82 protein-coding genes, 1 tRNA gene and 1 pseudogene are annotated in these 86,467 nt (G+C 67.9%); 46 read left to right on the plus strand and 38 right to left on the minus strand.

The features are described from left to right. Positions 1–400 precede the first annotated feature (400 nt). Positions 401–500: pseudogene (locus tag N416_RS24045) on the minus strand (hypothetical protein); the annotation flags it as partial. 207 nt (positions 501–707) lie between these two features. On the opposite strand from N416_RS24045, the gene N416_RS0118625 reads away from it, so the two are divergent. Beyond that, positions 708–1,784: an NAD(P)H nitroreductase gene (locus tag N416_RS0118625; protein ID WP_024443611.1), complete on the plus strand. Its 1,077-nt coding sequence runs from the start codon at positions 708–710 to the stop codon at positions 1,782–1,784. A 15-nt stretch (positions 1,785–1,799) separates the two neighbouring features. On the opposite strand, the gene N416_RS0118630 is transcribed toward N416_RS0118625, so the two are convergent. Together N416_RS0118630 and N416_RS0118635 are read right to left on the minus strand one after the other, a co-directional pair. After that, complete coding sequence (locus N416_RS0118630) at positions 1,800–3,509, minus strand: GAF domain-containing sensor histidine kinase (protein WP_024443612.1); 1,710 nt, start codon at positions 3,507–3,509, stop codon at positions 1,800–1,802. Further along, complete coding sequence (locus N416_RS0118635; protein WP_024443613.1) at positions 3,502–4,143, minus strand: response regulator transcription factor; 642 nt, start codon at positions 4,141–4,143, stop codon at positions 3,502–3,504. Before N416_RS0118635 ends, N416_RS0118630 begins: the two co-directional genes overlap by 8 nt. Positions 4,144–4,308: 165 nt before the next feature. Here N416_RS0118635 and N416_RS0118640 point away from each other — a divergent pair, with 165 nt between their 5' ends. Then, entirely contained in the window at positions 4,309–5,079 is a 771-nt protein-coding gene (locus N416_RS0118640; RefSeq protein ID WP_024443614.1) for an SDR family NAD(P)-dependent oxidoreductase, read from the plus strand. Positions 5,080–5,084: 5 nt separating this feature from the next. Here N416_RS0118640 and N416_RS0118645 read toward each other — a convergent pair whose 3' ends face one another. From N416_RS0118645 to N416_RS0118655, 3 genes are read right to left on the minus strand one after another with little or no spacing between them, the layout of a single operon-like run. Next, positions 5,085–5,870, minus strand: a complete 786-nt coding sequence (locus tag N416_RS0118645) for a slipin family protein (protein ID WP_024443615.1) — start codon at positions 5,868–5,870, stop codon at positions 5,085–5,087. Next, positions 5,867–6,514, minus strand: coding sequence for a hypothetical protein (locus tag N416_RS0118650; RefSeq protein WP_024443616.1), 648 nt, complete (start codon positions 6,512–6,514; stop codon positions 5,867–5,869). Before N416_RS0118650 ends, N416_RS0118645 begins: the two co-directional genes overlap by 4 nt. A gap of 2 nt (positions 6,515–6,516) precedes the next feature. Continuing rightward, positions 6,517–8,850 carry a nitric-oxide reductase large subunit gene (locus N416_RS0118655; RefSeq protein ID WP_051190317.1) on the minus strand — a complete coding sequence of 778 codons (2,334 nt, stop codon included), beginning with the start codon at positions 8,848–8,850 and terminating at the stop codon, positions 6,517–6,519. Positions 8,851–9,013: 163 nt separating this feature from the next. Here N416_RS0118655 and N416_RS0118660 point away from each other — a divergent pair, with 163 nt between their 5' ends. The 4 genes from N416_RS0118660 to secA all read left to right on the plus strand — a co-directional run bounded on the left by N416_RS0118660 (position 9,014) and on the right by secA (position 14,076). After that, positions 9,014–9,679: a carboxymuconolactone decarboxylase family protein gene (locus N416_RS0118660; RefSeq protein ID WP_024443618.1), complete on the plus strand. Its 666-nt coding sequence runs from the start codon at positions 9,014–9,016 to the stop codon at positions 9,677–9,679. A gap of 45 nt (positions 9,680–9,724) precedes the next feature. Next, complete coding sequence (locus tag N416_RS0118665) at positions 9,725–10,372, plus strand: ComF family protein (protein WP_024443619.1); 648 nt, start codon at positions 9,725–9,727, stop codon at positions 10,370–10,372. A gap of 120 nt (positions 10,373–10,492) precedes the next feature. Beyond that, positions 10,493–11,194: a ribosome hibernation-promoting factor, HPF/YfiA family gene (gene hpf, locus N416_RS0118670; RefSeq protein ID WP_036458583.1), complete on the plus strand. Its 702-nt coding sequence runs from the start codon at positions 10,493–10,495 to the stop codon at positions 11,192–11,194. A 107-nt stretch (positions 11,195–11,301) separates the two neighbouring features. Then, complete coding sequence (secA, locus tag N416_RS0118675; RefSeq protein WP_024443621.1) at positions 11,302–14,076, plus strand: preprotein translocase subunit SecA; 2,775 nt, start codon at positions 11,302–11,304, stop codon at positions 14,074–14,076. Between the two features lie 54 nt (positions 14,077–14,130). On the opposite strand, the gene N416_RS0118680 is transcribed toward secA, so the two are convergent. Continuing rightward, entirely contained in the window at positions 14,131–14,664 is a 534-nt protein-coding gene (locus N416_RS0118680) for an Rv3235 family protein (protein WP_024443622.1), read from the minus strand. 203 nt (positions 14,665–14,867) lie between these two features. Here N416_RS0118680 and N416_RS0118685 point away from each other — a divergent pair, with 203 nt between their 5' ends. The 5 genes from N416_RS0118685 to N416_RS0118705 all read left to right on the plus strand — a co-directional run bounded on the left by N416_RS0118685 (position 14,868) and on the right by N416_RS0118705 (position 20,261). Further along, a complete protein-coding gene (locus N416_RS0118685; RefSeq protein ID WP_024443623.1) occupies positions 14,868–16,262 on the plus strand; it encodes a wax ester/triacylglycerol synthase family O-acyltransferase in 1,395 nt (464 codons plus the stop codon). Next, entirely contained in the window at positions 16,259–17,089 is an 831-nt protein-coding gene (ppk2, locus tag N416_RS0118690) for a polyphosphate kinase 2 (protein ID WP_024443624.1), read from the plus strand. The genes N416_RS0118685 and ppk2 overlap by 4 nt, the downstream gene beginning before the upstream one ends. Positions 17,090–17,197: 108 nt before the next feature. Then, on the plus strand, positions 17,198–17,707 hold the full coding sequence (locus tag N416_RS0118695; RefSeq protein ID WP_024443625.1) for a hypothetical protein: 510 nt from the start codon (positions 17,198–17,200) through the stop codon (positions 17,705–17,707). A gap of 66 nt (positions 17,708–17,773) precedes the next feature. Further along, on the plus strand, positions 17,774–18,919 hold the full coding sequence (locus N416_RS0118700) for a ferredoxin reductase (RefSeq protein ID WP_024443626.1): 1,146 nt from the start codon (positions 17,774–17,776) through the stop codon (positions 18,917–18,919). Between the two features lie 82 nt (positions 18,920–19,001). After that, on the plus strand, positions 19,002–20,261 hold the full coding sequence (locus tag N416_RS0118705) for a fatty acid desaturase (protein ID WP_024443627.1): 1,260 nt from the start codon (positions 19,002–19,004) through the stop codon (positions 20,259–20,261). A gap of 178 nt (positions 20,262–20,439) precedes the next feature. On the opposite strand, the gene N416_RS0118710 is transcribed toward N416_RS0118705, so the two are convergent. The 4 genes from N416_RS0118710 to aroA all read right to left on the minus strand — a co-directional run bounded on the left by N416_RS0118710 (position 20,440) and on the right by aroA (position 24,504). Further along, on the minus strand, positions 20,440–21,675 hold the full coding sequence (locus N416_RS0118710) for a PPE family protein (protein ID WP_024443628.1): 1,236 nt from the start codon (positions 21,673–21,675) through the stop codon (positions 20,440–20,442). Between the two features lie 15 nt (positions 21,676–21,690). Then, complete coding sequence (locus N416_RS0118715) at positions 21,691–21,990, minus strand: PE family protein (protein ID WP_024443629.1); 300 nt, start codon at positions 21,988–21,990, stop codon at positions 21,691–21,693. Between the two features lie 235 nt (positions 21,991–22,225). Next, positions 22,226–23,215, minus strand: a complete 990-nt coding sequence (gene rsgA / locus N416_RS0118720) for a ribosome small subunit-dependent GTPase A (RefSeq protein WP_024443630.1) — start codon at positions 23,213–23,215, stop codon at positions 22,226–22,228. After that, entirely contained in the window at positions 23,212–24,504 is a 1,293-nt protein-coding gene (aroA, locus tag N416_RS0118725) for a 3-phosphoshikimate 1-carboxyvinyltransferase (RefSeq protein WP_024443631.1), read from the minus strand. The genes rsgA and aroA overlap by 4 nt, the downstream gene beginning before the upstream one ends. Before the next feature lie 128 nt (positions 24,505–24,632). On the opposite strand from aroA, the gene N416_RS0118730 reads away from it, so the two are divergent. Together N416_RS0118730 and N416_RS0118735 are read left to right on the plus strand one after the other, a co-directional pair. After that, positions 24,633–26,216, plus strand: a complete 1,584-nt coding sequence (locus tag N416_RS0118730; protein ID WP_024443632.1) for a serine/threonine-protein kinase — start codon at positions 24,633–24,635, stop codon at positions 26,214–26,216. Between the two features lie 238 nt (positions 26,217–26,454). Next, positions 26,455–27,873 carry a PE-PPE domain-containing protein gene (locus N416_RS0118735; RefSeq protein ID WP_155943406.1) on the plus strand — a complete coding sequence of 473 codons (1,419 nt, stop codon included), beginning with the start codon at positions 26,455–26,457 and terminating at the stop codon, positions 27,871–27,873. Between the two features lie 13 nt (positions 27,874–27,886). Here N416_RS0118735 and N416_RS24320 read toward each other — a convergent pair whose 3' ends face one another. The 4 genes from N416_RS24320 to N416_RS0118755 all read right to left on the minus strand — a co-directional run bounded on the left by N416_RS24320 (position 27,887) and on the right by N416_RS0118755 (position 31,899). After that, positions 27,887–29,122, minus strand: coding sequence for a PPE family protein (locus N416_RS24320; RefSeq protein WP_024443634.1), 1,236 nt, complete (start codon positions 29,120–29,122; stop codon positions 27,887–27,889). A 15-nt stretch (positions 29,123–29,137) separates the two neighbouring features. After that, positions 29,138–30,328, minus strand: a complete 1,191-nt coding sequence (locus N416_RS0118745; RefSeq protein WP_024443635.1) for a PPE family protein — start codon at positions 30,326–30,328, stop codon at positions 29,138–29,140. A gap of 9 nt (positions 30,329–30,337) precedes the next feature. Then, positions 30,338–30,637 (minus strand): PE family protein, encoded by a 300-nt coding sequence (locus tag N416_RS0118750; protein WP_024443636.1) that lies wholly within the window; start codon positions 30,635–30,637, stop codon positions 30,338–30,340. Positions 30,638–30,852: 215 nt separating this feature from the next. Then, entirely contained in the window at positions 30,853–31,899 is a 1,047-nt protein-coding gene (locus N416_RS0118755; RefSeq protein ID WP_024443637.1) for an LLM class flavin-dependent oxidoreductase, read from the minus strand. 92 nt (positions 31,900–31,991) lie between these two features. Here N416_RS0118755 and N416_RS0118760 point away from each other — a divergent pair, with 92 nt between their 5' ends. Next, positions 31,992–32,717 (plus strand): class I SAM-dependent methyltransferase, encoded by a 726-nt coding sequence (locus N416_RS0118760; protein ID WP_024443638.1) that lies wholly within the window; start codon positions 31,992–31,994, stop codon positions 32,715–32,717. A 16-nt stretch (positions 32,718–32,733) separates the two neighbouring features. Beyond that, the gene (locus tag N416_RS0118765) at positions 32,734–33,540 is read left to right on the plus strand and encodes an SOS response-associated peptidase (protein WP_024443639.1); all 807 of its coding nucleotides are present in this window, start codon (positions 32,734–32,736) and stop codon (positions 33,538–33,540) included. Here the strand turns inward: N416_RS0118765 and N416_RS0118770 are convergent. Beyond that, entirely contained in the window at positions 33,537–34,811 is a 1,275-nt protein-coding gene (locus tag N416_RS0118770; RefSeq protein ID WP_024443640.1) for a PPE domain-containing protein, read from the minus strand. The two genes, N416_RS0118765 and N416_RS0118770, sit on opposite strands and share 4 nt — an antisense overlap. A gap of 5 nt (positions 34,812–34,816) precedes the next feature. Next, on the minus strand, positions 34,817–36,157 hold the full coding sequence (locus tag N416_RS0118775) for a PPE domain-containing protein (protein WP_024443641.1): 1,341 nt from the start codon (positions 36,155–36,157) through the stop codon (positions 34,817–34,819). A 201-nt stretch (positions 36,158–36,358) separates the two neighbouring features. On the opposite strand from N416_RS0118775, the gene N416_RS0118780 reads away from it, so the two are divergent. After that, entirely contained in the window at positions 36,359–37,081 is a 723-nt protein-coding gene (locus N416_RS0118780) for a response regulator transcription factor (RefSeq protein WP_024443642.1), read from the plus strand. Continuing rightward, positions 37,078–38,520, plus strand: coding sequence for a cell wall metabolism sensor histidine kinase WalK (locus N416_RS0118785; protein ID WP_024443643.1), 1,443 nt, complete (start codon positions 37,078–37,080; stop codon positions 38,518–38,520). The genes N416_RS0118780 and N416_RS0118785 overlap by 4 nt, the downstream gene beginning before the upstream one ends. Here the strand turns inward: N416_RS0118785 and N416_RS0118790 are convergent. After that, the gene (locus N416_RS0118790; RefSeq protein ID WP_081654624.1) at positions 38,492–39,352 is read right to left on the minus strand and encodes an NAD(P)-dependent oxidoreductase; all 861 of its coding nucleotides are present in this window, start codon (positions 39,350–39,352) and stop codon (positions 38,492–38,494) included. The genes N416_RS0118785 and N416_RS0118790 overlap by 29 nt on opposite strands. A gap of 262 nt (positions 39,353–39,614) precedes the next feature. Here N416_RS0118790 and pcaD point away from each other — a divergent pair, with 262 nt between their 5' ends. The 8 genes from pcaD to N416_RS0118830 all read left to right on the plus strand — a co-directional run bounded on the left by pcaD (position 39,615) and on the right by N416_RS0118830 (position 44,130). Further along, the gene (pcaD, locus tag N416_RS0118795; protein ID WP_024443645.1) at positions 39,615–40,385 is read left to right on the plus strand and encodes a 3-oxoadipate enol-lactonase; all 771 of its coding nucleotides are present in this window, start codon (positions 39,615–39,617) and stop codon (positions 40,383–40,385) included. Then, positions 40,382–41,209, plus strand: a complete 828-nt coding sequence (locus tag N416_RS0118800) for a CoA transferase subunit A (protein ID WP_024443646.1) — start codon at positions 40,382–40,384, stop codon at positions 41,207–41,209. The genes pcaD and N416_RS0118800 overlap by 4 nt, the downstream gene beginning before the upstream one ends. Further along, positions 41,206–41,871: a CoA transferase subunit B gene (locus tag N416_RS0118805; protein WP_024443647.1), complete on the plus strand. Its 666-nt coding sequence runs from the start codon at positions 41,206–41,208 to the stop codon at positions 41,869–41,871. Before N416_RS0118800 ends, N416_RS0118805 begins: the two co-directional genes overlap by 4 nt. Then, the gene (locus N416_RS24175) at positions 41,868–41,993 is read left to right on the plus strand and encodes a hypothetical protein (protein WP_255341891.1); all 126 of its coding nucleotides are present in this window, start codon (positions 41,868–41,870) and stop codon (positions 41,991–41,993) included. Before N416_RS0118805 ends, N416_RS24175 begins: the two co-directional genes overlap by 4 nt. Before the next feature lie 7 nt (positions 41,994–42,000). Beyond that, entirely contained in the window at positions 42,001–42,291 is a 291-nt protein-coding gene (gene catC / locus N416_RS0118815) for a muconolactone Delta-isomerase (RefSeq protein WP_024443648.1), read from the plus strand. A 237-nt stretch (positions 42,292–42,528) separates the two neighbouring features. Next, positions 42,529–43,167, plus strand: a complete 639-nt coding sequence (locus tag N416_RS0118820) for a TetR/AcrR family transcriptional regulator (protein ID WP_152664725.1) — start codon at positions 42,529–42,531, stop codon at positions 43,165–43,167. Between the two features lie 87 nt (positions 43,168–43,254). Continuing rightward, entirely contained in the window at positions 43,255–43,428 is a 174-nt protein-coding gene (locus tag N416_RS0118825; protein ID WP_024443650.1) for a CsbD family protein, read from the plus strand. 156 nt (positions 43,429–43,584) lie between these two features. Continuing rightward, the gene (locus N416_RS0118830; protein WP_036458585.1) at positions 43,585–44,130 is read left to right on the plus strand and encodes an anti-sigma factor antagonist; all 546 of its coding nucleotides are present in this window, start codon (positions 43,585–43,587) and stop codon (positions 44,128–44,130) included. Between the two features lie 18 nt (positions 44,131–44,148). Here the strand turns inward: N416_RS0118830 and N416_RS0118835 are convergent, their stop codons facing one another. Continuing rightward, positions 44,149–44,646, minus strand: a complete 498-nt coding sequence (locus N416_RS0118835; RefSeq protein ID WP_024443652.1) for an aminoacyl-tRNA deacylase — start codon at positions 44,644–44,646, stop codon at positions 44,149–44,151. 203 nt (positions 44,647–44,849) lie between these two features. Here N416_RS0118835 and N416_RS0118840 point away from each other — a divergent pair, with 203 nt between their 5' ends. Continuing rightward, entirely contained in the window at positions 44,850–45,518 is a 669-nt protein-coding gene (locus N416_RS0118840; RefSeq protein WP_369797620.1) for a sigma-70 family RNA polymerase sigma factor, read from the plus strand. Next, on the plus strand, positions 45,515–45,814 hold the full coding sequence (rsrA, locus tag N416_RS0118845) for a mycothiol system anti-sigma-R factor (RefSeq protein ID WP_024443654.1): 300 nt from the start codon (positions 45,515–45,517) through the stop codon (positions 45,812–45,814). Before N416_RS0118840 ends, rsrA begins: the two co-directional genes overlap by 4 nt. A gap of 158 nt (positions 45,815–45,972) precedes the next feature. On the opposite strand, the gene N416_RS24365 is transcribed toward rsrA, so the two are convergent. Together N416_RS24365 and N416_RS23375 are read right to left on the minus strand one after the other, a co-directional pair. Further along, positions 45,973–46,047 carry a 50S ribosomal protein bL37 gene (locus tag N416_RS24365; RefSeq protein WP_011728008.1) on the minus strand — a complete coding sequence of 25 codons (75 nt, stop codon included), beginning with the start codon at positions 46,045–46,047 and terminating at the stop codon, positions 45,973–45,975. A 167-nt stretch (positions 46,048–46,214) separates the two neighbouring features. After that, a complete protein-coding gene (locus tag N416_RS23375) occupies positions 46,215–46,712 on the minus strand; it encodes a hypothetical protein (RefSeq protein WP_155943407.1) in 498 nt (165 codons plus the stop codon). Between the two features lie 263 nt (positions 46,713–46,975). Here N416_RS23375 and N416_RS0118855 point away from each other — a divergent pair, with 263 nt between their 5' ends. After that, the gene (locus N416_RS0118855) at positions 46,976–47,191 is read left to right on the plus strand and encodes a biotin/lipoyl-binding carrier protein (RefSeq protein ID WP_036458599.1); all 216 of its coding nucleotides are present in this window, start codon (positions 46,976–46,978) and stop codon (positions 47,189–47,191) included. A 32-nt stretch (positions 47,192–47,223) separates the two neighbouring features. Continuing rightward, a complete protein-coding gene (locus N416_RS0118860; protein WP_024443657.1) occupies positions 47,224–48,711 on the plus strand; it encodes a sensor histidine kinase in 1,488 nt (495 codons plus the stop codon). 64 nt (positions 48,712–48,775) lie between these two features. Here N416_RS0118860 and N416_RS0118865 read toward each other — a convergent pair whose 3' ends face one another. Then, the gene (locus tag N416_RS0118865) at positions 48,776–49,030 is read right to left on the minus strand and encodes a WhiB family transcriptional regulator (RefSeq protein ID WP_024443658.1); all 255 of its coding nucleotides are present in this window, start codon (positions 49,028–49,030) and stop codon (positions 48,776–48,778) included. A 255-nt stretch (positions 49,031–49,285) separates the two neighbouring features. After that, positions 49,286–50,251, minus strand: coding sequence for a diacylglycerol kinase family protein (locus N416_RS0118870; protein WP_024443659.1), 966 nt, complete (start codon positions 50,249–50,251; stop codon positions 49,286–49,288). Between the two features lie 56 nt (positions 50,252–50,307). On the opposite strand from N416_RS0118870, the gene N416_RS0118875 reads away from it, so the two are divergent. Beyond that, the gene (locus N416_RS0118875) at positions 50,308–50,700 is read left to right on the plus strand and encodes a hypothetical protein (protein WP_036458601.1); all 393 of its coding nucleotides are present in this window, start codon (positions 50,308–50,310) and stop codon (positions 50,698–50,700) included. Here the strand turns inward: N416_RS0118875 and N416_RS0118880 are convergent. After that, on the minus strand, positions 50,660–51,718 hold the full coding sequence (locus N416_RS0118880) for an isochorismate synthase MenF (protein ID WP_051190318.1): 1,059 nt from the start codon (positions 51,716–51,718) through the stop codon (positions 50,660–50,662). The genes N416_RS0118875 and N416_RS0118880 overlap by 41 nt on opposite strands. A 59-nt stretch (positions 51,719–51,777) precedes the next feature. Then, positions 51,778–52,383, minus strand: coding sequence for an acid phosphatase (locus N416_RS0118885; protein WP_024443662.1), 606 nt, complete (start codon positions 52,381–52,383; stop codon positions 51,778–51,780). Between the two features lie 77 nt (positions 52,384–52,460). Between N416_RS0118885 and N416_RS0118890 the strand changes: the two genes are divergently transcribed. Continuing rightward, a complete protein-coding gene (locus N416_RS0118890; protein WP_024443663.1) occupies positions 52,461–53,261 on the plus strand; it encodes a ParA family protein in 801 nt (266 codons plus the stop codon). A gap of 104 nt (positions 53,262–53,365) precedes the next feature. On the opposite strand, the gene N416_RS0118895 is transcribed toward N416_RS0118890, so the two are convergent. Together N416_RS0118895 and N416_RS0118900 are read right to left on the minus strand one after the other, a co-directional pair. After that, on the minus strand, positions 53,366–54,601 hold the full coding sequence (locus N416_RS0118895; protein WP_024443664.1) for a hypothetical protein: 1,236 nt from the start codon (positions 54,599–54,601) through the stop codon (positions 53,366–53,368). Positions 54,602–54,615: 14 nt separating this feature from the next. Continuing rightward, positions 54,616–56,130, minus strand: coding sequence for a DEAD/DEAH box helicase (locus N416_RS0118900; RefSeq protein ID WP_024443665.1), 1,515 nt, complete (start codon positions 56,128–56,130; stop codon positions 54,616–54,618). Between the two features lie 255 nt (positions 56,131–56,385). Between N416_RS0118900 and N416_RS0118905 the strand changes: the two genes are divergently transcribed. Next, a complete protein-coding gene (locus N416_RS0118905; protein WP_024443666.1) occupies positions 56,386–57,081 on the plus strand; it encodes a ferritin-like fold-containing protein in 696 nt (231 codons plus the stop codon). A 111-nt stretch (positions 57,082–57,192) separates the two neighbouring features. Beyond that, positions 57,193–57,459, plus strand: coding sequence for a DUF3107 domain-containing protein (locus N416_RS0118910; RefSeq protein WP_024443667.1), 267 nt, complete (start codon positions 57,193–57,195; stop codon positions 57,457–57,459). On the opposite strand, the gene N416_RS0118915 is transcribed toward N416_RS0118910, so the two are convergent. Then, the gene (locus tag N416_RS0118915) at positions 57,456–58,142 is read right to left on the minus strand and encodes a TetR/AcrR family transcriptional regulator (protein ID WP_024443668.1); all 687 of its coding nucleotides are present in this window, start codon (positions 58,140–58,142) and stop codon (positions 57,456–57,458) included. The genes N416_RS0118910 and N416_RS0118915 overlap by 4 nt on opposite strands. Positions 58,143–58,344: 202 nt before the next feature. On the opposite strand from N416_RS0118915, the gene N416_RS0118920 reads away from it, so the two are divergent. The 3 genes from N416_RS0118920 (at position 58,345) to N416_RS0118930 (ending at position 61,670) form a co-directional block, all read left to right on the plus strand. Continuing rightward, positions 58,345–59,379: a DUF3152 domain-containing protein gene (locus N416_RS0118920; protein WP_024443669.1), complete on the plus strand. Its 1,035-nt coding sequence runs from the start codon at positions 58,345–58,347 to the stop codon at positions 59,377–59,379. A 100-nt stretch (positions 59,380–59,479) separates the two neighbouring features. Beyond that, a complete protein-coding gene (gene moeZ / locus N416_RS0118925; RefSeq protein ID WP_024443670.1) occupies positions 59,480–60,673 on the plus strand; it encodes an adenylyltransferase/sulfurtransferase MoeZ in 1,194 nt (397 codons plus the stop codon). Between the two features lie 142 nt (positions 60,674–60,815). Beyond that, on the plus strand, positions 60,816–61,670 hold the full coding sequence (locus N416_RS0118930) for a TIGR02569 family protein (RefSeq protein WP_024443671.1): 855 nt from the start codon (positions 60,816–60,818) through the stop codon (positions 61,668–61,670). Between the two features lie 32 nt (positions 61,671–61,702). On the opposite strand, the gene N416_RS0118935 is transcribed toward N416_RS0118930, so the two are convergent. Then, entirely contained in the window at positions 61,703–61,999 is a 297-nt protein-coding gene (locus N416_RS0118935) for an MGMT family protein (protein WP_024443672.1), read from the minus strand. 11 nt (positions 62,000–62,010) lie between these two features. Next, positions 62,011–62,793 (minus strand): alpha/beta fold hydrolase, encoded by a 783-nt coding sequence (locus N416_RS0118940; RefSeq protein ID WP_024443673.1) that lies wholly within the window; start codon positions 62,791–62,793, stop codon positions 62,011–62,013. Between the two features lie 285 nt (positions 62,794–63,078). Between N416_RS0118940 and N416_RS0118950 the strand changes: the two genes are divergently transcribed. The 4 genes from N416_RS0118950 to nudC are packed head-to-tail and all read left to right on the plus strand — an operon-like array spanning position 63,079 to position 71,632. Continuing rightward, on the plus strand, positions 63,079–66,273 hold the full coding sequence (locus tag N416_RS0118950) for an ATP-dependent DNA helicase (RefSeq protein ID WP_024443674.1): 3,195 nt from the start codon (positions 63,079–63,081) through the stop codon (positions 66,271–66,273). After that, positions 66,270–69,545: an ATP-dependent DNA helicase gene (locus tag N416_RS0118955; protein ID WP_024443675.1), complete on the plus strand. Its 3,276-nt coding sequence runs from the start codon at positions 66,270–66,272 to the stop codon at positions 69,543–69,545. The genes N416_RS0118950 and N416_RS0118955 overlap by 4 nt, the downstream gene beginning before the upstream one ends. Before the next feature lie 55 nt (positions 69,546–69,600). After that, entirely contained in the window at positions 69,601–70,674 is a 1,074-nt protein-coding gene (locus N416_RS0118960) for a TrkA family potassium uptake protein (protein ID WP_024443676.1), read from the plus strand. A gap of 31 nt (positions 70,675–70,705) precedes the next feature. Next, complete coding sequence (gene nudC, locus N416_RS0118965; RefSeq protein ID WP_125078335.1) at positions 70,706–71,632, plus strand: NAD(+) diphosphatase; 927 nt, start codon at positions 70,706–70,708, stop codon at positions 71,630–71,632. Positions 71,633–71,637: 5 nt separating this feature from the next. On the opposite strand, the gene N416_RS0118970 is transcribed toward nudC, so the two are convergent. Then, on the minus strand, positions 71,638–71,886 hold the full coding sequence (locus N416_RS0118970) for a mycoredoxin (protein WP_024443678.1): 249 nt from the start codon (positions 71,884–71,886) through the stop codon (positions 71,638–71,640). 73 nt (positions 71,887–71,959) lie between these two features. Here N416_RS0118970 and N416_RS0118975 point away from each other — a divergent pair, with 73 nt between their 5' ends. Both N416_RS0118975 and N416_RS0118985 read left to right on the plus strand, forming a co-directional pair. Further along, entirely contained in the window at positions 71,960–74,059 is a 2,100-nt protein-coding gene (locus tag N416_RS0118975) for an ATP-dependent DNA helicase UvrD2 (protein WP_024443679.1), read from the plus strand. Between the two features lie 311 nt (positions 74,060–74,370). Beyond that, positions 74,371–74,616: a WhiB family transcriptional regulator gene (locus N416_RS0118985; RefSeq protein ID WP_024443680.1), complete on the plus strand. Its 246-nt coding sequence runs from the start codon at positions 74,371–74,373 to the stop codon at positions 74,614–74,616. Between the two features lie 12 nt (positions 74,617–74,628). Here N416_RS0118985 and N416_RS0118990 read toward each other — a convergent pair whose 3' ends face one another. Genes N416_RS0118990 through N416_RS0119000 form a run of 3 tightly spaced genes read right to left on the minus strand, consistent with a single transcriptional unit; the run spans position 74,629 to position 77,525 of the window. Further along, positions 74,629–75,984 carry an AarF/ABC1/UbiB kinase family protein gene (locus tag N416_RS0118990; protein WP_024443681.1) on the minus strand — a complete coding sequence of 452 codons (1,356 nt, stop codon included), beginning with the start codon at positions 75,982–75,984 and terminating at the stop codon, positions 74,629–74,631. A 55-nt stretch (positions 75,985–76,039) separates the two neighbouring features. Further along, on the minus strand, positions 76,040–76,909 hold the full coding sequence (locus N416_RS0118995; protein ID WP_036458589.1) for a TOMM precursor leader peptide-binding protein: 870 nt from the start codon (positions 76,907–76,909) through the stop codon (positions 76,040–76,042). A 40-nt stretch (positions 76,910–76,949) separates the two neighbouring features. Beyond that, positions 76,950–77,525, minus strand: coding sequence for a TetR/AcrR family transcriptional regulator (locus N416_RS0119000; RefSeq protein WP_024443683.1), 576 nt, complete (start codon positions 77,523–77,525; stop codon positions 76,950–76,952). A gap of 47 nt (positions 77,526–77,572) precedes the next feature. On the opposite strand from N416_RS0119000, the gene N416_RS0119005 reads away from it, so the two are divergent. Beyond that, positions 77,573–78,448, plus strand: coding sequence for a 1-acyl-sn-glycerol-3-phosphate acyltransferase (locus tag N416_RS0119005; RefSeq protein WP_024443684.1), 876 nt, complete (start codon positions 77,573–77,575; stop codon positions 78,446–78,448). Here the strand turns inward: N416_RS0119005 and N416_RS0119010 are convergent. After that, entirely contained in the window at positions 78,445–79,800 is a 1,356-nt protein-coding gene (locus tag N416_RS0119010) for a zinc-dependent metalloprotease (RefSeq protein ID WP_369797619.1), read from the minus strand. The two genes, N416_RS0119005 and N416_RS0119010, sit on opposite strands and share 4 nt — an antisense overlap. Before the next feature lie 82 nt (positions 79,801–79,882). Here N416_RS0119010 and N416_RS0119015 point away from each other — a divergent pair, with 82 nt between their 5' ends. Both N416_RS0119015 and N416_RS0119020 read left to right on the plus strand, forming a co-directional pair. Further along, positions 79,883–80,902, plus strand: a complete 1,020-nt coding sequence (locus N416_RS0119015) for a PDZ domain-containing protein (protein ID WP_024443686.1) — start codon at positions 79,883–79,885, stop codon at positions 80,900–80,902. A 56-nt stretch (positions 80,903–80,958) separates the two neighbouring features. Then, positions 80,959–83,919: a UPF0182 family protein gene (locus tag N416_RS0119020; RefSeq protein WP_024443687.1), complete on the plus strand. Its 2,961-nt coding sequence runs from the start codon at positions 80,959–80,961 to the stop codon at positions 83,917–83,919. Positions 83,920–83,949: 30 nt separating this feature from the next. Here the strand turns inward: N416_RS0119020 and N416_RS0119025 are convergent, their stop codons facing one another. The 3 genes from N416_RS0119025 to N416_RS0119035 form a co-directional block, all read right to left on the minus strand. After that, positions 83,950–84,756: an oxygenase MpaB family protein gene (locus N416_RS0119025; protein WP_024443688.1), complete on the minus strand. Its 807-nt coding sequence runs from the start codon at positions 84,754–84,756 to the stop codon at positions 83,950–83,952. Between the two features lie 2 nt (positions 84,757–84,758). Continuing rightward, on the minus strand, positions 84,759–85,658 hold the full coding sequence (locus N416_RS0119030; RefSeq protein WP_192830888.1) for an oxygenase MpaB family protein: 900 nt from the start codon (positions 85,656–85,658) through the stop codon (positions 84,759–84,761). A 75-nt stretch (positions 85,659–85,733) separates the two neighbouring features. Further along, positions 85,734–85,922, minus strand: coding sequence for a hypothetical protein (locus N416_RS0119035; RefSeq protein WP_051190320.1), 189 nt, complete (start codon positions 85,920–85,922; stop codon positions 85,734–85,736). Positions 85,923–86,127: 205 nt separating this feature from the next. Between N416_RS0119035 and N416_RS0119040 the strand changes: the two genes are divergently transcribed. Continuing rightward, a tRNA-Met gene (locus tag N416_RS0119040) sits at positions 86,128–86,201 on the plus strand. Positions 86,202–86,467 lie beyond the last annotated feature (266 nt).

Below are 86,467 nucleotides of genomic sequence, written 5' to 3' on the forward strand. Positions count from 1 at the left end.
ACCCCAGGGGACTTAGCCCGTCTCGGTGTCCATGTACTGGACAATTGCACGCTCCGCCGGTTGTCGTCGCGAAGTCTTCGAGGCCTGGGATGTTCAGAAAAGCGCGGGAATCCACGGAATTGACAATCCGCTCGTCCGGTCATAAGCGATACCCGCGATGTAAAGCGATTTTACATCGCTACCCCATGAATATAACAGAACTATAACGTAATAATAACGATAAAATCATGAAGCCGAATGCGAGGTTAACCTAAGAATCGCCTGTGCCATACGCTGCCGACAATCGTGTCGCCCGGTCATCCGGGGCCGACCCAACGTCAGGAGCGGATCATGCAAAGACTTCTTCGTCCGTACTTCACCAGCGGTGTCGTCCTCGTCGGTGCCAGCCTCATCGCCGTCGCGCCTTCCAGTACGACCAGGGCGCCGATGGCCAGGCTGGCGTGGCGGTCGGAGTCCTCGGCTTGCAGAAATCCCGCGTCCAGGGTGGTCAGTTGCTCCACGATCCGTCCTCCTGCCCGCGCCCCGCTCTCATCGTCCGCCCGCGTCGCTGATGGATGCAGGGCCAGAAGTCCCGAGTCCGCGGCGCAGGTGCGGGTCTTCGTGCCCTGGTCGGACCGGTGGGGCGGGGAGGATCGTGAAGAGTGCAGGTCTGCTGGGGCTCAGCGGGAATCGGGCTCGAGACCGCGAAGGAAGAAAGGGGCCGGCCCATGGATGAAAAACCTGCGGGTCGCCCGGACGCCGCGGCGGTCCGGGACACCATCCGAACCGCGTTACTGCTGGCCGCCCGAGCGCCCTCGGTGCATAACTCGCAACCATGGCGCTGGCGGGTGGACCCGGCGCCTTCGGCGCCCCGGCTGGACTTATACGTCGAGCCCGATCTGCAGCTGCGCAACGTCGACCCCGAGGGCCGGGGCATGATCTTGAGCTGCGGCGCGGCATTGCACCACTGTGTGGTGGCGTTCGCCGCGCTAGGTCAACAGGTCAAGGTCCATCGGTTTCCCGACCCGGCATGCCCCGACCTGCTGGCCTCGATCGAGCTGTGTCCGCCTGGGCCGCAACCGGATCTCTCCCAGGTCGATGTCGCGCTGGCGGCGGCGATCCCGCGGCGGCGCACCGATCGTCGCTACTTCAGCGGCTGGCCGGTGGCCGGCGCCGACATCGCATTGATGGGCGCGCGCGCCGCCCGGTCCGGTGTGATGCTGCGCCGCGTCGACGCCCTAGATCGGCTGAACGCGGTGGTGGCCCGGGCGGTGTTCGAGCACCGCACAGACTACGAGTACCTCGCCGAGCTGGCGACCTGGAGCGGCCGCTACGGGTCGGTGGCCGGCGTTCCGGCGCACAGTGTTCCGGCGCCGGATGCTGCTGCCCCGATTCCGGGCCGGTTCTTCGCCGGGCCCGCACTGGCCCAGCCGCCGGGTGCCTTCCCGGACGAGGACCGCGCGGTGATGCTGGCCCTGGGCACCGAGACCGATGATCGGCTGGCCCAGCTGCGTTCCGGCGAGGCCACCAGTGTGGTGCTGCTGACCGCGACGGCATTGGGGCTGGCCAGCTGCCCGGTCACCGAGCCGCTGGAGATCGCCGAAACCCGTGCCGCGGTGCGCCGCGACGTCTTCGGAACCAGCGGCTATCCGCAGATGCTGCTGCGGGTGGGCTGGGCCCCGATCAATGCCGACCCGCTGCCGGCGACGCCGCGGCGCTTCCTCAACGACACCGTCCAATGGCTGGCTGCCGACACTCGCGAGGCCGAGCCTCGAGAGGTTGAAGGGTTGGCGCTCTACGCCTGAGCAGCACCGCCCGGGCTACGAGACCAGGGGAGCAGACCAGCGCAGCACTGTCCCGCCGCCGGGAGCCGATGTGACGCTGAAGGTTCCGCCGGCCTGCTCGGCACGCTGACGCAGGTTGGCCAGGCCGCTGCGGGTGATCACCTCGGGCATACCGCGGCCGTTGTCGCTCACCTCGATGCTCAGATCGTCTTCGACCTTGATCTGCACGGTCACGGCGGTGGCGCCCGCATGCCGGACCGTATTACTGACCGCCTCGGAGACCACCGCTTCGGCGTGATCGGCCAGCGCCGGCTCCACCACCGAGAGCGGGCCGATGAACTGGACAGTGGTGTGCAGCCCCGATCCGGAGAATTGGGCCACCGCGTTGTCCAGTCGCTGCCGCAACGGTGTCGCCGCGGAGGCGACACCGTGCAGGTCGAAGATTGTGGTGCGGATCTCGCCGATGATCGCCTGTAAGTCGTCGACGGCATCGGAGAGCCGGCGCTGCACGGCGGCGTCTCGGCTGCGTGGAATGGTGCCCTGCAGCGACAGCCCCACGGCGAACAGCCGTTGGATCACATGGTCGTGCAGGTCGCGGGCGATCCGGTCCCGGTCGGTGACCACGTCGAGTTCGTGCATGCGGCGCTGCGTGGTGGCCAGCTGCCAGGCCAGCGCGGCCTGATCGGCGAACGCCGCCATCATGTCGAGTTGCTCGGTGTTGAACGGGGGAGTGCTGCTGTGCCGCATCACCACGACCACTCCGGCTACCGCGTCGGCGGTGCGCAGCGGAAGTATCAGGGCGGGGCCGGCCGCACGCACACCGCTCAGCGTCAGCCGCTCGACGCGGTGCGGCTCACGCTTCGAGAAGGCCTCGCCGACGGGGGAGCCGGTCACCGGCAGGGTCTCACCAGACAGGAAAGCCATTGTCGGCCCGATGGTTTCGACTACCAGGAGTTCGCTGACCTCCGATTCGGCGGCATCCTCGTCCAGCGGGATGGCCACCAGGGCCGACTCGGCACCGGTGAGCTTGCTGGCCTCTTCGGCGATCAACCGGAACACCGTGGACGGGTCGGTGCCCGACAGTAGTTCGGTCGCGATGTCGTGGGTGGATTCGATCCAGGATTGCCTTGCCTTGGCCTGGGCATACAAGCGGGCGTTGGCGATCGCGATCCCGGCGGCGGCGGCCAGCGCCTGAACCAGCACTTCATCGTCTTCGCTGAATGGTTGTCCGTCGGCTTTCTCGGTGAGGTACAGATTGCCCACGACCTCCCCTCCCGCGCCCACCGGCACGCCGAGGAACGTCCGCATCAAGGGGTGGTGGGGCGGAAAACCTATGGAGGCGGGATGTTTGGAAAGGTCGTCCAGTCGCAGGGTTTGGGGTTCGTCGATCAGCAGACCGACCACCCCCACCTGCTGGGGCAGCCGGCCGATCTTGAGGAACGTTTCGTCGTCGATGCCCTCGTAGACGAACTGCTGCATTCGGCGTTGGCGGTCGTGTACTTCCAGCGCACCGTATTGGGCATCGACCAGACTGGTAGCGGTCTGCACGATGGTGCGCAGGGTCTCGTCGAGTTCCAGACCCGAGGTGACGGCCAGCATCGCTGCCAGCAGTCCGTCGAGGCGGTCGCGGCCTTCCACGATCTGCTGGACCCGGTCTTGCACGCCGACCAGCAGCTCGCGCAGCTGCAGATGAGAAAGTTTGTCGCGCAGCGGGTTCGAGCCTTCCTCGGGTGCGTCGTCAGTCATTCCGGGCGCGCTCGAGCTTGGTGGCGAAGACCGCGGCCTGAGTGCGACGCTCCATGCCCAGCTTGGCCAGCAGCCGTGACACGTAGTTCTTGACGGTCTTCTCCGCCAGGAACATCCGGTCCGCGATCTGCTTGTTGGTCAGTCCTTCGGCGAGCAGGCTCAGCAGTGTCCGTTCCTGTTCGGACAGGCCCGACAGTGGATCGGGCTTGGCGGCGGCGCCCCGCAGTTTGGCCATCAGGGCTGCTGCAGCGCGGTTGTCGAGCAGCGATCGTCCCGCGCCGACTTCCTTGACCGCGTGGGCCAGCTCCATGCCCTTGATGTCCTTGACGATGTAGCCGCTGGCGCCGGCCAGGATGGCGTCGAGCATTGCCTCGTCGGAGGTGAAGGAGGTCAGGATCAGGCAGCGTAGTTCGGGCATCCGCGCCAGCAGGTCACGGCAGAGTTCGATGCCGTTGCCGTCCGGCAGCCGGACATCGAGCACCGCGACGTCCGGAGACAACGCGGGTATGCGGGCCAGGGCTTCGGCCACCGAACCGGCCTCACCGACCACATCCAGTTCGGGGTCGGCGCCCAGCAGGTCGATCAGGCCGCGCCGCACCACCTCGTGATCGTCTACCAGAAAGACTCTGATCACATCGCGTCCTCTCCGAAGCCGTCGTCGCGGCGCGCACCCAGGCACTGCCCACGGTAGCGGCGACACCGGCGGATTCACAGAGCACAAAGCCCCGATCCGCAGAAGGGTCAGGCTTCGGGGGTGATCTACGCTTCTTGCGTCTTGGCCCTGACGTAGGAGATCCCAGTGGACAGGTCTGCCCTCACTGCATTGTTCGACCTGACCGGACGCACCGCCATCGTGACAGGCGGAACGCGCGGCATCGGGCTGTCGGTTGCGCACGGGTTGGCCGCTGCCGGCGCCAACGTGGTGGTGGCCAGCCGCAAGAGCGAGGCCTGCGATCAGGCCGCGGAGCAACTGCGCCAGGCCGGCGCGCAAGCGATCGGGGTGCCGACCCACCTCGGGGACGGCGAGGCGATCGAGGCGCTGGTGGGCGCCACAGTCGACCGGTTCGGCGGGGTGGACATCGTCATCAACAACGCTGCCAATGCGCTGGCGCTGCCGTTGGGCGAGATCACCTCGGAGGCACTGAACAAGTCGTTCGCGGTTAATCTGCAGGGGCCGGTCTTCCTGGTTCAGGCGGCGCTGCCGCATCTTCGCAAGAGCGAGCACGCCGCCATCGTCAACGTGGTGTCGGCCGGCGCCTTCGTCTATTCGCCGGCGACGTCGATGTACTCGGCGGCCAAGGCCGCACTCGTGTCCTTCACCCGGTCCATGGCGGCCGAGCTGGCGTCCTCGCGCATCCGGGTCAACGCGATCGCACCCGGACCGGTCAACACCGACATGGTGCGTAACAATCCGCCGGAGTTCATCGCAGCATTGCGGGCTGCCACGCTGCAGCAGCGCATTGCCGAGCCCGACGAAATGGTCGGGCCGGTACTGCTTCTCGTCTCCGACGCAAGCAGCTACATCACCGGCCAAACCATCCATGCCGACGGCGGGATGGTCGCGCGGTAGCGCCGCTAGTCCCGCTTGACGGCACGCAGTGCCTCGGCCGCACCGCCCAGGAACGGGGTGATGATGTCCACCGGCAGCGGGAACACCACAGTGGAGTTCTGGTCGGCCCCGAGTTCCAAAAGGGTTTGCAGGTACCGCAGTTGCAGCGAGGCCGGGTTCTGCGAAAGCCGTTCGGCGGCCTGGCTGAGTTCCTCGGAGGCCTGTAGCTCGCCGCGGGCGTTGATCACCTTCGCCCGCCGCTCGCGCTCGGCCTCGGCTTCGCGGGCCATCGCCCGTTGCATCGACTCGGGGATCTCCACGTCCTTGATCTCGACCACCCGCACCTGCACGCCCCACGGCTCGGTCTGCTTGTCGATGATCGTGCGCAGGTCGGCGTTGAGATCGTCGCGGTGCGCCAGCAGCGTGTCCAGATCGGCCCGGCCCAACAGGGAACGCAGCGTAGTCTGGGCGATCTGCGAGGTGGCCACGGCGTAGTTCTCGACCTCCATGATCGCCTTGAGCGGATCGGTGACCTGGAACATCACCACCGCGTTGACCCGGGCCGGAACGTTGTCGCGAGTGATCACCTCCTGCGGCGGAATGGTCAGGGTGACCACCCGCTGATCAACCCGAATCATTTTGTCCACCAAGGGGAACAGGAACTTCAGGCCTGGTTGGTAGAGCGGGCGGGCATGGCCCATCCGGAACACCACGCCGCGTTCGTACTCGCGCACCACATTCAGCGCGAAATATGCCAGCACTGCGAGCGCCACGACGGCCAGCGCCAGCACGGTGATCAGTCCCTCACTCATTTGAGTTGCTGCCTTCTGCTCGACGCGTTGTCGGAAAAGCCGCCCCACCGGGTGGAGTACCGGTCGATCGCGGCCTCGACGTTCAATGCCTGATCTTCGGCGACGGATCGGTGCGGCCGATCATCGGGGGCGTTACTCGGGGTGCTCCACAGGTGACGCAGCAGGGGATAGCCGCCGGCCGCCACCACGGCGATCGCCGCGGTCAGCACCAACACGTCGGCGGCCGAGTGATTCACGAACAACGTCGCAGCCGGCAGGATGATCCCGAAACCCGCTACCGAACAAGCGATGCCCCGGTGAAAGCGGCCGGTTTCCGAGTGCGGCCACGGATCGACCGCCCGGCTGATCTCCCGGCCGTGGTGCGACGTGGTGCAGGTGTCCTTGACCGGACAGGAGTTGCAGACCGACGGCGTCGCCCGGTACCGCATCACCCGGTTGTCCGGATCGAACGAGGTGGGCCAGAGCCACTGGTCCTGCGGGCACTTCCACGCGTCATGATCGTCGTGGTAGACGAACTTGCCCGTGCGCCACTGCGCCGCGCGTTCGGAGGTCCGCTGGGCCATCCGGTCGAAACCCCAGGCGAAAGTCAGCAACAGCAGCGCGTAGCCGGCAACCAACCACACCCATGTCGCCGGCCCGGACATGATCAGTCCTTGCCCGCGGCGGCGGACTCTGCCGGAACCTCGACGTAGAGCGGGTTCTCCGGCAACTCGTCGACCGTCTCGCCGGAGCGGAAGTTACGCAGCGCGATCCAGGCGATCCAGACGAACGGCACCACACCGGCGCCGATCAGGATCGCGTCGCCGGGCAGGCGCAGCCATTCCAGCAGCGCGTTGCCGGGCTGGGTGATGTAACCCAGCGAGCGTGCCTCGAAGTAACCCGCGTTGACCGAGTGGAACAACTGCAGCACGCCCAGCGGCAACAGGGTGACGAACACCATCCATGCCAGGCCGATGTTCATGCCCCAGAACGAGATCCGGGCCAGCTTGTTCGGCCACTGGTCCGCCGGGATCACGTAACGGAAGGCGAACATCGCCAGGCCGACCGCCAGCATGCCGTAGACGCCGAACATCGCGGCATGCGCGTGGTTGGCGGTCAGTGCCGTCCCGATCTCGTAGTAGGACACCACCGGCAGGTTGATCAGGAACCCGAAGATGCCTGCGCCCAGGAAGTTCCAGAACCCGACGGCGACCAGGAACATCACCGCCCAGCGGGCCGGGAAGTTGTTCTGCTCACCGGCTTCCTGGCGGGCACCCAGCTGCAGGAAGGCCCAGGCCTCCACGGTCAGGAAAGTCAGGGGGATGACCTCGGCGGCCGAGAAGAACGCGCCCAGTGCCATGTGCTCCACCGGTGTGCCGGAGAAGTACAGGTGGTGCATGGTGCCGATCACGCCGCCGGCCGAATACAGGATGATGTCGAGGAAGATGACCAGCAGCGCAACGCGCTCGCGCACCACCCCGAGCTGAACGAAGATGTAGGCCACCATCGCGGTGGTGAACAGCTCCAGGAAGTCCTCCACCCACAGGTGCACCATCCAGAACCGCCAGAAGTCGGCGACCGAGAAGTGCGTCTCACTGCCGGCCAGCAGGCTGGCCGCGTAGAACGTCGGGATGGCCAGGCCGGTGAAGAAGAACATCCAGGGCAGGTTCATCTTCGAGGTGGTGGCCAGCTTCGCGCGCATGCCGCGCCAGATGATGACGATCCACAAGAACAGGCCGACGATCAGCAGCAGCTGGAACAGTCGGGGCAGGTCCAGGAACTCCCACTGCTGGGAGAACAGGGTGCCGGGCTTGATAACCCCGAAGATCGACAGCGCCTCAAAGGCCAGCGAACCGAAGACCACCACTGCCAGCGCGCCGAGCAATCCGTATACCAGGACCGACTGCTTGCTGGGCTCGCGGCGGGTGATGAAGGGCACCAAGAAGATTCCACCGGCCAGGAACGCCGCCGCGGTCCAGAACAGTGACAGCTGCAGGTGCCAGGTTCGGGCCAGGTTGTAGGGCAGGACCTTGGCGAGGTCGATCCCGTAGAACTCCGACAGATCCGCCCGATAGTGCTCGACGGCGCCGCCGAGCAGGACTTGGGCCAAGAACAGCACCGCGACCACGGCGAAGATCCAGATCGCGGCGCGCTGCGAGCGGGTCAGCGGCACCTCGCCGGGCTGGCGGAAGTGCAGTTTGGTCATCTCCGTGCCGTGCCAGCCGATGTTCTGGCTCCAGCGACCGTAGACGGTGAACATGACGCCGATGCCGCCCAACAGCATGATCAGCGACAGCACCGACCACACCACCACCGATCCGGTGGGCCCGTTGTCGACGCGCGGCTCCGAGGGCCAGTTGTTGGTGTAGCTGTAGTTGTGGCCGGGCCGATCCGCGGCCGCCGCCCACGCGGTCCAGGCGAAGAACGCGGTCAGATCGCGGATCTCGCCGGGCTCGGTGATCATGTGCGGCAGCAGGCCGTACTTGGTGGAGGCTTCGCCGAAGTAGTCGGCGTAGTGCTGCTCGATGGTGTTGAAGGCCTGGACCTGTTTGTCGGTGAATACCAGCGTTTTGGTGTCCGCGTTATAGCGGTTGGTTCGGAACTCGGCGACCACGGCGTCGTGCGGGTTCGCCACGCCCTGCGCCTTGAACTGATCGGCGACGTCTTCGGTGGCCAGCCGCAGATATTCGGCGGTGTAGTCGGGGCCCAGGTAGGCGCCGTGGCCCAACACCGAGCCGTACTGCATGAGGCCGCGGGCCTGATAGAGCTGTTGGCCACGGGTGATGTCGGCGCCGGTGAACAGCTGCTGACCGGATTCGGCAACGACCTTGTCCGGCATCGGCATTGACGCCGTGTACGTGCGATAGGCCAGGATGCCCATCACCAGGAATCCGAAGATCATGACCAGGGCCACGCCCTGCGCCCAACCCTTGCCGACCAGCGCTTCGGCACGGCCGGATCCGGTGGTGGGCGCGCCCACCTGTGTCGCATCGGTGCTCATGGACGGCACGCTAACAGTATCGAGGATGAAAATTCGCGAAACTGTTAGTGCCCTCACTAATTTGGGGTCTGGCGTTAGTTTCTCTGTTGACCAAATGCCCCTTGACGCCAAGGTACGACATACCGTAGTAGCGGTCCGATGTGCGGGCCGGAAAGGACACACCATGCCCCGCCTCCGCGAGATCCCGCGCGCCGAAGTGACCGACGAGCAGATCTTGTTCTTCTACGATCGGTTGTTCGGCGCGGGCATAGAACCCGTAGGCCCTGACGCTTCGGCGACAGCTTCCGGCGGCCACCGCACCATCCACGGGACACCGGGGGACTGGTGGACGGTCTTCGCCCAGGCGCCCAAGGTGTTCTCCCACGCCGTACGTGGATTCGCTCTCTATCGCAACGCCTCGCTGGACCCGCTGCTGCGCGAGCTCGGTCAGGCCCGCGCCGGCTACGCCCGCGGCAGTCAGTTCGTCTTCTCCCAGCACTGCAAACAGATGCGTTCGCTGGGCATGTCCGAGGAGAAGATCGCCGCGTTACCGTCCTGGCAGGTCAGCGACGCCTTCTCCGGGCTCGAGCGCGCGGTGCTGGCTTACACCGATGCCCTGGTCTACGACGGCGGGCGGGTGGCCGACGAGATCTTCGCGGTGCTGCAGGCGAACCTGTCGGACCGCGAGATCATGGAGCTGACCTACATCACCTGTATGTATGACATGCACGCCACCATCTGCCGTGCGCTGCGGCTGGAGTTCGACGACCGCGCGGAGCCGATCACCGAGGTCCAGGTGCCCGAGGGGCTCGCGGTGGCCGACCTGTCGGCGGACCTGGCCGGGGACTGACCGCGGCTTGGTCGACTTGTCGCACCCCGGGGGCACCATCGGTCTGTGCTTGACGCGGTGCTTCCTCTGCAGTGCGGCGGCTGCGGTACACCCGGGACCCGATGGTGCGCCGCCTGCGCCGCGCAGCTGGCGGTCGGGCCCGAAGAACCCCGGGTGATCGCCCCGCGGCTGGATCCGCAGGTTCCGGTTTTCGCCCTGGGCCGATACGCCGGCGCCCGCCGGCAGGCGATCGTCGCGGTCAAAGAACGCGGCCGCAGCGACCTCGTCGCTCCGCTGGCTTGGGCGTTGGGGGCGGCGCTGCAGCGGCTGCTGTGCTGGCAGATGGTGGACCTACCGCTGACGATCATCCCGGCACCCACCCGCCGCAGCGCTGCCAGACGGCGCGGGGGCGACCCGATCACGCGCATCGCCGCTACGGTTGCCGCGCGCCATGCGGGTGTGACGGTGGTGCCGGCATTGCGGATGCGGGCGCTGACCCGCGACTCGGTCGGTCTGGGCAGCGCCGCCCGGGAACGCAACGTCGCCGGGCGGGTACTGCTGCGCCGGGGTGGGCTGGCGAGTTCCTCCGCCGCGGGCGATGTCCTGATTGTCGACGACGTGGTGACCACCGGAGCGACCCTGGCCGAGTCGGTTCGGGTGCTACATCAGGCCCGGGTGCGGGTTTCTGGCGCGCTCGTGATCGCTTCGGTATGAGACGGGTGTCAAACGGGTGCGCCAAACCGGTGGCATCTCTCCGGCGGCATGGCTACGGTCGTCATCAAGGGACGGGGGACCTTGAAGGAACGTGGTCGAGACGACAGGAGAGTGTCGAGCATGGCAAATCAATTTGTGGAAACCAGCCCGGCGTCAGTCGACGTGGAGGAGCGGCCGGATCAGTCGGGCGCCGAGATCGTGGTCAAGGGTCGTAATGTTGAGATTCCAGACCATTTCCGGGTTTACGTCGCGCAGAAGCTGGCCCGCGTGGAGCGGTTGGACCGCTCGATTCGCCTGTTCGATGTCGAGCTCAAGCACGCCAATAATCGACGCCAGCGAAAATCCTGCCAGCAGATCGACATCACCGCGCACGGACGCGGCCCGGTGGTCCGCGGGGAGGCCCGCGCCGACAGTTTCTATGCCGCATTCGAGGCCGCGATCGATCGACTGGAGAGCCGGTTGCGCCGCGACAAGGGCCGTCGCAATGTCTCGTACGGCGACAAGACCCCGCTGTCGGTAGCGGAGGCCACCGGTGCCACCAATTTGGACCCGGAGTTCCTCGCCAGCGCATTCAACCGGGACGGCACCGCCGAACCCGACCACCGTGAGGAGGTCGGGCACAGTAGCGGCCACGAGCATGAGCCCGGCCAGATCGTGCGCACCAAAGAACACGCCGCGACGCCCATGTCGGTCGACGACGCGCTCTACGAGATGGAGCTCGTCGGCCACGATTTCTTCCTGTTCCAGGACAAGGAGACCGACCAGGCGTCGGTGGTCTACCGACGGCACGCCTACGACTACGGCTTGATTCGTTTGGTCTGAGCACTGCCGTTCCGAGCTGCGTGGGCGGCGCATTGCCGCCTTCGGTAACGGTGTCACCTACCATGGGTGACGCTCGTAATGCCGAAGACTGAGTAGGGGACATAGCCGTGCTGTCCAAGTTGCTGCGTTTTGGTGAAGGCCGCATGGTCAAACGGCTCCGGAAGGTCGCGGACTACATCGACACCCTCTCCGGGGACGTCGAAGCGCTCACCGACGCGGAGCTGCGGGCCAAGACCGACGAATTCCGTCAGCGGCACGCCGACGGCGAATCCCTCGACGACCTGCTGCCGGAGGCATTCGCGGTGGCCCGTGAGGCGGCGTGGCGGGTGCTGACCCAGCGCCCGTTTCACGTGCAGCTGATGGGTGGCGCGGCACTGCACTACGGCAACGTCGCCGAGATGAAGACCGGTGAGGGCAAGACCCTGACCTGTGTGCTTCCGGCGTACCTCAACGCGATCTCCGGCAAGGGCGTGCACGTCGTCACGGTCAATGACTACCTGGCCAAGCGCGACAGCGAGTGGATGGGCCGAGTGCACCGCTTCCTCGGCCTGGAGGTCGGGGTGATCTTGTCGCAGATGACCCCGGACGAGCGGCGCGTTGCCTACAACGCTGATGTCACCTACGGCACCAACAACGAGTTCGGCTTCGACTACCTGCGCGACAATATGGCGCACTCGCTCGAACAGCTGGTGCAGCGGCCGCACAACTTCGCCATCGTCGACGAGGTCGACTCCATCCTGATCGACGAGGCCCGCACCCCGTTGATCATCTCCGGTCCCGCTGACGGCAGCTCCAACTGGTACTCCGAGTTCGCCCGGATCGTGCCGCTGATGGAGAAGGACGTCCACTATGAGGTGGACCTGCGCAAGCGCACCATCGGTGTGCACGAGGTCGGGGTGGAGTTCGTCGAGGACCAACTCGGCATCGAGAACCTCTACGAGGCCGCCAACTCGCCGCTGGTCAGCTACCTCAACAACGCGCTGAAGGCCAAGGAGCTGTTCAACCGCGACAAGGACTACATCGTCCGCAACGGCGAGGTCTTCATCGTTGATGAGTTCACCGGCCGCGTGCTGGTGGGTCGGCGTTACAACGAGGGCATGCACCAGGCCATCGAGGCCAAGGAACGGGTGGAGATCAAGGCCGAGAACCAGACCCTGGCCACCATCACCCTGCAGAACTACTTCCGGCTCTACGACAAGCTCGCCGGCATGACCGGCACCGCCGAGACCGAAGCTGCCGAGCTGCACGAGATCTACAAGCTGGGCGTGGTTCCGATCCCGACCAACAAGCCGATGGCGCGCATCGACCAGATCGACCTCATCTACAAGACCGAGGAGGCCAAGTTCCTCGCGGTCGTCGACGACGTCGCCGAGCGCTACGAAAAAGGCCAGCCGGTGCTGATCGGCACCACCAGCGTGGAGCGCTCGGAGTATCTGTCCAAGCAGCTGACCAAGCGCCGTGTCCCGCACAACGTGCTCAACGCCAAGCAGCATGAGCGTGAGGCGCACATCATCGCCGAGGCGGGCCGGCGCGGCGCCATCACGGTGGCCACCAACATGGCCGGGCGCGGCACCGACATCGTGCTCGGCGGCAACGTCGACTTCCTCGCCGACCAGCGGCTGCGCAGTCAGGGCCTGGACCCGGTCGAGACCCCGGATGAGTACGAAGCCGCCTGGGACGAGGCGCTCAACGCGATCAAGGAGGAGGCAGCCGCCGAGGCCGAGGAAGTGATCGAGGCCGGCGGCCTGTACGTGCTGGGCACCGAGCGTCACGAGTCGCGGCGTATCGACAACCAGCTGCGCGGCCGGTCCGGCCGACAGGGTGACCCGGGTGAGTCGCGGTTCTACCTGTCGCTGGGCGACGAGCTGATGCGACGGTTCAACGGCGCGGCACTGGAGTCGCTGCTGACCCGGCTGAACCTGCCCGACGACGTGCCGATCGAGGCCAAGATGGTCACCCGGGCGATCAAGAGCGCCCAGACCCAGGTCGAGCAGCAGAACTTCGAGATCCGTAAGAACGTGCTGAAGTACGACGAGGTGATGAACCAGCAGCGCAAGGTGATCTACGCCGAACGCCGCCGCATCCTCGACGGCGAGAACCTCGCTGAGCAGGCCCACGACATGCTCGTCGACGTGATCACCGCCTACGTCGACGGTGCCACCGCCGAGGGCTACGCCGAGGACTGGGACCTGGAGCAGCTGTGGACGGCGCTCAAGACGCTGTACCCGGTGGGGATCGACTATCACGAACTGCTGCACGCCGACGACATCGGCGAGGCGGACGATCTGACCCGCGAAGAGTTGCTCGCGGCGCTGCTCGCCGACGCCGAGAACTCCTATGCGGTGCGGGAGGCCCAGGTCGACGAGACCGCCGGCGCCGGCGCCATGCGGGAGCTGGAACGCGGTGTGCTGCTTAGCGTTTTGGACCGCAAGTGGCGCGAGCACCTTTACGAGATGGACTACCTCAAGGAGGGCATCGGACTGCGGGCGATGGCGCAGCGCGACCCACTGGTCGAGTACCAGCGGGAAGGCTTCGACATGTTCCGCGGCATGCTCGACGGGCTCAAGGAGGAGTCGGTCGGCTTCCTGTTCAACGTCGCCGTCGAGGCCGTCCCGAAGCAGGCAGTCGCGCCGGTGGATGCCCCCGAGGGGTTGGCGGAGTTCGGGTTGCGCGCCAAGGGAATCGACGGCGCCAACGGCGCTGACGGAGCCGACGGTGCGGACGGGCTGACCTATACGGGTCCCGACGAGGACGGCTCCGCGCAGGTGCGGCGCGCCGGCGACCTGCAACCCGCAGGCGCGACGTCTCGCCGGGAACGGCGCGAAGCGGCCCGCCGCGAAAGCCGCGGCTCTCGGCTGCCGAAGGTGCCACGCAAGAGCTGAGGCGCTGAGCCACAGCCGATGGCGCCGACCCGTCCCCCGCGGTGCGGATCGGCGCTAGCCGATGTGCAGGGCGACGATCCGCCAAACTGTGCCGTTTCCGGTCCGCGGAATGGGCTCGACGCGGCAGGCCAGTGCATGCGTGCGTCGTCCGCGCCGGTAGGTACCGAAAACCTCTACCGCGCTGGCCGGTTCGCCTGCACCTGCCGGTTGCACACGCACCCGCTGCAGGGTTGCCGGCTCGAGCCGGCCCGCCGGTGGCGCCGGGCGGGCCGACGCCACCGAGTCGGCCAGTCCGGTGGCGAGCAGCGGATGCAGATGCGTCGACGGCCGGCGTCCGTCCACCACTTCCAGGACCCGGCGCAGCGCGGCGTCGGCGAACACCGCGGCCGAGCGCAACGTCGCCGGTAACGCCTTGTGCGCGGGTCGACCGGGTCGCGTCCTCGGGGGATGCCCCGGGCGCGGCCGGGCCGAGGGCGCCGGCGCGGGCGGATGTGCGGACCGGTTCGGCATGGCCGGACGGGCGGGCGGTTCGTAGTCGAGCAACGGCGCGACGGCCGAGCGCGGGGACGCAGTGGGATCGGTGGGCACGGCAGCTCTCCAAGGTAGGTCCGGTCGGCGGGCCTGCTGGAGAGTGGCAGGGTGTGTGCGGCGATCATCGCACAATTGCGGCTGCGGCGTATCCGCGTGCAGCGCGGCCCGGCGGCGGGCTACCGTGAGCGGCAGTGTTTTTCTCCGATCCGGGGCTGGTGCAGTACCCGGCCGGATCGAGCCAGCAGGGAGGACGGGCAACGATGGTGAACCGGCTATCGGCGTCGGAAGCCAATTTCTACCGCCTGGAGAACACCACGACGCCGATGTATGTGCAGTCGCTGTTCATTCTGCGTAATCCGCGAGGTGGCCTGGGCTACGACAAGCTGATGGAGACCATCGAGCAGCGGCTGCCGCAGATCCCGCGGTACCGGCAGAAGATCCGCGAAGTCACTATGAGCCTGGCCCGTCCGGTCTGGGTGGACGACCACGAGTTCGACATCACCTACCACGTAAGGCATCTCGCGGTGCCGTCTCCGGGAAGCGAGCGCCAGCTGCACGAGCTGGTCGCTCGGCTGAGTCAACAACCGCTGGATCGCTCCCGACCACTGTGGGCGACTTACCTGATCGAGGGGCTGGCCGACAACCGGATCGCGATTTACATCAAGTCGCACCAAGCGCTGGTCCACGGTATGGCGGCGCCGGCGTTGGGGCATGTCCTGGTCGACCGGACTCAGCGTCCGCCGCCTTTCGACGAAGACATCTGGGTGCCGCGCGACGAGCCCGGCGCCGTCGAATTGGTGCTCGGTGCGGTCGGGGACTGGGTGGCGGCTCCGCGGGCCCAACTACAGGCGGTGGGATCGACGGTCGGCAGCCCGTTGTCGTGGGCAGGCCGCAAGGCGTTCGATACCGTCCGGGCCATCGCGCGCGGCGCGGCCCCGCAAAGCCCGCTCAACACCCAGGTCTCGCAGAACCGTCTGTTCACGGTGGCGAGGGGTTCGCTCGAGGATTACCGGACGGTGCGGGCCCGCTATGACTGCGCCATCAACGATGTGGTGCTCGCGGTGATCACCGGGGCGCTGCGGAACTGGCTGTTGGCCCGCGGCGAACCGGTCGGATCGACGCGCACTGTACGGGCGTTGGCACCGTTGTCGGTGTATCCCGACCACGAGTTCGACTCCGCGGGTCAGCCGATCGGTGCCGTGACACCGTTCCTGGTGGATCTTCCGGTCGGCGAACCGAATCCGGTCGTCCGGCTTTCGCAGATCGCTTATGCCACCGAATCGCATCCCACCGCGACCGGGCTGGTTGATGCCCGCACCATCTTGACCGTGGCGGGGTTCGCCCCACCAACTCTGCACGCGATGGGTCTCCGGGTCGCGGCCGCGTTCGCCGGATTCTCCGGGCGGGTGTTCAACCTGCTGATCACCAACGCGCCGGGTGCTCAGCGGCAGCTCTACGTCTGCGGCGCGAAGCTGCTCGAGACTTACAGTGTGCCGCCGCTGTTGCCGAACAAGGCGTTGACCATCGGAGTGACGTCTTACAACGGGACCCTGTATTTCGGCGTCAATGCCGACCGCAAGGCGATGAGTGACGTAGGAATGGTCTCAGCACTGCTGGACGAAGCGCTGGCCGAACTGCTGGAGGCAGCACAGTGAGCGAGGACGAGTTCGAAGCCGCTACGCGACGGCTCGCCAACGACGTGTACGAGAAGGAATTACTGCGTCTGCAAAGCGAATTCGTCAAACTCCAGGAATGGGTCCGCGATACCGGCACCCGCGTGGTGGTTCTCTTCGAGGGCCGTGACGCCGCAGGCAAGGGCGGTGTCATCAAGCGCATCACGGAGTATCTGAGTCCGCGCACCGTGCGGATCGCGGCGCTACCGGCCCCCACCGAGCGGGAGCGGGGGGAGTGGTACTTCCAGCGCTACGTCGCGCACCTGCCGGCGCGTGGTGAGATCACGCTCTTCGACCGATCCTGGTACAACCGGGCCGGGGTGGAGAAGGTGATGGGATTCTGTACGCCCGAAGAGCATGCGCAGTTCCTCAAGCAGGCCCCGGTCTTCGAGCAACTGTTGATCGATGACGGAATCCTGTTGCGCAAGTATTGGTTCTCCGTCTCGCAGACCGAGCAGCTGCGCCGGTTCCGTAAGCGGCGCAACGACCCGCTGCGGCAGTGGAAGCTGTCGCCGATGGATCTTGAGGCACTGCGCCGCTGGGAGGACTACTCCCGGGCCCGCGACGAGATGATGGCCCACACCGACACGGCGGCCAGCCCCTGGTACCTGGTCGAGTCGGAGCTGAAGACCCACGCGCGGCTGAACATGATGGCGCACCTGCTGCAGACCATTCCCTATCGCGAGGTGGAGCGCCAGCGGGTCAGCCTGCCGAAGAAGCCCATCGTCACCGGTTCTTACGAGCGGCCCGACCGTAGTCTCTACCGCTACGTGGACGATTACGCCGCCACGCTGCTGGGCGACGCGTGACCCGTCCACCGCGAGCGGGTGGGCGCACACCGCAGGTAGGGGAGTGCCCCCAGCGCCGGCTTCGCCGCGCTCGCGATCGCGGCGGTGCCTGAGGCTAAGGTCTGGCTCATGCGGGTATACATCCCAGCGACGCTGGCCATGCTGGCCCAACTGGTCGCCGACGGCTCATTGCGTCCGGTCAGCGGGACGGCGTTCGCGGTGACCCCGGCACTGCGGGAGTCCTACGCCCACGGCGACGACGACGAGCTGGCCGAGGTGGCGATCGGAGAGGCGGCTCTGGCCTCGCTGCGGCTACTGGCCGGTGCGGACGCCGATCCGGACGGTGCGAAGTTACCCACCCGCCGGGCGGTGCTGGTTGCCGAGGTCGAGGGTGCCGCCGTTCGCCCCGATCTGGACGCCGCCGTGGTCCGGTTGGCGGGGCCGGTCGCGATGAGTGACGTGCTTGCGGCTTATGTGGACACCGCCGCGGCTGAACCTGCCGTACTCGCGGCATTGGCGGTGATCGACGACGCCGACCTCGGCGACGAGGACGCCGAGCTGACCGTCGGCGATGCCCAGGACCACGACCTGGCCTGGTACGCCACCCAGGAACTGCCGTTCCTGCTCGACCTGCTCTGATGCCGACCGGACGAGGTTACGGTACCGTAGGTTCATCAAACCGCGGCATACGAGCAGGGAAGTTTCGTGAGCAAGAAGCATTCGACGATCGTCGCGCAGATCGGCGACACCAAGCGGCCGACCGCCGCCGGTGCCGACCGTCACCCGGTCTGGAATGCTGTGCGCCGCATCGCAACACAGATCACTACTCCGCTGCTGCCGGACGACTACCTGCGCTTGGCCAACCCGTTGTGGTCGGCCCGTGAACTGCGCGGGCGGGTGGTGGAGGTCCGACGGGAGACAGCGGATTCGGCGACACTGACCATCAAGCCCGGCTGGGGTTTTCAGTTCGACTATCGGGCCGGCCAGTACATCGGCATCGGCCTGCTGGTCGACGGACGCTGGCGCTGGCGTTCGTACTCGCTGACCTCCCCGCCGGTGACCGGAGCGCGGACCATATCCATCACGGTCAAGGCGATGCCGGAGGGGTTTCTGTCCAGCCACCTGGTGGACGGTGTGGCCCCGGGAACCGTGGTGCGGCTGGCTGCGCCGCAGGGGGAGTTCGTGTTGCCCGACCCCGCGCCGGCCGCGCTGCTATTCGTCACCGCCGGGTCCGGGATCACGCCGGTCATGGCGATGTTGCGGTCGCTGGCCCGCCGCGGACCCATCGCCGATGTCGTCCACCTGCATTCGGCGCCCACCGCGGCCGACGCGCTGTTCGCCGATGAGCTGGCCGCTTTGGCGCAGGATCACCCGGGTTACCGGCTGCTGTTGCGCACTACCCGAGACCAGGGGCGGCTGGAGCTGCGCGGACCGGAAACCCTCGACGCTGAGGTGCCCGACTGGCGCGAACGTCAGACCTGGGCATGCGGGCCGACAGGGATGCTCGGCGACGCCGAACGTGTCTGGGCTGCGGCCGGGGTCGCCGACCGACTGCATGTCGAGCGGTTCGCGGTGGCGCGCAACGCGCCGGCCGGGGGCGGCGGCACCGTCACCTTCGCGGCCAGTGGCAAGAGTGTGACGGCGGACGCGGCGACGACGCTGCTCGAGGCCGGGGAGAGCGCCGGGGTATCGATGCCGTTCGGATGCCGGATGGGCATCTGCCAGTCGTGTGTGGTCTCGCTGGTGGGCGGACACGTTCGCGATCTGCGCACTGGTGCAGATCATGAGCCGGGCACCCGGGTGCAGACCTGCGTCAGCACAGCGGCCGGCGATTGCGAACTAGACGTCTGACGATTACCCGCTGGTAACCTACGGCAGCGTAGGTTACGATAGCGTAGGTATAGACGATGATGCGTTTCTGAGAGGCGGTCTGATGGCGGTAACCGACGTCGAGGTGTTCGCGCACCTCAGCGGCGCCGACGTGGCGAACCTCGCCGCAGAACTGGACGCCATCCGCCGCGACGTCGAGGCCAGCCGCGGTGCGCGCGACGCCCGGTACATCCGCCGCACCATCGCCGCCCAGCGCGCGCTCGAGGTGAGCGGCCGGCTGCTGCTGGCCGCCGGTAACCGGCGCTGGGCGCGCTGGGCCGGAACCGCCACCCTGGGCGTGGCCAAGATCGTCGAGAACATGGAGATCGGCCACAACGTCATGCATGGGCAGTGGGACTGGATGAACGATCCGGAGATCCACTCCACCGGCTGGGAGTGGGATATGGCCGGTGTCTCCAAGCACTGGCGCTTCACCCACAATTTCGCCCACCACAAGTACACCAACATCCTCGGCATGGACGACGATGTGGGTTACGGCGTAATTCGGGTTACTCGCGACACTCGCTGGCAGCGCTTCAACCTGCTCAACCTGTTCTACAACGCCATGTTGGCGATCGGGTTCGAGTGGGGAGTCGCGTTGCAGCACTTGGAGATCGGCAAGATCTTCAAAGGCCGCGACAGCCGCCAGGCGACCCTGGTCCGGCTGCGCGAGTTCGGCGACAAAGCCGGCCGGCAGGTGTTCAAGGACTACGTGGCGTTTCCGGCCCTGACCTCGCTGTCGCCCGGCGCAACGTTTCTCTCGACGGTGAAGGCCAATGCGATCGCCAATGTGATCCGCAACCTGTGGGCCAATGCGATCATCTTCTGCGGCCACTTCCCTGACGGCGCAGAGAAATTCACCAAGACCGACATGGTCGGCGAGTCACAGGGGCAGTGGTATCTGCGGCAGCTACTGGGCAGCGCCAACATCGACGCCGGGCAGCCGATGCGGTTTATGAGCGGCAGCCTGTCGCATCAGATCGAGCACCACCTGTTCCCCGATCTGCCGAGCAACCGCTACCCCGAGATCGCGGTGCGGGTGCGTGCGGTGTGTGAGAAGTACGACCTGCCCTATACCTCCGGGCCGTTTCTGGTGCAGTACGCCAAGACTTGGCGCACCATCGCCAAACTGTCGTTGCCGGACCGCTTCCTGCGCGACACCGCCGATGACGCACCGGAGACCCGCAGCGAGAGGATGTTCGCCGAGCTGGGTTCGGAATTCACTCCCGTCGACCCGGTGACCGGTCGTCGTCGCGGGCTCAAGACTGCCATCTCGGCGGTGCGGGGCTGGCGTCGTGACAAGAAGGTCGATCTGGCTGCCTGAGCCGCTGTCGCGTTGCTGCATCGTCGCGTTGCTGCGTCGGGGTAGGCGGCGCCTCACCCAAAGCAGCTAGCGGGACCGTCGCCTGCTCATCCCGGGTTTGGCTCGATCCGGCTTCGCGTATGCCGCGCCCGAGCAAATCAGGGCGCGGCATACGCGAACGGAGCGGGATCTTGCCCGGTCAGCCGCCAGACGGCGGCCGCCCGACCATCATCGGCCGGAACCCGTAGCGGGGGGTGCCAAAGGCGCCGAACCCGCCGCGGCCGCCGGCGCCACCGGCACCCGCCATCGGCACCCCGCCTAGGGCACTGTGGCCGGCCTCGCCGGCCGCGACCCCGGCGGAGCCGGCGTAGCTGGCCAGTTGGACCGGGGCAGAGTGGACGGCGGCCGCGGGGAGCGCGGCGGCCCAGGTCGGCGGCACCGACAGCGGGCCCACCAGCGAGGCATGCCCGATGGTTCCGGCGACTCCGGCACCGACGCTCTTGGCGGCACCTTCAGCTGCCTTGGCGGCGCCTTCGGCGACCTTTTCGACAGCTTTGGTCGCGGGGACCAGCGAATGCGACAGGCCGTCCATGTCCTTGAACGCGGTGGTGAAAAGTCGCATGGGCGACACCATCCGGATGAACATGTCGAATGGGCTGGACGCACTCAGCGTGGGCGATCCGGTCAGGCCTCGCATCAGATCGCCGAGCATGCCGTTGAACGTGATGGTCGATCCGTCCCACGTGATTGGATTGAGCAGATCTTCGATCAAGTTGGATGCGGCTGGGCCGGCGAGGCTACCGAGCTGACCGGGCAACGTCGAGATCATGGACGCCAGCGTCTCGGCGTCGGTCGCGGTTGCAGTCCCGACGGCAAGGGCAACGGCGGCCTCCTGGGCTGCCACCCCAGCCGGGTTGACGGTGGGGGCCGGCGCCGTGAACGGCGTCAACTGCGATGCGGCTGCCGATTGTCCGGCATAGCCATACATGGTGGTGGCGTCCTGCACCCACATCTCGCCGTAGGCGGCTTCGGTAGCCGCGATCGCCGGCGTGTTCTGCCCCAGGACATTCGTCGCCATCAATGACATCAGTGTCTCGCGGTTGGCCTCGACCACCGCCGGCGGAACCGTCGAGGCAAAAGCCGCATCGTGAGCGGCGGCCGCAGCACCCGTTTGGGCTGCCACCTGCTCAGCCTGCGCGGCGGCCCGGTTGAGCCACTCCAGGTGCGGTTCGAACGCCTTCGCCATCGCGGCCGCAGCCGGCCCGTGCCAGTCCGCGCTCAGGTCGGCCAGCACAGTCGTGTAACTGGCGGCCGTGGTGTAGATCTCGGCGCCGAGGGTCTCCCAAGCGCGGGCAGCGGCCCACAGTGGCGCCGAGCCGGCGCCGGAGTACATCAGTGCGGAGTTGATCTCAGGCGGCAGTGTGCCGAAGTCCATAGCGTCGACCTAGCTCTAGGAGACCGCAGCCGCGTTTGCGGCCTCGGTGGCGTCGTAAGAACGAGCGCTGATGTTCAACACCATTTCCAGCATCTGCCGCATGGCCGTGGCTTGGGCGCTGACCTGCTGGTAGAGCTCGGCATGCGCGGCGAAAGTGGTGGCTGTCAGAAGCGACACCGGGTCGGCGCCCGCGGGGGTGATCTGGGTGGTGGGGGCAGCCGCCGCTGCGTTTCCGGCTTGCATGTCCGCGGTGATGGCCTGCAGCTCTCGGGCGCTCGCGGCCAGTACCTCCGGCTGTGTAACAACGGTCGACACGTCTATCTCCTTTTCGCCTGCAATCACGTACAGGGACTTGGCAGGAACCTTCCAGGACATTGCCAGGTTAGGGAGCGAGGCGCGGGCCACAAAAGCGCCTACACCCTTTGTTCACCAGTACGGAACCAATGTTCATCGGCTGGCCGAAGGCGTTTGATTCGATGACGCCTGCCGTTCACTTTGGGCCCGCGGTTCACCATGTGAGGGCGGTCAATGGGTGCGTTCCCCGCGACCGTCAGCCCTCGCGCAGCACCGTCAGCAGTCGGCGCGCCGCTTCGACGCGGCGCTGCGCTACGCCGGTCAGATCGTCCAGCGCGCATTCGGGATCGGCCGGTGGTCCCAGGTGGCCACAGCCGCGAGGACAGTCGTCGATGGTCTCAGCGAGGTCGGAGAACGCCAGCAGCACGTCGTCGGGTGCGATGTGGGCCAGGCCGAACGAGCGGATCCCCGGGGTATCGATCACCCAACCCGAGCCGGACAGCCGCAGCGCCACCGATTGGGTGGAGGTGTGCCGCCCCCGGCCGATGTCAGTGACCCGTCCGACAGCCCGATCAGCTTCGGGGACAAGGCGATTCACCAAGGTTGATTTGCCGACGCCGGAGTGTCCCAAGAGCACCGTCACCTGGGATTGCAGCAGGGGGGCGACCGCGTCGAGCGGGTCGTCGCGGCCCGCGGTGACCACCGTGAGGTCCAGGTCGGCGAACTGGCCGGCGAAGGGCGCCGGATCCGCCAGGTCAGTTTTGGTCAGGCACAGAATCGGCGTCAGTCCTCCGGCATAGGCGGCGATCAGCGCCCGATCGACCAGTCCCGTCCGTGGCGGGGGATCGGCCAGCGCGACCACGATCAGCAGCTGGTCGGCGTTGGCGACCACCACTCGCTCGGTGGGGTCGGTGTCATCGGCGGTGCGCCGCAACACGGTTCGTCGTGGTCTGCGCCGCACGATGCGGGCCAGGGTGTCGGGCCGGCCGGACAGGTCGCCGACCACGTCGACGCGGTCGCCGACCACGATCGGGGTGCGACCCAATTCGCGGGCGCGCATCGCGGTGACCTGAAGATCGGCCGGGCCGTCGGGGCCGTCTAGGACACAACCCCAGCGTCCGCGATCGACGCTGACCACCATGGCCGACTGGGCGTCGGCGTGCCCGGGACGGATTTTGGTGCGAGGCCGCGAGCCGCGGCCGGAGCGGACTTTGACGTCGGATTCGTCGTAGTCCTCCGGTTTCAAGCGCCGGCCCCCGCGTCGGCGAGCATGTCCGCCCACATCCGGGGGAATGCGGGCAGGGTTTTGGCGGTGGTCTCGATGTCCTCGACCTCGACACCGGGGACCCGAAGCCCGATGATCGCACCGGCGGTGGCCATCCGATGGTCGGCGTAGGAATGCCAGATTCCGCCGTGTAACGGGGTCGCGGTGATCAGCAGGCCGTCGGGCGTCTCGACACTGTCGCCGCCCAGCCGGTTGATTTCGGTCGTCAGCGCGGCCAGCCGGTCGGTCTCGTGCCCGCGCAGGTGCGCGATGCCGCTCAGTCGTGACACCGAGCCCGGGGCGGCCAGGGCGGCCAGTGCCGCCACCGTCGGGGTGAGCTCGCCGACGGCGCGCAGATCCACGTCGAAGCCGCCGTAGCTGCTCGGGCCCTCCACCTGCAGGTGCGCATCGGCGTGGCTCACCCGGGCTCCGGTCGCACCGAAGATCTCGATGATGGCGCCGCTGGGCTGCACGCCGACGGCCGGCCAGTCGGCGATACGGACGCGGCCACCGGTGACCACCGCGGCCGCCAGAAACGGGGTGGCGTTGGACAGGTCGGGTTCGATCTCCCAGTTTCGGGGCGTCGCCGTCGCCGGGGTGACCCGCCAGCGGTTCGGGACGGCGTCGTCAACGTCGATACCTGCCTGGCGCAGCATCGCGACCGTCATCGCGATATGCGGGGCGGACGGCAGGGTGGCCCCGGTGTGCACCACGGTCAGCCCGTCGTCGAACGCGGCGGACGCCAGCAGCAGGCCGGAGACGAACTGCGATGACGCGGAGGCGTCGATCCCCACGGTGCCGCCCGCGACGGAGCCAGTGCCGTGGATCCCGAACGGTAGGCCGTCGCCCTCGACCGCGATACCCAGGCTGCGCATCGCATCCAGCAGCGGCGCGATCGGCCGGGCCCGGGCCTGTTCGTCCCCGTCGAACGTGACGGTGACGGTGCCCAGCGCGGCCAGCGGCGGCACGAACCGCAGCACGGTGCCGGCGAGGCCACAGTTCAGTCGGATATTCGGTTCAGGGTCGATCTTGCCGCTGACTGTCACATGGTGAGCTACCGCCTCAACCCGCAGGCCCAGGCCGCGCAGAGCATCGAGCATCAGGTCGGTGTCGCGGCTGCGCAGGGCGCCGGAGAGGGTGGAGACACCGCCACCGCTTGCTGCGGCCAGGGCGGCCAGTACCAGCGCACGATTGGTCTGCGACTTCGAGCCGGGCACGGTCACCGTCGCGTCGATAGGGGCGGTGGGCGTCGGTGCCGGCCAAGTCGTCACGGTTTCATCCTGCCAGCGTCCGCCTCCAGAGCTGGTACCGGCGGTTCAGCGAGCCTCGATCGGGTTCTTTGCCGGCTCGCTGCCTGGTATCACCCAACTGTTTACCCAGCATCATTAGTGTCTGCGGCATGGCTCTGGCGGCGGGCTCGATTTTTGCTGAGTACACCATCTTGAAACTGTTGGGTGCCGGCGGGATGGGCAAGGTTTACCTTGCGCAGCACCCCCGGCTGCCCCGACGCGAAGCCGTGAAGATTCTGCGCCGGTCCTTGAGTGCCGACGATGAGTACGAGGAGCGGTTCCGGCGTGAGGCCGAAGCCGCCGCGGTGCTGGTGCACCCGAACATCGTGCGCGTGCATGACCGCGGCGAATACCGCGGCCGGTTGTGGCTCTCGATGGAATACATCGAGGGCGAGACGCTCGGCGAGCTCATCACCCGCAAGTTCCCGGCCGGGATGCCTGCCCAGATCGTCATCCCGATCGTCGCGAGCATCGCCGATGCCCTGGACTACGCCCACGGACAGGGTGTGGTGCACCGCGACGTCAAACCCAGCAACATCTTGGTGACCGAGGACGGCGACGAAGTTCTGACCGCCGTTCTGGCCGACTTCGGCGTCGCTCGGCAACTGAGCGGACCCACCGGACTGACCGCCAGCAATCTTGCCATCGGCACCGTCGCCTACGCCGCACCCGAACAACTGATGGGTGCCGAAGGTCTGGAATGTGCCGACCAGTACGCGTTGGCTGCTACCACCTTTCAGATGCTGACCGGGGTGCCGCCGTATCAGCACGAGAACCCGGTGACGGTGATCAGTCATCACCTGAACACCCCGCCGCCGCTGCTCAGCGACCGGCGTCCCGAGCTGCAACAGTTCGACGATGTGCTGGCCGCTGCGCTGGCCAAAGACCCCGCCGAGCGATTCCGGGACTGCTCGGACTTCGTCGCAGCCCTGGCCGAACAGCTCGCCGACCCGGACTCCGATGACAAGTCCGACTCCGCCAGTACCGTCGTGCGGGGCGTTCCGCGCGCCCTGCCGGCACCGCCGCCGAGCCGGCTGTCGAAACTGGCCCGACCCGCTGTCCTGGTGCCCTTGGGTCTGGCAGTAGTGGGATCGGTTGCGGCGATCGTCCCGCGCCTGCTGGCTGAGGAGCCGACTGACACGGCGTCGGTCACCGCCAGCACAGCACCCGCGGAGGTCGTGGCGCCACCGCCCAAGGCGCCCGCTTTCGAGGGGACTTACCGCGTCGACGCCAACCGGGCTGGCGAGAAGTACAACGGCGTCCCGAACCCCCAGCCGCCCAACGTCAGCACCTGGTGGGCCGTCAAATCCTCCTGTGACACCTCCGAATGCACGGCATCGGCGATCATGCTGGACTCGAAAGATCACCGGAAAGCGGCGACGACGCCGTCGGGTGGCAACGAATTGGCCCTGGAATACACCGGTGACTCCTGGCGGTCGCAGCCACAGACATTGCAGGCGCCGTGTATAGCTGTAGACGGCCGCCAAGGCAGTCAGATCACCACCCAGGTGCTCACCCTGGAGCCGACCATTCCGGGTGTCCTGCACGGCGCGATGGTCGCCACCGTGGAAAGCAACGAGTGCGGCCAGCGCGGAGCCCAGATCTGGGTTCCGGTGGTAGCCAGCCGATTCGGTGATCTTCCGGCGGGCATCAACCCGTCGGTCGAAATGGTCAAACCGGCCAAGCCGGCCTGATCATCTCGGGACCGCCCTGCTCGACTTTGCATCACTGGAAAATTTAGAGCGCACTATTGTGCGTTTGCTATCTATGTTACTTTTCGAGTAATTCAAGGCTGCTCGACAGCTTTCGCATGGGCGCAGAGTCCGCCTCGTCGCACGGCAAAGGAGCGCAGGCCATGCAGCGGACCCTTCCCGCGCCGGTTTATCGTCTACCACTGCACACGCCTGGTCGGGCTGCCCGAAGGAGAATCCAGTGAGTCACGTACGCGGCCCCTTGTGCGCTGTTGCCACCGCCGTGGTGGGTGCGGGTTTGATCGCACCCACGGCGGCGGCCGCGCCGTCAGCCGCCCTGCAGATTCCGGGATTGCGCCTGTCCGCCAATGAAATCGCGACTCAGCCACTGGGCGGCGGCACGGCGTTCATCATCGGCGGCAGTGGGTTGGCCACGCCCGGGCCGTCGTACGTGGCCGCCGCTACGTCGATGTATCTGGAGCCGCTCGGCTTCACCGGCACCACGCAGGTGCTCACCATGCCCCAACAGCTCTACCCGTTCTTGGGCCCGTTCGGCGGAACGCTGGATGAATCGGTAGCGCAGGGCCAGCAGATCCTCTACGAGGCGATCATGGCTCAGTACCAGAACGGAGACCTCAGCGCGGAGAACCCCGCTGTCGTCTTCGGCTGGTCGCAGGGCGCCATCATCGAGTCGATGGCGCAGTACCAGCTTGCGGAAGCAGGCGTGCCCAGTGACTACGTGCGTTTCGTGATGATCGGCGACGTCAGTGCGCCGAACGGTGGCATGCTCTCCCGCTTCAATCTGCCCGAACTCGGGCCGGTGAGCCTGCCGAGTCTGGGGCTGACGTTCAGCGGGGCAGGACCGTCTGATCTGTACCCCACCGAGGTCTACAACCGGGAATACGACGGCTTTGCCGACTTCCCGCAATACCCGCTCAACTTCTTGTCGGTTCTCAATGCGATCCTGGGAATTGCGTTCCAGCACACCACCTATCTGGGCCTGACGTCCGATCAGATCGATGACGCGATCCTGCTTCCCAATGCATCGCCGGATTCGTTGACCAACTACTACATGATTCCGGCCGAGGGACTGCCGTTGCTGTATCCGCTGCTGTTCTTCGGCAGTGGGGGGCAGGCGCTTTACGATCTGTTCGAGCCGGTCACGCGCATCCTGGTGAACCTGGGCTACGGCAATATCGAGCACGGCTGGAGTCAAGGACCCGCCGATGTGGCGACGCCATTGGGATTCCTGCCGGATCCGGCGACGCTGGCGGCGCTTGCGCAGGAGCTGCCGCAGGCGCTGAGCAACGCCTGGCAGCAAGGCGTCGCCGACTTCTTCGACGAGATCGTGAACCCGACCACCGCGCCGCCAGCCTTCATGGCGGAGATGGAGGGCTTCATCAACGCGATCTCGGACACCCAGACGGCGGACTTCTTCTCGTACTTCCCCACGCTGGACGACATTTTCGGCACCTTCCCACCCCATACCGGCATTCCGCTGCTGGATGTGGGCACCGCGCTGTTGTTCAACCTGCCCCAGGTCAGCTTCGACATCTTCGCCACGGAGTTGGCCGACGGTGATCTCCTCGACGCCATCGGCCTCCCGCTGGCCGTCGGCATGGGAATCCTGCCTCTCGCGTTGCTGGGCGCGTTGATCTGAACGCGCCCAGCGCCTATCCGGCGCTGGGCGGCCGGTTCATCACCCGGTGGCGGTAGCCGTATCGGGGAACGAACCGGAAACCGGTGGGCCCACCGCCGCCGCCGGCGGCCGCCGGCAACGCTGCCAGACCGCCCATACCTGCCATCGCGGCGCGGGGCATCTCAGCGGGCCCGGCGGCGGCTGCCATCCGGCTGGAGACCAGCGTTGCCGCAGCCTGATTGGCCGTGCTAGGGGCAATGGGCCAACTCTGCGGCACCGACAGGGCGCCGACCTGTATGCCCTTGCCCACTGCGGCGGACGGCATCGCGGGGCTGAAACCCGATTTGATTGCGGTGGATCCGGCACTCTTGGCAGCGCTCTCGGCTGCCTTCGCCGCGTCGGCGAGAACGTCCCGCACACCTGCTGGCCCGGAGCCGGCGTGCTGCCAGCCTTTAAAAGCTTCACCGATCGGATGCGCGTACCGCAGCGGGTGCAGCGGGTCCCTCCACATGTCGTCTAGCGGCTTCATCGTGTTGACGACCTTCTGCAGGAACGCGGTCAACGGCGGCACGGTGCCTCCAGGCGGCGTGGCCCCGGTGCCTGGAAGCACCGGGGAGCCCGGCGTGGTGGGTGTCCCGCTGGCAGTGCCGGCCTGGGCGATTGACTGGTTCAGCGCCTGCGTGGCCGCCGAGTTCCCAGCAGCGTTGCTGGTTGCGGCCGCCTGTTCGGCGGGCCCGGCCGGGTTGGTGGTCTGCGGCGGTGAGGTGAATTCGGACATCTGTGTTGCCGCTGCGGAGCCGGCCGCATAGGTGTACATCGCGGTCGCATCCTGAGCCCACATCTCCGCATAGTGCGCTTCGGTCACTGCGATTGCCGGGGTGTTCTGACCGAAGAAATTGGTGGCAACCAGCGTCATCAGCTGGATTCGGTTGGCCAGTACGACGGGAGGAGGAACCGTCATTGCGAACGCTGCTTCGAAAGCGGCCGCGGCGGCCCTGGCTTGGGAGGCCGCGAGCTCAGCCTGCCCGGCGGTGGCCCTGAACCACGTGGTGAAGGGCAGCACTGCAGCCGCCATGGCGGCTGCAGACGGCCCACGCCACGGACCACTGGTCAGATCTGCGATGGTCATATCCACCGCGGCAGCGGTAACGCTCACCTCTTGGGCCAGGACATCCCAGGCCCCCGCGGCTGCCAACAGTGGACCGGAGCCGGCTCCCGCGTACATCCGTGCGGAATTGACCTCCGGTGGCAGCGCCCCGTAGTCGATCACCAAGTCTCCTGGGCGCTATCCGCCGAACGGACGGCGCGGCATGACGGTTAGCTGGCTCCCGTAGCGGGGCCCGCCGAAGCCCTTGAAGCCGGCGCCTGCGGCGCCCGCAGCTCCTGCCGGCATCCCCGCCATCCCCATCGGGGGAGCCATCGGGGAGCCGCCGAGGATTCCGCCGGCGGCGGCGCCGCCGATCGGCTGCCACGTTCCTCCCGATACCGGGCCCAGGGCGGTCAATGGCGCCGATGGAACAGTCCAGCTTGGCGGCACCGAGAGCCCACCGAGCGAGCCGGCGGCACCCGCCGCGGCGCGAGCAGCGCCCGAAGCTGCACCCGAAGCGGCGCCCGCAGCGCCCGCGGCGCCCGAAGCGGCGCCCTTGGCGGCGTCGGCGGCACCTGAGGCGGCCTTGGCTGCATCTTTCGCCCCATCGGCGAACATCTTCTGAAGACCGGTGAGACCGCTCATTCCGCGCCAGACCGCACAGAGGTTGTTCGAGTACATGCTGATCTGGCCCGTGGCCATGTCCACGGCTTGGCCGCCCAGTTGGTAGTTCGGGTCGTCGAGGATGTCCCCGGCGGGACTGCCCGTGCTCTCGGCCGACATCGGGCGGAACAGGTTCTGCAAGGCGGACGACGCCGGCGCCGCTTGGTTCGCACCGGTGGCAGGACCGGCCTCCGAGCCCGGGTTGGTCGGATTCGGCGGCGAGGTGAACTCGCTCAGCTCGGTGGCGGCGCTGGACTGGGCTTGATAGCCGTACATCGCCATGGTGTCTTGGGCCCACATCTCGCCGTGCTCGGCTTCGGTGGCCGCGATCGACGGGGTGTTCTGCCCGAGGATGTTGGTGGTCACCAACTCCTGCAGCAACTGGCGGTTGGCTGTGACGGCTACCGGCGGAACCGTCTGGGCGTGTGCCGCCTCGTAGGCGGCTGCCGCGGAACGGCCCTGAGCGGCGGTCTGCTCGGCCTGCGCGGCAGTGAGTTCCATCCAGTTCACGTAGGGCGCGGCCGCTGTAGCCATCGCCGCTGATGCCGGTCCCAGCCATTCTTCGGAGGTCAACAGATTGATGACCGACCGGTACTCGGCCGCAATGGTTTTCAGTTCAGCGGCAAGCGCGCTCCAGGCCGAGGAGGCCACCACCATCGGCTCCGAACCGGGGCCGGAGTAGATCATGGTGGAGGTCACCTCTGGCGGCAACGACAAGTAGTTCATCGCCGTCGCCTAACCGGCCGCGGCTGCGTTGGCAGCCTCAGTAGCGGCGTATGCGTTGGCTCCGTTGGTCAGGGCGTTGACGAACATTTCGTGGACGGCCACAGCCTGTGCGCTCACGGCCTGGTAGGTCTGGCCGTGAGCGGCGAACTGGGCAGCGGTCAGCGCGGAAACCTCGTCAGCGGCTGCCGGGACCACACCGGTGGTGGGTGTTGCCGCAGCGGCGCTGTGAGCGGCCAGCGACGAACCGATGGTTCGCAGATTGGCGACGGCGGCCAGCAACGCTTCGGGCTGCGTTGTGACGAACGACATGAAGGCTCCTCGTAGAAGACTTTCCAGTTCCGCGATTGCTACGCAGATCGCGTACGCCCTTGGCGCAGAGCCGACGTTATGCGATCTGACACCCGACACGCAGCCTGGAAGCGGACTTTTCGGAGACTGTCAGCAGTTGTTCATTGACAGTTGGAAAAGGCACCCGAAACATTCACCGAGCAGCCCTCTGGCGTTGGTTTGTCTTCATCTCTTGTTCACTTTGCCGACGCGGCGCCGGCCAATAGCCGCAACGTGACTTCACGCCCCGGCGCACTGGCGGCAGCGGTGCCTCGCCGGCTTGAGGCGACCGGGTTGAGCATCAACTCGTCCACGCCGAATCGGTCGGCCAATTTCCGCAGCTTTCCGAGCGCTTCGGCCGGCGTGCCGACCACCGCGCGTGAGAGTTCGCCCTGCGCGACGCGCTGTTGCTGCGGCGTCAGAGTCGACTGCTCGGCGTCTTCGACCAGTTCCAGGCGGGCGGGTGGCTGTCCGGTCGCCGTGTGAGCCTGCAATCGCAGGTACGGAAGGATCAAAGCCATTGCCTCGTCGTGTGTTTCGGCAACCACGGTGTTGACCGTCAGAAAGGCGGTCGGCTGGTCGGCAAACTCGCTCGGGACGAACTGCGATCGGTAGTACGCCAGTGCCTCGTCGGTGTGTTCGCCGAACAGGTGATGCCCGAATACGTAGGGCAGTCCCTTAGCCGCGGCAACTTGAGCCGACTGCATCGAGGATCCCAGCACGTACACGCGTGGCCTCGACACCGCGCACGGCGTCGACCGCAGGACGTAGTCGCGGTCCGGCAGTTGCACCGATACGCCCGCGTTGCCCAGCAGGGCGACCACATCGGAGAGGTTGTCGGGGAAATCATTGAGGCCCTGGTTGTCGTGGTCGCCGCGCCCGCCCCGCAACACCGTCGATGCCACCAGGTCGGCGCCGGAAGCGCGTCCGATACCCAGGTCGATACGGCCGGGATGGGCGGCCTCCAGCAGCGCGAACTGCTCGGCCACAGCCAGGGGAGCGTGATTGGGCAGCATCACCCCGCCCGAGCCCACCCGGATACGTGAGGTGGCGGCGGCGATCATCGCGGTCAGCACCGCCGGGCTGGTGGCGGCTACCGCGGGAATATTGTGGTGCTCGGCGACCCAATAGCGGGTGTAGCCGAGTTCGTCGGCGATCTTCGCCAGTCGCATCGTTGCCGCCAGCGCATTCGAGGTGGACTGGTCGGTGCGGACCGGTGTGAGATCGAGGACGGAGAGGCGCACAGCGGCGATCTTGCCATCACCTGGGCGACTGTCGCCGTTCGTACACCGTGCGTTCTGATTTCGTTAACCGGACTCGCGCACAGTTGTGGGCGATGAACAGCGATACCGAGCTCGGCGGCGCACCACCGGCAAGTCCTCCCGAGCCGTGGGAGATCGGTCGTCCGCAGCCGGTGGTGCAGCAACTGGTGGCGTGCGGAGCGCTGCGCGGGGAAGTCCTCGACCCCGGAACCGGCTCGGGTCATCACGCGATTCACTATGCAGCCCATGGCTATTCGACCACGGGGCTCGACCATTCTCCGGCTGCTATCGCGGTCGCGCAGCGTAACGCGGCCCAAGCCGGTGTGACGGTGAACTTCCAGGTGGCCGACGCGGTCGACCTCGACGGGTTCGACGACCGGTTCGACACCGTGGTCGACAGCGCGTTCTACCACCTGTTCCAGGACGACGAAGAAGCTCAGTTGCGCTACGCGCGCAACCTGCACCGAGCGACCAGGCCTCAAGCCCGGTTGTTCATGTTCGAAGCCGGCCGCCACAACGTCAACGGCTGGCAGTTGGACGGGCTGTCGCCCGAGCGCTTCGGCCCGCTGCTCGAATCCGCCGGGTGGCGTATCGAGCACGTCGGCACCACGACCTATCAAGGGACTTTCGAACCCACTGCCTTCACCGACATGATCGCGGTGATGGAGGCGATGGGTCGCGAGGACCTGGTGGCAGGTGTCCGCGCGCTGGCCGAGCGGTTCGCCTACCTGCAACCGCTGCTGGTGGACAACCTGGTGCATATGCCGTTCTGGGCGGTCACCGCCACCCGGATCGATTAGCTGTCACCATGGAGCTATGTGCGGGCGTTTCGCGGTAACCATCGATCCGGCGTTGCTGGCTACGCGTATCGATGCGATCAACGAGATGCCGGTCGGCGTCGACGCCGGTCCGAACTACAACGTGGCCCCCACCGACGGCATCGCGACCCTGGTCAGCCGGCACACCCAGGCGCCGCATGAACCCGGTGGTTCAGCGAGGTTCGACGTAGGAGAGGCGAAGCTGGGACCGCCGCATGAACCCGGTGACCAACCGACTCGACGGCTCCGGCGGATGCGCTGGGGACTGGTGCCGCCGTGGACCAAGGCCGGCCCGAACGGGGCGCCGGCCCCGGGCGGCCCATTGTTGATCAATGCCCGTGCCGACAAGCTCACCACCTCACCGGCGTTCTCCGCGTCCGCGCAGCGGCGGCGCTGCCTGGTGCCGATGGACGGCTATTACGAATGGCGCGCAGAGCCCCAAGGTCGCAAGAAACCGTTCTATATCCACGGTGACGGCGCGATGCTGTACGCGGCCGGTCTGTGGTCGGTCTGGCGCCCCGATCGGCTGTCCGACGCGTTGCTCAGCGTCGTAATCATCACCACCGCGGCCGTCGGGGAACTGGCCGGCATTCACGACCGGATGCCGTTACTGCTGGCCGAAAACCATTGGGAAGCTTGGCTGGATCCCGACGCTGCGATCGACACCGCGTTGCTGGCCCGCCCGCCGGACGTGGCCGGGATCGCGGTGCGTGAGGTCTCGACCTTGGTCAACAGCGTGCGCAACAACTCGCCCGAGCTGATCGCACCGGTCGAGCCGCAACCCGAGCAGGCCTACCTGCTTTAACGCCCGACCAGACTCCGTTTCTCCAGCGCGTACTCCTCGGCCGTGAGAATCCCGGCGTTGCGCAGTTCGGCCAGCTCGCGCAGCTCGATGTCGGCGCCCATCAACAGAGCGAACGCCGAGGACGCGGGCAACTCCGGCAGCTGGTTGGGCCGCGATACCGGCGGCGGGGTGACGGTACCGGCGGTCGGGATGCGGTGCCCCTGGGTGGCGCCGGCCCCGGCTCGCCCGGCCACGCCGGCTGCGGCCATCCCTGCCGCTGGGATCACCGTCTCACCGGCGGCCACGGCCGGGACAGCGGAGGTGGCGGCGGCCGTACCGGCGGACGCCAGCGACATACCTATCTGCGGCGCCACCGCCGCCGGTGCGGCCGCCGCCCAGGCCAGCGGCACCGACAGCCCGCTGATCGAGGTCGCCGAGGCCAGATTGGCCGAGACCGGCAGCGCACCGGCCATCGCAGCACGCAGCAATTCCTGGCCCACCTCGGCGGCGCCCATCGCATCGATCAAGAACGTCCCAAGCGCGTCGACGCCGAACGTGCCCATCGAGTCGACAACCAGCTCGACACCGGCGATGCCGACCTCGATTGCGGGCTCGCTGATCAAGATTGCGTCTGCACCAATGGCCTCAGCCAGGGCGGACGAGGACTCCAGCGCATGGGTCAAAGTGGTGATGACGCCCTCGCCGTGGCCCTCCGAGCTGGTAGCGGCCGCCTGCATGACGGCCGCTGACTGAGCCGATGTAGCGGCGGAGTTGGTGGTGCGCGGCGGCTGCCTGAACGGGCTCAGCCGGCCGGCGGCGGCGGCACCGGCGGCATAGCCGTACATGGCGGTGGCATCCTGGGCCCACATCTCGTAGTAGTGGGCCTCGGTGGTCGCGATAGCGGGTGTGTTCTGGCCCAGGAAGTTGGTCGCGACCAAAGTCATCAGCAGGCTGCGGTTGGCCGCGACGACCGGCGGCGGCACCGTCATGGCGAAAGCTGACTCGTAGGCGGCGGTGGCGGCGCGGGCCGCGATGGCGGTCTCCTCGGCCTGGATCGCGGCGGTGTGCAGCCATTGGGCGTACGGTGCTGCGGCGGCGGCCATGGCCCGCGCGCTGGGGCCGGCCCAACCGGAGCCCAGTTCGGTGAGCACCGAGGCGTAGGCGAGTCCGGCGCTGTGTAGCTCAGCGCCCAGCGCATCCCAGGATGACGCCGCGGCGAGCATGGGGCCGGCGCCCGCGCCGGAATACATCCGGAGGGAGTTGACCTCCGGTGGCAGCAATGCGAAATCCATGGGGGCTACCGGCCGAGAAGGCGCTGCTTTTCCCGGGTGAACTCTTCTTCGGTGAGGATCCCGGCATCGCGCAGATCGGCCAGTTCCCGCAGCTCACCGGAGATCCGGGTGATGGGGCCGTGCAATGGACGTACCGGCGGTTTCTTCGGCTTCTCGGTTTGGTCGCGCTGTTTGACCATGGCGCGCGGTGCCCGTTTGGGGGCGGCTTTCGGGTTCGGGGTGGCGGTGCGACCCCGCCCGAGGCCCGCGGTGGCCCGGCCGGCCAACCCGGCGGCGCCGATGGCGGCCAGCGGCAGCGCGGAGGCCCCGGCCGCGGCGGCGGGCACTGCAGCTTGCCCGGCGTTGGGCAATGCGGCGCTGAACTGCTGGATCACGGTGGTCGTCGGCGCCGCGGTGGCCCAGGCCTGCGGCACCGACAGACCGCTGAGCGTGGCCGCTTCACCCATCTCGGCGCTCACCGGAGTGAGCGCGCCGGTCAGAGCCATCTCCGGCAGCAGTTCACTCTCGATCTCGCCGACGCCGATCAGGTCGATCCCGAAGGTGCCGGCCGCGTCCACGCCGAAGGTACCGGCCGAGTCGATGACGAAAGTGCCGAACAGGCTGGAGGCCAATGCCAGGTAGGACGCCGCCAGCCCGGGCTCCATTGCCGCCGCTGAACCGATGGAACTCGTCAGCGTCGCATTGGATCCCGCTGCCGCCGATCCTGGCGCGCCGAGACCCTGCAGTGCCTGGGTGATCGCCGCAGCCGCGGAATCGGCGTGGCCGCCTGCCGCGGTGGCTGTGGCCTGGCCTACCGCTCCGGCCTGATTCGCCGTGCCGGTGGGATTGGTGGTGCGCGGGGGCTCGGTGAACGGAACCAGCCTGGTGGCGGCAGCGGAGCTGGTGGCATAGCCGTACATGGCGGTGGCGTCCTGGGCCCACATCTCGTAGTACTGGGCGTCGGTGGCCGCGATGGCGGCCGTGTTCTGACCCAGATAGTTGGTGGCGAGCAGCGACATCATCTGAGTGCGGTTGGCGGTGACCGCCGGGGGAGGCACGGTCATCGCGAACGCCGCATCGTAGGCGGCGGCCGCCGTGCGGGCCGACGAAGCGGTGTGTTCGGCCTGGGCGGCGGTGGCATGCATCCACTGGGCGTACGGTGCCGCGGCGGCGGCCATCGCGGCGGCGCTGGGGCCGGCCCAGCCGGCGGACAGCTCATCGATCATCGAGTCGCAGGCCAGTCCCGCGCTGTTCAGTTCGGCGGCCAGGGCGCTCCAGGCGGCGGCAGCGGCCAGCAATGGCTGTGCTCCTGCCCCCGAATACATCCGGCTCGAGTTGACCTCTGGTGGCAGAATCGCGAAATCCATTGTCAGATAGGCCTGTTATTAGTAGGCGTCATGGTGCCTCCTGAATTTCCCGGTTCGCGCCGGTGCGGCAGGCCACCGGGCGCACTCGGTCTCCGTGACCGTAAACAGTCAACTTGAAGTGAACCTGAAGAACGCGGCGGTGAGCGCAAGCCGCGCCGGTCGGGCCTCCCCATGACGGCGCGACGGTGTTATCAATGGACCATGGCCGATTCCCGGTCCGCCGACCGTCGCGGCGGTACCCCCTTCAGCGTGGGAACGCCGCGGGTTCTGGTGGTCGAGGACTCCGAGGCCATCCGCGAGATGGTCAGCGAGGCGCTGGCCGACGCCGGCTACCTCACCGACACCCAGCCCGACGGTCACGGTCTGGAGGAGGTGCTGGACGGATTCCGGCCGGACCTGGTGGTTCTCGACGTCATGCTGCCGGGACGCGATGGCTTCGCGCTGATGGATGTGATCCTGCGCTGGGGCGAGGTGGGGGTGGTGTTGCTCACCGCGCGTGACGGCTTACCCGACCGGCTGCGCGGTCTTGACGGCGGCGCCGACGACTACGTGGTCAAGCCGTTCGAGTTGGCCGAGCTGGTGTCGCGGGTCGGTGCGGTGCTCCGTCGGCGGGGCCGGCTACCGGCTGCCGTGCAGTTCGGGGATCTGATGGTCGATGTCGACGCCGGGGTGGCCGCCCGCTCCGGCACCCCTCTGGGTCTGACCGCCACCGAGCTGCGGGTGCTGGTCTACCTTGTCGAACAGCGCGGTCGTATCGTCAGCAGCGCGCAGATCCTTAACGCGGTATGGGGTTATGAGGCATACGACCCCAACCTGGTGCAGGTCCACATCAGTGGGTTGAGGCAGAAGCTCGAGGCGCACGGACCACGAATCCTGCATACCGTGCGTGGGATCGGCTACCGGCTGGAACTTTCGGGTTCATGACCGCCACTCCCTCGCTGCGGCGTCGCCTGACGCTGATGGTGCTGGCGTTGCTTGTCATGCTCATGCTGGCGATGGGGCTGGTGATCAATGCCAGTTTGACCGCGCTGGCGACCCGCAGCGTGCACGAACGACTGGCAGCGGCGACGGCTCGGGCGGATTCCCTCGTAGCACTGGGCATCTCGGCTGAACAGATGTCCGAACAACTCAACGGCGGCATCATCGCCGCACTCGTAGTCACCGCCGACGGCACCAGCTACGGTGACCCCGCGATCGAGCCCGACGCGACCACCGGATCGAAGTTTCCGGCCCCGCCGCTTGAGCCCGACGACACCGCGACAGTCCTGGTGCATCCCCTGGCCAACGGCGACCGGGTGATCCTGGTCGCCGACACCACGGAGTCCGACGAGACGCTGCGCCGATTGCGGCGCTTGATGATCGAGGCCGGGCTGGGGACCTTGCTACTGGCATCGACCTTGTTGGCCGGAGCGAGTCGCGCGCTGCTGGCGCCGCTGGATCGTCTCACCGATCTCGCCCGCGACATCACCACGGGGGATCGGGGTCGGCGGCTGCGCCCAGACCGTCCCAGGACCGAACTGGGTCGGGCGGCAGAAGCTTTCGACGACATGCTCGACGAGCTGGAGAACTCCGAGAAGCGGGCTCAGAGCGCCGCGCAGGGGGCGCAGCGAGCCGAAGCGGCAGTGCGGCGTTTCCTCGCCGACGCTGCCCATGAGCTGCGCACCCCGATAGCGGGAATGCAGGCCGCTGCCGAGCAGATCGCCGGAAACGTCGGCGTGCATGTCGGCCAGTCCATCGGTGAGGACGCCATCGAGCCCGAGGTACTTCGCCAGCATCGTCGTGCCAGCCTGTTGTTGACCGAAGCGCGGCGGGCGACCCGGCTGGTCACCGACATGCTGGACCTGAGCTATATCGATGCCGGATTGCCGTTGGAGCTCAAAGACATCGATCTGGTCGGCATCATCGACACCCAGCTGGACCGGGCCGCGCTGCTTGCTCCGCAACTCCGGATCGGGCGGACCGGCCTGGACTCAGTGACCGCCGGGGTCGACCCCACGCGCGTCGCGCAGATTCTGTCCAACCTGCTCGACAACGCGCGCCGTTACACACCGCCCGGTGGACAGATCAACGTCGACGTCGGCAAAGACAGCGGGGGTGTCGCGGTGGTCGTCACCGACACCGGCATAGGTGTGAGTGCCGAGGACGCCGAGCGGATCTTCGATCGGCTGGTGCGCCTGGACAGCGCCCGCGGGCGCGACCACGGCGGTGCGGGACTGGGCCTGCCGATCGCCCGGGCGCTGGCCGAGGCGCACGGGGGGACCCTGACGTGCGTTCCCCGAAACGGGGGCGCCTGCTTCAGACTGGTCATCCCGACGGGTTCCGGCGGGGCCGTGGTCAGCTCTGCACGTAGCCCGGCGGGTTGACGGTGTCGACCCACAGGTCTACGCCCAGGTCGCTGCCGGGCACACAGTCATAGACCGACAGGTCGGTGACGCCGGAGTCCACCAGCACGTCCTCGCACAGCAAAGAGTTGCCGGTGTATTCGCGGGCCGGCTTGGTCACGATGGCGTATGCGGCGTCGGCGTAGATCTCCGGGGTGCGAGAGCGTGCCATCGCCTCGTCTCCGCCGAGCAGGTTCTGTACCGCGGCGGTCGCGATCATGGTGCGCGGCCACAGCGTGTTGGAGGCGATCCCGTGCTGGCGCAGTTCCTCGGCCATCCCGAGGGCGCACAGCGTCATCCCGAACTTGGCCATCATGTAGGCGGTGGGCTTGAGCCATTGAGGCTCCAGCCGGATCGGCGGGGACAGCGTCAGGATGTGCGGGTTGTCGCGGCCGATCATGTGCGGGATGCAGGCCTGCGACACCGCGTAGGTGCCGCGCACCTCGATGCCGTTCATCAGGTCGAAGCGTTTCAGCGGCACTTCGAGGATCGAACCCAGGTTGATCGCCGAGGCATTGTTCACGCAGATGTCGATGCCGCCGAACCGCTCGACGGTGGCGGCCACGGCCCCTGCCACGGAGTCCCCGTCACGGATGTCACCGACGATCGGCAGTGCCTGCCCGCCGGCCTCTTCGATTTCGGCGGCCGCGGTATAGATCGTGCCGTCGAGCTTCGGGTGCGGTTCGGCGGTCTTGGCGATCAGCGCGACGTTGGCGCCGTCGCGGGCGGCGCGCTTGGCGATCGCCAGGCCGATACCGCGGCTGGCGCCCGAGATGAACATGGTCTTGCCGGAGAGGGGTCCTGTGTTGGCCATGTTGGTCACCCTATGCCGCCGATGACCTCGCTCATCGCCGGATGGCCGGGGTCGCCAGGGCGGGGGATCGTCGGGGCGGTCCGACGCTTCGCGCCGAAATCGGGCGGGTCGACTCCCGGGAAGGATTGATAAAAGCAGTATATTAATGAGCGAAATACAAGTATTTCAGAATATCAATACTGGTCATTACTGTTGAAAACGTGACCATTTCCGTCGATATCGGGCCCGAGCGCGACCCGGCCGCCGTCTTCGAGGCCGGGCGATGAGCGCCGTCGCGGTGCACACGGTGATCACCGGTCGCGAAGGCGGTCCGGTCCTGCTGCTGTCCAACTCGCTGGGATCGACCCACCGGATGTGGGACGCCCAGATCGGCGCGCTGCAGGACCGGTTCCAGGTGGTGCGCTACGACACTCGTGGGCACGGCCAATCCCCGGTCCCGGACGGGCCGTACACCATCGACGACCTGGCCGACGACGTGATCGCACTGCTTGACCGGCTCGGTGTGGAGCGGGCACACCTGGTCGGACTGTCGCTGGGCGGGATGACCGCGATGCGGGTCGCGGCCCGCAACCCCGAGCGGGTCGACCGGCTGGCCGTGCTGTGCACGGCCGCGCACCTGCCACCGGCCACCGCCTGGCAGGAACGGGCCGCGACGGTCCGCGCCCGCGGTGCCGGCGCGGTCGCCGCCGCGGTGGTACAGCGGTGGTTCACCCCGCAATACCTTGCGGCGCACCCCGACGTCCGTGCCGAGGGCGAAGCCATGGTCGCCGCGACACCCGCGCAGGGCTACGCCGGCTGCTGCGAGGCGATCGCCGGCCTGGACGTCCGCGGCGACCTGGCCGTCATCACCGCCCCGACCCTGGCCGTCGCCGGCGCTGACGACCCCGCCACCCCGCCGGCCAAGCTTGAAGAGATCGCGGCCGGCGTCAAAAACGGTCGGCTGCTGGTCGTTTCGCACGCCGCTCACCTGGCCAACGCCGAACAACCCGAGATCATCACGCCAGCCCTCATTGAACACCTGGAGCGCCCATGAGCCTGAACAAAGTGGTCGAATCTGCGGCCGCGGCGGTCGCCGACATACCCGACAGTGCGAGTCTGGCCGTCGGCGGCTTCGGGCTGGCCGGCATCCCGTGGTTTCTCATCGAGGCCCTCCTTGAACAGGGCGCCACCGACCTGACCATCGTGTCCAACAACTGCGGGGTCGACGGTGCCGGGCTGGGCCTGTTGCTCGACGCGCGCCGGATCAGCCGGGTCATCGCCTCCTACGTCGGGGAGAACAAGGAATTCGCCCGCCAGTACCTGTCCGGTGAACTGACCGTCGAGCTCACCCCGCAGGGCACCCTGGCCGAAAGGATGCGCGCCGGGGGCAGCGGCATCGGCGCCTTCTTCACCCCCACCGGGGTCGGCACCGCCGTCGCCGACGGGGGACTGCCCTGGCGGTATCACCCCGACGGCAGCATCGCCATCGCCTCACCGCCCAAAGAGGTACGCAACTTCCGCGGCACCGACATGGTGCTCGAGGAGGGCATCACCACCGACTATGCGCTGGTGCGCGCCGCGGTCGCCGATAAGGCTGGCAACTGTCAATTCCACGCCGCGGCACGCAATTTCAACCCCCCGGCAGCCATGTCTGGACGGACCACCATCGTCGAAGCCGAGCGGGTCGTCGAGGTCGGGGAACTGCACCCCGACGCGGTTCACCTGCCCGGGATCTTCGTCAAGCGAATCCTGGCACTGACTCCGGAGCAGGCCGCGCGCAAGGACATCGAGAAGCGCACCACCCGGCCGATGACGGCGCGGGCGAGCCACGAGGCCGCCCGGGAGGCGGGCAATCAAGAGCAGGAGGCGACACGATGAGCTGGACCCGCGACGAGATGGCCGCGCGAGCGGCCCGGGAACTGCACGACGGCGACTACGTCAACCTGGGCATCGGCCTGCCCACCCTGATTCCCGGTCACCTGCCCGACGACTCCAGCATCACGCTGCACGCCGAGAACGGCATCCTCGGCGTCGGGCCTTTCCCCTACGACCATGAAGTCGACCCGGACCTGATCAACGCCGGAAAGCAGACCGTCACGGTGTTGCCCGGGGCAGCGTATTTCGACTCCGCGACCAGCTTCGCGATGATCCGCGGTGGCCATGTCGATGTGGCCGTGCTGGGCGGCATGCAGGTGGCGGCCAACGGTGACCTGGCCAACTGGATGGTGCCGGGGGCCATGGTCAAGGGCATGGGCGGTGCCATGGATCTGGTCAGCGGCGTGCGCCGGGTGATCGTCCTGATGGATCACACCACCAAGGCCGGTGCCGCCAAACTGGTCGCCGCCTGCGATCTGCCGCTGACCGGACGCGGTGTGGTCAGCCGGGTGATCACCGACCTCGGGGTGCTCGATGTCGCCGGCGACCGGTTCGCCTTGGTGGAGCTGGCGCCCGGGGTCGGTTATGACGAGGTGGTCGCGAAAACCGCGGCACCGGTGCTTGATCGACGGGCAGTTGGGCAACCGGCCGGCGTAGTAGGTTGAGCGCACGGCGCCAGGCGTCGATCTGGACGCGTCGGGGTTGCTCGAAGCTGGATTCAGCGGCGCAATGCCACGGCAGCTTCGCGGTGACCTACAACTTCGTCCTCGACCCGGTGCAGGACTGAGGCCGCCATGCTGTTTCACGTACGGATGGATGTGCGCATCCCGCACGACCTCGACCCGCAGGTCCGTGCCGAGATTGTGGCCAGCGAAAAGGCGTACTCCCAGGATCTGCAGCGGTCCGGCAAGTGGCCGCACATCTGGCGGATCGTCGGCGAGTACTCGAACATCTCGATCTTCGATGTCGCGTCGAATGACGAACTGCACCAGATACTTTCCGGGCTCCCATTGTTCGCCTACATGGATATCCGGGTGACCCCGCTGGCCGGCCATCCCAGTGACGTCAAGGCGCTCACCCGCTAGCCGGTGGACGCGACTATGGCCGCTTTGGCCTATCGTGGCGAGCTTACGACGTAAACTCGTGGTCGGTGCGCGAAGCGGATCGCAGGTGGCCGCTGGAGTCGGGCCGTCGATGCGGTGAAAAGGGTGATCTGGGTGGATGCCGGCGATCGCGGTGCGCAGCGGCCGGTGCACGCCGAGGGGGCCGACATCGGCGACGGTCTGCGGCCGTCGCACCTGAGCCGTGACGCGATCCTGGAAATGGCCATCGACTTCATCGACCGGCACGGACTGTCGAAGTTGACCATGCGTGGGTTGGGGGCAGCCTGCGGAGTCGAGGCGATGGCGCTGTACCGCTATGTGCACGGCCGTGGGGACCTGCTCACCGGAGTTGTCGACCATATCGTCGACCGGCTCTACGCGGATCAGCTCGCGGCGCGACGCCAGGAAGACGGCTGGCAGGACTACCTCATGCGGCTGGCGCACGGGGTACGCCAGATCGCACTCGACCATCCGGAGGTCTTTCCGCTGGTCGCCACCCAGGCCCCGGAGGCCCCGTGGGTTCGGCCACCGCTGCGCAGCCTGCGCTGGATGGAGAGCTTCCTCGACACGCTGATCACCTATGGATTCGACGACGGCGCCGCGGTGTCCGCCTACCGTTCCTACACCACGTTCCTGATCGGTCATCTGCTGTTGGAAGTGTCGGCACGCGGCGCTGAACTGCACCCCGACGAGGTGCTTCTCGATGACAGGGGCGCGCGGTCCGGGCGCGACCTTACCGACTACCCGCACCTGCTACGCCTGCAGCCGATGTTGTCGCAGGACCGCAGCACCGCGGAGTTCGAGGAGGCGCTGGAGGCCATCCTGGACCGGCTCGAGCTGCTGATCGCCCGGCGCTGAAGCGATCGGGCCACCCGATGAGGGTTTACGTCGTAAACATGGTGGGTATCCCTTCTGTCGCAACGCCACATGAGGGAGGAGTTCACGATGGGATTGGCAGACAAAGCCAAACATGCCGCGGAGGACGTCGCGGGCAAGGCCAAAGAGGCCGCCGGCAAGGTCACCGGCAATGACGACCTCAGGAACGAGGGCAAGGCTGACCAGGGCAAGTCCAGCCTGAAGAAGGCCGGTGAGAACATCAAGGACGCCTTCAAGGACTAACAAGCGAGAACACCGCCCCGTGCGCCGATTACGGCGTGCGGGGCGGTGGCGTGTCCGGGGGGTGGAGCGGGTTGCAGCGGGGGGACGGCAACGCGGTCTAGGGAGCCCCCCGCAGACAGGTTTACAACGTAAACAATCCGGCGTAGCTTCAATTCCATGCTGTTCGGTTTACGCCGTAAACTCAGCCGCTGCGCTGGTTGGCGCCGCAACGGTGCCGGGCCGGAGCGGATGGAAGCGGTTCCGGTCGCCGCGATGGCCGTCGGTGGCGTCGTCGGCGAGACGTGCGTCGGCGAGGCGTTCGTCGCGCCGGAGGTTCCTGCGGAAGAAGAGCTGCATGTCCTGGTGGAGCGGCGCGGCTCAGCGCTGCTGGTTCACGCGGGTGGCAGTGTCGACGCGTCCAACATCGCCGTCTGGCGTCGCCTGGTCGGCGAGGCCGCGGAGGTGGCAACAGCTCCCGGGCCGCTGATCATCGATACCAGCGCCCTCGAATTCATGGGAATCTGCGCGTTCGCGGTGCTGGTTGAAGAGTCGGCCAGCTGCCGTCGGCGCGGCATCCGGCTCTGCCTTGTCAGCGACCAGCACATCACCGCCCGGGTGGTGGACGCCGCGGGTATCGACGCCGAATTGTCGTTCGCCGCGACCGTCGACGATGCGCTCGGGAACGCACCGCGCGACGATCCCGGTTCGGTTCTGGACCGTTGAACGCCGGCAACCGCGGGGTCAGCGGGCCTGGATGTCCGCGGTGATCGCCCCCGTCAACCGGACAAGATCCGCAGGTGCCACCGCCACGTCCAAGCCGCGTTGCCCCGCGCTGCACAGCACCCGGTCAAAGCCCAGTGCAGAGGCATCCACCACGGTCGGCAAAGCTTTGCGCTGCCCGAGCGGCGAGATCCCGCCCAGCACGTAACCGGTCGCTCGTTGTGCCGCCGCCGGGTCGGCCATTGCGGCCTTGGGCGCCCCGAGTGCGGCGGCGACCGCCTTCAACGACAGCTTGGCCGGCACCGGCAGGACCGCGATCGCCAGTGCGGGCGGGATCGCCACCACCAGCGTCTTGAAGATCTGCTCGGGGCGCACCCCGCCCGGTCCCTCGGCCGCGAGCTGCTCGACGGCTTCGGCTCCGAAAGCACGCTGGTCTGGCTCATGCCGGTAACGCAACACCTCGTAGGGCACCTGCGCGGCGATCAGGGCCGCTACAGCTCGGGTTGCCGCACGACTCACCGCGCCAGGATACGGCCGGGAAATAGTGCCATGGCCAACGCTGTTGACTAAGCCAGTTGGTGTGGTCGCTGCGCCAAGTCGTCGATCACGGCCCTAGGATCGGAAAGGAGTCGCCGATGTCAACGGCGATCGGTCTGCTGGAACGCGAGCTATCGGCTGGGCTGGTTGTGGGCACCGCGACAGAAGGGGCAGCGACGATACAGATGGCTGACGGCGAGAGTGCGTCCGGTACCGGGACCGAGGCTTCGACCGAAGCCAAGGCGCCGGTACGTTCCGATGAGACCGACGCGCAGCTGACCGCTCGGTTCGAACGCGATGCGATCCCCATGCTCGATCAGCTCTACGGCGGCGCGCTGCGCATGACGCGCAATCCTGCCGATGCCGAGGACCTGCTGCAGGAGACCATGGTCAAGGCCTATGCCGGGTTCCGCTCCTTTCGAGAGGGCACCAACCTCAAGGCGTGGCTCTACCGCATCCTGACCAACACCTACATCAACAGCTACCGCAAGAAGCAACGCTCACCGGCGGAGTACCCGACCGACGAGATCACCGACTGGCAGCTGGCGGCCACCGCCGAACACTCTTCGACGGGGCTGCGCTCAGCGGAGGTAGAGGCTCTGGAGTCGCTGCCTGACACCGAGATCAAAGAGGCGCTGCAGCAGCTTCCCGAAGAATTCCGGATGGCGGTGTACTACGCCGACGTCGAAGGATTCCCGTACAAGGAGATCGCTGAGATCATGGATACGCCGATCGGCACGGTGATGTCGCGTTTGCACCGCGGCAGGCGACAGTTGCGCAGTCTGCTGGCCGACGTAGCCCGCGATCGTGGATTCATTCGCGACGGCCAGACTTCCGAGGAGGTGTCGTCGTGACCGAACACTCGCGGGACTGCAACACGCCGCCGGCTGACGGCGGGTCCCATGCCAACTGTTCGGAGGTGATCGCCGAAGTATGGACCCTGCTCGACGGCGAATGCACGGCGGAGACCAGGGCCAAACTGCGCCAGCACCTTGAGGAATGCCCCGGCTGCCTGCGGCACTACGGGGTCGAGGAACGGATCAAGACGCTGATCGCCCGCAAATGCAGTGGCGACAAGGCCCCGCGGCGTCTCTACGAACGGGTGCGGCTGGAGATCAGCCGGACCACGATCATCCACCGCGAGGGCTGATCCGGGCGGCTGCCATGGCGCCGGAGGCGATCGCACGCGCGCGGCGGCGCCGGGCGAAGCGGGTCGCCGCTATGGCTTCGAGATGGCCGATAACTGCAGCAAGCCCGGCCTGAGGCCGGGCTTGCGGTCAGCTGTGCTGGCGAGCTTGAACCAACGCGCTAGGCGTTGGGTCGCTTGCCGTGGTTGGCTTTGCTGTGCTTGCGATCGCGCTTCTTGCGGCCACGTTTTGCCATGATTGGCCCTCCTAGCAGGTATTCCGGCTGACAAGTGTCTCACACGACCAGGTCTGGCGATAATCGCGCGGATGACCGGTCTGTCGTGGCAGCGCAACGCTGACGACATAGCCGTCGGCCGCGGCCGGCCGTCGGGCGAATCCGACGACCGGCTCACCGTCTCAGGATCAGTGCACCGAGAAGTTCCGAGCGCCCGCCAGTGTCTGCGGCACCAGGGCCGGAGGTGTCGCCGGAGCGGGCGGGGTCTCCAGTGCAGGCCCCGCGGACATGGGCGCCCCAGGCGGCGTCAGAGTGCTCACGTCGGTGGGCATGATCGACCCCACGCCGGGGACCACGCGGTTGAGCATGCCGTTCAACGCCTGCAGGAAGGAGTTCGCGGCGTTCACGCCGGCTGAGGAGCCTCCGACGGCAGAGCCGGGCATGCCCAGTGGGCTGGGGGCGCCCAGTGCACCTGGTACGCCCAGTGCGCCGGGCACGCCGAGCGGGCTGGGGGTGCCGAGGGGAGTCGGGGTGCCGAGGGGGGTCGGAATCGGCATGGGGTCATCAACCAGGGCCGGGGCGGCTTTGGCGGACGCGACACCGAATCCCAATGTGGCCAGCGTCATGGCGCCGGCGCAGATCAGTGTCAGCCGCACTCGCGGCTGGGCAAGACGGTTTACAGACAACGCGCTACTCCTCAAGTTCGGTGTCGACTTGTGCCGCGTCACGGCGATTTCGTCACGCGTTCAAAACACTCGAGTAACGGTGCTATGCAATTGTCACAGGAGAAACACGACACGATCACGGATCGAACTCTCTATGTCCTCTTAATTATCTTGGAGTTCGCTTACCCGAGCCGCCCTGCCCGATGCCGTGAGGGGGTTGTGGTTCGATAGGGCCTAGCTTTTTGATGTACGCAATCGTTGACTGGGTGATGAACGAGGTGAAGATGGCCGAGGACGTTCGCGCGGAGATCGTGGCCAGCGTGCTCGAGGTCGTGGTCCACGAGGGCGACCAGATCAACGAGGGCGACACCGTGGTGCTGCTGGAGTCGATGAAGATGGAGATCCCGGTGCTGGCCGAGACCGCGGGCACCATCAGCAAGGTGGCCGTGCAGGTCGGTGACGTGATTCAGGCCGGCGATCTGATCGCCGTGATCAGCTGATCGCTGCCGCTGTGACCGGCGCGAGCTAGCCGATGTCGACCCTCGGTGATCTGCTCGCCGAACACACCGTTCTGCCCGGCAGTGCGGTGGACCACCTGCATGCGGTGGTCGGGGAGTGGCAGCTGCTGGCGGACCTGTCGTTCGCCGACTACCTGATGTGGGTGCGCCGCGACCCCGACGCCGACGGTGCCCTGGTGTGCGTGGCGCAATGCCGGCCCAACACCGCGCCCACCGTACTGCTGAGTGACGCCGTCGGCACCATCGTCGTGCCGGAGTGGATGCCGCTGGCGGTCGCCGCCTTCGAATCGGGCGTCATCGGTCGAGAAGGTATTGCCGGACAACGCAATATGGAAGCGGTACCGGTGCGCCACGGCGACCGGATCGTGGCCGTGCTGACCCACCAGACCGCGTTGACGGGCCGACGGGAGTCCAGCCGGCTGGAAGCGGCCTACTTGGATTGCGCGGCCGACTTGGTGCACATGATCTCCGAGGGCACCTTCCCAGACGTCGGCGACATCGCGGTGTCGCGCTCGAGTCCGCGCGTGGGAGACGGGTTCATCCGGCTGGCCGTCGACGGCACGGTCCGTTACGCCAGCCCGAATGCGGTGTCGGCCTACCACCGCATGGGCCTGGCCGCCGAACTGGCCGGCCACGACCTGGTCGCCATCACCCGGCCGCTGATCTCCGACCCATTCGAGGCTCACGAACTGGCCGAACATGTGCGTGAGTCGCTGTCCGGTGGCTCGAGCATGCGGTTCGAGGTCGACGCGGCCGGAGCGGTCGTTCTGTTGCGCACCCTGCCGCTGATCGTGCACGGCCGGCCGGCGGGGGCGGCGGTGCTGGTTCGCGACGTCACCGAGGTGAAGCGCCGCGACCGCGCGCTGCTCTCCAAGGACGCGACCATTCGAGAGATCCATCATCGAGTGAAGAACAATCTGCAGACCGTGGCGGCGCTGCTGCGCCTGCAGGCCCGCCGCACAACCAGTACCGAAGGCCGCGAGGCGCTGCTGGAGTCGGTGCGGCGGGTGTCGTCGATCGCACTGGTCCACGAAGCGCTGTCGATGTCGGTCGACGAGGTGGTGAACCTCGACAAGGTGATCGACCGCATCCTGCCGATGATGAACGACGTTGCCAGCGTGGATATCCCGATTCATGTCGCCCGGATCGGGTCGATCGGGTCGCTGGACGCCGACCGGGCTACCGCCTTGATCATGGTGATCACCGAACTGGTGCAGAACGCGATCGAGCACGCCTTTGAGGCAGAGGCCGACCGGCGAGCGGTGACCATCCGGGCCGAACGTTCGGCGCGTTGGCTCGACGTCGTGGTCCACGACGACGGCCACGGGCTTCCCGACGGGTTCCGACTGGAGACTTCCGACCGGCTCGGCCTGCAGATCGTCAACACGCTGGTCTCGGCGGAGCTCAACGGCTCGCTGACCGCGCAAGACGCGCCGGGCGGCGGAACCGAGATGGTGCTGCGCATCCCGGTCGGCGGTCGCCGGCTCCGTCAGGCGTTGTGAGGCAGGTCTCGACACAAAACGACGCGGCCCCGACTGAGTCGGGGCCGCGTCGCTTTGTCTGGGGTCAGACCCCGCTGCGCGCCCGCGTCCGAGCGTTGCGGCGCTTGAGCGCACGTCGCTCGTCTTCGCTCATGCCGCCCCACACGCCGGCGTCCTGGCCGGTCTCCAGCGCCCAGGTCAGGCACTCGGTGACCACCGAGCAACGGGTGCAGACCTGCTTAGCGGAAGCAATCTGGGCGAGAGCCGGGCCGCTGTTTCCCACCGGGAAGAACAGCTCCGGGTCCTCGTCGCGACAGACCGCCTTGTGGCGCCAATCCATAGGTCTCCAACTCCTTACTTTGGGCGCAGCGGGGTGCGCTAGTGCTTTTCGACTGTGTATAAGCGGCGCAAGAAATGATTACGGCTTGCATCCGATCGCTCGATCGTTTCACAGCTTGGACAGATGTCAAGGGTGCGCTTTATCACGTGGTCAAGGTCACGTTTTCGCGGGGCTGCTGACGGCGTTCCTGTGCAGGTGTACTACAGTGGGATGAACTGTGCGCTCAGTGAGCGATTGGAGCGCTATCTTCGCAGATCAGCGAGCTTTCTCTAGCGGAGGGGCGACGACGTCCAGCGCGTCGGGAACCGCCCGGAACGTCATCGCGGTACGCAGCCCGAGATATTCGCCATCGATCTGAGTCGCTATCGGTGTGTCGCCGGCATCCACCCGCAGCGCGGCCACATCGTCGTCGCGGATGAGCTGTTTGGCGCGCAATTTGGGCCGTTTCGACAGCATCTGCCGAACCAGCCTCAGCGTGGGCAGAACTTTCATGCTGGTGGTCGCGAACACGCCCATTCCCGACTCGAAGGTGGTGTCGGGGTTGGTCCACACGCACCGCTCGTCGGCATAGGTCCACGGAGCGCAGTTCGAGACGAACACGAAGTGCACCCCTTCGACCGGTTGGTCGTCGCCCAGCTGCAAGGTCAATGTCGGCGCCCGGCGGGTGGTGGCCAGTACCGCGGGGACCGCCGCGCGGATGTAGCGCAGTGGGGTGACGGCGTGGCCCTTCTCGCGTTCGGCCTCCACCGCGGCCACCACTTCGCCGTCGACTCCCATGCCGGCGTTGAGAACCGACCACCGCTCGCCGCAGTCGATAAGCCCGATCCGGCGCCACGCGGGCCGGCCGGTTGGGGGGTTGATCAATTCGATGAGCTGATTGGTGGCGGCGATCGGGTCGGCCGCGATGCCCAGCGAACGCGCGAACACGTTCGCCGACCCGCCGGGCACCACCGCCACCGCCGGCAGGTGCGCCGGTGGCGGTGAACCAGGTGCCCCGAGCAGGCCGTTGACCACGCCGTGCACGGTCCCGTCGCCGCCGTGCGCGATAACCAGGTCGATGCCGTCTCGGCTCGCGGCCTGACTGATCTCGATGGCATGGCCGCGATAGTCGGTGTGCACCACGGTCAGGTCGAGGCGGCTCTTGAGCGCGTGGGCGAGCAGATCGCGCCCCGCCGGCGTAGTGGATGTGGCATTGGGGTTCACGATCAGCACGGCGCGCACGAAATACGAGTCTATGGGCATCGGAGGCGATGGGTTCGGGTGGTTACGCTGGCGGCGTGAAAGCCGTCGCTGACTCACCGCGCGCTGTGCTCGGCGCCGGCCTGATTGTCGCTGTGCAGGGCGCGGCCGCCCTTGTTGTCGCGGTGGTGCTGGTACTGCGGGCATTGGCCGGCGCGGATCAGCATGACGCCAATGGCTACGGCACTGCGGCATGGTTCGCCTTCGTCGGTGTTGCGGTGTCGGCGGCCGGGTGGGCGCTGCTGCGAGGCCGGCGCTTCGGGCGCGGCATAGCAGTGTTCGCCAATCTGCTGCTGTTGCCGGTCGCCTGGTATCTGGGGGTGGGCTCGCACCGCTGGGGCTACGGCGTGGCGGTCGGCGTGGCGGCGGTGGCGGTGCTGGCGGCGTTGTTCAGTCCAGCGGCGCTGCGCTGGGCGGAACGACGCCCATAGCCGACAAGATCGTGCCGAACTTCGTCACCGTCTCGGCCAGTTCCTCGTCCGGGTCGGATTCGGCGACGATCCCGCCGCCGGCATGGGCCAGCGCGGATCGGCGGTCGGCGGACAGTTGCGCGCAGCGGATCGAGACCACCCAGCGGCCGTCACCGGCGGCGTCGCACCAGCCGACCGCGCCGGCGTAAAAGCCCCGGTCGCCCTCCAGTTCGGTGATGAGATCCACCGCGGCGGCGGTCGGAAGCCCGCCGACCGCGGCCGTCGGATGCAGTGCCAGCGCCAAATCCAGTGCAGTGGTGGAGCAGTCGCGCAGTCGACCGGTGATCGGGGTGTTCAGGTGCCACACCGCAGAGGTCCTGCTGAGCTGTGGTTCCGGCGCTATGTCGAGTTCCACGCACAGTGGCTCGAGGGCCGCACGCAACTGATCGACGACCAGTTGATGCTCGTGGCGGTTCTTGCCGGACTCGGCCAGCGCGGCTCCGTTGGCGGCATCGACTACCGCATCGGGGGAGCGCGGCGCCGAACCGGCGAAGGGCCGGCAGGTGATTCGGTCGCCTTCGCGGGCGACCAACAGTTCAGGACTGGCGCCGACCAGGACCGTGCCGGCGTAGGCCTGCCCGGCCGCGCTCAGCTCGACCAGGTAGCCGTAGCCGCTCGGGTCCGCGGCGACCAGCCGGTGCAGGAGGGTATCGGCGTCCAGCGGGGCATCGGCGGCCAGGCGCAGCCCGCGGGCCAGCACCACCTTGCGCAGGGCGCTTCGTGGTGCGGTCAGTTCGTCCAGGGCCCGGCGGATCCGGGCTCGATGCTCGTCGGGCTGCGGAATCTGCGCGACCACGTGGACCGCGGGAAGCGCCGCATCGCGTGCGGGCGGCAGCGCCTCTTCGCGTCGCACCTCGCGCGGGACGAACAGGGCCGCGGCGGAATCGGGCCGGAAAGGCAGCGCCCCCAACACTATTGGTGCATCACCGCGCGACAATGCGGCCTGCGCGGCGGTGACATCGGTGAACCCGGCGGTCATCGCGTCGGCCGACAGCGTCCCGGAGGGTCCGGAAAGGACGAACTTCGGTGGCAGTGTTGTCACAGCCCTGCGGCCTGAGGTCCGGTCAGGCCGAGCGCGATGAGCTGGCGCACTCCGTGCTCGAAGCCACACACGGCCATCGAGGCCGCCGCCATCGCGACTCGTGCGCCATCGGCTAACGGCAGCTCCAGCCACCGCGTGATCACAGCCCGGGAGAAGTGGCCGTGTCCGACGAACACCACATCACGCGAGGGGAGCTGTCGCAGCGCCAACGCAACCATGCGGTCGGCGCGGTCGCTGACCTGCGCCACCGTCTCACCGCCGGCACTGCCGTGTGTCCAGATCAGCCAGTCGGGTTCGGATTCGCGGATCTGCGCGGTGGTCAGCCCTTCGTAGCGGCCGTAGTCCCACTCGGCGAGGTCGTCGAAGTTCTCATCGACGTGCAGCCCTGCCAGCTCGGCGGTCACCCGGGCGCGGCGGCGCGGGCTGCAGATCACCAGCGGGTTGTCCAGCGTCAGCTTTGTCAGCGTTGCCCGGGCGGCGACGGCTTGACGCCGGCCCACCTCAGTCAACTCCAGATCGGTGCGCCCGGTGTGCCGGCCGCTTTGGGACCACTCGGTTTCCCCGTGGCGCAGCAGCAGAAGTCGGTGCTCCTCGATCCCCACGTCAGTCGATTCTGCCCGACGGCGGACACCGACCCGCGTTTGGTGCTCCGAGGGCTAAGCCGTGCCAGTATGTCGGTGTGACGGGGATGCGGATCTTGGCGGTTGCCAATCAGAAGGGCGGCGTGGCCAAGACCACGACGGTGGCTTCGCTGGGTGCGGCGATGGCCGAGCTGGGTCGGCGGGTGTTATTGGTCGACCTCGACCCGCAGGGCTGCCTAACCTTCTCCCTGGGCCACGATCCCGACAAGCTGCCGGTGTCGGTGCACGAAGTGCTGCTCGGCGAGGTGGAACCCAATACGGCATTGGTGCCGACCGACGAGGGGATGACCCTGCTGCCGGCCAACATCGACCTGGCCGGCGCTGAGGCGATGCTGCTGATGCGGGCCGGCCGCGAGTACGTTCTGCAGCGGGCGCTGGCCAAGCTCGAAGACGAGTTCGATGTGGTGGTCATCGACTGCCCGCCGTCCTTGGGTGTGCTGACCCTCAACGGCCTTACCGCGGCCGGCGAGGTGATCGTGCCCCTGCAATGCGAGACCCTCGCGCATCGAGGCGTCGGCCAATTTCTGCGCACGGTCTCCGACGTCCAGCAGATCACCAACCCCGAGCTGCGTCTGCTGGGTGCCCTGCCGACGCTCTACGACTCGCGCACCACCCACAGTCGCGATGTGTTACTCGACATCGCCGACCGCTACGACCTGCCGGTGCTGGCTCCGCCGATCCCGCGGACCGTGCGTTTCGCCGAGGCCAGTGCATCGGGTGCCTCGGTGATCGCCGGGCGCAAGAACAAGGGCGCGCAGGCCTACCGTCAGCTGGCCGAGGCCTTGCTCAAGTACTGGAAGAACGGCAAGTCGCTGCCCACGTTTACTCCCGAGGTCTAGCGGGGCCATCAGCCCAGCGGTGATCGCAAGCGCGGCGGAGCCGGGCGCCGCGGGCCGCCGCCATTAACCCAGCGGTGATCGCAAGCGCGGCGGAGCCGCCGCCATCAGCCCAGCGCGACGACGGCGTCGCCGCGCTGCTCCAATACCGTCGGGCCCGACACCGCCGGGAACACGGTCGAGACCCCGGGCGGGCGGCTCACCGGGATGATGCGTTCCGGCGCGCCGGTGTTCTGGTCGAAGACGCCGACCCCGTCGGTCACCGGTATCAGGAGGCGATCGGCCATCCGTACTGCCGGCCCCAACGGAACCGCGGCACCCGACGCCGGAATGGTGTAGCGGTAGGTCAGCGTTCCGGAGTCGAACACCATCACCGCATCGCCGGTCCACCAGCAGATCAACCCGGTGGGCCGCGATACCGGCAGTGCGGCGCTGGCGGGGCTGGGTTTGGCCGGCAGCATGGTCTTGGCGATCGTGGTGCCGGTCTGGTCGACGACCTCGATACGAGGCTGCGGAGTGGGCAGATAGAGCGCGGTGTTGGTGCCGGCGTCGGAGTCGGTCACCGCGAGCACCCGGGCGCCGGAGTCCGCGGTCACTCCGCGTTCGGCGACGTGCTGGGTCTCCGGCTCGTCTTCTTCCTTGCCCGCGCGCAGCAGCGTCAGTTGCAGATCGGACTGGCCCGCGCAGGACTCCAGCACCGATACCGCCGAGGAGGCCGCCGCTGCCGAGACCAGGGCGCAGCCCTGCCCTCGGCCGCGCGCCGAAGGTTTCACCCGAGCGTCGATCTCCCCGTAAGACATCACTCGCACCAGATCTGAACGCCACAGTTCCAGGCGGGTGGCGCCGGCTGAGAGCACCGCGCTGCCCTCAGAGGAGACCCGTACGGCCCGGTCGGCGTAGCTGGTGCGGGCCGGTCCCCGCAGGCCGTCGGCAGCGACGACCGCGCTGACCTGGCCACACCCGCGGGAATCGGGGTAGACCGCGACGGCGTAGCGGTAGATCCACGACACCGCGCACAGGTCGACGTCGCGGGAGTAGCTCCAGCGCTCCTCGCCGGTGGCCGGGTCACGACCACTCATCCGCGGACCGTCACCGGTGATCACCGTGCCGGAGACCACCACGGGCGCCCAGGTTGCCGGGCTGGCCGCTGTCCACAGCTGCGACAGCGCCGCGGGCACCATCGCCGCCGACGGGGGATTGGTCGCCGAGTCCGACGCCGACCGGCTGATCGTGGCGCGGGCATCGCTGGTCCACCAGATGACCACTCCGACGACAACGATCACGACCGCGATCAAGGCCGCCGCGACCAGATCACCGGAGGTGCGGCGCTCGGGTCGTACCATCTCAGCGGTCTAGCTCAGCCGCCGTTAGCGGCAGCGGCCGCGGTCTTGTTCGGGCGACGGCGGCGACGGCGCCGCGGCGCACTGGGCCCGGTGGCCTCGGAGTTCGCGGCGGTGCCGGGCTCACCCGCCTCGGCGTTCTGCGGGGCGCCGTCGGTGGCGCTCGCCTGGCTACCACCGCGGGTGCGCCGACGAGACCGGGTCGGGTTGCGGGGCGCCCGCTGGCGGTCCGCTGCGGTCTCGCGGGTTTCGTCCTCGGACCGCTTGGCCGGTGACCGGCGCGTCTGGCCGATGGAGCCGCTGACGTCGGTGGGAATGTTGAGCTCGGTGAACAGGTGCGGCGAGCTGGAGTAGGTCTCCGCCGGGTCCGGGCAGCACAGGTTGAGGGCCTTGTCGATCAGCGTCCAGCGGGCCAGCTCGTCCCAGTCGACCAGGGTGACGGCGACGCCGGTCTTTCCGGCGCGTCCGGTGCGGCCGATGCGGTGAACGTAGGTCTTCTCATCGTCGGGGCACTGGTAGTTGATGACGTGCGTGACGTCGTCGATGTCGATGCCCCGGGCGGCCACATCGGTGGCCACCAGCACATCGATGTCGCCGGTGCGGAACGCCTTGAGTGCTTTCTCGCGAGCTACCTGGTTGAGGTCGCCATGCACCGCGCCCACTTTGAACCCGCGCTCATTGAGGTCGTCGGCGACCTTCTGGGCGGTGCGCTTGGTGCGGGTGAAGATCATCGTGGCTCCGCGGCCACGGGCCTGCAGCACCCGCGCCACCAATTCGGCCTTGTCCAGGGCGTGGGCCCGGTAGACGAACTGCTCGGTGGCGTCGTGCACCGCCGAAGAGTGCGGCGCCTCGGCCCGGATGTGGGTGGGCTGGTTCATGAAGCTGCGGGCCAGCGTGATGATCGGGCCGGGCATGGTGGCCGAGAACAGCATCGACTGCCGGTCGTCGGGGATACGAGACAAGATGCGCTCGATGTCGGGCAGGAAGCCCAGGTCCAGCATCTCGTCGGCCTCGTCGAGCACCAGCACCGACAGGCCGCCCAGCTGCAGGTGCCCCTGCTGGGCCAGGTCGAGTAGCCGGCCCGGGGTGCCCACCACCACGTCGGCACCGGCCTGCAGCGCCTCGATCTGCGGTTCGTAGGGCCGGCCGCCGTAGATGGCCTGCACCGACAGCGGGCGGTCCCCGGCGGTCAGGTATTTGGCCGCGTCGGCCAGGTCGCCGGAGACCTGGATGCACAGCTCACGGGTCGGCACCACGACCAACGCTCGCGGTGCGCCGGTCAGCGGCCGGTCCGGGCTGGTGCTGACCCGCTGTAGCAGCGGGATGCCGAAGCCGTAGGTCTTGCCCATGCCGGTGCGGGCCTGGCCGATCAGGTCGTCGCCGGCCAAGGCCAGCGGCAACGTCAGCTCCTGGATCGCGAAGGCGTGCTCGATGCCGTCCTCGGCGAGTGCGCGGACGATCTCGTCGCGGACGCCCAGCTCGGCGAAGCTCGGAGGGGTAGTGGGAACGGTGGTTGAGATCAATGGGGTCATGCGCGGGCAGATGCCTTTCGAAGTCGGCGCGGTATGTCAGTCGATCGCGGTGCGGGTCGGGGCGCACACACTGGAGACGGTCGATACTTTGCCCATATTCGGAGGCACCGCCGGGGGCCCTGCACTCGCCGAGGAGGCGGGCCAACCACGTGTACGCACATTGCGCGGCAGCACCGAATAGGCACTGCCTGAGCATGATCCTACCTGGTCGGGCCGGGCATCGGTCCATTGCCGCGGAACGCATACAGTGTGGTGATGAATTCGGTTCCCTCCGCCGACGCGGAAGCGCAGTCTTCCCCGCCGCGGCTGTCCGCCGATCATCCTGGGGTCAACGAGCTTTTCGCGGTACTGGCCTATGGCGAGGTGGCCGCGTTCTACCGGCTCACCGACGAAGCCCGGATGGCGCCCGATCTGCGTGGCCGGATCTCGATGGCGGCGATGGCCGCCGCGGAGATGGGCCACTTCGAACTGCTCCGTGAAGCTCTCGAGCGCCGCAGTGTCGACGTGGTCGCGGCAATGTCGAAATACGCTACTGCCCTTGATAATTACCATCGTCTGACGATGCCCAGCACGTGGCTGGAGGCATTGGTCAAGACCTACATCGGCGACGCGATGGCCGCCGACTTCTACCTGCAGATCGCCGACGGACTCCCCGACGAGGTGGGCGACGTGGTGCGTGCGGTGCTCGCCGAGACCAAGCATTCGCAGTTCGTCGTCGAGGAGGTACGCGGCGCGGTCACGGCCAGCAACAAGCAGCGCAGCCGGCTGGCGTTGTGGTCGCGTCGGCTGCTCGGTGAGGCGATCACCCAGGCCCAGTACGTGTTGGCCGACCGCGACGAACTCGCCGACCTGGTGGTGTCGGGGGCGGCCGGACTGGCCCAGCTGGCCGGGTTCTTCAATCGCCTGCAACACACCCACGACGAGCGCATGCGCGAGCTGGGTCTGGCTTAGCCCGCCGCCACGCAGCGCGTTATCGCCGAGGGCGAACGGCCGGTGCGCACCAACCGGGCCGCCGTCCACTAGCCTGCTTAGCAACGCCCAACGCAAACGAAAGGGGCAGGCGTGGAGGTCAAGATCGGGGTCACCGATAGCGCGCGCGAACTGGTCATCAACAGTGCGCAGACGCCCGATGAGGTCGAGAAGCTGGTCGGCGCCGCGTTGGGCAAGGGCGCAGACGGTGCTGGACTGCTCGCCCTCACCGACGAGAAAGGCCGCCGCTTCCTGGTGCAGGCCGCCAAGATCGCTTACGTGGAGATCGGTGTCGCCGACAGTCGGCGGGTCGGTTTCGGGATTGGTGCCGACGTCGCTGCCGGGGCCAGTTCCGCTTAACGGGTCAGCGGCACGTGTGACAGCCCGCCCCAGGCGAACGCCACCGTACCGTCGACGGCGTCATCCTTGGAGATAGGGCGGTCACTGTCCAGCCAGTACCGGGCGCAGTCGACGCTGATCGCGACCAACCCGACCGCGACCATCCGGGCGCGGTGCGGGTCCAAGCCGGAGTCATGGCTGACCAGGTCGAAAATCGCGTCGATGCACGACTCGGTGGCCACCCGCACCTGGACCGCTACCTGCGGCTCGGCGACATTGTCGTTCTCGAAGATCAGCCGATAGCCCTGGCTGTCGTGCTCGATGAAGTCGAAGAAAGCCTGCACCGCGGACCGCAGCCGCTGACGGTTGTCGGTGGTGGTCCGCAATGCCTGACGGACACCGGAGACCAGGTTCTCCACGTGCCGGGCCAGCACCGCCAGGTACAGCTCCAGCTTCGACGCGAAGTGCTGGTAGAGGATCGGTTTGCTGACACCGGCCCGCTCGGCGATCTCATCCATGCCGGCAGCGTGGTAACCGCGTTCGACAAATACATCGCTCGCGGCGATCAGCAGCTGACCGCGTCGCTCGTCGCGCGGGAGCCGGCTGCCGCGACGGCCGCCGGTAGTCGACGCTTTGGCGCCGCTCGAGCGACGGCCGGACGGCTGTGCGCCGTCCCGCTCTGCCGTGTCGATCGGTTTGCTCATCGACTCCTCAATCTCGTTCGGCCGGACGCCTGGGACTGGGTCCGCGACGGCCGGTGGGTGAGAGCGAGACTACGCGCTACACCCGTCACTTCCACCAGCGACATCCGCCAGTCCGGCATCGATCAGCATTTCGAAGTCCTCGCAGTGCCCTCCTGGCGTGCCGCAGAGTCCCAGCTCGCAGACCTTGTGCCATTCTGGGACCGTGACCTACGACCCGGGGCGGAGCGGCGGCGGTCGAGCCCCGGTGCTGCGGGATCGCTTCCGCGAGCCATTGCGCGCCCAGCGTGACCCGCTCGCCGCCGGTGCCGGGCGACTGCGGTCCGACCGTGATGTGCACCGCCAGTGGCGCAAGCAGACCTGGCTGGGCAGGTTCGTCTCCACCTACGGGTGGCGCGCGTACGCGCTGCCGGTGCTCATGGCTCTCACCGTCGTGGTGGTGTATCAGACGGTGACCGGTACTGGAGTGCGCACCCAGTCCGCCGATGACACGGTTCAGGGGCCGCCGACGATCGGATCGGCGGGCACCTCGATCATCGGCGCACCACCGCGCGGCCTCACCGAGTTCGACGTCAACCTGCCCACCGGTGTGCTGCCCAACGGCGGCCCGTTCACCGAAGCCGGCGACATGTCCTGGCACGTCATCCCGGGCATCGAGCCGGAATTCGGGCAGGGCACCGAGAAGGTGTTCGCCTACACCATCGAAGTGGAGAACGGCATCGACACCACCGCGTTCGGCGGCGACGAGGCATTCGCCCGGATGGTCGACCAAACCCTGCGTAACCCCAAGGGATGGACGCATACCCCGCAGATCGGGTTCGTACGGGTCGACGCCAGCAGCCCGATCACCCCCGATTTCCGGATCTCGTTGACGTCGCCGATCACGGTCCGGGAGGGCTGCGGCTACGAGATTCCGCTGGAGGCGTCCTGCTATAACCCGGCATACGGGGCCAAGTCGGAGCCGCGGGTATTCATCAACGAAGCCCGCTGGGTTCGCGGTGCCGTGCCCTTCCAGGGCGACATCGGGTCCTACCGGCAGTACCTGATCAACCATGAGGTCGGCCACGCCATCGGCTACCAGCACCACGAACCGTGCGACAAGCAGGACGGGCTGGCGCCGGTGATGATGCAGCAGACGTTCGGCACCTCCAACGACGACGCGGCGAAGTTCGACCCGGACTGGGTCAAGCCCGACGGAAAGACCTGCCGCTTCAACCCCTGGCCGGCTCCGATTGCCTGAGCCGGTCGGGCTGCCTTCGGGAAGCTTCGCGCGCGGTTTGTCGTTGCCCCCACCAGCTGCTGTGATGGGTGGGCGGACCCGACGTTGAGGAGATTGCCAGGTGCCGAGATCACTGCCGCCGCTGGTGGAGCCGGCCGGCGAGCTGACCAGGGAGGAAGTAGCGCGCTACAGCCGCCACTTGATCATTCCCGATGTCGGCGTGCAGGGGCAGAAGCGACTCAAGAACGCTCGGGTGCTGGTGATCGGTGCCGGTGGATTGGGTGCGCCGACACTGCTGTATCTGGCCGCCGCCGGCGTCGGAACCCTCGGGATTGTCGACTTCGACATCGTCGAGGAGTCGAACCTGCAGCGCCAGGTCATCCACGGTGTCTCTGACATCGGCCGCACCAAGGCCGAAAGCGCCCGGGACTCGATTGCCGAGGTCAACCCGCTCTTACGCGTGCAGCTGCACCAGGTACGGCTGGACCGCTCCAACGCCGTCGACCTGTTCAGCCAGTACGACCTGATCCTGGACGGCACCGACAACTTCGCCACCCGCTACCTGGTCAACGACGCCGCGGTGTTGGCGCACAGGCCCTACATCTGGGGCTCGATCTATCGCTTCGAGGGCCAGGTGTCGGTGTTCTGGGAGGACGCCCCGGCCGATGAGGCCGGCAATGAGCGCGGTCTCAACTACCGCGACCTGTATCCCGAGCCCCCGCCGCCAGGCATGGTGCCGTCGTGCGCCGAGGGCGGAGTGCTCGGCGTGTTGTGCGCCTCGATCGGGTCGGTGATGGGCACCGAGGCGATCAAGTTGATCACCGGTATCGGAGAATCGCTGCTGGGACGGCTGATGATCTACGACGCCTTGGAGATGAGCTACCGCACCATTGCGATCCGCAAGGATCCCGCCACACCGGCGATCACCGAATTGGTCGACTACGACGCGTTCTGCGGCGTAGTTCCCGAGGATGACGCCGCTGCGGCCGCCGGGTCCACGATCACTCCCGCCGAGCTGCGCGAGCTGCTGGACTCCGGGCAACTGCTGGCCCTGATCGATGTGCGCGAGCCGGGAGAATGGGCGATCAACCGCATCGAGGGCGCCCAGTTGGTCCCGCAGTCGACGATCAACACCGGTGAGGGGCTGGCAAAACTCCCGCAGGACCGAATGTCGGTGCTGTACTGCAAGACCGGGATCCGTTCGGCGCAAGCCCTAGCCACCCTGAAGAAGGCCGGCTTTGCCAACGCGGTCCACCTGCAGGGCGGAATTGTGGCGTGGGCCAAGCAGATGCAGCCCGATATGGTCATGTATTAGCGCTATAGACCCGGTGCACGGTGCTTTTGGCGGTGACCCGCCGCGCCCGGCTCCGCCGCGCTCGCGATCACCGGTGCTTTTGGCGGTGACCCGCCGCGCCCGGCTCCGCCGCGCTCGCGATCACCGCGGTTAGTCTTATCGCGTGACCATCGAGCCGCCGCCCGAACATGTGCTGGCGACGTTCGGTATTCGCAACGTTTCGCCCACACCGCTTGGTGCCGGCTGGGAAGACGGCTGGAAGTGCGGGGAAGTGGTCCTGTCGATGGTCGCCGACCATGCCAGGGCCGCGTGGTCGGCTAAAGTCCGCGAGACCCTGTTCGCCGACGGCATCCGCCTGGCCCGCCCCGTGCGGTCCACCGACGGACGTTATGTGGTGTCGGGCTGGCGCGCGGACACCTTCGTCGGTGGCAGCCCCGAGCCGCGCCACGACGAGGTGGTGTCGGCGGCGGTTCGGCTGCACGAGGCCACCTCCAAGTTGGAGCGGCCCCGATTCTTGACCCAGGCACCGGTGGCGCCGTGGGCCGACGTCGACGTGTTCATCGCCGCGGACCGGGCGGCCTGGGAGGAACGGCCGTTCGCCTCGCTGCAGGCCGGTGCACGATTGGCTCCGGGCTCGGTGGACGGTCAGCGGTCGATCGACCTGATCAACCAGCTGGCCACTTTGCGCAAGCCCACCAGGAGTCCCAGCCAGTTGGTGCACGGCGACCTATACGGCACGGTGCTGTTCTCCGGCGCCGCGGCGCCCGGCATCACCGACATCACGCCCTACTGGCGGCCCGCCTCGTGGGCTGCCGGGGTAGTGGTGGTCGACGCCCTGTCGTGGGGTGACGCCGACGACGGGCTGATCGAACGGTGGGAGACGCTGCCCGAGTGGCCGCAGATGTTGCTGCGCGCGTTGATGTTCCGTCTTGCCGTACATGCGCTGCATCCGCGCTCCACCGAGGAGGCGTTCCCCGGTCTGGCCCGCACTGCGGCGCTGGTCCGCCTGGCGCTCTAGCTTTCTCGGCTTTGGCGCCGAATGCGGATCCGTCAGAACCGGTGTCGCAGCGTGCGCAGATCCACCTTCCCGCCGACGGCCAGGACTCCTTCGGCGCGAAGACGTTCCAGTTGCTCGGTGCGCAAGTGATCCGCCGGCCGTCCCGACGCTGGGAGCACCCGGTGCCAGGGCAGATCCGCCCCGTCGATCCGCAGAATCCAGCCCACGATGCGGGGACTGGAAAGCCCTGCCGCGGAAGCGACATCGCCATATGTGGTGACCCGGCCGGCGGGCACACTGATGATCAGCGCACGCACCACCTCGACCTGTTCGTCGGTGACGGCCGCCACGGACTGCGCCCCTAGCGCCGGGCCAGCTGCGCCCGGATCACCGCGGCAGCCTCGGCGGGACGGGCCTGGTCGACCATGTGATTGCAGTCGAAGTCGACCAGCTGGAAGTTCGCGCCCAGCCGATCCCGCAAACCGTCGGTGAGCGTCGCTGTCACATACGGCGGCGAGGTGCGGGTGGCCCGCACGACGGTGGTCGGCGTGGACTGCGGCAGCACGACCGCGCGGGCCAACTCGCTCCAGTACGACATCACCGCGGGCACGCTGATACGCCAACCGAAGCGGCCCGTGGGCAGCGCGACCAGATGCTCCTCGAGTTCGTTGTCGAGCAGGTCGGGATCCACGTCGGACCAGGCACCGTTCTCTTTCTCGGCGCGCGCCTCCGCGGGATCGGGGTAGTCGGGGGAGGCCAGCATCGCGGCGGCGATCGTGGCCATCCACTCGCCGTCCAGGCCGATCGCCGGGTCGAGCAGGATCAGCGCGTCGACGAGGTCGGGGCGTGCTGCGGCCAGATGCAGCGCAATCGCACCGCCGAAGGAATGCGCGACCACCGGAACCGGGCCGTCCGCGGTGTCCTCCAGCAGCGCCGCCAGCGCTGCGACGTTGGCGTCGATGCTCCACGGGGCCGCCCACGACGAGTGGCCGTGGCCGATCAGGTCTGGTGCGGCGACGGCGATGTCGGGCAGCTGGTCGGCCACGTAGCGCCAGCGGGCCCCGTGACCGGTCAGCCCGTGGACCGCCAGCATCTGGACCGGCCCGGACGGTCCGTAGCGGTGCACATGCAGGAGATCGCTCACGTCGCTGATGCTGCCAGCCGGGGCATTCGGTCGGCGGGTCGGCCTGGGTAACCCGGTGCTGAATGTCCCCAAGTCCAGGGAAGACCCTGTGTCGCTCACCTATGTCGCCGTTGGCGGCGGAGCCGCAATGTCGCTGCTAGAGGCCGAGTTTGAACAGGGTGAGTACTAGGGGGGTGATCGCTGGAGTCGTCGCTGCCGGTGCTGCTGTGGCGTTGGCCGGTCGCGCCGCGCCGACACAGCCCGCATCTGGCCGGAGTTGTCAGACCCCGGTGATGTGATGGCGGGGTGAATGAGCGCTGGACACCCGAAGCGGGCGCCGTGCTGGACCCGGCGGCGCGCGGCGTCCTGCGGGTGCTCGGCGGACCCGGGACCGGCAAGACCAGTCTGCTGCTCGACACGGCGGTCGCCCACGTCGCCGCCGGCGTGGACGCGAACTCGGTGCTGCTGCTCACGGGTTCGGGCCGGCTTCCCGCTGCGGACCGCGGAGCCCTGACTGCGACGTTGCTGGCTGCCGCCGGACCCGACGCCGGCCAGGCGATCCGGGAATCTGTCGTGCGCACCGTGCACGGCTACGCCTTCGCGGTGCTGCAGCGCGCCGCGCGGCGGGCCGAGGCCGCGCCGCCGCGGCTGGTCACCGGGGCTGAGCAGGACAGCGTGATCCGCGAACTGCTCGCCGGTGACGGAGCCGCAGCCTGGCCGCCGTCGTTGCATGCGGCGCTGGCCACCGACGGTTTCGCCACCGAACTGCGGGACCTGATGGCGCGCTGCGCCGAACGCGGCGTCGACCCGGCCGAGCTGGTCCGGCTCGGCAAGCGGTGCCGCCGCCCGGAGTGGGCCGCCGCCGGCCGCTTCGCCCGGCAGTACGAGCAGGTGATGCTGCTGCGCGCCGCGGTCGGTACCGCGGCACCCCAGGCGACCACGCCGGCGTTGGGCGCGGCCGAGTTGGTCGGGGCCGCGCTGGAGGCGTTCGCGACTGACCCGGACCTGCTCAACGACGAACGCAGCCGAATCCGGCTGCTGCTGGTCGACGACGCCCAGCAACTCGACCCGCAGGCGGCCCGGTTGGTGCGGGTTCTCGCCGCCGGCGTGCACCGCACGGTGATCGCGGGCGACCCTGATCAGGCGGTGTTCGGCTTCCGCGGAGCCGAACCCACCGTCCTGCTGACCGACGACGCCCAACCCGGCGGAGCCGGGGTGCCGGTGGTGACGCTGACGACGTCGCACCGTTGCGCCCCGGCGGTGGCCAACGCCATCAGCGCCGTCACCGGGCGGCTGCCCGGGACCAGCGCCACGCGTCGCATCGAGGGCACCGGACCCGACGCCGGCGCGGTGAGCGTGCGTACCGCAGCCAGCAGCCACGCTGAAGCGGCCCTGATCGTGGACACTTTGCGGCGCGCCCACCTGATCGACGGGGTGCCGTGGTCGCAGATGGCGGTGATCGTCCGTTCGGTGCCGCGAGCGGCCGCGCGGCTGCCCCGCGCCCTGGCCGCTGCCGGCATCCCGGTCACTTTGCCGGCCAGCGGGGGGTTGCTGGCCGAACAGCCCGCGGTGGCCGCCCTGCTCACGGTGCTGGAGTGCACCGCAGACGCCGTGGACGGGCCCCGGGCGCTGGCCTTGCTCAGTGGGCCGATCGGGCGAGTGGACCCGATCTCGCTGCGGCAACTGCAACGCACACTGCGCCGCGGTACGGCCAGCCCGGAGATCCCGCTTGAACCGGGCGGTTCAACGAGGCTCGACGCAGGAGAGGCGAAGTTGGAATCGCCGCTTGAACCCGGCGGTTCAACGAGGCTCGCCGCAGTGCTCACCGGTGTTCCCGGTGCGCTGCCGGCCGCGCACGCCCGCGCACTGCGCCGGGTCCGCGGGGTGCTGCAGGCCGCTGCTCGCAGTCACGCCGACGGCCGCGATCCGCACCACACGCTGTGGCAGGCCTGGAACCGGTCCGGTCTGCAACAACGCTGGCTGTCAGCCGCCGAGCGCGGTGGTACCGCCGGCGCTCAAGCCGGCCGGGACCTGGACGCGGTGACCGCGCTGTTCGATCTCGCCGAGCAGTATGTGGCGCGCACTGCCGGTGCCACCCTGACCGGTCTGGTCGAATACGTCACCGCGATGCAGCTGGCGGCGCCCCGCACCGAGTCGGTGACGGGCACGGAGGCGGTCGGTGTGCTGAGCGCACACGCCGCGCTCGGGCGCGAGTGGGATCTGGTGGTGGTCGCCGGAGTCCAGGAGGGCTTGTGGCCCAACACCGTTCCGCGCGGCGGCGTGCTGGGAACCCAGCGGCTCCTGGACACCCTGCATGGCTTCGGGGAAGAGGTCTCGGCTCGGGCCCCGCTGCTTGCCGAAGAGCGGCGGCTGCTGGTGGCGGCGCTGGGCCGGGCACGGCGCCGACTGGTGATCACCGCCGTCGATGGCGAGGGGGACGGCAGCGCCGAAGAACAGATCCCGTCGGAGTTCTTCGTCGAACTCGCAGCCTGCGCCACCGGCGAGGGGGCAACGGCGCCGTCTCCACCGGTGGTGGCTCCGCCGGTGCTGTCCGCGGCCGGGCTGGTGGGCCGGCTGCGGGCTGTGGTCTGTGCACCGGAGAACGCGGTAAACGATTCCGAACGCGCTGACGCGGCAACGCAATTGGCGCGACTTGCCCGAGCCGGGGTGCCGGGTGCCGATCCGCGGAGCTGGCATGGCGTGGTGCCGTTGAGCACCGAGAAGCCACTTCGACAACCCGGCGACGGACCGGTCACTCTGTCGCCGTCGGCTCTGCAAAGCCTGCTGGACTGTCCGCTGCGCTGGCTGGCCGAACGCCACGGCGGAACCGACGGCCGCGACCTGCGCTCGACGATCGGATCGGTGATACACGCACTGGTCGCCGAATCGGCGGGCAACCCGCAAGAACTGCAGGCCGAGTTGGACCGGGCATGGGAGCAGTTGCCGTTCACGTCGCAGTGGTACTCGGCCAACGAACTCGACCGCCATCGCGCCATCCTCGAGACGTTTCTGGCATGGCGCGCCCAAACCCGGGGCGAACTCACCGAAGTCGGCATCGAGGTCGGTTTCGACGGCGTGATCGACGCTGGCGAGGACGGGGTTCGGCTGCGCGGTCGGATCGACCGAGTCGAACGCGACGCGGCCGGCCGGCTGGTAGTCGTCGACGTCAAGACCGCGAAGACGCCGGCCAGCAAGGACGACGCACAACAGCACGCCCAGTTGGCGGTCTACCAGCTGGCGGTGGAAGCCGGGCTCGTTGGGCCCGACGAGCAGCCCGGCGGGGGCCGGCTGGTCTATCCCGCCAAACCCGGAACCGCCGGGGCCACCGAGCGCGAACAGGACCCCCTCACCCCTGACGCCGGTGGGCACTGGCGGGAGCGGATCGCGCAGGCGGCCGTGGCCACCGCCGGCCCGCAGTTCACCGCCCGAGTCAATGACGGCTGCCGGCACTGTCCGGTCCGGCCGATCTGCCCGGCCCACAACGATGGGTGTGGCGCATGAGATACCACTACGACCCCGCCGAGCTGGCGGACGCGCTCGGGTTGCACCAGCCCACCGACGAGCAGGCCGCGGTCATCGCCGCGCCGCCGGGACCGCTGGTGGTGATCGCCGGCGCGGGCGCCGGCAAGACCGAGACGATGGCCGCCCGGGTGGTGTGGCTGGTTGCCAACGGCTACGCCGAACCCGGCCAGGTCTTGGGACTGACCTTCACCCGCAAGGCGGCCGGTCAACTGCTGCGCCGGGTTCGGTCCCGGCTGGCGCGATTGGCCGGTGCCGGACTGATGACAGCTGAACCGAACAGATCCGGCTCGAATGGGATCGACGGTGCCCCGGCGACGACGCCTGTGGTGAGCACCTACCACGCGTTCGCCGGCGCACTGCTGCGCGAGCACGGGCTGCTGCTGGGCATCGAGCCCGACACCCGCCTGCTCACCGAGACCGGGCTGTGGCAGCTGGCATTCGACGTGGTCAGCGGTTACCCCGGGGAGCTGCACACCGACCGGGATCCCGCAGCGGTCACCGCGATGGTGGTGCGGCTGGCGGGGCAGCTGGCCGAGCACCTGGTGGACACCGACGCCCTGCGCCACACCCATCTGGAGTTGGAGCGGTTGGTGCACACCCTGCCGCCGGGCCCGCGCCAGCGTGCCGAACCCAACCAGTTGCTGCTGAAGATGCTCGACACCCAGACCGAACGTGCCGAACTGGTCCCGCTGATCGAGGCCCTACACCAGCGCATGCGCACGGAACGGGCAATGGATTTCGGCGCGCAGATGGCGACGGCCGCTCGACTGGCGCAGTCAAACGAGGCGGTCGGCGCCCGGTTGCGCGCCACCTACCGGGTGGTGCTGCTCGACGAGTACCAAGACACCGGGCACGCCCAGCGCATCGCCTTGTCGTCGCTGTTCGGCGGCGGTGCCGACGACGGCCTGGCGCTGACCGCGGTCGGGGACCCGATCCAGTCGATCTACGGCTGGCGCGGTGCCTCGGCGACCAACCTGCCCCGATTCGCCACCGACTTCCCGCTCTCCGACGGCAGCCCGGCGCCCACCCTGGAGCTGCGGACCAGCTGGCGCAACCCGCCAGAGGTGTTACACCTGGCCAACGAGATCTCCGCGGAGGCACGCCAGCGCTCGGTCGCGGTGCAACCGCTCCGGCCACGCCCGGCCGCGCCCCCCGGCGACGTGCGGGTCGCGCTGCTACCCGACGTGGTCACCGAAGACGAGTGGGTCGCCGAGGAATTGCAGCGGCGCTACCGGCAAGCCGAGGCCGACGGGGTGGCCCCGCCCACCACCGCGGTGCTGGTGCGGCGCAACGCCGACGCCGCGCCCCTGGCCGAGGCGATCCGTGCCCGCGGCCTCCCGGTGGAAGTGGTGGGTCTGGCCGGGCTGCTGTCGGTGCCGGAGGTGGCCGACCTGGTGGCGGTGTTGCGGCTGCTCCAAGAGCCGACCGCCGGCGCGGCGGCGATGCGCGTGCTGACTGGCCCGCGGTGGCGGCTCGGCGCCGCCGACCTGGCCGCGCTGTGGCGACGCGCCGCCGAGCTGGCCCGGCCCGATCAACCCAGTGCGCCGGTATCGGCCGCCGAGATCGCTGCCACGGCCGGGCCGGATTCCGAGACGCCGTGTCTGGCCGACGCGCTGGCCGATCCCGGACCGGCGGAGCGCTATTCGGCCGTCGGATACCGCCGCATCCTCGCCGTCGCCGAGGAACTGACCCTGCTGCGCGGCCATCTGTGGCATCCGCTGCCCGACCTGGTTGCCGAGGTACGCCGGGTGCTGGGCTTGGACTGCGAGATGCTCGCCGCGCAGCCGGTGGTGGCAACGGCGGCCGGCAACGAACAACTGGACGCCTTCGCCGACGTGGTGGCCGGTTATGCCGAGGGGGCAGGGGCCCGGGCCGCGCTGCCGGGTCTGCTGGGCTACCTCGATGCCGCCGCCGCGGTGGAGAACGGGTTGGCCCCCGCGGCACTGGCGGTCGCTGCCGACCGCGTCCAGATCCTCACCGTGCATGCCGCCAAGGGACTGGAGTGGCAGGTGGTCGCGATACCGCACCTGGTGGCGCGGGTTTTCCCGTCGACCGCGTCGCGACGCACCTGGCTCTCCGACGTCGGCGAGCTGCCGCCGCTGCTGCGCGGCGACCGCGCCGACTTGGGCGATCACGGCGTCCCGCTGCTCGATACCGATGCGGTCACCAACCGAAAGCAGCTGTCCGACACCATCTCTGAACATCAGCGCCGCTTGGACCAGCGGCGCGTCGACGAAGAGCGCAGGTTGCTCTACGTCGCCGTCACCCGCGCCGAGGACACCCTGCTGATCTCTGGCCACCACTGGGGGCACGGCGAGGCCAAGCCGCGCGGGCCGTCGGATTTCCTCGCCGAGATCAAGGCGGTGATCGACAGCGCAGCCGACGAGGGGACGCCCTGCGGGGTGGTCGAGCACTGGGTGCCGGCGCCGGCCGGCGGAGAGAAAAACCCGTTGTCCGACACCGCAACCGAAGGAGTATGGCCGGCTGACCCGCTGGGCGGCCGGCGCGGTGATGTCGAACGCGGCGCGGCACTGGTCGTCGCGGAACTGCAGGCCGGCGAACCCCAGACCGGCCAGCCCTCGGCCAGCGCGTGGGCCGCCGACGTGGACGCCTTGCTGGCCGAGCGCGCCACGGCCGCAACGCAGCAGACCCGCGCCCTGCCCAACCAGCTCTCGGTGAGCGGCCTGGTCGAGTTGAGCCGCGACCCCGCCGGCGCGGGGCAGCGTCTGAGCCGCCGGCTACCGGCCAGGCCAGACCCGCATGCATTGTTGGGCACTGCATTTCACGACTGGGTTCAGCGGCTCTATGGGGCCGAGCGACTCTTCGAGCTCGAAGATCTGCCCGGCGCGGCCGACGCTGACACCGCCCGCGCCGATGCGCAGGAGCTGGCCCGTCTGCAGGCCGCGTTCCTGGAATCGCCATGGGCCGCCCGTACTCCCACCGCCGTCGAGGTGCCGTTCGAGATGGCCATCGGCAGCCGGGTGGTGCGCGGCCGGATCGACGCGGTGTTCGCCGAGCGCGACGGCAGCGTCACCGTGGTGGACTGGAAGACCGGGGCGCCCCCCGACGGACCCGAGGCGCGCCGGCACGCCGCCGTCCAGCTCGGCGTTTACCGGCTGGCCTGGGCCGCATTGACCGGCTGCCTGCCCGCACAGGTGCACGCCGCCTTCCACTACGTGCGGTCCGGCACCACCGTCGTCGCTGAGGAGCTGCCCGAACTGGCTGACCTGGCCGCGCTGCTCAACACCTGACGACGGGTGTGGTTACAGTGGGTCCGTGCGTCAGGCTGACCGATGACCGCCCGTCGTGGCAGGAGCTAGCTGGCGGCGGTTGCGGCGTCTGGACGAGACGCTGACCGCCCAACCCAGTTATGCGCTCGTCGGCGTGCTGCGCATGCCACACGGACAGTCCAGTCCCGGCCGCACCGTCTACCGCCGAAGCCTGATCGCACTGGCGGCACTGCTGGTGTCCACGCTGTTCGTCTACGTCGACCGTGACGGCTACCAGGACGTGCAAGGCGACCGGTTGAGCTTCCTGGACTGCCTTTACTACTCGGCGGTGACGCTGTCGACCACCGGATACGGCGACATCACGCCGGTCACCGAGTTCGCCCGCATGATCAACGTGCTGGTCATCACCCCGTTGCGGATCGCCTTCCTGATCTTGCTGGTCGGAACGACCGTCGAGGCGTTCACCGAGACGTCCCAGCAGGCGTTTCGCATTCAGCGTTGGAGGAAGAGAGTGAAAGACCACACCATCGTCATCGGGTACGGAACCAAGGGCAAGACCGCGATCGCGGCGATGCTCGGCGACGACGAGACCACCCCGAGCGACATCGTCGTGGTGGACAACGACCGAGCCGTGCTCGAACGGGCGAAGACCGCCGGGCTGGTGACCGTCGACGGTGATGCGACCCGCTCGGATGTGCTGCGGCTGGCCAGCGCTCAGCGCGCGTCGGCGATCGTGGTGGCCACCGGCTCCGACGCCACCGCCGCACTGGTCACCTTGACCGCCCGCGAGATCGCGCCGCAGGCCACCATCGTGGCGTCCATCCGGGAAGCCGAGAACCAGCATCTGCTGGAACAGTCCGGTGCCAACTCCGTCGTGGTGTCCTCGGAGACCGCCGGACGGTTGCTCGGCATCGCCACCACCACGCCCCGGGTTGTCGAGATCATCGAGGACTTGCTCACCCCCGACGCCGGCTATGCCATCGCTGAACGTGAGGTGGAACAACAGGAAGTCGGCGGATCGGCCAAGCATCTCAATGAGATAGTCCTGGCCCTGGTGCGCGAGGGCCGGCTGCTGCGACTGGATGCACCGGAGGTCGATGTGATCGAGGTCGGCGACCGGCTGCTTTACGTGCGTACGGTGACCAACTAATGACGATCGCGGCGCGTCGGCACGGGGAGGAATGATGGGCAACTTCCAGCTGCGCCAGGTGCCCCTGCTGTCGCGGGTCGGGGCGGATCGAGCCGATCAGTTGCGCACTGACACGGACGCGGCCGTCGCCGGCTGGTCATCGGCAGCGCTGCTGCGCGTCGATCCCCGTAACCAGGTATTGGTCGCCGGCGGCAAGGTGGTGCTGCACGAGGCCGGCGAACTGGGCGAAACACCGCCCCCGGATGCGGTGTTCCTGGGCCGTGTCGAGGACGGTCGGCACGTCTGGGCGGTCCGCGGCGCGCTGCAGGCCCCGAGCAGCGCCGACGTCTCGGTGGTGGACATCCGTGCCACCGGCGACGTCTTCGACGACGTCAGCGCCCAGTTGGTGTCGTCGGCCATCGCGCTGCTGAATTGGCATGACAACGCCAGGTTTTCGGCCGTCGACGGTACACCGACCAAGCCGGTGCGCGGCGGCTGGGCGCGCGCCAACCCGGCCACCGGTGTGGAGGAGTTCCCGCGCATCGACCCGGCAGTGATCTGCCTGGTGCACGACGGCGGCGACCGGGTGGTGCTGGCCCGTCAGCACAACTGGCCGGTCCGGATGTTCTCGCTGCTGGCCGGGTTCGTCGAAGCCGGCGAGTCGTTCGAGACCTGTGTGATCCGCGAGGTCCACGAAGAGGTGGGGCTGGCCGTGCGTGACGTGACCTATCTCGGCAGTCAGCCGTGGCCGTTCCCGCGCTCGCTGATGGTCGGCTTCCACGCCGTCGCCGACCCGGGGCAGACATTCGTGTTCAGCGACGGTGAGATCACCGAGGCGAACTGGTTCACCCGCGAGGAAGTGCGGGCTGCGCTGTCCGCCGGGGCGTGGAACCGCGGCGACCCGGATGCCAAACTGCTGCTGCCCGGCTCGATCTCGATCGCCCGGACGATCATCGAGTCCTGGGCCGAATCGAGCTGACGGCGCTACCCGCCGAGCCGCTCCAGCTTCGCCTTGACCTCACGCCCGGTGGGGTTCGTCAGCGTCGAGCCGTCGGCGAAACGCAGCGTCGGCACCGTGCGGTTGCCGCCGTTGGCTGAGCTGACGAACTCAGCAGCGGTGGGGTCCAGCTCGATGTCGATCTCTTCGTAGTCGATCTCGAGCTTCTTCAACGACGCTTTGAGCTGCCGACAGTAGCCGCACCACTGGGTCGTGTACATGACGAGCTGGTTCATAACTCCCCAAACCTAGTAGGTCGCCCGATGATTCCCGAATCGGCGTCTGGGCCCGTCGGGGGTGCCTGCCAAGATGGACGCCATGGATGCGCTCATCGCCGGGCTGGACGAGGAGCAGCGTGCTGCGGTACTGGCGCCGCGCGGCCCGGTGTGCGTGCTCGCCGGCGCAGGGACCGGCAAGACCCGCACCATCACCCACCGGATCGCCCAGCTGGTGGCGGCCGGTCATGTTGCGCCCGGGCAGGTGCTGGCGGTGACGTTCACCCAGCGTGCGGCCGGGGAGATGCGCTCGCGGCTACGCGCATTGGGTTCAGCGGCCGGCGCGGGTGCTGCCGCCGGAGTAGGCGCGGTGCAGGCGCTGACGTTCCACGCCGCCGCGCGCCGGCAGCTGCGCTACTTCTGGCCGCGGGTGGTCGGCGACACCGCCTGGGAACTGCTGGACCGCAAGTTCGGGGTGGTCGCGCGGGCCGCCGGCCATGCCGGGCTGCGGCTGAGCAACGATGACGTGCGCGACGTGTCCGGGGAGATCGAGTGGGCCAAGGCGTCCCTGATCGGGCCGGAGCAGTACCCGGAGGCGGCGGCAGCTGCCGGGCGCGACACCCCGATCGAGGCCGCCAAGCTCGCCGATGTCTACGCCGGCTACGAGGCGCTGAAGGCCCGCGGCGAAGTGGCGATGCTCGACTTCGACGATCTGCTGTTGCACACCGCCGCCGCGATCGAGAACGACGCGGCGGTGGCCGCCGAGTTCCGGGACCGCTACCGCTGCTTCGTGGTCGACGAATACCAGGACGTCACCCCGCTGCAGCAGCGGGTGCTGACGGCCTGGCTGGGCCAGCGCGACGATTTGACCGTGGTCGGCGACGCCAACCAGACCATCTACTCGTTCACCGGCGCCTCGCCGCGCTATCTGCTGGACTTCACCCGCCGGTTCCCCGACGCCGCCCTGGTGCGCCTGGAGCGGGACTACCGGTCCACGCCCGAGGTGGTGTCGTTGGCCAACCGGGTGATCGCCGCCGCACGTGGGCGGGTGGCCGGCAGCAAGCTGAAGCTGATCGGCCAGCGCGAGTCCGGCCCGACGCCGATCTTCCGCGAGCATCCCGACGAGGTCGCCGAGGCCGCGGCAGTCGCCAAGTCCATCGCCCGGCTGATCCGCGACGGCACCTCACCGGCCGAGATCGCCGTGCTGTACCGGATCAACGCACAGTCGGAGGTCTACGAGGAGGCGCTCACCGAGGCCGGCATCGCCTATCAGGTGCGCGGCGGTGAGGGGTTCTTCACCCGCCAGGAGATCCGTCAGGCGCTGGTCGCCTTGCAGCGGGCCTCCGAACGCGGCGTCGACGGGCCGCTGTCGCAAACCGTGCGGGCCGTTCTGGAACCGCTCGGTCTGACCGCCGAACCGCCGAGCGGGGCCAAGGCCCGGGAGCGCTGGGAGGCGCTCGGCGCGCTGGCCGAACTGGCCGACGACGAGGTGGCCCAACGCCCCGATCTCGACCTGCCCGCGCTGCTGACCGAACTGCGGATGCGCGCCGACTCCCGGCATCCGCCGACCGTGCAGGGTGTGACGCTGGCATCCCTGCACGCCGCCAAAGGCCTGGAGTGGGACGCGGTGTTTCTGGTGGGCCTTGCCGATGGCACCCTGCCCATCTCGCACGCCCTGGCGCACGGCGCGGACAGCGAGGCCGTCGAAGAGGAGCGCCGGCTGCTCTATGTCGGCGTCACCCGGGCCCGGATCCACCTCACGCTGAGCTGGGCGCTGGCCCGCGCGCCGGGCGGGCGGGCCGGCCGCAAGCCGTCGCGGTTCCTCAGCGGTATCGCCCCGCAGGCCGACGCCGCCACCACCCCCACCAAGCGCCGGGCCCGCGGCGCCCCGAAGCATTGCCGCATCTGCAACAAGGCACTGGCCACCCCGGCGGCCATCATGCTCAGCCGCTGCGAGACCTGCGCCGCCGATGTCGACACCGAGTTGCTGGTGGCGCTCAAAGACTGGCGTCTGCGCACTGCCACCGAACTGAAAGTGCCCGCCTACATCGTCTTTTCCGACAACACCTTGACCGCGATCGCCGAGATGCTGCCCGGCGACGAGGCCGCCCTGGTGGCCATCCCGGGCATCGGAGCGCGCAAGTTGGAACAGTTCGGCTCCGATGTGCTGGAGCTGGTCCGCAACCGGGGTTGAAACCGGGGTCCGGCCACTGCCGGTCGTAATTCGGTTGTGGGTCGGTGGGTCGAGCGGCTAGCCTCGGACCCCATGACCACGATCAGCGTCCTGTGGGTAGCCGGCGCGCGCCATGCCGCCGCTGCCGAGGCGGCGGTGCGCCATGCCGCCGCCGTAGACGCGTCCGTGCATCGGGGTTCGCCCTAACAGCAGCCCCCGCCCCCGATGGCCACGGACCCAACCAGGATCCGTGGCCATTATTTTTTGCTCGGCAGCCCGTCGACCGGCCCGGATCCGACCCTCACGAACCGACCGGAAAGCAGGTACACACCATGTCGAGAACCCTGAAGTTGCCGTGTCACAGCGATCCCGACCTGTGGTTCGCCGACGACCCGGCCGATCTGGAGCGGGCCAAGGCACGGTGTGCTCAGTGCCCGATCCGCCAGCAGTGCCTGGCGGCGGCGTTGCAGCGCGCCGAGCCGTGGGGTGTGTGGGGCGGCGAGATCCTCGACCGGGGCAACGTCATTGGCCGTAAGCGGCCGCGGGGCCGTCCGCGTAGGGAGCCGGTGGCCGCGTGAGCGGCCGCAGCATCAGGCCGACGGGCCGACCGCGACGTCTTCGGGATCGGCGAAGCCCGGCACCAATTCCTCGGAGAGACGCTTGATCGGGACGTGGGCGTCGAGCTGACACATGATCGCCGTGGTGGACCCGAGGACTCGCATCGGCATCGCGAGCTTGGGCGGCAGGTCTAGCTGGCGGGCGGTCTTGAGCTGCTCGACCGGGCGTTCCAGCTGCTTGCCGGCCATCCGCATCAGCCACTTGCGGGTGTAGTGGAAAACCTCGACTTGCACCGGCTCGACATGCTGGCGCAGCATCTCGTCGATCTCGCGCACCGAGACGGTCTGGCCCTTCTGGATGAAGCCGCCCCGGCGCATGGTCTCGATGACCTTGTCGTAGTCCTTGTCCCGGGCGTAGCGCACGGAGGCACCCAGTTCCGGCGGGAACCCGCCGGGCATCGGCGCCACTGCACCGAAGTCGATCACGCCCATCCGGCCGTCCGGCATCAGCATGAAGTTGCCCGGGTGGGCGTCGCCATGGATCAGTTCCAGCCGGCGCGCCGCGTCCCAGGTGAATTCGGCCAGACGGGTGCCCATCAGGTCACGCTGTTCGACGGTGCCGTTGCGGATGATCTCGGCCATTCCGACGCCGTCGATCCACTCCTGGATGACCGTCTTGGGGGCGCTTGCCACCACGTTCGGAATCAGGAAGTGCGGGTGCCCGGCGTAGGCCTTGGCGAAGATGCGCTGGTTGTCGGCCTCGAGCCGGTAGTCGAGCTCCATCTCGGTGCGCTCGATGAGCTCGTCGACGACGCCCTTTACGTCGACACCGGGTGCCAGCTGCTTGAAGATGCCGGTCAACCGCCGGATGGTCTTGAGATCGGCGCGCAGCGCTTCATCGGCGCCGGGGTATTGGATCTTGACCGCGACGGGACGGCCGTCGGCCCACACCGCCTTATGCACCTGCCCGATGCTGGCCGAGGCGATGGGGGTGTCGTCGAACTCGGTGAAGCGCTCCCGCCATTTGGTGCCCAGTTGTGCGTCAAGCACCCGGTGCACCTTGTCGGCAGGCAGCGGCGGGGCGTCCTTCTGCAGCTTGGTCAGCGCCTCCCGGTAGGGCTCGCCGAACTGCTCGGGGATGGCCGCTTCCATCACCGACAGGGCTTGGCCCACCTTCATGGCGCCGCCTTTGAGTTCACCGAGCACGGTGAACAACTGGTCGGCCGCCTTCTCCATGAGCTCGGCGGTGACCTCGTCCTTGGACTTGCCGGTCAGCCGCTTCCCGAACCCGAGTGCTGCCCGGCCGGCGATGCCGACCGGCAGGCTGGCCAGCTTCGCATTGCGCGCTGCGCTTCCGCGTTTGATTTCTGACACGCGTCCATCATCCATGACGTTGTTGTGGTGCCGGTCACCGCGGTGACAATTCTCAGTGGCGATCGTGACGTCAGCAATCACATAACGGGTGGCGGACCCAGCGCCGGGTCAGCATCGATCCGGTGGCCAAATCCAGCTCCAGGGTGGAGTCGAGGGTCGGCGGAGCAGCCAGGTCCGGGCCGGTTGCGGCTCCGCGCACCGCTGCGATCACCCGTTCGACTTGGCTCAGTGCCAGCGCCGCGGTCGCCAGTACGGTTGCCCGGTCGGCGTGGGTGACGGTGTGGCGAAGCTGCGCGGCCACCGCAGGCCATGCCGAGTCCCGGTCTCGCCGGTGCAGGTCAGCGCAGCGCAGACAGCTGGTGACTCCCGGCAGGACCAGCGGGCCGACCATTCCGGTGCCATCGCGCACCCGCACCGGTAGGTGCGGCACCCGCGCGGCGTGCAGCTCACGTACCAGCCGTGGATCGGGAACCAGGAAGTCGGCCAGCACCACCAGATCGGTCCCGGCGGCACTGACTGCGGCGTGCGGATGACTGCTGTGCCGGACCACGGCGCTCGAGCAGCGCAGCGATTCGACCAACAGGTCCGACAGGGGACCGCGTCCGTGCACCCGCAGTGAGACGGTGCGGCACTGACGGCGCGGCCCGGCGCCGCGGACGGCGACACGTGCCGCCACCAGCTCGACCAGCAGGTCGTCCAGCTCGGCGGCGTCCACCGGGCCGTGTTGGGCGGCCTCATGGCGCAGCGCCGCGACCGTGGTCGGGATCTGCATCGTCCGTAAGACGGCGGCCAGTGCAGCGGTGCTCATCCCGCGGGGTGGCCGCACGAGTACGGCACGCCGCGGATCCCAGCCGACCTGGACAGCACCGTCGGGGCGCAGTAACACCGGCAGCGCCGGATCGAGGGTGTAGGTGGAGGTCTCGGAACCAACCCTGTTCACGCGGGTGACCCTGCCATGCCGGCCGGCGGCGATCCTCCCGTCATCCACAGGGGCGCGAAGCGATGCGCCGCGCGGCCTCCACGGCGGCGCGGCGTTGGCGTGCGATGACGGCGGGGTCGGTGAGGGTCTCGTACGGCTCGGGGGAGTGGGCCCAGGCCAGACCGATGCCGAACAGCAGGGCCAGCAGGTCGAGGGGTTCCCAGGAGCTGTCCACGTGTCCACCGGCCTGGGCGGTTTCGATGGCGGTGACCGCGTGCTCGAAGATCGGCTGTCCGTCGGCGTGGGGTTCGTCGAGGGTCAGCCCCTCCAGGCGGGCCCAGGTGATCATGCGCAGGTGTTGGGGGCTGTTTCTGCCCAAATCGTAGACATCGCCCGCGAATTCGGGCACCGCGTCGGGGCGAAGGGTGACCGACCGGTAGAAGGCCGCCACGTCGGTGGCCACCACTTCCCGAAACAGTGCCTCCTTGTCGCCGAAGTGGGCGTAGAGGCGTTCTTTGCTGGCCTGCGCCGCGCGGGCAATGCGATCGATGCGCGATCCGGCAAGACCATGGCGAGCGAACTCGGCGCGGGCAGCGTCGAGGATCTGGCCGCGCAGCTGGGAAGTGCTCCTTCGCACAGCAAGATCATAACCATACGAACTAGTTCGTTCTGTAATGTGAGGGCATGCACGTCCTCCAAGACACCCCCGCGATCCTGAACCAGCCGCCGCGAGTCGAGGCCATGCGGCGCGCTGTGGAGGCCGTCGCCGACGCGGTCACGCCCGTTGTCGAGGCGTACCGCCCCTACGTCGAAGGGCTCGACAACCTTCCCCGTGATGGTCGATTTCTCTTGGTGGGCAACCACACTCAGACCAGTGTGGAAGCGCTGCTGATTCCGTTCCACGTCCGGCGGGCGATCGGCCAACGCGTACGGCCGTTGACGGATCGGCAGTTCGGGCGCATGCGGGGTCCGGCCCGAGATCTGCTCGCCGCTGCGGGGGCCCTGGTGGGCGCCCCGGAACCGGTCCGCGAACTGATGCTCCGCAACGAGCCCATCCTGGTATTCCCCGGCGGTGGTCGCGAGATTCCCAAGTTCAAGGGGGAGGAGTACTCCCTGCGCTGGCAGGGCCGCACCGGATTCGCGCGCCTCGCAGTCGAACACGACTATCCGATCGTGCCGGTCGGACTGGTGGGGGGCGATGACGTCTACCGGAGTCTGAGCCCTCGCGGTGGCAGCTGGGAGCGCTTCAGTGTGGCGCTGTCGCGACGGCTTTCAGGTCCGCCGGAGATGGCCATGCCCCTGCAGCGCGGCATCGGCCCAACCCTCATCCCGCGACCGCAGCGGATGTACCTGCGCTTCGGCGCGCCCATCGACACCGCCAAACCCGCCCGCGTCGCGAACGAGGAATGGGTTGCCACCGTGCGGGACAGGGCGCAGCAGTCGCTCGAGCGGATCTTGGCTGACCTGCTCGACGTCCGCGCGAAGGACCCCTACCGCCACCTCAATCCCCTGGCGTGGCGGCAGGCCATCTCGCCACCCGACGCCGCCAGGGTGCGTTAGCCGTCGGTGTCGTCGGGCTTACCGGCCTCGCGCTGAAACTCCGCGATCGCCTGGTCGATGGCCGAGTCGAGGTCGCTGGAGCCGCCGATGATCCGGTCGATGAACGCCGCCGGCTCGTCAAGGTCGGCGGACTCGGGCAGCAGATCGGGATGTTGCCACACCTTGTCGCGGGCGTCAGACCCGACCGCCGTGGTCAACCGCTCCCAGAGCACCGCGGCCTCGCGTAACTTGCGCGGGCGCAGTTCCAGACCGACCAGCGTGGCGAACGTCTGCTCGGCCGGGCCACCGGTGGCGCGCCGCCGGCGCAGCGTCTCCGAGAGCGCGGCGGTGCCCGGGATCCGGTCGCCCAGCGCCGCATTGACCACGGTCTGTACCCAGCCCTCGATCAGAGCCAGCAGGGTCTCCAGCCGTTCCAGTGCGATGAGTTGCTCGGGGGTCGACTTGGGCTCGAACACGCCCTGGTTGAGCAGTTCATTCATGGCCGAGGGATCGGTCAGCGCCGCCGGATCGAACCCCTGGGCCAGTTCCTCGATACCCCGGATGTCGATCTTCATGCCCCGGGCGTACGCCTCCACCGCGCTGAGCAACTGGTTGGACAGCCACGGCACGTGGGTGAACAGCCGGTGGTGGGCGGCCTCACGGGCGGCCAGGAAGGTGACGATCTCACTGCGCGGCTGATCCAATCCGCCGGCCAATTCCTCGATCGCGCCGGGCAGCAGCGCGGCCACTCCGCTGGGCCCCAGCGGCAGGCCGATGTCGGTCGAGGTCAGCACCTCTCCGGACAACCGTCCCAGCGCCTGGCCCAATTGAGAACCGAACGCCAACCCACCCATCTGCGACATCACCGACAACAACGGGCCGGCCATACTCTTGGCCTCTTCCGGAAGCGCTGACGCCCACACCGACGAAACCTGTTCGGCCATCGGGTCACACAGGCGCTGCCAGGTGGTCATGGTGTGCTCGACCCAGTCCACCGGCGTCCAGGCGACCCCACTGGTGGTGCCGGCCGGCAACGAAGTCGCCCCGTCAAGCCAGGTTTCAGCCAGGTGCACGGCATCGCCGATGGCGGTCGCGGTCGACGCGGTGACGGGCGCGACCGAACCGATCGACTTGATCGCGACCTGTCGGGCCAGGTCGTAGTTCACCGGCCCGGCCGGTCGGCCGTCGGCGCTGACCCGGCCGGCACCGCTGAACATCTGCCCGAGCTGGGTAAAAACCTGGCCCAGATCGGCCATGTTGAAACCAGCACCCATCCCGAACGGGTCGGAGGGCCCGGAGCCTCGCTCGCGGTCGGGGTCGTCCCCGGAAGAAAAACCGAAGGGCAGATCAGCCATAGACACAACCGTACCCACCGGCAACGTCCGGCGGTACGACACACGGCCGCCAGTGGTCGGGCCGTTACCGCCTGGGCAGTGGGCGTTTACCATACCCGGGGTGAACAGGCGGATTCTGACGCTGTTGGCGGCTGTGCTGCCGGTGGTCGCGTTCGGCGTGCTGCTGACGGCGGTGACGGTGCCCTTCGTGTCGTTGGGGCCGGGTCCCACGTTCGACACCCTCGGCATGATCGACGGCAAGCAGGTGGTCGATATCGAGGGGACCACCACGCACCCGACGACCGGCCACCTCAACATGACCACGGTCTCCCAGCGCGACGGTCTGACGCTGGGGGAGGCGCTGGCGCTGTGGTTGTCCGGACGCGAGCAGCTCATGCCGCGTGACCTGGTCTATCCGCCCGGCAAGTCCCGCCAGGAAGTCGACGAGAGCAACGACGCCGACTTCCGCGCGTCCGAGCAGAGTGCCGAGTACGCCGCGCTGGGCTACCTGCGCTACCCGTCGGCGGTCACCCTCGCCGACGTCCAGGACCCGGGGCCGTCAGCCGGCGCGCTGCAGCGCGGCGACGCTGTGGACGCCGTCAACGGCGAACCGGTGTACACCGTGCAGCAGTTCACCGCGCGACTGGCCGACACCAAGGCCGGCGAGACGGTTGCCATCGACTACCGGCGCAAGAACGCCGCACCCGGTACGGCGCGGATTACGCTCGGAGAGAACAAGGACCGCCCCAACGGATTCCTGGGGGTGTCCGTCCTCGATGCCCCGTGGGCGCCGTTCACCATCGACTTCAACCTGGCCAACATCGGCGGCCCGTCGGCGGGGCTGATGTTCTCGCTGGCCGTCGTCGACAAGCTCACCACCGGCACCCTGGCCGGACCGAACTTCGTGGCCGGTACCGGGGTCATCAAGGCCAACGGCCAGGTCGACGCGATCGGCGGGATCACGCACAAGATGATGGCGGCCCGCGAGGCCGGCGCGACGGTGTTTCTGGTCCCGGCCGACAACTGCTACGAGGCCAGAAACGACGACAAGGGTCTGCAACTGGTCAAAGTCGACAGCCTCGCCCAGGCGGTGGGTGCGCTGCGAACCATCACCGACGGAGGTCAGCCGCCGTCTTGCTGAGTGTTCGTTGGCTACAGTGGGGCCGTCAGGGACAACTGAGCTAGGGAGCGTGGCACGTGGGGATGCGGCCCACTGCGAGGATGCCGAAATTGACCGCGCGCAGCCGGATCATGGTCGGCAGCGCCTTCGTCGTGATCGCGCTGCTGCTGTTGGGGCCGCGGCTGATCGACGGCTATGTCGACTGGTTGTGGTTCGGCGAGCTGGGCTACCGCTCGGTGTTCGTCACGACGTTGCTGACCCGCCTGATCACGTTCGTGGTGGTGACACTGCTGGTCGGCGGGATGGTGTTCGCCGCGATGGCCACCGCCTTCCGGGTCCGGCCGGTCTTCGTCCCCAGTAACGGTGTCAACGACCCGGTGGCCCGTTATCGCACCACGGTGCTGTCGCGGCTGCGGCTGTTCGGGTTCGGAATTCCGGTCGGCATCGGTGTGCTGGCCGGCATCGTCGCGCAGAGCTACTGGGTCCGCATCCAGCTGTTCCTGCGCGGCGGTGACTTCGGGATCACCGATCCGCAGTTCGGCAAGGACCTCGGTTTCTATGCCTTCGACCTGCCGTTCTACCGGCTGGTGGTCGGGCTGTTGCTGGCCACGTTGCTGCTGGCCACCATCGCGAACATCACGACGCACTACGTCTTCGGTGGCATCCGGTTGTCCGGCCGGGCCGGCGCGCTGAGTCGTCCGGCCCGCATCCAGGTGGTCAGTCTGATCGGCACCCTGGTGCTGCTCAAGGCCGGCGCCTACTGGCTGGACCGCTACGAGTTGCTCAGCCACACCCGCACCGGCAAGCCGTTCACCGGAGCCGGTTACACCGACATCAATGCGGTGCTGCCGGCCAAGATGATCCTGCTGGCGATCGCGCTGATCTGCGCGGTCGCAGTGTTCTCGGCGATCGTGCTGCGCGACTTGCAGATTCCAGCGATCGGGCTGGTGCTATTGCTGCTGTCATCGGTCGTGGTCGGCGCGGGCTGGCCACTGATCGTCGAACAGTTCAGCGTCAAGCCGAACGCGGCGCAGAAGGAGAGCGAGTACATCTCCCGCTCGATCACGGCGACCCGGCAGGCCTACGGTCTGACCGAGGATGTGGTCACCTACCGCGACTACCGCGGTGACGCACGCGCCACGGCCGCGCAGGTGGGCGCCGATGCGGCCACCACCTCCAACATCCGGCTGCTGGACCCCACCATCGTCAGCCCCGCGTTCACCCAGTTTCAGCAGGGCAAGAACTTCTATTTCTTCCCCGACCAGCTCACCATCGATCGCTATCGCGACGACGAGGGCCAGCTGCGTGACTATGTGGTCGCCGCCCGCGAGCTGAACCCGGATCGACTGATCGACAATCAGCGCGACTGGATCAACCGGCACACCGTGTTCACCCACGGCAATGGGCTCATCGCCTCGCCGGCCAACACCGTGCGCGGTATCGCCAACGACCCCAACCAGAACGGCGGATACCCGGAGTTCTTGGTCAACGTCGTCGGAGCCAACGGTGGCGTCGTCTCCGACGGACCGGCCCGCCTCGACCAGCCGCGCGTCTACTACGGGCCGGTGATCGCCGACACCGCCGCCGACTACGCGATCGTCGGCCGCAACGGCGCCGACCGTGAGTACGACTACGAAACCAACACCGAGACCAAGAACTACACCTACACCGGTGCCGGCGGGGTAGGCGTCGGAAACTGGTTGGCCCGCAGCGTGTTCGCCGCGAAGTTCGCTGAGCGCAACTTCTTGTTCTCCAACGTGATCGGCGCGGACAGCAAGATCCTGTTCAACCGCGACCCGGCCAGCCGGGTGCAGGCGGTGGCGCCCTGGCTGACCACCGACTCCACGGTGTATCCGGCGATCGTGAACAAGCGCCTGGTGTGGATCATCGACGGCTACACCACGCTGGACAACTACCCCTACTCGGAGCTGACGTCGCTGTCGTCGGCCACCGCGGATTCCAAAGAGGTGGAGTTCAACCGGCTGCTGCCGGACCGGCGGGTGTCCTACATCCGTAACTCGGTCAAGGCAACGGTCGACGCCTACGACGGCACGGTGAGCCTGTACGCCCAGGACGAGCAAGATCCGGTACTGCAGGCATGGATGAGGGTGTTCCCCGGCACGGTCAAACCGAAGGCCGAGATCTCACCCGAGCTCGCCGATCACCTGCGCTACCCCGAGGACCTGTTCAAGGTGCAGCGCATGCTGTTGGCCAAGTACCACGTCAACGACCCGGTGACGTTCTTCTCCACATCCGACTTCTGGGATGTGCCGCTGGACCCCAACCCGACCGCCAGCAGCTTCCAGCCGCCGTACTACATCGTCGCGAAAAACCTTGCCAAGGGCGACAATTCGGCGTCGTTCCAGCTGACCAGTGCGATGAACCGGTTCAAGCGCGACTATTTGGCCGCCTACATCAGCGCCAGCTCGGATCCAGACACCTACGGCAAGATCACCGTGCTGACCATTCCTGGCCAGGTCAACGGGCCCAAGCTGGCCAATAACGCGATCACCACCGATACCACGGTCAGCCAAGACCTCGGTGTGATCGGGCGCGACAATCAGAACCGCATCCGGTGGGGCAACCTGCTGACCCTGCCGGTGGCGCAGGGCGGACTGCTCTACGTCGAACCGGTCTATGCCTCACCCGGTTCCAGCGATGCCTCGTCGTCGTACCCACGGCTCATCCGGGTGGCGATGATGTACAACGACAAGATCGGCTATGGGCCGACAGTCTCCGATGCGCTGACCGGGCTGTTCGGGCCGGGTGCCAGTGCAGCGGCCACGGATATCGCACCCACCGACGGCGGCGCTGCCACGCAGGGGACGCCGCCATCGGCGACCCCGCCTGTTGCGGCGGTGCCGACGCCCCCGGCTGCCGAGGTCGCGTTGTCTCCGGCCAAAGCCGCGGCGCTGCGCGAGGTCGAATCGGCGCTCAACGCAGTGCGCGATACCCAGCACCGCGGTGACTTCGCCGCTTACGGTGCAGCGCTGCAACGCCTCGACGACGCGATGGCCAAGTTCAACAGCGCCAAGTAAGCGTGCGCGGCGCTCAGGCGCCGCGTGGTGTCAGCGACGCGTGGCGCCCAGCGGCATTGTCGGCTTGTATTGTGCCGCCGTGCTGAGTGCGGCGCGTGCCTTGGCGTTCCAGTGGTGTCTAGGGGTCAGTGCGGACAGCTGAGCCAATCGGACGAACTGTCGCAGTGACCATCGGTCGGCGGCGCTGACGGTGATCCCGGTGAGTTCCACGGCGCGGGGGTGCTGCAGGGCGCGGATGGCCGGGTGGGGGACGGTGCGCATCCACCAGTCGGTGGGGGCGAAAATCTGCTCGCGGAACGGCTCGAAGTGTTCGCCGGCCACCAGGTGCGAGCGGCAGTAATCTTCGAAGTATTCGACGAATTCTGGCCAGGTCGCGGGCATCGGCCGCGTCGATACGCCATATCGGCGATACCACGCGCAGCACTCCTGGTAGAGCTGCTCATGTTCGTCGGTGTCGAGCCGACGAATGAAGGTGTTCACCATGACGACGAGGGACTCGACATAAGCGCTGTGCTGAAAATGGAACGTGTCGGGATTCAGTGCGTGGTACTTGTGCCCGAGACTGTCGATGCCCTTGACATGCTCGTGGGAGAACCGCATCTGGGGCCGCATGTCCACGTCGGTGTAGGCGTAGTTGACGGCCTGGGTGAAGGTGCGTTTCTTGTGTAGCCAAATGCGTTTGCGCATGAGGGCGTGCTCGTTGATGCCGGCGGCAATGCCGGGATGCAACAGCAACAGACACACCGCCCTGGGGAGCACGAAAAGGTAGCGCCGGTCGGCCAGGAAGTGCCACAGCATGCTGTTGGGCCCCAGGCCGTCGTCGTTGTGGTCAGCCATGATCAGATCAGTGCCTTGTCTCGGCGGATGCGATAGCGAACGTCGGCCATCAGCACGGTGTAGTTGACGGTTCGGATGAATCGGGGAATGAAGCGGTTCACGAATGATACGAACAGGAACAGGTTTTCGAACTGGCGTTGCTCAGTCGGCGACCAGGGCACGCCGAGTAGCTCACGAAAGTGCGGAGGCAGAAAGCCGATTGTCAGGAACCGCAGCAGGGGCGCCAGGGGCACCCGCAAGATCGGGCTGATCATTTTCAGGTCGACCAGCCGCATGAGGTAGTCGCGGACGACGTCGTCCATCGCCAGGGTCTGGCAGGTGGTGTTCCAGTAGGTGTCGAATTCGGCGCGGGTGGACGGCCATTGGTCGGCGGTGACCTGCAAGGTGGTGCCGAGCGGCCAGGCGTGGCGATAAAAGCCCTCCGCCTGGGTCTGAGACATCTTGCCGCGCAGCAGCTGATAGGTGTCCTCGTAGAAGACGAACAGGCATGCGGCGACCCACAGTTGCAGATCCTGATCGAAGGCATTGTACTGCACCGGACTGTCTCCGGTCGAGCGCACCTGCCGGTGTGCGACGTTGACCGCGTCGCGGTAGGCGGTGCGTTCCTGATCGTTGCCCAATACGGCGACGGCCATGTACTGGGCGGTGGTGCGCAGCCGCTTCCAGGGATGCTCCATCAGCGCGCCGGATTCCACTCGGCTCTCCACGACGCCGTGGCCGACCCCGGGCATGCTCAACTGCATGACGACGTTGGCGGCTGCTGCGGCCGCAGACCAAAAATCCAGCGCCTCAGTCAGATCGACGGGACCATCGTCGAAGCGTGGGGTGTATTGGCCTATGTGGATCCGGGTTTCGCCCGCGTGCAGGGAAGGTGACTTGGGGGAGACGCCGAGCATTCTCATGGCCAGATCGATGATCCGTACCAAAAACATCATCCGAGCGGCCTCCGATGTTGCGGGCGGGGTTACGCCTTGCCGTCACTGCATACAGACGTTAGCGATCAGCAGCACCGGCCACGCCACGATCGATCCAAGAAGGGACACCACCAGGTCCAGGCCTTGCATGCCGTGCAGCGCAGCGGTGTGGGTCAGCGTCCAGATCGACCCGACGATCAGATACGGCGTACCGAGAAACAAGCCCAGGCCGATCAGCTCTCCGACGGTCATCCGGTAGCCCAGCAGGTGCCGACGTTGTCGAGAAATCCGGGCATCCGTTGCCCCTCCCGCTTTTTTGGTCCCGGAATGCAGCATGGCATAGCGCGGTTAGGCCGACAAGGACGACGTGAATCGGCGTCGGTCGGGTGACGGCGGCGACGCCAGACCAGGCGATTTGGCGGCGTGGGCACCCATTCGGTAGTGTCATATCTACCGACGCGGGGTGGAGCAGCTCGGTAGCTCGCTGGGCTCATAACCCAGAGGTCGCAGGTTCGAATCCTGTCCCCGCTACTATTGTGATGTCTCAGGACATCGGCGATAGCCGGACCTACGGATGTAGGTTCGGCTGTTGTTTATTTCTGGGGTTTTCGGGTTGGTCCTTTCGGGGGTTATTGGCCAGATTGTGTGTATGGCTGTCGGCGTGTTGCGGGGGTTAGGGGCGTGATCGTCCGGCCCAGCCGTGTTGGATGCCGTTGCCGTCGTCCCAGCTGAAGCTGGTGCCCATGACGGGGCCGATGGGTTCGTCATCGAGTTGAATCCCCCTGAATCCCCCCGGC

Origin of the sequence: Mycobacterium sp. UM_WGJ (assembly GCF_000455125.1) — a bacterium.
Taxonomy (GTDB): domain Bacteria; phylum Actinomycetota; class Actinomycetes; order Mycobacteriales; family Mycobacteriaceae; genus Mycobacterium.

Excerpts from the sequence above, each read along its gene's own strand:
- N416_RS0118625 (WP_024443611.1), top strand. The coding sequence starts at position 708 with ATGGATGAAAAACCTGCGGGTCGCCCGGACGCCGCGGCGGTCCGGGAC.
- N416_RS0118630 (WP_024443612.1), bottom strand. The coding sequence starts at position 3,509 with ATGACTGACGACGCACCCGAGGAAGGCTCGAACCCGCTGCGCGACAAA.
- N416_RS0118645 (WP_024443615.1), bottom strand. The coding sequence starts at position 5,870 with ATGAGTGAGGGACTGATCACCGTGCTGGCGCTGGCCGTCGTGGCGCTC.
- N416_RS0118650 (WP_024443616.1), bottom strand. The coding sequence starts at position 6,514 with ATGTCCGGGCCGGCGACATGGGTGTGGTTGGTTGCCGGCTACGCGCTG.
- N416_RS0118655 (WP_051190317.1), bottom strand. The coding sequence starts at position 8,850 with ATGAGCACCGATGCGACACAGGTGGGCGCGCCCACCACCGGATCCGGC.
- N416_RS0118660 (WP_024443618.1), top strand. The coding sequence starts at position 9,014 with ATGCCCCGCCTCCGCGAGATCCCGCGCGCCGAAGTGACCGACGAGCAG.
- hpf (WP_036458583.1), top strand. The coding sequence starts at position 10,493 with ATGGCAAATCAATTTGTGGAAACCAGCCCGGCGTCAGTCGACGTGGAG.
- N416_RS0118685 (WP_024443623.1), top strand. The coding sequence starts at position 14,868 with ATGGTGAACCGGCTATCGGCGTCGGAAGCCAATTTCTACCGCCTGGAG.
- N416_RS0118695 (WP_024443625.1), top strand. The coding sequence starts at position 17,198 with ATGCGGGTATACATCCCAGCGACGCTGGCCATGCTGGCCCAACTGGTC.
- N416_RS0118705 (WP_024443627.1), top strand. The coding sequence starts at position 19,002 with ATGGCGGTAACCGACGTCGAGGTGTTCGCGCACCTCAGCGGCGCCGAC.
- N416_RS0118710 (WP_024443628.1), bottom strand. The coding sequence starts at position 21,675 with ATGGACTTCGGCACACTGCCGCCTGAGATCAACTCCGCACTGATGTAC.
- N416_RS0118730 (WP_024443632.1), top strand. The coding sequence starts at position 24,633 with ATGGCTCTGGCGGCGGGCTCGATTTTTGCTGAGTACACCATCTTGAAA.
- N416_RS0118745 (WP_024443635.1), bottom strand. The coding sequence starts at position 30,328 with ATGAACTACTTGTCGTTGCCGCCAGAGGTGACCTCCACCATGATCTAC.
- N416_RS0118750 (WP_024443636.1), bottom strand. The coding sequence starts at position 30,637 with ATGTCGTTCGTCACAACGCAGCCCGAAGCGTTGCTGGCCGCCGTCGCC.
- N416_RS0118760 (WP_024443638.1), top strand. The coding sequence starts at position 31,992 with ATGAACAGCGATACCGAGCTCGGCGGCGCACCACCGGCAAGTCCTCCC.
- N416_RS0118765 (WP_024443639.1), top strand. The coding sequence starts at position 32,734 with ATGTGCGGGCGTTTCGCGGTAACCATCGATCCGGCGTTGCTGGCTACG.
- N416_RS0118770 (WP_024443640.1), bottom strand. The coding sequence starts at position 34,811 with ATGGATTTCGCATTGCTGCCACCGGAGGTCAACTCCCTCCGGATGTAT.
- N416_RS0118775 (WP_024443641.1), bottom strand. The coding sequence starts at position 36,157 with ATGGATTTCGCGATTCTGCCACCAGAGGTCAACTCGAGCCGGATGTAT.
- N416_RS0118780 (WP_024443642.1), top strand. The coding sequence starts at position 36,359 with ATGGCCGATTCCCGGTCCGCCGACCGTCGCGGCGGTACCCCCTTCAGC.
- N416_RS0118785 (WP_024443643.1), top strand. The coding sequence starts at position 37,078 with ATGACCGCCACTCCCTCGCTGCGGCGTCGCCTGACGCTGATGGTGCTG.
- N416_RS0118790 (WP_081654624.1), bottom strand. The coding sequence starts at position 39,352 with ATGGCCAACACAGGACCCCTCTCCGGCAAGACCATGTTCATCTCGGGC.
- pcaD (WP_024443645.1), top strand. The coding sequence starts at position 39,615 with ATGAGCGCCGTCGCGGTGCACACGGTGATCACCGGTCGCGAAGGCGGT.
- N416_RS0118800 (WP_024443646.1), top strand. The coding sequence starts at position 40,382 with ATGAGCCTGAACAAAGTGGTCGAATCTGCGGCCGCGGCGGTCGCCGAC.
- N416_RS0118805 (WP_024443647.1), top strand. The coding sequence starts at position 41,206 with ATGAGCTGGACCCGCGACGAGATGGCCGCGCGAGCGGCCCGGGAACTG.
- catC (WP_024443648.1), top strand. The coding sequence starts at position 42,001 with ATGCTGTTTCACGTACGGATGGATGTGCGCATCCCGCACGACCTCGAC.
- N416_RS0118820 (WP_152664725.1), top strand. The coding sequence starts at position 42,529 with ATGGCCATCGACTTCATCGACCGGCACGGACTGTCGAAGTTGACCATG.
- N416_RS0118825 (WP_024443650.1), top strand. The coding sequence starts at position 43,255 with ATGGGATTGGCAGACAAAGCCAAACATGCCGCGGAGGACGTCGCGGGC.
- N416_RS0118830 (WP_036458585.1), top strand. The coding sequence starts at position 43,585 with ATGCTGTTCGGTTTACGCCGTAAACTCAGCCGCTGCGCTGGTTGGCGC.
- N416_RS0118840 (WP_369797620.1), top strand. The coding sequence starts at position 44,850 with ATGGCTGACGGCGAGAGTGCGTCCGGTACCGGGACCGAGGCTTCGACC.
- N416_RS0118855 (WP_036458599.1), top strand. The coding sequence starts at position 46,976 with ATGGCCGAGGACGTTCGCGCGGAGATCGTGGCCAGCGTGCTCGAGGTC.
- N416_RS0118860 (WP_024443657.1), top strand. The coding sequence starts at position 47,224 with ATGTCGACCCTCGGTGATCTGCTCGCCGAACACACCGTTCTGCCCGGC.
- N416_RS0118865 (WP_024443658.1), bottom strand. The coding sequence starts at position 49,030 with ATGGATTGGCGCCACAAGGCGGTCTGTCGCGACGAGGACCCGGAGCTG.
- N416_RS0118880 (WP_051190318.1), bottom strand. The coding sequence starts at position 51,718 with ATGACCGCCGGGTTCACCGATGTCACCGCCGCGCAGGCCGCATTGTCG.
- N416_RS0118895 (WP_024443664.1), bottom strand. The coding sequence starts at position 54,601 with ATGGTACGACCCGAGCGCCGCACCTCCGGTGATCTGGTCGCGGCGGCC.
- N416_RS0118900 (WP_024443665.1), bottom strand. The coding sequence starts at position 56,130 with ATGACCCCATTGATCTCAACCACCGTTCCCACTACCCCTCCGAGCTTC.
- N416_RS0118905 (WP_024443666.1), top strand. The coding sequence starts at position 56,386 with ATGAATTCGGTTCCCTCCGCCGACGCGGAAGCGCAGTCTTCCCCGCCG.
- N416_RS0118915 (WP_024443668.1), bottom strand. The coding sequence starts at position 58,142 with ATGAGCAAACCGATCGACACGGCAGAGCGGGACGGCGCACAGCCGTCC.
- N416_RS0118955 (WP_024443675.1), top strand. The coding sequence starts at position 66,270 with ATGAGATACCACTACGACCCCGCCGAGCTGGCGGACGCGCTCGGGTTG.
- nudC (WP_125078335.1), top strand. The coding sequence starts at position 70,706 with ATGATGGGCAACTTCCAGCTGCGCCAGGTGCCCCTGCTGTCGCGGGTC.
- N416_RS0118970 (WP_024443678.1), bottom strand. The coding sequence starts at position 71,886 with ATGAACCAGCTCGTCATGTACACGACCCAGTGGTGCGGCTACTGTCGG.
- N416_RS0118975 (WP_024443679.1), top strand. The coding sequence starts at position 71,960 with ATGGACGCCATGGATGCGCTCATCGCCGGGCTGGACGAGGAGCAGCGT.
- N416_RS0118985 (WP_024443680.1), top strand. The coding sequence starts at position 74,371 with ATGTCGAGAACCCTGAAGTTGCCGTGTCACAGCGATCCCGACCTGTGG.
- N416_RS0118990 (WP_024443681.1), bottom strand. The coding sequence starts at position 75,984 with ATGGATGATGGACGCGTGTCAGAAATCAAACGCGGAAGCGCAGCGCGC.
- N416_RS0119005 (WP_024443684.1), top strand. The coding sequence starts at position 77,573 with ATGCACGTCCTCCAAGACACCCCCGCGATCCTGAACCAGCCGCCGCGA.
- N416_RS0119025 (WP_024443688.1), bottom strand. The coding sequence starts at position 84,756 with ATGGCTGACCACAACGACGACGGCCTGGGGCCCAACAGCATGCTGTGG.
- N416_RS0119030 (WP_192830888.1), bottom strand. The coding sequence starts at position 85,658 with ATGAGAATGCTCGGCGTCTCCCCCAAGTCACCTTCCCTGCACGCGGGC.
- N416_RS0119035 (WP_051190320.1), bottom strand. The coding sequence starts at position 85,922 with ATGACCGTCGGAGAGCTGATCGGCCTGGGCTTGTTTCTCGGTACGCCG.